Consider the following 112,010-nt stretch of genomic DNA (forward strand, 5'->3'; position numbering starts at 1 on the left):
CGGTTGCCGTTGAACTGGCTGTGCACCTGGCTCAGGTAGGCCGCGCCCAGCTGGATGTTTTTGTCCGGGTTGAGCACCTGCGCTGGCGATGCCAGCGGAATGCTGAACTTGCGAGCGGTTTCCTTGGCCGTGGCCGGCATCAGTTGCATCAGGCCGCTAGCGCCCACCGGCGAGCGTGCGTCCTCCATGAAGGCGCTTTCCTGGCGGGTGATGGCAAACACCCAGCTCGAATGCAGGCCGCGCACCTTGGCTTCGCGTACCAGGGTATCGCGGTGGGCCATCGGGAAACGGATGTCCAGGTCGTCCCAGTACTGCGCCTGGCTGATGGTGCGAATGGCCGGGAAGTACCAGCGCAGTTCATAACCCAGACGCGCCTGGGCAACCATCTCGTCACGGGTGAAGTGGCGGCTGACGTGGTACCACTCGCGGCGGCCCTCGACGATCTGGCCACGGGCGTGGAATTCCAGTGCGCGCTGGATGCCCGGGGTGTTGCGCACTTTCTTGACCAGCTGCGGGCTCAGCAGCAGCGGCTTGTTGTTGAGCTGGTACGGCGTCTGCGCCCGGTCGGCGGCGAGGAAACCATAGAAATCACGCTCACGCGCCACGGTCTTGTACAGCAGCGGGATCTGCGGGTTGTTTGGCTGCGCCAGTTCCAGGCTGCGTGCCTGCCAGTACTTCCAGCGGCTGCTGGCGGCCAGGTCCTGCGGCAGGCGTTTGGTCAGCTCGTAGGCGTCCTCCCAGCGGCCCAGGCGCAGCAACAGGCGCAGGCGCCACTCGCTGACGGTGTTGTCACGCAGCTCGGGGTCGTAGCGGGTCATCAGGTCCAGCGCACGCGGGTCGTAGCGGCGTGCCAGGGTCAGGCCGATCTCGCGGGCGATGGCCACCTTTTCGTCGCGCGAGAAGTGCATGCGCTGGGCATAATCGTCGAGCAGCGCCATGGCCCGCTCCGGGTCCTGGCGGGCCAGGCGGCGCAGGCCGAGGCTGACAACATCGGACATTGCCTCGTTGGCAGGTGTGAAGCGCGACGGTTGGTTGAGCAGCTCGGGCTTCTGTGCCACGTCAACCAGCAGGCGCCCCTGCGGGCCAAGGGTGGTCAGGGTGTTGACCAGGTTGTTGGCCAGGCCGTAATTGCGCGCTTGGGCTGCCAGCTTGGTGCGTTCCCAGCGTTTGCTTTCGGTCAGCTGGCCTTCGGCCGCCCACATGCCGAACAGTGTGTCGCACGCGGCAGGTTGCGACTTGCCGACGTTCCACAGCTTGTCGGCGGTGGCGTTGCCTTCGGCGCGCAGGCCATGGCTGAGCTGGTACTGGCCATTGAGGCAGTCCAGTTCGGTGAAGTTGAGTTTGGGGTCGTAGTACTTGACGAAGGTGTTCCACTCGCCGCGTTCGGCCAACCAGCGCAACCAGCGCAGTTTCATCCAGTTGGCCTGGGGCAGGTCGCCGTGCTTGGCGAGGAAACCCTCGATTTCCTGGTTGCTGGCGTTTTTCAGGCGGGCGGTGAGCTCGTCGTAGGCCAGGTAGGGCGTCAGGGGGTAGTCGCTCAAGGCCTGGGCATAGCGCAGGTACGGGCCCTTGTCGCCCTTGGCCAGCGCACGCTTGGCCTCGTCATAGTACTGGCGTTGCAAGGTCAGGTCGGCAGCCTGTGCCGCGCAGGTGGCAGCGGTAAGCAGCAGGCAGGATGCAATATGTAACAGGCGGCTGCGCATGATACGTCCGGGCAGTTGAACCATGGGGAAGTGACGGCGAAGCCAGCACTGTTGGAAGCTATTGCCTTAGCTTAGCCGTTTGCCGGCTGCGGGTGAAAGCACTGTGCTTGTATCGGGATATTAAGTTCGACCGGATGTCGCCAACTGCTCGCCGTTTAGCCTGGCGGATGCCGTCGGGTGCCAAGTCAGGTAGAATGCGCGCCCGATTTATGGAGACCAACATGACCCTGCTCAAATTCAGCGATGTGTCCCTCGCATTCGGCGCCATGCCGCTGCTGGACAAAGTGTCCTGGCAGATCGCTCGTGGCGAGCGGGTGTGCATCATCGGCCGCAACGGCACCGGCAAGTCGAGCATGCTGCGCCTGGTCAAGGGCGAACAGAAGGGCGACGACGGCGAAATCTGGCGCGCCCCGGGCCTGAAGATCGGCGAACTGCCGCAAGAGCTGCCGGTGGCCGACGAGCGCACGGTGTTCGACGTGGTAGCGGCTGGCCTAGATGGCGTCGGCGAACTGCTGGCGCAGTTCCACCATCTGAGCATGAACATCCAGGGTGACGAAGACCTGGAAAAGCTGATGCATGTCCAGCACGAGCTGGAAGCCCGTGACGGCTGGCGCCTGCAGCAAGTGGTGGAAAGCACCCTCAGCCGCTTGCAACTGCCCGCCGACAAGACCCTGGCCGAGCTGTCCGGTGGCTGGCGCCGCCGCGTGCTGCTGGCCCAGGCGCTGGTGTCGGAGCCCGACCTGCTGCTGCTCGACGAACCGACCAACCACCTGGACATCGGTGCCATTGCCTGGCTCGAAGAGGCCCTGCGCGGCTTCAACGGCGCGGTGCTGTTCATCACCCACGACCGTTCCTTCCTGCAGAACCTGGCCACCCGCATTCTCGAACTGGACCGTGGCGGCCTGATCGACTGGAACGGCGACTACGCCAGCTTCCTGGTGCACAAGGAGGCGGCGTTGGCCGCCGAAGAAACCGCCAACGCGCTGTTCGACAAGCGCCTGGCCCAGGAAGAAGTATGGATCCGCCAGGGCATCAAGGCGCGCCGTACCCGCAACGAAGGCCGTGTGCGTGCACTGAAGGCCCTGCGCGTGGAGCGTGGCGAGCGCCGCGAGCGCCAGGGCAGGGCCAACATCCAGATCGAAGCGGCAGACAAGTCCGGCAAGCAGGTGATGGTGCTGGAGAACGTCAGCTTCCACCACGCCGACGGGCCTTTGCTGGTCAAGGACTTTTCCATGGTCCTGCAGCGCCAGGACCGTATTGGCCTGCTGGGCGCCAACGGTACCGGCAAGACTACCCTGCTGAAGATGATGCTGGGCGACCTTGAGCCGACCGCGGGCAAGGTGGAGCGTGGCACCAAGCTGGAAGTAGCCTATTTCGACCAGATGCGCCACCAGCTTGACCTGGAAAAGACGGTAATCGACAACCTTGCCGAAGGCCGCGACTTCATCGAGATCGATGGCCAGAACCGCCACGTGCTGAGCTACCTGGGCGATTTCCTGTTCAGCCCCCAGCGTGCGCGCACGCCGGTCAAGGCACTGTCGGGTGGTGAGCGTGCGCGGCTGTTGCTGGCCAAGCTGTTCAGCAAGCCGGCCAACCTGCTGGTGCTCGATGAACCGACCAACGACCTGGACGTGGAAACCCTCGAGCTGCTTGAAGAGGTGCTGTCCAACTACAAGGGCACCGTGCTGATGGTCAGCCACGACCGGGCCTTCCTCGACAACGTCGTCACCAGCACCCTGGTGTTCGAGGGTGAGGGCAAGGTGCGTGAGTACGTCGGTGGCTACGAAGACTGGATTCGCCAGGGCGGCTCGCCGAAGCTGCTGGGCGTGACCGAGAGCAAGGGCGGCAAGTCTGCGCTCAACAGTGCGGTGGTGGAAAAAGTCGAGGCCAAGCCAGAGCCTGTTGCTGCGCCGGTAGTGGAAGAGGCTTCGAAGAAGAAGCTCAGCTACAAGTTGCAGCGTGAGCTGGAGATGCTGCCGGGGCAGATCGACGCACTGGAGCAGCGCATGGCTGAAGCCCAGGAAGAAGTGAATGCGGCGGGTTTCTATCAGCGGCCGATCGCGGAAACCTCGGCAGTGCTGGCCAAGATCGAGAAGTTGCAGGGCGAGCTGGATGTTCTGGTAGAGCGCTGGGCTGAGCTGGAGGGCTGATTGGCGTTAGCCTGTACCGGCCCTATCGCCGGCAAGCCAGCTCCCACAGGAATATCACAAGGTTTGAAACCTGTGGCGTACCTGTGGGAGCTGGCTTGCCGGCGATAGGGCCGGTACAAGTTAAATCATTCCTTCTTCTGCAACCGCACCGCCAGCACATCACACGGCGCACCATGCAGCACGTCATTGGCTGTCGACCCTAGCAACAGGGCCAGCCCATGGCGGCCATGGCTGCCGACGACGATCAGGTCGCACTTCTGGTCCTTGGCCAACTGGTGGATTTCCTGGCGCGGTTGGCCGTAGGTCAGGTGCGAATCGCCGCGGTTGATATCCGGGTATTTGTTGAACAGGCGCTCCATGCGCTCCTTGGCCTGGTCGAACTGCTGCTGTTGCAGCTGCGACAGGTCCATGGGGACGTCACCGCCAAAGGCCATGGCCATCGGCTCGACGATGTGCACCAGCGACACCTTGGCGCCTGAGGGCTCGGCGAGCTTCATGGCGCGCTTGATCACCGGGTCGCATTCTTCGGTCAGGTCGACGGCGACCAACAAATGTTCGTATTGCATGAGCGGTACTCCTGACAATCGCGATAGAAGAAGTATGGTCGCTTTCGGGCGGGTCTTCCGTGAAAAATGGCTAACCAGCTCATTTGCAACGCTTTATGGGGTCTACTGATATGACGGTATTGCTGGTGGTGTCAATCCTTGCGCTGATTCTCAGCCCGCTTTCCTGGCTGCGCAGCTCGCGCAAACAGAGCGAGCAGATGAAGCTGCGCCTGGAGGCACGGCGCATGGGCCTGGCCATGCAACTGGCGCCGCAGCAGTGGCCGCACTGGCTGGAGAAAGAGCCGCCAAGCCCTTGCCCGCAGTACCATCGGGCGCGCCGCCGCGGGCATGAAGACAGCTTCAGCTTCTGGCAAGTTACTCCGGGGGTGTGGTGGAACCAGTGGCGCGAACCCTGTGAAGATCCTCGCTTTGTCGAGGCATTGGCGCGCTTGCCGGTAAGTGTTTACAAGGTCGAGGCCGATGCGCGGATGATTGCCCTGTACTGGACCGAGCGGGGCGATACGGCTGTATTGCAGGATGTTGCCTACGTCCTCGAAACCTTGGCCTGACAGCTGATTCTTGAGCTGACACCCCCTGTGGGAGTTTCACAACACATAACGACAAAGCGGCGGCTTGGCATACCCCTGAAGGGGTGGGGTGCCAAGTCGCCGCTTTGCGTTCTGCTGTCGCAGAAAAGGCCAGGCAGGCCGGGTATTTATTCAAGCAAGTGGGAGTGTAGCCGGTTGCCAGTGATGTGTTTGGAGAATTTTTTGGGGCTGCTTTGATAAAGCATTTCGGCTGAGAGGTGCTTGGCACAACATTTTTATCGCCTGTGAGATCGAGCGCCGCCCGCGCGGCGCTTCGCGGCACAAGGCCGCTTCCCACATCTGTTTCGGGCCAGTCACTTCTGTGAGTTCACCGCTGGCCGCCTTGTTTGTTCCATTCGATATCGGCTGCGCCCCTGCTCCTCATCAATTTCCAGCCATGCGCCCAGGGTGCGCGCGCCAAGGGCACAGGAATAACTGGCCCGAAACAGATGTGGGAGCGGGCTTGCCCCGCGAAGCGCCGCGCGGGCGGCGCTCGATCTCAATGCCCCCATAAACCCCAAGCCATACACCCAAAAACTGCAACGATCCCCCTGCGCCATAGTCAATCGCTCACATGAATGCTCAGCGATCACTGTCAGCATGTTTTGTACCAAGACGATACAAAATGACCGGAAAGTCGCGTTTTCGCCGCGCTCGCGAGCATTTGACAATGCCGATCTTTTCGGAGAATGTGTGCACACCCAAATCAAACGGGCGTATGAATTGAGCGTTTGTATGTCATGACGCCAAGCCATACTTCCGACTAGCGCGCTGACGGGTGTGCCTGGGGCGGGGCAGATAGGCCTGCTCTTGCTACAGCGATCGGCGTGTACAGTTCAGCTTCCATATCGTGGAGATCAGTTGATGATTTACGAAGGTAAAGCCATCACGGTTAAGGCTCTTGAAAGTGGCATCGTCGAGCTCAAGTTCGACCTCAAGGGTGAGTCCGTCAACAAGTTCAACCGCCTGACCCTGAACGAGCTGCGCCAGGCTGTCGAAGCCATTCAGGCCGACGCCTCGGTCAAGGGCGTTATCGTCAGCAGTGGCAAGGACGTGTTCATCGTCGGCGCCGACATCACCGAGTTCGTCGACAACTTCAAGCTGCCCGAGGCCGAACTGGTCGCCGGCAACCTGGAAGCCAACCGCATCTTCAACGCCTTCGAAGACCTCGAAGTGCCCACCGTTGCCGCCATCAACGGCATCGCCCTGGGTGGCGGCCTGGAAATGTGCCTGGCGGCCGACTACCGGGTCATGTCCGCCAGCGCCAAGATCGGCCTGCCGGAAGTCAAACTGGGTATCTACCCGGGCTTTGGCGGTACCGTGCGCCTGCCGCGCCTGATCGGCTCGGACAACGCCATCGAGTGGATCGCCGCCGGTAAGGAAAACCGCGCCGAAGACGCCCTGAAAGTCGGTGCCGTCGATGCCGTGGTTGCCCCGGAGCTGCTGCAGGCCGGTGCCCTGGACCTGATCAAGCGCGCCATCAGCGGCGAGCTGGACTACAAGGCCAAGCGCCAGCCGAAGCTGGAAAAGCTCAAGCTCAACGCCATCGAGCAAATGATGGCCTTCGAAACCGCCAAGGGCTTCGTCGCCGGCCAGGCCGGCCCGAACTATCCGGCCCCGGTCGAAGCCATCAAGAGCATTCAGAAAGCCGCCAACTTCGGCCGCGACAAGGCCCTGGAAGTCGAGGCCGCAGGCTTTGCCAAGCTGGCCAAGACCTCGGTCGCCGAAAGCCTGATCGGCCTGTTCCTGAACGACCAGGAGCTCAAGCGCAAGGCCAAGGCGCATGACGAAATCGCCCACGACGTGAAGCAGGCCGCCGTGCTCGGCGCCGGCATCATGGGTGGCGGCATCGCCTACCAGTCGGCGGTCAAGGGCACTCCGATCCTGATGAAGGACATTCGCGAGGAAGCCATCCAGCTGGGCTTGAACGAGGCCTCCAAGCTGCTCGGCAACCGCGTCGACAAGGGCCGCCTTACCCCGGCCAAGATGGCCGAGGCACTCAACGCCATTCGCCCGACCCTGTCCTATGGCGATTTCGCCAATGTCGACATTGTAGTCGAGGCGGTGGTCGAGAACCCGAAGGTCAAGCAGGCGGTACTGGCTGAAGTGGAAGGGCAGGTGAAGGAGGATGCGATCCTTGCCTCCAACACGTCCACCATCTCCATCAACCTGCTGGCCAAGGCGCTCAAGCGCCCGGAAAACTTCGTCGGCATGCACTTCTTCAACCCGGTGCACATGATGCCGCTGGTGGAAGTGATCCGTGGCGAGAAGTCCAGTGAAGTGGCGGTCGCCACCACCGTGGCCTACGCCAAGAAAATGGGCAAGAACCCGATCGTGGTCAACGACTGCCCGGGCTTCCTGGTCAACCGCGTGCTGTTCCCTTACTTCGGCGGTTTCGCCAAGCTGGTCAGCGCCGGTGTCGACTTCGTGCGCATCGACAAGGTCATGGAAAAGTTCGGCTGGCCGATGGGCCCGGCCTACCTGATGGACGTGGTTGGCATCGACACCGGCCACCATGGCCGTGATGTCATGGCCGAAGGCTTCCCGGACCGCATGAAGGACGAGCGCCGCTCGGCCGTCGATGCGCTGTACGAAGCCAACCGCCTGGGCCAGAAGAACGGCAAGGGCTTCTACGCCTACGAAACCGACAAGCGCGGCAAGCCGAAGAAGGTCTTCGACGCCAACGTGCTCGACGTGCTCAAGCCGGTCGTGTTCGAACAGCGTGAAGTCACCGACGAAGACATCATCAACTGGATGATGGTGCCGCTGTGCCTGGAGACCGTGCGCTGCCTGGAAGACGGCATCGTCGAAACCGCTGCCGAAGCCGACATGGGCCTGGTCTACGGCATTGGTTTCCCTCCTTTCCGCGGTGGTGCGCTGCGCTACATCGACTCGATCGGTGTCGCCGAATTCGTTGCCCTGGCCGATCAGTACGCCGACCTGGGGCCGCTGTACCACCCGACCGCCAAGCTGCGTGAAATGGCCAAGAGCGGCCAGCGCTTCTTCAACTGAGCGGTCAACGAGCTAGAGCGAGAGATTTGATATGAGCCTGAATCCAAGAGACGTGGTGATTGTCGACTTCGGTCGCACGCCAATGGGCCGCTCCAAGGGTGGCATGCACCGCAACACCCGCGCCGAAGACATGTCGGCGCACCTGATCAGCAAGCTGCTGGAACGCAACGGCAAGGTCGACCCGAAAGAAGTCGAGGACGTGATCTGGGGCTGCGTCAACCAGACCCTGGAGCAGGGCTGGAACATTGCCCGCATGGCCTCGCTGATGACCCAGATCCCGCACACCTCCGCAGCGCAGACCGTCAGCCGCCTGTGCGGTTCGTCGATGAGTGCACTGCACACCGCTGCCCAGGCGATCATGACCGGTAACGGTGATGTGTTCGTGGTGGGTGGCGTGGAGCATATGGGCCACGTCAGCATGATGCACGGCGTCGACCCCAACCCGCACCTGTCCTTGCATGCCGCCAAGGCTTCCGGGATGATGGGCCTGACTGCAGAAATGCTCGGCAAGATGCACGGCATCACCCGTGAGCAGCAGGACCTGTTCGGCGTGCGTTCGCACCAGTTGGCCCACAAGGCCACGGTCGAAGGCAAGTTCAAGGACGAGATCATCCCGATGCAGGGCTTTGATGAGAACGGCTTCCTGAAGGTGTTCGATTTCGACGAAACTATTCGCCCGGAAACCACGCTCGAAGGCCTGGCGTCGCTCAAGCCTGCGTTCAACCCGAAGGGCGGTACGGTCACGGCCGGTACCTCGTCGCAAATCACCGACGGCGCGTCGTGCATGATCGTCATGTCCGGCCAGCGTGCCATGGACCTGGGTATCCAGCCATTGGCGGTGATCCGTTCGATGGCGGTGGCCGGCGTCGATCCGGCAATCATGGGCTACGGCCCGGTGCCATCGACCCAGAAAGCCCTCAAGCGCGCCGGCCTGACCATGGCCGACATCGACTTCATCGAGCTCAACGAAGCCTTCGCTGCACAGGCCCTGCCAGTGCTGAAAGACTTGAAAGTACTCGACAAGATGGATGAGAAGGTTAACCTGCACGGCGGCGCCATTGCCTTGGGCCACCCGTTTGGTTGCTCTGGGGCACGTATTTCCGGCACCCTGCTCAATGTCATGAAGCAAAATGGCGGTACCCTGGGGGTGGCGACCATGTGCGTCGGCCTTGGTCAAGGTATCACCACTGTCTTCGAACGCGTCTGATCGCGTAGCGGGACAGCAGCCGGGGCCTTGTGCCCCGGTTTTGTTTTTTTCAGGTTTTATTCAAGAGGGTGGGCAACATGCAGATACAACCAGGCGTATACCGGCATTACAAAGGGCCTGAGTACCGTGTCTTCAGTGTTGCGCGGCACTCCGAGAACGAAGAGTGGATGGTGTTCTACCAATGCCTGTATGGTGATTACAGCTTCTGGGTGCGGCCACTTTCGATGTTCCAGGAGTCCGTCGAGGTTGACGGCGAGCAGGTGCCACGCTTTGCTTTGGTCAAGGCCGAAGAGGGGCTGCCCGGGTTGCTGGGCAAGTCGCACGCGTGATCGTTCGAACTTGACCTCACACTTTTGCCACTATATATAGCGGTGCCGCGTCTGGCACCTGACGCGTTTTTTATCTTCAGATTCAGGAATACTCCGATCCATGGGCAAATCGCTGGTCATTGTGGAATCCCCGGCCAAGGCCAAGACCATCAACAAGTACCTGGGCAACCAGTACGTGGTGAAGTCGAGTATCGGCCATATCCGAGACCTCCCCACCAGCGGTTCGGCCAGCGCAAGCAAAGAGCCGGCCGCCAAGCGTGGCAAGGCTGCTGCGGGTGAGGCTCCGGCCCTGTCGCCAAAAGAAAAGGCCCGCCGCCAGCTGGTGGCGCGCATGGGCGTGGACCCCGACCACGGCTGGAAGGCCAAGTACGAGATCCTGCCTGGCAAGGAAAAGGTGATCGAAGAGCTGCGCCGCCTGGCCAAAGATGCTGACACCATCTATCTCGCAACCGACTTGGACCGCGAAGGGGAAGCCATCGCCTGGCACCTGCGCGAGGCCATCGGCGGCGACGACACCCGCTACAAGCGCGTGGTGTTCAACGAAATTACCAAGAAGGCCATCCAGGAAGCGTTCTCGCAACCGGGTGAGCTGGACATCGACCGGGTCAACGCCCAGCAGGCCCGGCGCTTCCTCGACCGTGTGGTCGGCTACATGGTTTCGCCACTGTTGTGGTCCAAGATTGCCCGTGGCCTGTCCGCCGGTCGCGTGCAGTCGGTGGCAGTGAAGCTGGTGGTGGAGCGCGAGCGTGAAATCCGTGCGTTCATCCCGGAAGAGTACTGGGAGATCCACGCCGACCTCGGTACGGCGAAAAACGCCAAGGTGCGTTTCGAAGTGGCGCGCGAGAAGGGCGAGGCCTTCAAACCGTTGAACGAAGCCCAGGCCATGGCGGCGCTGGAGAAGCTCAAGGCTTCCAGCTACAGCGTGGTCAAGCGCGAAGACCGCCCGACCAGTAGCAAGCCGTCGGCACCGTTCATCACATCCACCCTGCAGCAGGCAGCCAGTAATCGCCTGGGTTTCGGTGTGAAAAAGACCATGATGATGGCCCAGCGCCTGTACGAAGCGGGCTACATCACCTATATGCGTACCGACTCGACCAACCTGTCGGGCGACGCCTTGGACATGGCGCGTAGCTACATCGAGCGCGAATTCGGCAAGCAGTACCTGCCGGAGGCGCCGCTGGTCTACGGCAGCAAGGAAGGCGCCCAGGAAGCGCACGAAGCCATTCGTCCTTCCGACGTGAACACTCACCCGACCAAGCTCAGTGGCATGGAGCGGGACGCCGAGCGCCTGTACGAGCTGATCTGGCGCCAGTTCCTGGCCTGCCAGATGCCACCGGCGCAGTACCTGTCCACCAGCGTTACTGTGGCTGCCGGCGACTTCGAGCTGCGCGCCAAGGGCCGTATCCTCAAGTTCGACGGTTATACCCGCGTGCTGCCACAGCAGAGCAAGCCGGGCGAAGACGACGTGCTGCCAGAGATGGTCCAGGGTGAGGCGCTGAAGCTGCTGCAGATCGACCCGAGCCAGCACTTCACCAAGCCACCGGCACGCTTCACCGAGGCCAGCCTGGTCAAGGAAATGGAAAAGCGCGGCATTGGCCGCCCGTCGACCTATGCGGCGATCATTTCCACCATTCAGGACCGTGGCTACGTGACCCTGCACAACCGCCGCTTCTACTCCGAGAAGATGGGCGATATCGTCACCGAGCGCCTGTCGGAGAGCTTCTCCAACCTGATGGACTACGGCTTTACCGCCGACATGGAAGAGAACCTCGACGACGTGGCCCAGGGCGAGCGTGACTGGAAGAACGTGCTTGACGAGTTCTACGGCGACTTCAGCAAGAAGCTGCAGACTGCCGAGTCCAGTGAAGACGGCATGCGTGCCAACCAGCCGACCATGACCAACATTCCGTGCAAGGAATGTGGCCGGCCGATGATGATCCGCACGGCTTCCACGGGTGTGTTCCTCGGCTGTTCGGGCTACAGCCTGCCGCCAAAAGAGCGTTGCAAGGCTACCGTTAACCTGGTGCCGGGCGACGAGATTGCTGCGGATGACGAGGGTGAGTCGGAGTCGCGCGTGCTGCTGGGCAAGCACCGCTGCCCGATCTGCGCCACGGCGATGGATGCCTACCTGCTGGACGAGAAGCATAAGCTGCACATCTGCGGTAACAACCCGGATTGCGCCGGCTACGAGATCGAGGAAGGCAGCTATCGCATCAAGGGCTACGAAGGGCCGAGCCTGGAGTGCGACAAGTGTGGCAGCGAGATGCAATTGAAGACGGGCCGTTTCGGCAAGTTCTTCGGCTGCACCAACCCAGCGTGCAAGAACACCCGCAAGCTGCTGAAGAGCGGCGAAGCGGCGCCACCGAAGATGGACAAGGTGGACATGCCGGAACTCAAATGCGAGAAGGTCGATGACACCTACGTGTTGCGCGACGGCGCTTCGGGGCTGTTCCTGGCCGCCAGCCAGTTCCCCAAGAACCGCGAAACCCGCGCACCGCTGGTGCTGGAGATTGTGCCGCACAAACATGAGATTGACCCGAAATACCACTTCCTGTGCGATGCGCCGCAGAAAGACCCGGATGGTCGCCCGGCGGTGATCCGCTACAGCCGCAAGACCAAGGAGCAGTACGTGCAGTCCGAGGTGGATGGCAAGCCGACGGGGTGGAAGGCGTTTTACGACGGTGGTGCGTGGAAAGTTGAAGACAAGCGCTGATCTGACAGTGCTGTAAAAATTGGGGCCGCTTCGCGGCCCATCGCCGGCAAGCCAGCTCCCACAGGTACTGCACAGGTCTCGGGCCTGATGCAGTACCTGTGGGAGCTGGCTTGCCGGCGATGGGGCGCAAAGCGGCCCCAATCATTTATGATGTAGACACTTGCCTTGCAGCCTAATGGGAGGTCATTCGCAATGGCCCAGGAAACCTACACCCGCACCAACCAGAAACTGTTCTTCGCCGGCCTCGCCCTGGAGTCCATGGCCAAGGCCGAGCAAAGCCAGGCCATGAACGCCCAGGGCCTGGTCCAGGCCGAGCGTGAGTCGGCGCTGTTTCACCTGTACGGTGCATTGCTGGGCATGTGCCACGAAATCGGCGCTTTCTACCGCCTGCCAGTTGTGGCAGCGGTGGAGCAAGCCCTGGCCGACGACACCCTGAACGGCATCGCCATTCCGGAGGTGGCCGAACTGCTGGAGCTGGCCCGCCAGCGCGAGACCTGGCTGGCGCAAATGCTCAGTGCTTATGCCGATTTGTTCCGACCACCTGTCGCCAGGAAAGCGCCAAAAACCGACGTGACCCAGCCACTGATCCAAGCGGTCAACCTCGATGAGCCGGAGCATCCAGCGCTGTCGCATGCCGAGTTGGAAAGCTGGCGCAACAACCTTAAAGGCCTGGTGAGACGTTTCCGTGACGCGTTGAGTGAGTGCTGATAACCGCAGCGGCTGGTACAATGCTGGCCTTTCGCGGAGAACTGCCATTTATGTCTACGTCGTTTCTGGAAATTGTCGAGTTGCCCGATGGCCGCATCGAACTGCGTCGCGCCGAGGATGAGGGCTCTCTGGTAACCCTGGATTTCTCGGAAGACGCCAAGGTATTCCTGCAGGGCCAGCATGTTGAAGTGGCCAAGGCCATGCTCAGCGTGGGCGTGCAGATGGCCGGTCGCCTGATGGATGGCGAGCTGGAGAAAGATGAAGGGCCACGTGTGCTGCACTGATGCAGCAGCAGGGCGTCAGGCTTTTTGAAGTAGCAGGCAAAGCCTGAACATCAGCCGAGGCGGATGTTCAGGCTTTGTGCATTTCCGGCACTGGCTGCGCGCAGCAGTTGCTGGCGTGAAGTGGCGTTGACACTGCCCAGCCAGCTGACCACGGTGTGGCTGAGCCCCAGGCGCAACACTTCGCAGGCCAGGTGCAGCGGGCTTTGGTTGCTGCGAGGGTGCAGCAGCAGGATACGTTCACGGTTGAGGCCAGCATCGCGCAGCCAGGCCTGGGTCAGGCTCGAAGGCGGGGCGATAAGGGTCAGCCAGCGGGTCTCGTCCTCTTCGCTCAGCTCGCGCAGTACCGGTGCCAGCAGGCTTTGGCAGTGCCCGGGAGCCCCGCGCAGCGACAGTTCGCTGAACAGCTCGGGCTGGGTGATCTTGCGTGCCAGTTCGCTGGCTTTCAGGCCAGGTAGTACGGGTTGGGCGAGGAATGCTTCGAACAACGGCAACTGGGCTTGCTCGGGTGCGTGAATGAACTGCTGCATGACGCCTCCTGGATCAGCGGCGAATGACGCCGACGCTCAAGCCCTCTATCACCAGTTCCTGTTCTTTCAGGTCGACTTCGATGGGGGCGAATTCGGGGTTTTCGGCCAGCAGCCAGACCTTGCTGCCTTCGCGCTTGAAACGCTTGACGGTGACTTCGTCGCCGATGCGGGCTACCACGATCTGGCCATTGCGGGCTTCGCGGCAGGTATGTACGGCCAGCAGGTCACCGTCGAAAATACCGACGTCCTTCATGCTCATGCCGTGTACGCGCAGCAAATAGTCGGCCTGGGGGTGGAAGAAAGCCGGGTTGATGTTGCAGGATTGCTCGATGTGCTGTTCGGCAAGGATCGGTGCGCCAGCAGCCACCCGGCCGATGATCGGCAGGCCACTTTCTTCGGCCTTGGCTTCAAAGCCAGGGATGCGGATGCCGCGGGAGGCGCCCGGGGTCATTTCGATCGCACCCTTGCGGGCGAGGGCCTTGAGGTGTTCTTCGGCAGCGTTGGGCGACTTGAAGCCCAGCTCCTGAGCGATCTCGGCGCGGGTTGGCGGGAAGCCGTTGTCTTCCAGGCAACGCTTGATGAACGCGAGAATCTCGGCTTGGCGTGGCGTCAGTTTCAACATGGGGAGCGCTCTGTCTTTTTGTACAGTGACTGGGATTATATACAGTACTGGATGCGCTGCAAGCCAAAACCTGCAATAACAGCAGGAATGGCGCTTGCAGCCGCCCATCTGGCGCTTTTAAATGGCGACCGGCCAGTCACCGAGCCTTGACAGAAGCAGGGCTGAAACGTATGTTTCAAACACCTGTTTGTCTGGCGGAGTAGTCGGAGTAGTCATGGCCCAATCGGAAACCGTTGAACGCATTCTCGATGCTGCCGAGCAGCTGTTCGCGGAAAGGGGGTTCGCCGAAACCTCGTTGCGGCTGATTACCAGCAAGGCCGGGGTCAACCTGGCGGCGGTCAACTATCACTTCGGCTCCAAGAAGGCTCTGATCCAGGCAGTGTTCTCGCGCTTCCTGGGGCCATTCTGCGCCAGCCTCGAACGTGAGCTGGAGCGGCGCCAGGCCAAGCCGGAGCAAAAGCCGAGCCTCGAAGAGCTGCTGGAAATGCTGGTCGAGCAGGCGTTGGCCGTGCAGCCGCGCAGCAACAACGACCTGTCGATCTTCATGCGCTTGCTGGGCCTGGCCTTCAGCCAGAGCCAGGGCCACCTGCGGCGGTATCTGGAAGACATGTACGGCAAGGTGTTCCGCCGCTACATGCTGCTGGTCAACGAGGCCGCGCCGCGCATCCCGCCGCTGGAGCTGTTCTGGCGCGTGCACTTCATGCTTGGCGCCGCCGCCTTCAGCATGTCCGGCATCAAGGCCCTGCGTGCGATTGCCGAGACCGATTTCGGCATCAACACCTCGATCGAGCAGGTAATGCGCCTGATGGTGCCGTTCCTGGCTGCCGGCATGCGCGCTGACAGTGGCGTTACCGATGACGCCATGGCCACTGCGCAACTGCGCCCGCGCAGCAAGACCAGCGCTACCACCGCCAAGGCGTGAAGGCTGGGCGGGGCGTTGCGCTTGGGCTAAGCTAGCGCGGCTTCTGTTCAGTCTTCAATGAAGGATTACCCATGACCGTCAGCCTGCAAGGCTCCCTGATGGTGGATATCGCCGGTAAATGGCTGACCGCCGAAGACCGTCACCTGCTGCGCCAGCCCGAAGTGGCTGGCCTGATCATCTTTGCCCGCAACATCGACAGCCCGCGCCAGGTGCGTGAGCTGTGTGCTTCCATCCGCGCCATTCGCCCTGAGCTGATCCTGGCGGTGGACCAGGAAGGTGGCCGCGTGCAGCGCCTGCGCCAGGGTTTTGTACGGCTGCCAGCCATGCGCGCGCTGGCCGACAACGACAACGCCGAATACCTGGCCGAGCAGTGTGGCTGGCTGATGGCGACCGAGGTGCTGGCGGCTGGCCTTGACCTGAGCTTCGCCCCGGTACTCGACCTGGATCACCAGCGCAGCGCCGTGGTCGGCAGCCGTGCTTTCGAGGGTGACCCGCTACGCGCCACGCAACTGGCTGGGGCGTTCATCCGTGGCATGAATGCGGCGGGCATGGCTGCCTGTGGCAAGCACTTCCCTGGGCACGGCTGGGCCGAGGCCGACTCGCATGTGGCCATCCCGACCGATGAGCGCAGCCTTGAGCAGCTGCGCCAGGCCGACCTGGTGCCGTTCAGCCGCCTGAGCGGGCAGCTGGCGGCGGTGATGCCGGCGCATGTGATCTACCCGCAAGTCGACAACCAGCCGGCTGGCTTCTCGCGGCGCTGGCTGCAGGACATCCTGCGTGGCGAGTTGGGCTTTGACGGGGTGATCTTTAGTGATGACCTGTCGATGGCCGGTGCCCATGTGGTGGGTGATGCGGCCAGCCGTATCGAGGCGGCGTTGAGCGCTGGCTGTGACATGGGCCTTGTGTGCAATGACCGGGCGGCGGCGGAGCTGGCGTTGAGTGCGGCGCAGCGGATGAAGGTGAAGCCCTCGCCGCGGATTGCGCGGATGCGTGGGCAGGGCTTTGCACGGACTGACTATCGCCAGCAGCCACGGTGGCTGGAGGCGTTGGGGGCGTTGAAGGAGGCACAGCTGGTCGATTGATCTGGTTGAGTCTGTCTTGAGGTGTCTGTCTTGAGGTTTTTGTCGCCTGTGAGATCGAGCGCCGCCCGCGCGGCGCTTCGCGGGACAAGCCCGCTCCCACATCTGTTTCGGGCCAATCATTCCTGTGCCAGATAGGTTGCAGTCTTGGTGCATGGCTGGAGATGGATGAAAAGCAACTGCGTAACCTTCAATATTGAATGGAACAAACAAGGCGGAAAGAGGTGGCCTCACAGGAGTGATTGGCCCGAAACAGATGTGGGAGCGGGCTTGTCCCGCGAAGCGCCGCGCGGGCGGCGCTCGATCTCACAGGCGACAAAACCCTCAAGTCATGCGCCCCGAAACACTCACCGCCCACGCTTCCCAGGCAATGGCGCAAACAACGCCTCGATCTCTTCATCCCCCAGCCGCCACTGCCCAGCCTGCCCACCATCCAGCAGGCTAGCCGCCAGCGCCGCCTTCTCCTGCTGCAACAACTGGATCTTCTCTTCCACCGTGCCCCGGGTAATCAACTTGAACACGAACACCGGCTTGTCCTGGCCAATGCGGTAGGCGCGGTCGGTAGCCTGGTTTTCACTGGCCGGGTTCCACCATGGGTCGAAGTGGATCACCGTGTCCGCCGCCGTCAGGTTCAGGCCCACGCCACCGGCCTTGAGGCTGATCAGGAATACCTCGCTGTCACCCTGCTGAAACTGCTGCACCGGCTTGCGTCGGTCGCGGGTGTCGCCCGTCAGCAGGCTGTAGCGGATCTTGCGCTTCTCCAGCTCCTGTTCGATCAACGCCAGCATCGAGGTGAACTGCGAGAACAACAGCACCCGGCGCCCTTCGCTGAGCAGCTCTTCGAGCATTTCCAGCAGCGCGCCCAACTTACCTTTGTCGGCCTGGTTGCCTTTGCTTTCCACGCCCTTGACCAGGCGCAGGTCGCAGCACACCTGGCGCAGCTTGAGCAGCGCGTCAAGGATCACGATCTGGCTGCGCGCGGCGCCATTGCGGGCGATTTCGTCGCGGACCTTCTGGTCCATGGCTACCCGCACGGCCTCGTAGGTATCGCGCTGGGCGTCGCTGAGTTCGACCCAGTGCACCATCTCGGTCTTGGCCGGCAGCTCGGTCGCCACTTGTTCCTTGGTGCGACGCAACAGGAACGGGCGGATGCGGCTGGCCAGGTGGGCCATGCGTTCGGTGTCGCCGTGACGCTCGATCGGCGTGCGATAGTCCTGGTTGAAGCGCTTGAGATCACCCAGCCAGCCCGGCATCAGAAAGTGGAAGATCGACCACAGTTCGCCCAGGTTGTTTTCCATCGGCGTGCCGGTCAGGCACAGGCGCTGGCTGGCCTGTAGCTCGCAGACGGCGAGGGCGGCCTTGCTGGTGCTGCTCTTGATGTTCTGCGCCTCGTCCAGCACCAGTACGTGCCAGGCTTGGGTGCGCAGGTGTTCGAGATCGCGCGGCACCAGCGCGTAGGTGGTCAGGACCAGGTCGTATTCATGCAGCTTGACAAAGTGCTTGCTGCGCCCCGGCCCGTGCAGGGCGAGTACACGCAGGTTGGGGGCAAAACGCTGGGCTTCGTCCAGCCAGTTGGGTATCAGGCTGGTCGGCATCACCGCCAGAGCCGGGGCGTTCAGGCGCCCGGTTTGTTTTTCCAGTAGCAGGTGGGCCAGGGCCTGCAGGGTCTTGCCCAGGCCCATGTCGTCGCCGAGGATACCGCCGGTACCTATCTCGCGCAGTGCCTGCAACCAGTTCAGGCCTTGCTGCTGATAGGGGCGCAAGCTGGCCTGTAGCCCGGTGGGTGGCTCTACCTGCAGGTTGCGGGCATCGCGAAGACGGCGGCCCAGGTCGCGCACATGTTCGCCACCTTCCCAGTGCAGCGGCAGGCCTTCGATTTCATTCAGGCGCGCGGCGTCGGCACGTTCCATGCGCAGGGCCGGGCCTGCGGTGTCTTCGTGCAGGTACAATTCGCCCAAGGTGCCCATCACGGCCTTGATGCGGCCGTAGGGCAGGGCGACGCGCAGGGCCGGGGCGTCCAGGCGGCCGCGATTGAGGTCGATCAGCAGGTGTTCGTCGTCGCTGCGCCGGGCCAGCTCGCTGGGGCGCAGCAACTCAGGGCTGCTGCGCAGCAGTTGCAGCACGATCGGCAACAGGCTGTGACGCTGGCCGTCGACCACGATACCCAGCTCCAGGTCGAACCATTCGTGGCCGGGGGCTTCGTCGATGGTGGCGTACCAGTCGTCTACCTCTTGCAGGTTGAAGGCAAAGTCGCGGTGGATGTCGATGTCCCAGCCGGCTTCGCGCAGGCGCGGCAGCCCTTCGCGGGCAAAGCGCAGCCAGGCTTCGTCGTCGGGCAACTGGTACATTTCGCCGGCGCTGTCGGGCAAAGCCTTGCTCTGGCGGGTGGCGGGTTTGAAGCCGAAGTCGCGCAGTATCTTGCGCAGCGCCTGTTCAGCTTGAGCCTGTCGACGAATACGCTGGCTGGTGTTGCCTGCCAGCCGGGTCAGTGGCTTGTCATCGCTGCCGCTGGCTTGCAGGCCGTCATAATCGAACGCCAATGCAGCGCGATGTTGCATTTGCCGTTGCATGCGTCCGGTTTTCGGCATGTAGGCGGTGTATTCGAGGCTCCCCAGCGCAAGCATGGGTTTGGGTTGAATGCTGTCGAACACCTGCTCTTGCACTTGCGTCGGTGTTGGCACCTTGTGGCTGAGCGCGTTGAGCTTGTGGCTCAGGGGTACGACCAGGTGCTCCGGCACATCGGGCGCGATGGTCAGTTGCACGGCTACGTGCGGGTCAAGGCTGTGTTCGATCCTGCCCACTTCGCTGGTCAGCACATCGAAGTAGTACAACGGCAGCAGGGGGATGACGCAGCGCAGCAGTTCCTCGCCGTTGTGCCACAGCCCCCGGTAGTTGCCGTTTTCCAGGCGTACCCAGCGAAACTCGGCATGACGCACGGGGCCTTCACGCAGCAGCGGCAGGTCGACATCAAAGAACATGCGCCCTGTTTCCAAAGCGCGCTGGAACAGCTCGCCACCTTCCTGGCCCTTGAGTTTGTAGCCGCGATCCTGCCCGCCACCCTGGTTCAGGGCTGCGAGCAAACGCAGGATGCGGGTATCGTCTTCCGTCACGAAGCGTGGCGGTTCATAGAGAAAATCGTAGAGCGACTGAACCCGGCTGAAGCGGATGCCCTCTTCACTGCGCGTGCCCTTGCGAACCAGCAGAGAACAGCCGGCATCATCGGCCAGTTGCAGCTGATAACACACCATGCGCCCGCGTTTGTCGTCGGCTGCGGCGGCTTTGGGCGGCGCCTGCTCAAGGCCGCTCAACCAGTGTTGCAGCTCGGCCGACAAGGTGCCTGGGGTGGCTTGCGCGTCCTGATTACCCGCGTGGGGATCACTGATGCTGAACAGTACTGCGGCGCAATGCTTGCAGTTCTGCCGTACTGGGCAATCGCACTCACCCTGTACATGGCACCGGCCGCCCGCTATCCGCAGGTCGATGGTCTGTGAGTAGGTATTGTCACCGCTCCCCTGGCAGTTGGCCGTGATCATCTGGTCGTAAATGCCCTCCAGTTCGACCCGGCCTTCCTCGGCATAGTGTTGACCGCGTTGCAGGGTTGCCTTGCTGAACGATTGGGTCCAGTTCGGGTATGCATTGACCAACTCGGCGGCATCTTGCTTCATGCGTTTACTGCTCCATCATCTCCGGGTCCATCGCCGGCATTTTCGGCGTACCCGGCGGTGTCACCTTCAGCAGCACCGCCAGGTGCCCGCCGTCGAGGAAGGTCAGCTGACCGCCCTTGACGTTGCTGTTGCTCTGCTTGAACTGCTCGCTTTGCAGCACGCTGCCGTTGCCGTCCAGCTGGTTGACCCAGAAGTTGGCCTCGACCGCGATGAAGCGGCCCTCGGCGATGCTGAGGTTGCCTTCGATGGGGAAGTGGCCGAACTGCTCGGCGCCTTCGCCCAGGGCGATGCGGCTTGGCTCGCTGCCCACTTGCTGTTGCCAGGCCTTGTGCAGCAGCACGGTGTAGTCGGCGGTAGCTTCCAGGCGAGTGGCTTCGTCTTCCAGCGCCAGGCGGCGCTCGGCGTCCTTCTCCAGGCGTGGAGCGCCAGCGCTCCAGTCTTCGGGGGCGAACGGGCTGGTAAAGGCAGGCACGCTGTTCTGCCGCACCAGGATCATTTCTACCTGATACAGGCCTTCGGCGAAGGCCGCCGGGGCGAACAGCGCCAGCAGCAAGGTCAGGCAACGGATGGCACGCATGGATCTTCCTTAGGCAGGCTGTGGGGTCAGGCGCTCGAACAGCGCCTCCAGAGTATTGAAGCGTTCGTCGGGGCGTTCCATCGGCACCAGGAAACGGAACTGGGTCGCGCCTTCGAACTTGTAGCGTTTGGGCTGGCCCTGGATCAGCTTGATCAGGGTCAGCGGATCGACCGGGGTTTCGGCTTCGAACTCGAGCTTGCCGCCGTTGGGGCCGGCATCGACTTTCTTGATGCCGAGCTTTTCCGCGTGCAGCTTGAGCGAGGTCAGGCGCATCAGGTTCTTGGTCGGCTCCGGCAGCAGGCCGAAGCGGTCGATCATCTCGACCTGCAGGTCCTTGAGGCCTTCTTCGTCGGCGGCCGAGGCAATGCGTTTGTACAGGATCAGCCGTGCATGGACGTCGGGCAGGTAGTCCTCGGGGATCAGCGCCGGCAGGCGCAGGTTGATCTCCGGGCCACCGCCCAGCGGCTGCTCAAGGTTGGGCTTGGTGCCCTTGCGGATTGCCTTGACAGCGCGCTCGAGCATTTCCATGTACAGGGTGAAACCAACCGCCTGGATCTGCCCGCTCTGGCCTTCGCCCAGTAGCTCGCCGGCACCGCGGATTTCCAGGTCGTTGGTGGCCAGCACGAAGCCGGCGCCCAGGTCCTGGGTGTTGGCAATTGCTTCCAGGCGCTTTTCGGCGTCGGCGCTGACTTTCTGCCGGGTGGGCGTGAGCAGGTAGGCATAGGCCTGGTGGTGGCTACGGCCTACCCGGCCGCGCAGTTGGTGCAGCTGCGCCAGGCCGAACTTGTCGGCGCGCTCGATGACGATGGTATTGGCGCTGGGCACGTCGATACCGGTTTCGATGATGGTCGAGGCCACCAGCACGTTGAAGCGCTTGTGGTAGAAGTCGCTCATCACCTGTTCCAGCTCGCGCTCGCGCATCTGCCCATGGCCGATGCCGATGCGTGCCTCGGGTACCAGCTCGGCGAGGTCGGCGGCGCACTTCTCGATGGTTTTCACATCGTTGTGCAGGTAATAGACCTGGCCACCGCGCAGCAGCTCACGCAGCAGCGCTTCCTTGACCGTGCTCTTGTTCTGTTCCATGACGAAGGTGCGCACCGACAGGCGGCGCGCTGGCGGCGTGGCAATGATCGACAGGTCGCGCATGCCCGCCACTGCCATGTTCAGCGTACGCGGGATTGGCGTTGCAGTGAGGGTAAGGATGTCGACCTCGCTGCGCAGGGCCTTCAGTTGCTCCTTCTGGCGCACGCCAAAGCGATGCTCTTCGTCGATGATGGCCAGGCCCAGGTCTTTGAAGCGTACATCGTCCTGCAGCAGCTTGTGGGTGCCGATCAGGATGTCGATCTTGCCTTCGGCCAGGTCGGCAGCGGCGGCGGCCACTTCCTTGGCCGACTTGAAGCGGCTCATCACTTCGACGGTTACCGGCCAGTCGGCAAAGCGGTCACGGAAGCTGTTGTAGTGCTGCTGGGCGAGCAGGGTGGTGGGCACCAGTACGGCCACCTGGCGGCCACTGTGCACGGCGATGAACGCTGCGCGCATGGCCACTTCGGTCTTGCCGAAGCCGACGTCGCCGCAGACCAGGCGGTCCATCGGCTTGGGTGCCAGCATGTCGGCACGCACGGCCTCGATGGCGGCTTGCTGGTCAGGGGTTTCCTCGAACGGGAAGCCGGCGCTGAAGGTGGCATAGTCGGCCGACGGGTCGGCAAACGCATAGCCCTTGCGCGCGGCGCGGCGGGCATAGATGTCGAGCAGCTCGGCGGCCACGTCACGCACCTGTTCGGCGGCCTTGCGCTTGGCTTTCTGCCAGGTTTCCGAGCCGAGCCGGTGCAAGGGTGCCAGGGCATCGTCGCTACCGGTATAGCGGGCGATCAGGTGCAGGTTGGCCACCGGCACATACAGCTTGGCGTTCTCGGCGTATTCCAGCGTGAGGAATTCGGCGGCCTGGCCGTCGATTTCCAGGGTGGCCAGGCCCAGGTAGCGGCCTACACCGTGGTCGATGTGCACCACCGGCGCGCCTTCGCGCAACTCGGTAAGGTTCTTGATCACCGCGTCGTTGGCGGTTTCGCCGCGCTTGTCACGGCGCCGGCGCTGCATTACACGCTGGCCGAACAGCGGGCTTTCGGCGATCAGGGCGATGGCCGGGTCGTCCAGCAGCAGGCCGTCGTCCAGCGGGGCGATCGTGATTGCCAGGCGCTCGGCACCGGTAATGAAGTCGTCCCAGCCGTCGACGGTGTGCGGCCGCAGCTTCAGCCGTTCGAGCAGCTCCAGCAATACTTCGCGGCGGCCTGCCGATTCGGCAGTGAACAGCACGCGGCCCGGGAACTGGTCGAGGAAGCTGGCCAGTTCGGCCAGTGGCTGGTTGGCCTTGGCTTCGATGGCCAGGTTGGGCAGGGTGCGTGCCGGGAAGCGCTCGCGGCCTGCGCCCGGGTCGAGGTCGTCGCTGCTGACCACCACCCGCGGCCATTGCTTGAGCCGGGCGAAGCAGTCTTCTACCGGCAGGAATAGCTCGGCCGGCGGCAGCAGTGGCCGGCTGAGGTCGCCGCGGCGGTCTTCATAACGCCCGCGCACGTCGTTCCAGAAGTGTTCGGCGGCCTGCTCCACGCCCGGCAGCGAGAACACCTGGGTATCGGCCGGCAGGTAGTCGAACAGGGTTGAGGTTTCTTCGAAGAACAGCGGCAGGTAGTACTCGATACCGGCAGGGATGATGCCGCTGGCCAGGTCCTGGAAGATTGCGCTACGGCGGAAGTCGACGTCGAAGCGCTCGCGGAAACGCGCCTTGAAGCGGGTGACTTCCTCTTTCTGCATCGGGAACTCGCGCGCCGGCAGCAGGCGGATCGAGTCGACCTTGTCGATCGAGCGCTGGGTCTCGGGGTCGAAGGTGCGCAGGGTCTCGATCTCGTCATCGAACAGGTCGATGCGGTAGGGCAGCTTGCTGCCCATCGGGAACAGGTCGATCAGTGCGCCACGCACGGCGAACTCGCCATGCTCGTAGACGGTGTCGACGCAACGGTAGCCGCTGGCCTCCAGACGCAAGCGCATCTGCTCGACGTCGATGGTCTGGCCGACATCCAGCACCAGGCTGCTGCCCAGCAGGAAACGCGTGGGTGCCAGGCGGTGCAGGGCGGTTGTGACCGGCACCACGAGGATGCCGTGGCTCAGCTCCGGCAGGCGGTACAGGCTGGCGATGCGCTGCGAGATGATGTCCTGGTGCGGCGAGAACAGGTCGTAGGGCAGGGTTTCCCAATCGGGAAACGGCAGCACCGGCAGGTCCGGAGCAAAGAAGCGCAGCTCCTGTTCCAGACGGTCGGCGGCCTGGCTGTCGGCCGTCAGCAGCAAGGTGAAGCGGCCAGCGCTGCTGGCGGCCTCGGCGATAGCAAGGCTGAGGGCGGCACCGGGCAGGTTGCCCCAGGTTTGTTTGCCGGCCGTGGCCGACATTTGCGGTAGGCGCAGAACTGACACGGGAGATTGCACTCCAAGCGTTGCGGCAAAGAGACCGATTGTACCGGTGACGGTGCCGGCTGTCAGGCTCGAAAGGCCATGAACGCTGGCTTGCATCACTACGACAGGCGCTCATTGCCGGTTCCGCGTTGGGGCGTCATAATGTAGCCCCTTTTTTCTGTCCCTACATGTGGAAGGTTCCCGTGACTCAGAAGCCCGACCAGTGTCTTGGTGAGTGGATTGATCGTGAAGCCCTGGCTGAAGCGATGATCCCGCTTATCGGTCAGCTCTACCGCAACAACAACGTGGTGAGCTCGATTTATGGCCGTAGCCTGATCAACCGTTCGGTTATCTCGATCCTCAAGGCGCATCGCTTTGCGCGTCACCGTCAAGCCGACGAAACCGAACTGTCCGTCCACGAGACATTCCCCCTGCTCAAGGCCATGAGCGAGCTGAAACTGGGCGCCGCTTCGGTTGACCTGGGCAAGCTGGCCAACAAGTTCAAGCAGGAAGGCAATGGCCGCACTGCCGAGCAGTTCGTCCGTGAAGAGCTGGCCGAAGTGGTTGGCCAGCAGAACGCTTCGGCGCGCAAAGGCACTGACGTTGTCCTGTACGGCTTCGGCCGCATCGGCCGCCTGCTGGCGCGTATTCTGATCGAGAAAACCGGTGGCGGCGACGGCCTGCGCCTGCGCGCCATCGTCGTGCGCAAGGGCGCCGAAAACGACTTGGTCAAGCGTGCCAGCCTGCTGCGCCGTGACTCGGTGCACGGCCCGTTCGATGGCACCATCACCATTGACGAAGCCAACAACACCATCACCGCCAACGGCAACCTGATCCAGGTTATCTACGCCAAGAGCCCGAGCGAAGTCGACTACACCCAGTACGGCATCGATAACGCGCTGATCGTCGATAACACCGGCGTATGGCGTGATGCCGATGGCCTGGGCCAGCACCTGGCCTGCCCGGGCGCTGCGCGTGTAATCCTCACCGCACCTGGCAAGGGCGCGCTGAAGAACATCGTGCATGGCATCAACCACGGCGACATCGCTGCCGATGACAAGATCATCTCGGCCGCTTCCTGCACCACCAACGCCATCGTGCCGGTGCTCAAGGCCATCAACGACCAGTACGGCATCGTCAATGGCCACGTCGAAACCGTTCACTCGTTCACCAACGACCAGAACCTGATCGACAACTTCCACAAGGGCAGCCGCCGTGGTCGTGCCGCGCCGCTGAACATGGTCATCACCGAAACCGGCGCCGCCACCGCTGCCGCCAAGGCACTGCCAGTGCTGAAGGGCAAGCTGACCGGCAACGCCATTCGCGTACCGACGCCAAACGTTTCGATGGCCATCCTCAACCTGAACCTGGAAAAGGCCACTACTCGGGACGAAATCAACGAGTACCTGCGCCAGACCGCGATGCACTCCGAACTGCACAAGCAGATCGACTACGTTGCCTCGCAGGAAGTGGTTTCGACCGACTTCGTCGGCTCGCGCCACGCCGGTGTGGTTGACGCTGAAGCAACCATCGCCAACGACAACCGCGTTGTGCTGTACGTCTGGTACGACAACGAATTCGGTTACAGCTGCCAGGTGGTTCGCGTGATGGAAGACATGGCCGGTGTGAACCCGCCAGCGTTTCCACGCTGATTCGCTTGTAAGGCAATGAAAAAACGGGAACCTTCGGGTTCCCGTTTTTTTTGCCTGAATATTGTTCGTGCTGGCGCGGTCATTGTAGGAGCGGCCTTGTGTCGCGAAAGGGCCGCAAAGCGGCCCCAAGATTTCGGTGGTGATGCAAAAATTGCTGGGGCCGCGTTGCGGCCCTTTCGCGACACAAGGCCGCTCCTACACTGACCGTGCAGGCATGTCGAACTGAGAAACTCCGATTGCGCACAGCTCTATTGTTCATCTTGATGCTGCTCACCGCCTGCAACCAAGGCCCCACCCTGGAGCGCCTGGGCGGCCCGACCATGGGCAGCAGCTACAGCATCCAGTACGTGCGCGAGCCGGGCGGCCCCGCGCCGGCTCAGGTGCAGGCCGCAGTCGAAACCATTCTGCACGGCATCGACCAGCACTATTCGACCTACCGCGGCGACTCCACCGTCAGCCAGTTCAACCAGTTGCCCGCCAACCAGTGCCTGGCCTTGCCGGCCGACATGCTCGAACTGGTCAGCCTCGGGCAGCACCTGGCTGAGCAAAGCGACGGCGCCTTCGACCTCACGGTAGAGCCATTACTCGACCTGTGGGGCTTTGGCCCCCAGGCCCGCCACGAGCAAGTACCCCACCCGCAAGCCCTGGCCCAGGTGCGCCAGCGCGTCGGTTACCGTCACCTGCATATCGACGGCCAGGCCCTGTGCAAGGACGCCCCGGTGCAGCTCGATTTCAACAGCATCGCCGCTGGCCATGCTGTCGACCTGATCGCTGCCAGGCTGCAGGCCATGGGCATCGCCAGTTTTGTCGCCGAGGCCACCGGCGAACTCAAGGCGGTCGGCCGCAAACCCGATGGCAGCCCGTGGCGCATCGCCCTGGAGCTGCCACGCGAGGACCGCCAGATCGCCCGCCAGATCATCCCGGTCAATGGCCTTTCAGTATCAACCTCGGGTGACTATCGGCACTATTTCGAGCAGAATGGCCGGCGCTATTCACACACCTTCGATGCCCGCCTCGGGCGCCCGGTCGAACACGACCTGGCCGCGGTTACCGTGCTTGCCGCCTCGGCGCTGCAGGCTGATGGCTATTCGACGCTGCTGCTGATCCTGGGCCCTGAACAGGGCTGGGATTTTGCCGCGGCGCATGGCCTGGCCGCGGTTTTGGTGACTCGGGCAGAGGGTGGCTTCGTCTCCCGAGCTACGCCCGCGTTCGAACGGGCGGTGAAAGGCGAGTGAAAGCACAAGCAGGGATGATTGCCGCCAGGGAAAGGGTGAAGCATATGTAGTGCGGGCAAAATTGGCCTACGACGCGACCAAGGGTTAATGTGCGCGGCGTTCACGCTTGATTAGACTGCACCCGAATTTTCTCATGACGCCCCGGCGGCATGATCGCGCCCCGCGAGCGACCGTGGCTTGCGGGCCAGTTCTGAAGGAGTACGCATGGCTGTCTACAACTACGACGTAGTGGTGCTGGGTTCCGGCCCGGCCGGTGAAGGCGCGGCAATGAACGCCGCCAAAGCAGGGCGCAAGGTAGCGATGGTCGATGACCGTCGCCAGGTTGGTGGCAACTGCACGCACCTGGGCACCATCCCGTCCAAGGCACTGCGTCACTCGGTGCGGCAGATCATGCAGTTCAACACCAACACGATGTTCCGCGCCATCGGTGAGCCGCGTTGGTTCTCGTTCCCGGACGTGCTGAAAAGCGCCGAGAAGGTCATCGCCAAGCAGGTCGCCTCGCGTACCGGCTATTACGCCCGTAACCGCGTCGACCTGTTCTTCGGCACCGGCAGCTTCGCCGACGAGCAGACCGTCGAAGTGGTCTGCCCGAACGGCGTGGTCGAAAAGCTCAACGCCAAGCACATCATCATCGCCACCGGTTCGCGCCCGTACCGCCCGGCGGACATCGACTTCCACCACCCACGCGTCTACGACAGCGACACCATCCTTAGCCTCAGCCACACCCCGCGCAAGTTGATCGTGTATGGCGCCGGCGTGATCGGTTGCGAATACGCATCGATCTTCAGCGGCCTGGGCGTACTGGTAGAGCTGGTTGACAACCGTGGCCAGCTGTTGAGCTTCCTCGATTCGGAAATCTCCCAGGCGCTGAGCTACCACTTCAGCAACAACAACATTACCGTGCGCCACAACGAAGAGTATGAGCGCGTCGAAGGCCTGGACAACGGGGTGATCCTGCACCTGAAGTCGGGCAAGAAGATCAAGGCCGACGCCTTGCTATGGTGCAATGGCCGTACCGGCAACACCGACAAGCTGGGCCTGGAGAATATCGGTATCAAGGTCAACAGCCGTGGCCAGATCGAGGTCGACGAGGCCTACCGCACCAGCGTGCCGAACATCTATGGCGCCGGTGACGTGATCGGCTGGCCAAGCCTGGCCAGTGCCGCCCACGACCAGGGCCGCTCGGCCGCTGGCAGCATCGTCGATAATGGCAGCTGGCGCTTCGTCAACGACGTGCCGACCGGCATCTACACCATTCCGGAGATCAGCTCGATCGGCAAGAACGAGCAGGAGCTGACCCAGGCCAAGGTGCCGTACGAAGTGGGCAAGGCCTTCTTCAAGAGCATGGCGCGTGCGCAGATCGCCGGTGAGCCGCAGGGCATGCTGAAGATCCTGTTCCACCGCGAAACCCTGGAAATCCTCGGCGTGCACTGCTTCGGCTACCAGGCTTCGGAGATTGTCCACATTGGCCAGGCGATCATGAACCAGCCGGGGGAGCAGAACAACCTCAAGTACTTTGTCAACACCACGTTCAACTACCCGACCATGGCCGAAGCCTATCGGGTAGCTGCCTACGACGGCCTGAACCGGCTTTTTTGAGCGGCTCCGACCGGTGGCCTGAGCCGGTCGGAGAGACCGATTTCAACCCTGCCCGAGGGTGGTCTTGGCCAAACCGGGAAAGTCTGTAATCAGGCTGTCCACGCCAAAATCAGCGAGCCGGCGCATCAGTGCCGGTTCGTTGACCGTCCATACCGACACGTGCAAACCCTGGCCCTGCGCTTTCAGCAGGCGCTCGGGGGTGCACAGCGTCCAGTTCAACGCCAACAGCTCGCAGCCGTAGTTCTGTGCCACCTTCAGCGGGTCGAGCCAGGCGTATTCGGCCACCAGCCCGCGCTTCACGTCCGGTACCAGCTCTAGCGCAGCGCCCAGTACTTCGCGCGAGCTGGAAGTGATGGTCACTTTGTCCAGCAGGCCGTATTGCTGGGCCAGCTCACGGATTGCCAGCACCGTGGTGGCGGCGCGGGTGCGCGAGGCGCTTTTCACTTCCAGTTGCCAGTGCTCGAACGGGCATTTTTCGAACAACGCCTGCAAGGTCGGAATGGGGCAGGGTTGTACGTGGCCCGGGCCGCCTTTGCGAGCGTCGATCTTGACCAGTTCCGAGGCCGGGTGCTCGACCACCTTGCCGCGCCGGCCGGTGGTGCGCTTGAGGGTGGCGTCGTGGATCACCATCAACTCGTTGTCGGCTGACAGGTGCAAGTCCAGCTCGCAGCGGTTGACGCCGTGGGCCAGGCACTGCTGGAAGCTGGTCAGGGTGTTCTCGGGTGCTTCGCCCTTGGCGCCGCGATGGCCGTAGATCAGGGTCACGTTCGTTCCTTCAAATCAGAGAAAACAGGTTCAGGAGGCTGGGTTGTTCTGTTCCAGTTGCTGGCGCCGTTGCTGCTGTTGGCGCTGCAGGATGTAACGGGCGAGCAGTTGCCGCTGGGCGTCGGTCATGTCGATGAATTCGGTACCCACCTCGAAGCCGCCGTTGGCGCGAGCGTCGCAATGGGTGACCTTGCCGCGCAGCAACAGGCCGTGGGCGCGCGGCATCAGTACCATTTTTACTTTTACCTGGGTGCCGGGGGCAACCGGCGAGGTTTGCACGAACTCGATGCCGCCCTCGGAAATCTTTACCGGCTGTGGCTGGCCCACTTCGCCGAGCAGGGTGTGCGCAACCACCGCGCTGAGCAGGTCGAGGCGCTTGTTCTGCGCGCGCAGGAAGGCGCCGAGGGTGCGGTCCTTGTCGCTCAGCTGGCGCAGCAGGTGCTGCGACTCGAAGTCGGACAGGTGCAGCTCGCTGAGCAGGTTGAACAGCGGGGAATCATCTTGCAACACATCTGGGTCAAGGGCTTCGGCCGCGCTGAGAGGGCTGATTTGAAGTGCGATCCGATCTTCGATGCGGTAATATTCGCGGCGATCTTCTTCGTCTAATGTCGTCATGGCGAACCCAAGGTAGCGGCGGTGGTCCGAGTGTAAAGCCGCCGTAGGCGCCTCGCCACAAGGACGTTCCCTTTCATCCGAACAAGCCCCGACATGTTCAGACCTCTTTTCGCATTTATCGGCACGCGTTATACCCGTGCCAAACGACGCAATCACTTCGTCTCGTTCATTTCCCTGACCTCGATGATCGGCCTCGCCCTGGGCGTGGTGGTGATGATCGTGGTGCTGTCGGTGATGAACGGTTTCGACCACGAGATGCGCACCCGCGTGCTGGGCATGATTCCCCATGCCACGCTGGAGAGCGGCCAGTCCATCGCCGACTGGCAGGCCCTTGCCCAACAAGTAAAGCAGAATCCGCAGGTGGTGGCGGTTGCGCCGTTCACCCAGATGCAGGGCCTGCTGACCCATGACGGCAAGGTGCAGAAGGTGCTGCTCAATGGCATCGATCCGGCCCGCGAGCGCGAGGTGTCGATCATCGACAACTTCGTATTGCAGGGCCGCCTGGACCAGCTGGCCCCGGGTGAGTGGGGCATCATGATCGGCGACAAGGCTGCGGCCAAGCTGGGCGTTGCCATTGGTGACAAGCTCACCTTTGTCGCCCCCGAGGTCAGCGTGACCCCGGCCGGCATGTTCCCGCGCATGAAGCGCTTCACCGTGGTTGGCACCTTCCACGTTGGCGCGGGCGAAATCGACGGCTACCTGGGCCTGACCAACATCAGCGACCTGTCCCGCCTGCACCGCTGGAAGCCCGATCAGGTACAAGGCCTGCGCCTGAAGTTCGACGACCTGTTCCAGGCGCCGCGCGTTGCCTGGAGCATCGCCCAGCAGCTGGGCGACCAGGAGTACTACAGCCGCGACTGGACCCGAACACACGGCAACCTGTACCAGGCAATCCGCATGGAAAAGGCCATGATCGGCCTGCTGCTGCTGCTGATCGTGGCGGTGGCGGCGTTCAACATCATTTCCACTCTGGTGATGGTGGTCAACGACAAGCGTGGCGACATCGCCATCTTGCGCACCCTGGGCGCCACGCCCGGGCAGATCATGCTCATCTTCATGGTCCAGGGCACGGTGATCGGGGTGATCGGTACCCTGATCGGCGCGGTGGTCGGCATTCTTGCGGCGCTGAATGTCAGTTCAGCGATCGCCGGCATCGAGAAGCTGATCGGGCACAAATTCCTCAACGCCGACGTGTATTTCATCGATTACCTGCCATCGCAGATCCAGGCCCAGGACGTTTACATGGTCTGTGGTGCGGCGCTGGTCCTGAGTTTCTTCGCCACCCTGTACCCGGCCTGGCGTGCGGCGCGCACCCAGCCTGCAGAGGCGCTACGTTATGAGTGAGTCGCGCATGAGTGATAAAGCCGTTCTGAGTTGCCGCAACCTGGGCAAGTCCTACGACGAGGGCCCGGAGTCGATACAAGTGCTGTCCGGCCTCAACCTGGAACTGCACGCCGGTGAGCGCATTGCCATCGTCGGCAGCTCGGGCTCTGGCAAGAGCACCCTGCTCAACCTGTTGGGTGGCCTCGACCGGCCAACCCAGGGCAGTGTCTGGCTGGCGGGCGAAGAGCTGTCCGCGCTGGGCGAGCGTGCCCGTGGCCTGCTGCGCAACCGTGAGCTGGGCTTCGTCTACCAGTTCCACCACCTGTTGCCAGAGTTCACTGCCATCGAGAACGTGTGCATGCCGCTGCTGATCGGTCGCACGCCCATCCCCGAGGCACGTGAGCGCGCCGAGGCACTGCTCAAACGCGTGGGCCTGGGCCATCGCCTCAATCACAAGCCGGCCGAGCTGTCCGGGGGCGAGCGCCAGCGCGTGGCGATTGCCCGGGCACTGGTCAACCGCCCTGGCCTGGTGATGCTCGACGAGCCTACCGGCAACCTCGACCACCATACCGCCCAAGGTATCCAGGAACTGATGCAGGAGCTGTCCAGCGCCTCGCGCACGGCGTTCCTGGTGGTTACCCACGACCTTAACCTGGCGCGCCAGATGGACCGTGTATTGAAGCTCGACGACGGCCACCTGGTGGCAATCTGATCGACTGCACGGGGCAGCAGGTGCTGCTCCGTTTTCCTGTTTTCATTGGGTGATTTCGTACATGTTCAGACCCTTGCCCATTTTCATCGGCGCGCGTTACACCCGAGCCAAGCGCCGCAACCACTTCATCTCGTTCATTTCGATGACCTCGATGATCGGCCTGTCGCTGGGCGTGCTGGCGATGATCGTGGTGCTGTCGGTGATGAACGGCTTCCAGCGCGAAATGAGCTCGCGCATCCTTGGCCTGGTGCCGCATGCCGCCATCCTTGGCGTGCAGCCGTTGGGCGACTGGCACAAGGTGGCCGACGCGGCCCTGCAAAACCCGGCGGTGATGGCGGTAGCGCCGATTACCGAGATGGAAGGCATGCTCTCTTACAAAGGTGCGATGCAGCCGATCCAGGTGGGCGGTATCGACCCGGCCGAGGAAAGCAAGGTCTCGATCGTTGGCCAGCATATCGTCCAGGGCCGCTTGCAGGATCTGCAGCCGGGTGAGTTCGGTGTGGTCATCGGCGAGCTGACGGCTCGGCGTTTTCGCCTGAACACCGGCGACAAGTTGACCCTGATCGTGCCGGAAATCAGCAAGGAGCCAGGCGGCATCACCCCACGCATGCAGCGCCTGACCGTGGTCGGCATCTTCAAGGTCGGCGCCGAGCTGGATGGCTCGCAGGCCTACATCCATGTGGCCGATGCCGCCGAGATGCAGCGCTGGGCGCCAGGCCAGGTACAGGGCGTGCGCCTGAAGCTGCACGACCTGTATGCCGCACCGCAGGTGTCCAAGGCCATTGCTGCCGGGTTGGGTGACGCCTACCGCGCCGATGACTGGTCGCACACTCAGGGCAGCCTGTTCAGTGCGATGAAAATGGAGAAGACCATGATCGGCCTGTTGCTGATGATGATCATCGCGGTGGCGGCGTTCAACATCATTGCCACCCTGGTGATGGTGGTGAACGACAAGGGGCCGGACATTGCCATCCTGCGTACCCTGGGCGCCACGCCGGCGCAGATCATGGGCACGTTCATGGTTCAGGGCAGCCTGATCGGTATTGTCGGCACGCTGATCGGTGGTGTGTTGGGGGTGATTGCAGCGTTCAACGTCAGTCAGATTGTCGGTTGGCTGGAGCGGGTGAGCGGGCAGCACATCTTTACCTCGGATGTGTACTTCGTCAGCAGCTTGCCGTCGCAGTTGCAGTGGGGCGATGTGGTGATGATCTGCACGGCGGGGCTGGTGATGAGCTTTTTGGCGACCATTTATCCTGCGTATCGGGCGTCGCAGGTGCAGCCGGCGATTGGCCTGGCTGTATAGTTTCCTGTGAGATTGTTGGGGGCGCCTTGCGCCCCTTTCGCGACGCAAGGCCGCTCCTACAGCGACCGCGTTCTCCCAGACTGACGCGATCCCTGTAGGAGCGGCCTTGCGTCGCGATGGGCTGCAAAGCAGCCCCAATTTCACCGATCTTCAGTGAACTCAATCACAAACCGCGTCCACCCATCCTCACACTCCGCCCGAATGCGCCCGCCATGGGCCTGCACGATCGACCGGGTAATCGCCAGCCCCAACCCCGCATGCTCGCTACTGCCTTCCCGTCGCGCCGGGTCCACCCGGTAAAAACGGTCAAACAACCGCGGTAAAACAGCCGGCTCGATAGCCGCCCCTGTATTGGCCACGCTGATGCTTGGCCCCGGCGCCAGCGTCACCCGTATGTGCCCGCCCGCCGCAGTAAAGCGCAACGCGTTATCCAGCAGGTTGGACAGCGCCCGGCGCAGCATATGCCGGTCACCATGCAGTACGGCTTCACCCTCGCGCAGCATCTGCACGTCGCTGTCTTCCGCCAGCGGCGCGTAGTATTCCAGCAGCGCATCCACTTCTTCGTGCAGGGCCAGTGGCGCTTGCCCCGGCACCAGCAGGCCATGATCGGCCTTGGCCAGGAACAGCATGTCGTTGATCATCTGCGCCATCCCTTGCAGCTCCTCCAGGTTGCCATGCAGGGCTTCGCGGTATTCCTCCAGGCTGCGCGGGCGGGTGAGGGTGACCTGGGTGTGGGTCAGCAGGTTGGACAGCGGTGTGCGCAACTCGTGGGCGATGTCGGCCGAAAACGCCGACAGGCGCTGGAAGGCATCGTCCAGGCGCTGAAGCATGGCGTTCATGCTGCTGGCCAGTTCAGCCAGTTCTTCGGGCATCTGCGCCAGCGGCAGCCGGGTAGTCAGTGAGCGGGCTGACACGCTGGCAGCCACCTGGCCCATTTGCCGCAGCGGGCGCAGGCCGCTACGTGCGGCCCAGGCACCGAGCAGTGCGGTGGCCAGTGCCGACAGGCCGACCGTCAGCCAGATCAGGCGCTGCATGCCTTGCAGGAAGTGCTGGTGGTGGGTGATGTCGAGGTACAGGGTCAGTTGTGGCGACTGCGTGGCACCCTGCATCAGGTGCACGGCCAGGCTGCGGTAGTCGGTGCCCTGTTCATGCAAGGTGGCCAGCCCGGCGGCGAGCGGTGCCTGCGGCAGCCCGCTGCGGCTTTCGAACCAGGGGGTGCCTTCAGCGCTGCTGATGCGCAGGGCCAGGTCGGCCTGATGGCTAAGCTCGTCGCGCAGGGCGGGCAGGCGTGCCTTCAGGTCATCCATGCTGCTGATGCCCGCCAGCTGCGTGCGAAACAGCGACAGCCGCGAGTGCAGCAGTTGTTGGTCAAGTTCGACGAAGTGCTGTTCGCTGGCGCGGCTGAATAGCAAGCCGGCCCCGAGCGAGACGGCGGCGGTGCAGGCGGCGAACAGCAAGGCCAGGCGGCTGCCGAGGGATAGCCGGCGCATCAGTCGGCGCGCTCTTCGAGGACGTAACCCATGCCGCGCACGGTGTGAATCAGCTTGTTGGGGTGCGGGTCGTCGATTTTCAGGCGCAGACGGCGGATTGCCACTTCGATCACGTTGGTGTCGCTGTCGAAGTTCATGTCCCACACCTGCGAGGCAATCAGCGACTTTGGCAGCACCTCGCCCTGGCGGCGCAGCAGCAGTTCGAGCAGGGAGAATTCCTTGGCGGTCAGGTCAATGCGCTGGCCGGCGCGCTCGGCGCGGCGGCGGATCAGGTCCAGGCGCAGGTCGGCCAGGCTAAGCGTGGTGTCCTGGCTGGGGCTGGTGCCACGGCGCAGCAGGCTGCGCACCCGGGCCAGCAGTTCGGAAAAGGCGAACGGCTTGACCAGGTAGTCGTCGGCGCCCAGCTCCAAGCCGTGTACGCGGTCCTCGACGGCGTCGCGGGCGGTGAGGAACAGCACCGGCGTGTCCAGGCCGGCCTGGCGTACAGCCTGCAGGATCTGCCAGCCGTCACGGCCGGGCAGCATCACGTCGAGGATCAGCAGGGCGTGATCACCGGTCAGGGCAAGGAACTGGCCGGTCTCGCCATCGGTGGCCAGTTCGGTGGTAAAGCCGGCCTCGCTCAGGCCCTGGCTCAGGTACTGGCCGGTGCGGGCCTGGTCTTCGACGATCAGCAGTTTCATCAGGTGGCTTGACTCCCACAGGGACCGGGTGATGCTGAAATGATACGTGACGATGTGCCGGCACGCTCAAGCTGACAAAGTTGTAATCTGCCTGTCAGGTAGCTGCCAGTCGCCCCTGATTAATGTGGCTGCATCCCGCTGTGTATTCCCGGAGTCATCATGAAATGCCTGTTCATCGCCGCCGCCCTTGCCCTGGTCAGCCTGCCGACCTTTGCCGGTGAGGCGCAAACCTTCGCCTTCGGCGAACCAGCCCCGGCTTCCAAGGCCACCCGCACGGTCAATGTGGTGCTCAAGGATATCGCCTTCGAGCCCGGGAACCTTGAGGTGAAGGCGGGCGAAACGGTGCGCTTCGTGCTGGTAAACGAAGGTAAGCTGCCGCACGAATTCAACCTCGGCGACAAGGCCATGCATGCCGAGCACCAGAAGGAGATGGTCGCCATGCAAGGCAAGCTGTTCACCGGGGGCATGAACCATGAGGGCATGGATCATGGTCAGATGATGAACAACAGCCAAGCGATGGATCATGGTGGCGGCCATGGCCACGCGGGTGGCAACACCGTACTGGTCATGCCCGGCCAGCGCGGCGAGCTGACCTGGACCTTCCGCAAGTCGGCGCCTATCGAGTTTGCCTGCAACGTACCGGGGCACTACCAGGCCGGCATGGTCGGGGCATTGACCATCGAGTGACTGGCCCTGCAAGGCGGGGTGCAAAACCGGTAGACTAGGGGCAATTTCGAACCTTCAGGTCAGTTTCCATGCATCCCGCTGCCGAACACTCCCCGCTGGGCAAATCCAGCGAATACATCGCCACCTACTCCCCGGAGCAGCTGTTCCCCATTCCGCGTACCGCCAAATGGGCTGAGCTGGGGGTTACTGCCCAGACCTTGCCGTGGCAGGGCGTGGATTACTGGAACTGCTTCGAACTGAGCTGGCTGCTGCCTTCGGGCAAGCCGGTGGTGGCGATCGGCGAGTTCGCCATTCCGGCCGATTCGCCGAACATCATCGAGTCCAAGTCGTTCAAGCTGTACCTCAACTCGCTGAACCAGACGGTGTTCGCGTCGCTGGGTGAGTTGCAGGCCTGTCTGGAGAAAGACCTCTCTGCGGCGGCCGGCAAACCGGTGGGGGTGAAGGTGCGCACCTTGGCCGAAGTCGAGGCCCAGGGGGTGGTGGCCTTGCCGGGCCTGTGCATCGATGCACTGGACGTGGCCATCAGCACCTACGAGCAGCCGCAGCCAGAACTGCTGCGCTGCAGCACGGAGCACGTGGTGGAAGAAACCGTGCACAGCCACCTGCTGAAGTCCAATTGCCCGGTGACCGGCCAGCCGGACTGGGGCAGCGTGGTGGTCGAGTACAAGGGCAGGGCGCTGGACCACGCCAGCCTGTTGACCTACCTGATCAGCTTCCGCCAGCATGCCGACTTCCATGAGCAGTGCGTGGAGCGCATTTACCTGGACTTGAAAAACCTGCTGCAGCCGGAGCACCTGACGGTGTATGCGCGTTATGTGCGCCGGGGTGGGCTGGATATCAACCCGTACCGCAGCACGGGGGCGATCAGCCCGGATAACAAGCGCCTGGTTCGCCAGTAAGGTTCATGTATGCCGGGGCCGCTTCGCGGCCCATCGCGACACAAGGCCGCTCCTACAGGGCTCGCGCAAGTTCAGAAATTTGCGCGGACCTGTAGGAGCGGCCTTGTGTCGCGATAGGGGTGCAAAGCACCCCCCAGCTATCTCAGATCCCCATGCTGTGCAGCGAATTGGCAATACTGCGCAGGGTGGCGGTGAGGTCGGGGTGGTCGGCCTCGAAGCGTTCGATCGCCAGGTTCACACCATCCACCAGGTTATTGTCCGGCGTGGTTTCTTCAAGCTTCAATTGCGCCTCGATCTGGCGGGCTTCTTCGTGCAGTGCGGCCAGCTCTTCTTCCGAAAGCGGTACGTTACGGTCCAGTTGCTCGCGCAAGCTGTTCAGGCGCTCTTGCAATTCGCGGGCAGGCATTGGCTGTTCTCCATCAATGGCTTGGCAAAACCATGGACCTCAGCGAAGCGGCAAAGGTTCTGGTTTGTGTTCAGCGTAATCCACCTGCCGCTGCTTTGCATGATCCGCGTCAATGCGGCTGTATCAGGGTTTTTCGCCTTTGCGCCGGCGCAGGGCAATGTCCTGCAGGCAGGTGTCCAGCGCTTCGAGGTGGTCGATCACCGAGTGCACGCCCAGGCTGAATAACGCCAGCGTCGCCTTGCCGCGGGCCAGGTCCTGTTCCTGCGGGCTCAGGGCTTGCCATTGCTGTGAGCTGCGGTCGCATAACGGGCTGCAGGCGGCCAGGCCGACCGTCCACAGCCCGGCGTTAAGCCCCGACTGCAGCAGGCGCGGGTCGCCGCTGACCAGCACGCAGCCGTCCAAGCGTTCGCTGTCCAGGGTCATCAGCGCCTGCCAACAGGCGTTGGGTGCCGGCCAGCGCACACCGTTCACCGAATGCCCCGGCAGCCAGTCAGGCAGCACATGGGCCAGGCGCTTGCTTTGCGTGCTGGCAAGGTCATCCAGCCAGATGCACGGCACCTTGCGCTGGCGCAGGCTGGCGAGGGTCGCCAGGGCGCCGGGGGCGGGCGAGGGGGCGCCATTGGCGGCCTGCACCAGGCAGCCGCGCAGGCCGAACAGCACAGCGGTAAAGGCGGGTGCAGCGTCCATGGCAACGTCCCCCAAATAGTCCGCAGGCTATGCGTTGATTGTTACCGCCCTGTGACAGTGCCCCCTGTGCAACAGTTGTTCACAAAACGTTTAGCAAAAATGTGTAAAGCTGTTTATCAGCCCGCAAGCCTCTATACTGCCGCCTTAACAGCAGCGCGACCCGTTGCGCTTGCGGCCGAGAAATCCGATGGAGAGACATCTATGCGTAGGATCGGTGCCAGTGTGATCGAACGAGTCACCCAGGCCTGTGTCTGCGCCAGCATGCTGCTGGCGCCCGTGGCAGCCACTCAGGCTGCCACCGAGGAAGATCCCTGGGAAGCGGTCAACCGCCCGATCTTCCGTTTCAACGATACGGTCGACACCTATGCCCTCAAGCCGCTGGCCAAGGGCTACGAGGCGGTTACCCCGCAGTTCCTCGAAGATGGCATTCACAACATCTTTCGCAACCTGGGTGACGTGACCAACCTGGCTAACAACATCCTGCAGCTCAAGCCGCATGCGGCGGGCGTGGACACTGCGCGGCTGATCGTGAACACCACCTTCGGCCTGGGCGGTTTCTTCGATGTGGGCACCAAAATGGGCCTGCAGCGCAATGACGAAGACTTCGGCCAGACCCTGGGCTATTGGGGGGTACCGAGCGGCCCGTACGTGGTCATCCCGTTGCTGGGCCCAAGCACCGTGCGTGACGGCGTGGCCAAGTACCCGGACAGCTATACCGAGCCGTACCGCTACATCGACCACGTGCCGACCCGCAATTCGATCTTTGCCCTGGACGTGATCGACACCCGTGCCAGCCTGCTGTCGGCCGAGAAGCTGATCCAGGGTGACAAGTACATTTTCATTCGCAATGCCTACCTGCAGAACCGCGAGTTCAAGGTCAAGGATGGCGAGGTCGAAGACGACTTCTGATTAACCGCAGCCTTGGGGCCCGGCGCGGTCTCGTGTAGGAGCGGCCTTGTGTCGCGATCGGGCCGCAAAGCGGCCCCGGCAATCTTTGCGGCGAAGCTGAAATCTGGGGCCGCTTTGCGGCCCGATCGCGACACAAGGCCGCTCCTACAGGTATTTCGCGCGGCTTTAATGCATCGCCAAGATGCGCAAACCGAACTTCTGTTGCCCGCCCGGCTGGTCGGCGAGCCACACCACCTCGGTGCTGGCATGCAGGCCCTTCAGCGCCGGGTGGTCGGAGTCGATCCGCACCTCGATCTGGTCCCCTACCTGAAAATGTTCTGGCGCCTGCACCTGCATGCCGCCGCTGGACAGGTCCAGGCACACCGCCGTGATGACCTGGCCTGCGTGCAGCAGGCTGACCTCGGTGTCGATGCGCATGCGGATGAAATCGCGTTTCTCGCTGTGGCTGGAGGGCGTGTGGGGCATGCTGCATCCTTCCCATCGGGTTGCGCTGGTCGACTTTCTTATAACTCCCGGTGATTTGCCCTGTAAAGAGCGGCGAGGTCTACCCTTGCATGCTTGAAACCCCTGGCGGATGGGAGTACCGTCTGCGCCTTACAAGGTAGCGCTCACAGTTGCCGGACAGTTGCCGGACAGGTGTTCTTGTCCTACAACTCAAGTAGAGTGTGACCACAAAGAATTCCCGTAGCTGGCCGTCTGCCTTGCCGACACCACTGCACCAACCTAAATCGGCGCCGTTCGCCCACATGCAGAAAACCAGTGCAACGCTGCTGATCATCGATGACGACGACGTGGTCCGTGCGAGCCTCGCCGCCTATCTCGAAGACAGTGGCTTCAGCGTCCTCCAGGCCGGTAATGGCCAGCAGGGGCTTCAGGTCTTCGAAGAACACCAGCCCGACCTCGTGATCTGCGATCTGCGCATGCCGCAGATGGGCGGCCTCGAACTGATCCGCCAGGTCAGCGAACGTGCGCCGCAGTTGCCGGTGATCGTAGTGTCCGGTGCAGGCGTCATGAGTGATGCGGTGGAGGCGTTACGCCTGGGCGCCGCCGACTACCTGATCAAGCCGCTGGAAGACCTGGCCGTACTCGAGCATTCGGTGCGCCGCGCCCTCGACCGTTCGCGCCTGGTGCTGGAAAACCAGCGTTACCGCGACAAGCTCGAAGCCGCCAACCGCGAACTGGAGGCCAGCCTGCACCTGCTGCAGGAAGACCAGACCGCCGGTCGCCAGGTGCAGATGAACATGCTGCCGGAAAGCCCTTGGGCGGCCGGCGCGTTTGCCTTCGAGCACCAGATCATCCCGTCGTTGTACCTGTCGGGTGATTTTGTCGATTACTTCCGTGTGGACGAACGGCGCATTGCCTTCTACCTTGCCGATGTTTCCGGGCATGGCGCGTCGTCGGCGTTTGTCACCGTGCTGTTGAAATTCATGACCACGCGCCTCATGTTCGAGCTCAAGCGCAGCAAGATGCGCGAGTTCAAACCGTCGGAAGTGCTCAGCCACATCAACCGCGGCCTGATAAACAGCAAGCTGGGCAAGCACGTCACCATGGTCGGCGGGGTGATCGACGAAGAGTCCGGGCTGCTGACCTACGCGGTGGGCGGGCATTTGCCGCTGCCGGTGCTGTACACCCCCGAGCACACCCGCTACCTGGAAGGCCGCGGCCTGCCGGTGGGGCTATTCGACGAGGCCACCTACCAGGACCTGGTGGTGGAGCTGCCGCCGCAGTTCAGCCTCAGCCTGATGTCCGATGGCATTCTGGACCTTTTGCCGGGTGATACGCTCAAAGATAAAGAAGCCGCCTTGCCGGAAATCGTCAAGGCAGCAGGTGGCAGCCTGGATGGGCTGCGTCAACGATTTGGATTGGCTACGCTTGGGGAGATGCCGGATGATATCGCCCTATTGGTGTTGAGCAGGAACCTTCAATGAGTACCGGTAGAATCCAGTTCGCCGAGCAGAGTGGTACCTTCGTACTGAAGTTTGTCGGTGAAGTGCGCCTGACCCTGTGTTCGGCGCTGGATGCGACGATCGAGAAGATCTTCACTGCGCTGAACTTCTCGGCGATTGTCATCGACCTCACCGAAACCGAGAGCATCGACAGCACCACCTTGGGCTTGCTGGCCAAGCTGTCGATCCTGTCGCGGCAAAAGGTTGGCCTGCTGCCGACCGTGGTCACCACCAACCCGGACATCTCCCGGTTGCTGCAATCGATGGGCTTCGATCAGGTGTTCAACATCGTCGATCGTCCGATTCCGTGCCCGGAATGCCTGACCGACCTGCCATCGCAGGACCAGAACGAAGACGTGGTGCGCTCCAAGGTATTGGAGGCACACAAGATCCTGATGGGCCTGAACGATTCCAACCGTGAAGCCTTCCATGACCTGGTCAGTGCGCTGGAGCGTAGCTGAGCCTTAACCCGCACTGGCCTCTTCGCTTTCCTGTGGGAGCTGGCTTGCCGGCGATAGGGCCAGCGCGGGCAACAGCAATGCCATTGCCTCACTACTGTCGGCCAACAAACTCGGTCGCCTCACCCCCACCCGCATCCAGCTGATACACCCGCGCCGGCCGCCCCTGTTCATCAAAGAACACCTGCCCCAACCCCGCCCCATTCCACAACCGCTCCCCCGCCTTGCTGTGGCTAGGCGTACGCGGCACCACCTCCATCTCCCGGCGCTTGGTAAACCCGTTCAACGGCGAGCGCGGCGAATACAGCCAGCGGTTCAGGCGGTCCAGCACATCCAGCAAGCGCCGCGGAAACTCGTTCTTGATGCCGCTGCTGGTCACCTGCCACAAATGCGGGCTGCGCTGGCGGTGGCGAATCAGCACTTCGTAGACGAACGAGTAGTGCACGTCCCCGGACAGCACTACGTAATGCCCCGGCGTACGCGAGTGGCGGAAGATATTGAGGATGACCTGCGCCGCACCACGGTGGGCCATCCAGTTCTCGGCATCCACCAGCAGCGGGTAGCCCAGCCAGCTGAATACTTTCTGCACCGTTTCAATCAGCTTCACGCCAAAAATCGGCGCAGGTGACACGATGACTGCCGAAGGGTGGTCGAGCAGTGCGTGTTGCAGTTCGCTCAGCGCCTCCCAGTCCAGCAGGCCAGACGGTTTGGCCAGGTTGCTTTCACTGCGCCAGCGGCGGGTGCGGGTGTCCAGTACCAGCAACGGTGGCTCGGTTGGCAGGCTGAACTGCCAACCCTGGAAACGCAGCAAGTCGCCGATCAGCGCGTCCTGATTGTGGCTGGTCAGCGCCTGGCATTGATCGAGCAGAGGCTTGCAGGTGTCCGGGTCATTGCCCCAGGCCTGGCACAGCAGGTAGCCGAGCAGGGCATTGCCGATGATCCGCCGCGAGAACGGGTGGCCGTAGGCGGTTTCCTCCCACTGCGCCGAAAGGTTCCAGTCGTCGGTGATGTCGTGGTCGTCGAAGATCATCAGGCAGGGCAGGTGGGCCATCACCCGAGCCACTTGATCGAGGTTGTCGGCAAAGCCTTGGATCAGCGGCAGTTCTTGCCGGTAACGGTCCTGATGCGGGTCGCTGAGCCCTTCGGGCATGTCCAGGCCTACCAGCTGCCAAGGGACGGGCGACCACACCAGCAGGTACATGGCCATGACCTCGGCAAAGGTCACCAGGTGGTTGTCTGCGTTGCTGGACGAGAAGATCGGCTTGCGCTTGCCGCCGAAGAAGCGTTCGCGCAGTGTTTCGTTGCGCTCCTGCGCGGGCAGCAGATCGGCGCGGTGATAGTAGCTGGCCGTGTGCCGATACAGGGCCTGGCTGTCGTCGACCACCGCGCCATCCAGTTGCTCGTCGAACAGGCCCAGGCGCGCGATCAAGCCATGGATGGCGCGCAGCATCGGGCCGGCGACGTCGTCGGCATACACTTGGTCGCCGGTCATCAGCAATACGGCGGGGCGCTCTTCGGGCGTTGTGCAGGCCTGCAGCAGGCGGTCGGCGCACAGCAGGCCGTCGGCAGCCGGGTGGTGCGGTTTGCGGCAGGAGCCGTGCAGCAAGTGGTCAAGGCGATCGCGCAACACCAGGTTTGGACGCTGCTGGCCAGAATAGAGCAGGTGCGGCGCCCAGCCGGCGATGCCTTGGCCGTTGAGCAACAGGTCGTAGTCGAGCTGCTGGTTGCGGGGCAGGGGGTGGGCGAACTGGATATCCAGCAGGTGAATGAACGCATGCTGGCCTACCGGGATCACCTGGCAATCGACCTGGGCCTCGCTAGCCGGGAAAATGAACGCGGGCTGAAGCGGTTGGGTAGCGACCAGCCAGATGGCCAGGCGCTGGGGTTCCAGGCGGCGCAGTACCGGGCCGGTGAGGACGAGGGGCAAGGAGGTAGAGGAGGTCATTGACAGCTCTGAGGGCTAACTGGCCCCATCGCCGGCAAGCCAGCTCCCACAGGTACAGTGCCCATCTCGAGAGCTGTGCAGTACCTGTGGGAGCTGGCTTGCCGGCGATAGGGCCATTGAATTCAACAAACTGCTAAAGCCTGGCACATGCTGGTGTCAGACGAAAAACGGGCGGAAAATGCTGAACACTTCCCGCCCGTCTGGCAAACCCGAACTGTATCAGGCCTTTTCAGCCATCAACTTCTCCAGCTTTTCCTGGTCCCGGGCAAACTGGCGGATACCCTCGGCCAACTTCTCGGTACCCATGGCATCTTCGTTCATCGCCCAGCGGAACTGGCTTTCGTTCAGTACCTGCTTGGCCTCACCGGCGTTGCCTGGCTTCAGGATGCGCGGCAGCTCGCCCTGGTCGCTGCCCAGCTTGTCGAGCAGGTCCGGGCTGATGGTCAGGCGGTCGCAGCCGGCGAGTTGTTCGATCTGGCCAATGTTGCGGAAGCTGGCGCCCATGACCACGGTGTTGTAACCATTGGCCTTGTAGTAGTTGTAGATACGCGTGACCGATTGCACGCCCGGGTCCTCGGCACCCACGTATTCCTGGCCGGTGCTTTTCTTGTACCAGTCATAGATACGCCCCACGAACGGCGAAATCAGGAACACCCCGGCATCGGCGCAGGCCTGGGCCTGGGCGAAGGAGAACAGCAGGGTGAGGTTGGTCTGGATACCTTCCTTTTCCAGCTTCTCGGCGGCGCGGATGCCTTCCCAGGTGGAGGCCAGCTTGATCAGCACGCGGTCACGGCCGACACCGGCTTTTTCGTACAGGTCGATCAGCGTGCGCGCTTTGGCCAGCAGCGCCGGTTCGTCGAACGACAGACGGGCATCCACTTCGGTGGAGATACGCCCCGGGATGACCTTGAGAATGCCCGAGCCCACCGCGACTGCAAATTTGTCGCAGGCCAGGTCGACATTGCCCTTGGCATCGGCTTTTACCTGCTTGAGCAGGTCGGCGTAGCCCGGGATGGCGGCAGCCTTGAGCAGCAGCGACGGGTTGGTGGTGGCATCGACCGGTTTCAGACGGGTGATGGCGTCCAGGTCCCCGGTGTCGGCGACCACGGTGGTGAACTGCTTGAGTTGTTCCAGCTTGGAGGTCATGGGCGTGCTCTGTCCTGTGCAATGACTCGACATTACCCGAGCCCCGACGGCCGCTCAAGGGCCGTCAGGTGTGGGCTTGCCCTAGGAGGGCGGTACGAAGGTGAAGATTCGAGTCCCAGGTCGCCCCGAGGTTCCCCCTACACAAAACCCACAGCCCGCACGGCCCCCCCGTAGGAGCGGGTTTACCCGCGAAGGGGCGCGCAGCGGCCCCATAATCGCTGCCGCGCCGAAGATCCTGGGGCCGCTACGCAGCCCATCGCGACACAAGGCCGCTCCTACACCGACCGCGTTGCCTTCCATCGTCTGCTTCAACGCCCTTGCAACAACTCCACCGCCTGATCAAACACCGCCAGCGGCTCCGCCGCTTTGTGAATATCCGCCGACAGCAACTGGCGGAAGCGCCGCGCGCCCTTGAACCCCTGGGCCAGCCCCAGAATATGCCGGGTAACATGGTGCATCGCGCCACCACTGGCCATGTGTGCCACGATATAAGGCCGCAGCTGCGCCAGCGCCTCGCTACGGCTGACCACTGGCGCTTCACTGCCAAACAGCTGCTGATCCACCTCGGCCAGCAGGTAAGGGTTGTGATACGCCTCACGCCCCAGCATCACGCCATCGAAGGTTTCAAGGTGCACCTGGCATTCAGCCAAGGTCTTGATCCCGCCGTTAAGCACGATTTCCAGGTCTGGGAAGTCCGACTTCAACTGCGCAGCCACGTCATAGCGCAGCGGCGGGATCTCACGGTTTTCCTTCGGCGACAGCCCTTCCAGAATCGCAATACGCGCATGCACGGTAAAACTGCGGCAGCCCGCCTCACGCACCTGGCCGACGAAGTCGCACAGCTCGGCATAGCTGTCACGGCCGTTGATGCCAATGCGGTGCTTGACCGTAACCGGGGTCGACACCGCATCACGCATGGCCTTCACGCAATCGGCCACCAGCGCCGGGTGAGCCATCAGGCAGGCGCCGATCATGTTGTTCTGCACGCGGTCGCTGGGGCAGCCGACGTTGAGGTTGACCTCATCGTAGCCGGCGTCCTCTGCCAGGCGCGCACAGGCGGCCAGGTCAGCCGGCGCACTGCCGCCCAACTGCAGGGCCAGCGGGTGCTCGGAGACGTCGTGGCGCAGGAAACGCTGGGCGTCGTTGTGCAGCAGGGCGCCGGTGGTGACCATTTCGGTGTAGAGCAGGGTTTGTTTGGAGAGCAGGCGCAGGAAGAACCGGCAGTGCCTATCTGTCCAGTCCATCATCGGTGCAACGCTGAAGCGGCGTGACGGCTCAGGGCGCGTGGTTTCTGGCTTAGAGCCTGATTTTGCGGTCATTTCGTTCAACGTATTTTGTACCAATTTTCGGGGTTTTGGGGCGTTTTTACCAAGCGCTTGGTACAATGTACCAATCGACAGACGACGTGTACCAATCTCAGATGGCAACGATCAGAACGCGTAAAAAGGCCGATGGCAGCACCAGCTACCTCGTCCAGATCCGCATTAATCGTGACAAGGTGACAGTCTACCAAGAGAGCCAAACGTTCGCCCGCAAACAGGCTGCAGTGGCCTGGGCGAAGCGGAGGGAAACCGAGTTGGCTGAGCCTGGTGCTATCGAGCGCGCCAACCGGGTAGGGCACACAGTCAAACACATGATCGACCGCTATCTGGTTGAGGCCGAGAAAGCTCGGCCTCTGGGCGAGACTAAGCGACGCACGCTGAACGCCATCAAGAACAGCTATCTGGGTGAGATGGTCGATTCTGACATCAGCCAGCAAGCACTGGTGGACTATGCCCTATGGCGTATGAGCCCTGCAGGCGGTGCCATCAAACCGCAGACAGCAGGAAATGATCTGGCTCACTTGGGTTCAGTGCTGTCGCTGGCTAGGGCAGCGTGGGAGTACGAGATCAACCCCCAAGCTATGCCCGACGCACGCCTTGTCCTGAAGCGCCTCGGCTACAACATGAAAAGCCGGGAGCGGGATCGCAGGCCAACGCTCGAAGAGCTCGACAAGGTGCTTGAGCACTTTTTCGAGATGCTTGCACGTCGACCGACAGTCATTCACATGCCGAAGGTCGTGGCGTTTGCCATCTTTTCGACGCGCCGTATGGACGAGATCGCTCGCATCATGTGGGAGGATCTTGATGAGTACCGCCAAGCGGTGAAAGTGCGGGACATGAAGAACCCCGGGCAGAAGATTGGCAACGACGTGTGGTGCCATCTGCCGGATGAGGCGTGGGCGATTGTGCAAAGCATGCCGCGTCAGTGCGCTGAGATCTTCCCGTACAACACCGATTCAATCGGCACGGCCTGGTCCAGGGCATGCAAGATGGTTGGCCTGGAGGATCTGCATTTTCACGATCTGCGCCACGAAGGTGTGAGCCGGTTGTTCGAAATGGATTGGGATATCCCGCGCGTATCGAGTGTTTCCGGCCATCGCGACTGGAACTCGCTGCGGCGTTACACACATCTCAGGGGACGTGGGGATCGATATATGGAGTGGAGTTGGTTAGAGCGGATTATCCAGGCTCCGGTCACCCTAGGCGCCCGGGTTGAGTAGTTCCTTGGGGTATGCGCAGAATTGAGCGTCACTTGCACTTGTCTTGACGATTCGATTGCACCGGACCTGGTTAGGAAAATGGATAGTTTGATCGGCCCGAAGCGGCCATGATCTGATTTTAAGCGTTCGCGATAAATTTTTAGTTTGGCTTTGGAGGAAAAATATGGACGATAGATACGATAAGGAAAAGCTGCATAGGGATAAGGAGGAGAATGAGTTTATGGACGTCTTTTGGATAAAGGACGTGGCTGAAACTATCGTAGCAGATTTGGTGCAATGGTCAAACGATGAGATTTACTCCAGGCTCGGAGGAGAGCTAAGGTGCGTCCTGCCTTTATCTGAGGAAGTAAATGCTAGGGCATTTGTCGATCCCGGTGATCCTTATAATCCACGGATTGAATTATATATGGGGATGGTTAGAGAGATATATAGAGACTCCTTTGTTTTTCCGGTGCTGGCAGATAAAATTGCGAGCGGTCCTGATTACATTGATCATCTGAAAGCAGAATTTTCAGATGTGGCATCTTTTTTTGATGGTGGAGTGCCAAGTATCCCAGCCTCCCAGCACACTAATATTTATAAAAGCATTAAGAACAAGATCGTAAAGGAAAGGGTTCACCCTGGAATACCTGAAAATGCTCTCGCCTGCCGATTCTTGATGTTCGAAGTAATGCTAGCTTGGGTGTTTTTTCACGAACTTAGCCACCTTGTTCAGCGCCACTACCTGCTTCGCTCTGGCTCTGAGACTCCTGAAGCATTAGAGGCTGAGTCTTACGAAATGACCAAAGTCGAATGCGTTGGCGAAGAGTGTGTCAGATTTCAGGCTAGAGAAGTGTTAGCAGATGTCGAGGGGGGTGAATTTACAGTTAGGTATTTGCTCAGGAAAAAAATGTTCCATTTTTCTTCTGTTTATCTTTTGCTTTGTGCTCAATACTGCATGTTTAACAGGTTTTATAAGGGGTATGAGAGCAATTTAGAATTTGTCAATGCTAGGCATCCTCACCCCGTCGTGCGGAATGAACTAACGTCACAGTTTGTGACAGAGTATGTTGTTTTTTGCCTGGTGAATATGCAGGGTTCGATAAGTAGAAGCGAAATAGTCCGCGCTGTTGCCTATTTGGATGTGAAATCTTCTTTGTTGTCTGGATTATATTGGGGGAATAGATATGAAAAAATGGATGGCTCGTTAACTTCATTCATGAGTCTTTCTATTGGGGAGCATACAGAAAAAAGAAATGAATACTGCGCAGTGTTAAGGCGGGCAATGTTTGAGCAGTTGGAAGTGATTAAAGAGAATCACATGCATAGACATAATTTCACTGACTTTATTGGGGTCTTAAATTTTTTCAATAGGGCCACCAAAGAAAATAAATAACGAAAAAGTAGATTTCAGACGGAAAACGGCTAATTTTGGCTGTAAGCGGTCGGGTGGGAAAGTCCGCTTCTGGGCGAAATCGGTCACTATCACGGAATGGATTTGGGCAGTTCGGCCATTCTCATCCAGCCCATACAGGGAGCAGTTCAATAGCCGCCGATCGTAGGCGGCCATCGACGTAAGGTAGCTAGGGCGAAGTCGACTGGGTGGAGGGGCGAATGCAGCCAGAGGTTCGCTGTTGACGGCTGATACTGACCATGAGGTGCGATCTTCGTATCAGCCCGCCCGTTACCTCTTACTCAATTGCGCACACTCTTTGCGCGCAGCATCCCGCTGCTGGTCCAGGTAGAGAGCCAGATCGGCAATGTGTATGCCTCGGGCGCTCTTCTGGCTCGGTTCAAGTCGGGTGATGGGTAGCTTGATCTCCCCGGCCAGCACCTTGCGCTGGAATACGAGCGGCGTGAGGTGCGTGAAGTAATCCGCGCATAACTGCTCGAGCGAGATAATCGCCAAGCCGTTGTACTGCGCCATCAAAACAAAGGCTGTGTTCACGCATTGCCCTCCTGTTCCTGCGAGTTCGGCTTATTGCGCTGGCTCAGCGCCTGCTTGCTGGCAAGGCTGAACAGTTCGTCGGCAGAGACCGGGGTGACGGACTGCTCGAAATTGCGCAAGGCGTCAAACCGAGTGCGGTAGAGCCCGGCCTGGCCGAGCCAAGCGTGGGGAGTTGCAGCGCGTCTATTCCACAAGTCCGCGAGACCTGTCTTTTCGCCGAACACAACGCGAGTGCAGGCGTCGCAGTTGCTGCAGGTGATAGCGTCGTCGCCATGGTTCGGATCGCGGTCGTCTTCTATCGTGAACCGATTCGCAGGGCTGCCGCAGAGCGGGCAGGGGGCAAGAGTCTGGTCGTTGCTCATATAACTGTCCCCTGCTGGCGTGCGATCTGCATCGCTTGGTCGAAGGTCATTGCACGGCCCTTGAAATGCCAGCATGGGTCACGCTCACTGCTCAGTAGCAGCGTATTGAGCAGCGGAGCGGGTTTACCTGGCGTCCAGTTATCAAGTACGTCGCGCAGGCCAAGTGCTTTGGCGATGGCTTGGGCGTTGGTGCTCTTGCCGCAGCCAGACGGGCCGTGGACGAGGCAGCTATGGGGAGTTGGGGACGTCATGCTGCGGCCTCCCCATTTACGCTGTCAGGGGCGTTGCGGAGCTGGGTGTGTATGCGCTTTGCCAACTCGTCGATGGAATCGGCCTGGGCGGCTGCTCGATCTGCCTCAGGTTGGGACTTCAATGCCTGGAATGTGCGCTGGGCGAGGCGCATCGTAGCGGAGGCGGTAACCAGCTGAGTGTGGTCCGACTTGGTCACGACCAGCCCAACGTGGCCCAGGAGCCGGTCCTTCAGGTCAGCGATCATCACTCTCAGTGCGGTGATGCTGTTCTCTCGTGCTTCAAGCTGCTGCGAGCAGTCTTGTCGTGTGCGCTGAAGCTCGGTGCGCAGCTCTTCCTGGGCCTTTTGGGCATCTTTGAGCTGTAGTTTGAGGGTTTGATCATTGCACGCTTTGCCGGCCTCGAAGCCCTGTGCATAGGCGCGCTGGCGTGCTTTTGCGATCAGGAAGGGGAGAATGATGAGGGTGACCATCCAGCCTATGCCGGCGGCGAGTGCGTACTGATGCGGTTGCATGTGCTGTGCTCCAAAATGCTCGCCGCCGCATAGATGAGAGGTGGGCGGCGAGCTGGTGCCCCTGATGATCGGGGCCATCTGATTCATGTCGCTTACTTTGCTTCGCCGGCCTGGTGGTCCAGGTACTCGGCCAAGTCGTGCAGATAGATCACGTGCTGCGCCTTTAACGAGTTGTGCAGCTTTTTAAGCTTCAGCTGGATCTGGCCCTTCTGGACGAGTTCCTTGAACCGGCGATCAGTCTTGATGTGGGGAAAGTAGTGCTCCCGCACGGCAGTTAGCGTCGGGCAGGGGGTTGTCCACTGATTGCGCAGTTGGGCTAGCGTGTCCCTCATGAGTGTTCCTCGGCCCCCTGGTACCGGGGCCTGAGCTGGGCGCGCACAGCTTCCACAAGGTTGTCCTTGCAGTGGCCTTTTGTGTGGGCGCAAATGTCCCCAAGCTCATCCAACACGATTACTCGGAATGGACGGGCCTTATCTGCGGTAGGGGTGATGTAGGCGACTTGGTCGGTTTCCAGCACTGTATTCACGGATTCGAGTGCCTCCCTCATAGCGGCTGCTGCCTGCGACTCGGTACCAGAGTCAGCTCGGCCATTGGCCACGTCTTGCAGGAAGTCCCGCAGCGCCAAGTACTTCGCTGCATCGCGCCGTTTCAATGTGATCGAGCTATGTAGTGGCCCGAAGCGCACGCTGAGACGGTGAACCTCGTTGTCGTTCTCGACTTGAATCACTGCATCGGTGGTGGTTTCCGGCCGTTGTAGTGGGCAAGTCGTGAAGCCGCCTTCGTCCAACGTTTTCTGAAGCAGCATCATGCGCTTCAAAGAGAGCGTGTAATCGGTCATGCGGCACCCCCTGCGCATTGAGCGGGAATCGCTTGAGCTGTACCGAATTGGTTGATGATCACCTGCAGTCCGGTGCGGCGCTGGAATGCCAGAACCTTCTGCACACTGGTGCAAGCGGTGGGGTGAATCAGGACTGTGCCTGGCTGTTTGTACTGTGCTGATTTCATGGTCCGTGTCCTTTGAGTGAGAGGTGACACGGATCGAAATTAGCAAAAGCTAAAATTTACATCAATAGCAATTGCTAAATTATTTTGGCGTGGCAGTACCTGCCTGATGGCCGGTAGCTGCGAACGGGGAAGGGGGGTTACAGCTTTTTAGCGTTCCAGGCGAGCAGCACGCGAGCCTGAATGTGCATTCGATCAATCATGGACAGATCAATCGTAATCGGGGGGTAGATCGGGTTGTCCGAGATCATTCTGAGCTGCCCGCCAGTCAGCCGCTGGAGGCGCTTTATGTATAGGTCGCCGTCCAGTGTGAAGACATAGATCGCATCTGTTTTGACCTCTGTAATCCCACGGTCGACCAGCAGTGCATCACCGTCCGCGAACGTGCCAGTCATGCTGTCGCCGTTGCCGGAGATGATCGCCAGATTGTCGACCTTTGAGAACGTTAGACCCTGCATCCTCAGCCAGTCGAGGTGCACGGTCATGTCGCGTATCACTTCAATGTGCATATAGGGGGCTGCCTTGCCATGCCCCATCGATGCCGCGATGTCCAGGTGCGGTATCAGTATGAAGTTCTTGTCCTTGGCCGCTCGGGCCGAGAGGTGAACGACATTATCTGGGGCTTTGTGGGTGGGGCTCTCCGATGGCGGAGAGGTAAGCATCCCTGCAGTAAGCCCGATCTTGAGCTCTAGATTGAGCGCAGCCTTTTCCCCCAGCTTCCGATGGCCGTTCAACAGTTGCGACAGATACGACGCGTCCAGGTCATGAGCCTCGGCGAATTCCTTCTGGCTCATGGTCCCCATGATCTTGCGGAGGGAGGCGATACGCCTTTCGTTGATATCCATGTGGTGATGATTGCTTTCCGTTAGCAAACAGTAAATTACAAGATGCTATTGTTTTGCTGATTAGCAATTGCTAATCTCGCCACCCATGGAGGTGTCTATGACGCTTAGCGAGTACCTGAAAACGATGGACAAGGATGGGCTGGCAGCCTTTGCCCGCGACTGCGGGACATCTGCCGGCCAGCTGAAGCAGGTGGCTTACGGAAACCGTCGTGCAAGCGCCGGCTTGGCTGTAAGCCTGGACCGAGAAACAGGCGGAGTTATCCGCTGTGAAGAAATGCGCCCTGATATCGACTGGGCCTATCTAAGAAACGCCAGAAATTAAGGTGCTGGACCGGGGCCTCTCACCTCCCCAGTCCAGCGACGACGACGCACAGCACAGTACATCGGTCGTGGTTGTAGGATAGGTCCTACCTGTTCCTGTGACTACACCGTAAATCGAGGTTTTACGGTTATGAGTCGCATTGATCTTTTGCCGGGTGCAGGCCCGGTGCTCACCTTGCGGCAGGCGCTCTATCGCGCAGGTCGTGATTATCGCGGCGGTATCACCAAGCTGGCCTTCGACATGGGTCTTGAGGTCGACACGCTGCAGAAGAAGCTTCACCACAATGAAGAGCGCCGCTGGCCGACCCCGGACGAGCTGGAAGAGATTGTGCAGTGGACTGCCGACCCTCGCTTGCTTGACGCTCTGGTTCGCCCAGCGGGAGCTGTCTGGTATCGCCCTGAGCCGGTACCTGCTACCAATGATGCTTTGAAGGCTGTCGGCAAGTTGCTTGAAGAGTCCGGCGAGTTTGTCAGCAGCTTGCACGATGGGGCGTCCGACAACGTTTGGACTGCGGCGGAGGTTCTGGACCTGGAGCAACGGGGGATGGATGTTATCCGCCAAGTGCTTTCCATCATGGCGGGAGCACGCCAAGCGATGGAGGACCGCTGCCATGGCTGATGCAGCTGACATGGCCAATGATCAGGCCGAATACTTCCTACAGCTTTCCCTCCTGCGCCATGCCCGGGGCGACGCTAAGCCGAGCGCTCAGTATTGTGTGGACTGCGATGATGCGATTCCGCTAGCCCGCCAGCGGTCAGTTGCTGGCTGCCAAACCTGTGTGGATTGCCAAGAGCTGCGGGAGCGCCGCAGATGAGCGAGCGCCCAACTCCTACCACAGCTGATTGGGCGCGGCGTTACATTCAAACCTTCAACCTTGCCCTGGTTCCTATGGAGCCAGGCACGAAGGGGCCGACGCAAGAAGGTTGGAATAAGCCCGGCGGCTATTTCACGGATGTCGCAAGCGCCGAGCAGTTCTGGACCGCAAAACCGAATCACAACCTGGGCGTTGTGCTCGGTCCGAGCCGTGTCTGCTCCCTTGATGTTGACGACGTTGAGTTCACGCGACTGGTGCTGCTGCAGACCCATGGCATCGACGTTGATGCGCTCGCGGAGTCATACCCGACTTCTGTGGGTAACCCCGCACGATTTCGCATCATGTTCCGCGTTCCTGATGGCGTAGAACTGAAGAAGCATGCACTGGTTTGGCCGAACAAGAATGACCCCGACGGTGTCATTCACAAGGGGCTGATGGCTCAAATAAGGGCTGCAGTTGATGCAAAAGATGAAGCCAGGGAGGCGGCACTGCGCATGGCTGCTGAGCCATTTAAAAAGCTCACTGTGTTCGAGCTTCGCGCAGGTCTAGTGCAGGACGTATTGCCCCCGTCGATCCACCCGGGGACTGGCAAGCCGTATACCTGGCGCAAGGCGCCTGACGCTAGCGGTTTGCCAGATCTGCCTGGCCAACTACTGGCAATCTGGCAGGGTTGGGAAGAGTTCAAGCCGAATGGCGAGGCGTTGTGCCCTTGGAGGCCGCAGCCAGTTTCTCCAGTGAGCAGGCCTCCTGTCGCTCCCCGACCTGCAGCCCGTTCTGGAGAGCCGCTGCCCGAGGTCATTCCTGAATTCAACCGCATCCACGACATCGCCACGATGATTGAGGCGCATGGCTACAAGCGGGTTGGAAGTAAGTGGTTGTGCCCGCAAAGCAGTTCCGGCCTGCCAGGAGTGACGATCACTGACGACAAGAAACTGTACTCGCACCATACCTCTGACCCGCTTGCAAACGGACACAAGAACGATGCGTTTGATGTGTTCTGCATCCTGATGCACAACGGTGACCAGCGGGCAGCAACCCGAGCTGCTGCGCAGATCCTGGGCATTGACGCCAAGGCACGCCCGCCGACTCCGCCGCCATTGGGCGAACTTCCCCGAGCCCCATCAGTGGTCGAGCAGGCCGAACAGGGCGAGGCGGGTGCAGCGCCCGATGAGGCTGCCGATGTTGAGGCCCGACAAGGTGATTCCAGCACGGCTGCCTCCTCGGCCGACGGGGGGCAGGGGGGAGAGGGGCTAGTGCTAAAAAGCGCCAAGCGCCGGTTCGCCCTGGTCGAGGGCACCACGAACGTGTGGGACATGGACAAGGGGCAGTCGATGAAGCGATCGGGCTTTGAAGCCCTAGTCGGCAAACCTCTTGCCAAGCAGTGGATGGAGAGCACCGACAAGAAGCTGGTCTCTTCCGAGCAGGTCAAGGAACTGGAGCAGGCCCGCAAAATGTCGAGCAAGAAGGGCGGGGCAATGAACCTCGCGCCGCTCGACCGATATGTGTACATCGACGGTACCAAAGAAGCGTGGGACCGGGAGAAGAAGCGGCGCCTGCCCGAGGGCAGCGTAAAGATGGCCTTGGGCGATGCCTACCAGCTTTGGCTGAACAGCCCGAGTCGCAGAGTGGTCGACGTCGACCACATCGTGTTCGACCCGACGATGACAAAGGACCCTGCCATCTACATCAACACCTTCGAGGGCTTACCGCTTGTGCCTGTACGGGATGACGCTGCCTGCGAGAACCTCCGGTGGCTGATTTCGTTCCTGTGTAACCACGACGCGGTAGCTCTGGACTGGCTGGTCAAGTGGCTTGCCTACCCGCTGCAGCACATGGGCGCCAAGATGGACACTGCAGTGTTGTTTCATTCCACGATGGAAGGCTCAGGCAAGAGCTTGCTGTTCGCGGACATCATGGGCGAGCTGTACGGCCGGTACAGCGCAACAGTTGGTCAGACCCAGCTCGAAGGCAACTTCAACGCCTGGCAGAGCGGCAAGCTATGGGCGGTGTTCGAAGAGGTTGTCAGCCGCGACCAGCGCTACAACCAGGTGGGCAAGATCAAGCACATGATCACCGGCAAGACGGTGCGCATGGAGTCGAAGTTTATCAACGGCTGGGAAGAAGCCAACCACATGAACTCGGTGTTCCTGAGCAACGAGATCATGCCTTGGCCGATCAGCGAGAGTGACCGGCGGATGTTGGTGATGTGGCCACTGGAGACGTTGCCTCCCGAGCGGCAGAAGGCAATCGCCCGTGAGCTGGCCAGCGGTGGAGTCGCGGCGCTGTACGGATGGCTGTTGGACGTGGAGCTGGGTGAGTTCAACCAGCGCACACGCCCGCCGGAAACCGAGGCCCGCCAACGCTTGGTCGAGCTGAGCCGCACGGCCTGGCAGACCTTCTTCTACCTCTGGCGAGCCGGCGAGCTGGGGCATGGCCTGTGGGGCTGCTGCCTGACCTCGGACGTTTACGCAATGTTCTTGGAGTGGTCTTCCCACAACAAGGAGAACTCCATGAGCCACACCAAGTTCTCGTTGATGTTCAGTGCGAAGGTGGAGAAGACAAGGGCCATCCCCTGGTCAGACGGCAACAACCGACGGTTCGCGGCGTTCTTCTTCCCCAGTGACGGCGATCCTTCCCTGCCCCCATCCGCAGTGGCGGCCGAGCTGGGCAAGAACGTCGTCGAATGGCGTGCCCGGGCAAAGCTGGCTGGGTGGAACGTGGACGGCTGGGACCACATCAAGAGGCTTGCAGCATGATTCCGTCGGCAAGTGTGTTGGGTGTGTTGGGTTTGTGTTGGGTTGGTTTCGGTAAGCCAACACAGGTCAGAGCCCCGAGTTTCGCGGCGTGGAGGGCATGTGTGTTGGGTGTGTTGGGTTTGTGCACGCGCGCGCGCAGGCGCGCTTTTTTCAACAGTGATTCCGAAGGTGAGAAATATCTCTATGCGAGCCTCGATAAACCCAACACACCCAACACACTCGCCACATACTCACTTAAATCATTGAATTTATTGGCTTTGGAGTGTGTTGGGTTTGTGTTGGGTTTGACTAAATCCGTGTTGGGTAGTGATCGGGAGGCTGGCGATGAGCAATGATCAAGGTTTGCGCCTACAGCAGCAGGTGGACCTCGCACTGCATCGCATCGATATGGCGGCACTCATCGACCAGGCCGAGCGCCTGCGTCTGATTGGTGAGCTGATGAAGCATTGGGGGGAGCAGCGTTCTCAGCTTGGGCTGGAGGCCAGCTTGGGTAGCCAGATGGGCACCATCATGGAATGGAAGGGCTCTGCACCACGCGGTGGCTCGTCAGGTTCGCGGATCTTGGTATCGGGTGCTGGTCTCGACCACGCTGCGGCTGAGGTTGACGCGGCAGTGGCGCAACTGGAGAGACGCGACGCGCGAGGGGCAACATTGGCCAAGCTGGCTCACCATCGATACCTTTTCGGCACAACGGTGCGGATACAGATGCGCGAGGTCGGGCTGGCTGAGGATGCTGATCGCACCTACCGGAACTGGGTAAAGGCCCTGCACCTGCAGGTATTTGCCATCCTGGCTGCTCGGGCTGGGCGAGTGAGGCAGCAGACCGTTCGTCGGGTCAGTATGCGCCGAGTGTGCGCCGAAGATGCGCCGAAGTAGCGCCGAAGCGGAGAACCGTAAATAGGCCCTTTTCGGTTTTTCCGGTGGCATGTACAAAGGCGTCACGATATGAAAAGTGCGCTTAGGCGCTTCCCCTACAAGCACTGTGCTGTGCAACCCGCTCCGACTTGTCGGCGCATCGAGAACCCTGCCAACCGGCGGGGTTTTCTTTTCCGGCGCCTTGCTTTGCCAATGAGGCTTATATGAACAGCGAGCAACAAACGTTAGCCGAACTGCCGATCTGGATGGTGATCGTGCTGTCCCTGGTCGGCGGTGTTTCGGGAGAAATGTGGCGGGCGGACATGGCGGGTGCTCGCGGTTGGGGGCTTATTCGCCGGTTGGCGTTGCGCTCTGGTGCCTGTGTGACCTGCGGGCTTTCGACCAACATGCTGCTGTACGCCCTGGGCGTTTCGGTGTGGGCAGCAGCAGCGGTTGGTTGCTTGGCTGCGATGGCCGGCGCCGATGTTGCGATCAACCTCTACATGCGCTGGGCCGCGAAACGCCTGGGGCTTGAGCAGGCGCCGCCCCAGGCCGGCGAGCCTGGGCAGTGACCCGACCGGCAGCCCCGGTGGGGCCGGGGACCCTGGCGATATGGCCGGGATACGGGGCAGGAAACCCGCGGCTTTTTGTTAGCGGGTGGTTCACCAGCTTAGTGAACTGCGGTGAACTGGTTAACCCCCCGAATTTATTGGGTGAACTGGACTTTTCGACATGACGTACCTGACGAAATCGGAGTTCGCTGCCCGTCACGGATGGTCGAAATCCTATGTCTCTAAACTGGCCAAGCAGGAACGGCTGGTGCTGACCGACGACGGCAAGGTCGACGTCGAAGCCACTGAGCTGCTGCTGGCTGAGTCCGCCGATCCGAGCAAGGCAGCTGTGGCTGCTCGGCATGAAGAAAACCGCGTTGAGCGGGATGTCCGAAGCCAGCTCCAGCCCGGCCCCGGCCCGCTAGCGTTGTTGCAGCCGGATCCAGCACCTGTCGGAGCTCACAATTTCCAGAAGGCGAAGGCGCACCGCGAGTACTACCTCGCCCAGCTGGCCGAGGCTGAGTTCAACAAAGTCCAGGGCAATCTGGTCGAGCGTAAAGCGGTGGAAGATGCGGCCTACACGGCGGGCCGGATGCTGCGCGACCAGTTATTCGGGCTCGCCCCGCAGCTCGCCGCCGAGCTGGTGGGTATGAGTGATCCGTGGGAGATCGAAAAGCATCTCGCCAGCGCGTTCCGCCGCGTTCTAACCGAGGTCAGCAAGATGAGCGATGCCGACCTCAACCTAGCCATCACACAGAGCTGAGCCTATGCCCACCGGATACGCAGACGGTGCCGAGGTGTACCGCGAAGCGTATTGCCGAGGGCTGACGCCTGACCCCGAACTGTGGGTTGATGAATGGGCGGACGAGTACATGCGGATCCCGCGTGACACCGGCGCCGCCGAACCCGGCAAATACCGCACCGCGCGCACACCCTACGCACGTGAACCAATGCGCTGCCTTTCTCCCGCGCACCCGTGCAAACGGGTGGTGACCAAGGTCGCCTCGCAGCTGATGAAAACGCAGATCGCTCTGAACTGGATCGGCGCCCTGATTCATATGGCCCCATCCAACATCCTGACATTGCTGCCCAGCCTGGGACTGGCCAAGCGTGTGTCGTCCCGGATCGGCAAGACAATCGACGCAACGCCCGAACTCAAGGCGCGCGTGGCAGCTAACCGCTCCAGGGATGCCCGCAACACCATGGACACCAAAGAGTTCGAGGGTGGCACGTTGTACGCTACCACCGCTGGTTCGGCGGCAAACCTGTCTGAGCTGTCGGCGCGGTACATCTACGGCGATGAGGTCGACCGCTGGGACGTTGACGTAGACCAGGAGGGCGATGGCATCAAGCTGGCCGAAGCGCGCGGCAGTACCTTCGGCCGTAACGCAAAGTTCTATTTCTCCAGTTCCCCGCTCATCAAGGGAGCCTCGCGGATCGATGACCTCTTCATGATGGGGGATCAGCGGCACTACTACGTACCATGTCCGACCTGTGGGGATATGCAGGTCTTGAAGTGGGAGCGCCTGCTGTACTCCGCAGACTTCAGCACGGTGCATTACCAGTGCGAAGGGACTGAGTGTGATGTGCTGATCGATGAGCATCACAAGGCAGAGATGTTGGCCAAGGGTGAGTGGCGAGCCCATGCCCAGGGCGATGGCGAGACAGTGAGCTTCCACCTCAATGCGCTCTATGCGCCTTTGGGGTGGCATTCTTGGACCATGCTGGCCCGCGAGTTCGAGGGGGCAAAGCGTGCCCAGGATCGCGGCGACTTGGAGCCGATGCAGGTGTTCTACAACACCCGTTTGGCAGAGGTCTGGGACAGTGCAGTCGAGCAAACCAAGGCCGAGGTGCTTCAGGCCCGTGCGATGCAAGAGGACTACGTTCTTGGAACTTTGCCCGTGGGGGCGCTTGCCTTAACGGGCTCCGTCGATGTCCAGGCCAATCGCCTGGAACTGATGGTGATGGCTTGGGGGGCTGGCATGGAGCGCTGGGTGGTCGATCACCAGGTGATCCCCGGTGACCCTGCCGACGAGCGCACTTGGTCCCTGTTGGACGAGCGTTTGAAAGTCCGATACCGGCACCCCTGCGGCGTGAACCTCGGCATCTTGGCTACCGGCATCGACTCCGGCGGTCACCACACCCACGAGGTCTACCAGTTCACCCGTGTCCGCCGTTGGCGCAACGTGTTCGCGCTTAAGGGCGCAAGCAAGCCGGGGCGGCCCGTAATCGCCCAGCGGCCATCGCAGGTGGATGTCACCTGGAAAGGCCAAACCGAGCGCAATGGTGCGGAACTTTGGATCGTCGGTACCGATACAGCCAAGGATTGGATCTACAACCGCTATAGCTTTGAGACAGGTCCTGGTGCGTTGCACTTCGCCAAGGACCTGCCCGACGAGTTCTTCCAGCAGTGCGTGGCCGAGCGAAAGGTCGCCCGTTACGTGAAGGGCTATAAGCGGATTGAGTGGGTCAAGGGCAAGGCCGACCGCAACGAGGCGCTCGACCTGATGGTTTACAACTTGGCCATGGCCAACTTCCTTGGCCTTCACCGCTATGGCGAACAGGACTGGGACAAGCTGAGGCAGGCGCTCGCGCAGGCCAACTTGTTCGAGCCAAACGAAGCGGAGCCAGCCCGGCCCCAGGCCAGCGAGCCGGACGACGACCAGGGCGACGAGATCGATTCGCCGGCTCCTGTACCTGCTCCGGTCAAGCGCAACGATCCGCCACCACTGCCGGCTCCACGAGCCGCACCCCAACCCATGCAACGCCGCAGCTCCAGCAGCGGCTATCTCAAGAGACGCTGACATGGCATACACAAAGGCACACCTCGACGCTGTCGAGCGGGCGATTGCGCGTGGTGAAAAGACCGTCCGGTACACCGATCGCACCGTTGAGTACCGGACGGTCGACGAGCTGATCAAGGCTCGTGACCTTATCCGCACTGAATTGACCGCTGCCGCAGGCCCCCGCTCGCGGGTGACCCGTATCTACCACGGGGGCAAGGGGCTGTGAGCGGACGCTACCTGTCCCTCGGTCGTTCAGGCATTTTGGTGCCCGAGCGGATCAAGGCCAGCTACGAGGGCGCCGCCGAGGGACGGCGCTCATCAGGATGGGATGCGCCTGACACTGGCGTGAACAGCTTGATTATGCCGGCCTTGCGTAACCTGCGCTCCCGCTCCCGCAGCGCGGTGCGCAATGACCCTTATGCTGCCAATGTCATCGACAAGCGCGTCAGCAACCTGATCGGTACCGGCATCACGCCGCACCCTCGGCTGCTCGACAAGGCGGTCCGCAAGGTGATGCAAGAGCTGTGGGAGGACTGGGTTGATGAGGCTGATGCCGATCAGCTTACCGACTTCTATGGCCTGCAGGCGCTGGTGGCCCGTACGGTAGAGCAGTCGGGCGAGTGCTTCATTCGTCTGCGTCCGCGCCGGCTGGAGGATGGCTACGCGGTACCGCTGCAGCTGCAGTGCCTATCGCCAGAGTTTGTCCCCCATGACAAGTTCGAGATGACCCGTTTCGGCAATGTCATTCGGGCAGGCATCGAGTTCAACGCCTTGGGCCGGCGCGTGGCGTATTGGTGCTACCGCAACCATCCCAGCGACAAGTCCTCTCTCAATGTCGGCTACCACCAGCTGGTGCGGATCCCGGCTGAGCAGATGCTGCATGTGTTTGAGCCCTTGGAACCCGGGCAACTGCGCGGCGTACCGCGCTTGGCGCCGGTCCTGAAGCGTCTGCGTAGCCTGGACAACTTCGACGACGCGGTGTTGTTCCGGCAAGAGGTCGCCAACCTATTTGCCGGCTTCGTTCGCAAGCCAGCACCGGACGGCCCGCCGCAACTCGACCCGCTTACTGGGGCGCCGGTCAGATACGACCGGGACGGCTTTACCCCGATGGTAGGGCTGGAGCCTGGCACGATGCAGGAGCTGCTGCCTGGTGAGCAGGTCGAGTTCTCGGACCCGCCGGACGCCGGCAACAACTACCCCGACTTCATGCGGCAGCAACTGATGGCCGCTGCCGCTGGCTCAGGGTTGCCCTACGAACTCATGACTGGCGACATGCAAGGCGTGAACGACCGCGCGATCCGGGTGGTACTGACCGAGTTCCGTCGACGCTTGGAGCAGCTCCAGTTCCAGGTGTACGTACATCAGCTTTGTCGGCCGGTACGTAAAGCCTGGATGGACATGGCTGTGCTCGCCGGTGCGCTCGACCTACCTGACTACGCACAGCGCCGCCGTGAGTACCACCGTACACGCTGGGTACCGCAGGGCTGGGCTTACATCCATCCGGTGCAGGATGTCCAGTCGCGCAGCATGGAAATCGCCGCAGGCTTCGCATCGCGCAGTGAGGTGTGCCTGCGTAACGGTACGGATGCGGAGGTGGTCGACGAAGAGAACGCCGCCGATATCGCCCGGGCGAAGGCTTTGGGCCTCAACTACAGCAGCTTGCCGGCCGTCGAGGATGATCCTGATGAGCCCGGCGACAAGGGGAAGAAATGAAAAAGCTGATGCCGTTTCGCATCTTTAACAAGGCGCCCTCGGTGCAGCAGATCGAAGACCAGCATTGGTACAAGATCAGCGCGGCGGCTGAGGGGCAGGGCGATGCCAAGGCCGATACCAGTCCCATCGAGATCTACATCTACGGTGAGATCGGGGGCTGGGGCATCACCGCGAACGAGTTCATTCAGGACCTTAAGGCGATCGATGACGGCGTTTCACCGGTGGTGGTGGCCTTCAACACTATCGGTGGCGATCTGTTCGACGGGTTGGCTATTCACAACGCGCTAAACCGGTTGGGTGAGCGCTGCACCGCGCGTGTTGATGCTCTGGCGGCCAGCGCTGGAAGCGTCGCTGCGTGCGGCGCCCACCGCCTGGTGATGGCTTCGAATGCGATGCTGATGGTGCACAACCCGTGGACCTGGACCAGCGGTGATGCCGAGGACTTGCGCCGGGTGGCTGACGTCCTCGACCAAACCTTCGAGGCGATCATCGCGGCATACAAGGCCAAGGCGCCGGGCATCGACGATGCTGAGCTGCGCCGTATGGTCAACGATGAAACCTGGTTGACTGCGCAGGAAGCCCTCGCGCTGGGCCTGGCTAACGAAGTAGGCAACGGGGTCGAGGTCAAAGCGTGCCTTGGCCAGGGCGCGGCGATGCAGCGCTACCGTCAGACACCCAAGGCGCTTCTGGATCAGTTGGCCGAGCTGCCGGAGGCAGCGAGCGGCCAGCCGGCAACACCGCCTGACCTGCCTGCCGCTGACCCAGGCGACTCTACTGCGCTGGCTTTGATGATCGCCCAGGACTGCGCCAAGGCGGGTATCAGCAACCTGGTCGAGCCGTTGATCGCCTCCACCAAACTGGCCGACAAGGCCACGGTGCAGGCTGCCTTGACGCGTGCGAAGGGGGTCCGCGATCTCTGCGTAGCTGCTCGGCTGCCGGAACTTACCGTTGAATTTGTGCAGGCCGGCTTGGAGCCTGATGCGGTGCGGGCTCGGCTGTTCGAGAAGCTGGTCAGCTCCGGCAAGGGTTTTGAGATCGACAACAGCCTGCCGCCGGCCGATGACGAGCCAGAGAAGGTCAAGGCGCAGTTACCCAATCCATCCAGCATCTGGGCTGCCCGCCGGCAGGCCGCCAATAAAGGAGCACGACCATGACTAACATCCGCCAGGAGCCGGTTCACACCGGTGAGTTCCTGCTTTCCGAGGGGCCGGGAAAGATCTCTCGCGAAGCCATCAATGTCGCTGCCGGTCCTGGAATGGTCGCTGGCCAAGTGCTTGGTCTGGTAACGGCCAGCAGCGAATTCACTGCCTACGACCCCGCTGCAGAAGACGGCAGCGAAAAAGCCGTGTGCATTCTCTATGCCTCTCTCGGCGAGTCCGAAACCGTTCGGCGCGGCCGCGCGGTGGTGCGACTGGCCGAGGTCAGTGAGGCCCTGCTGACCGGCATCGACGCCGATGCGGAACAGGCATTGGCAGCGCATTTCATCATCCTGCGCTGACCCGACTCTCTTTCACCCAAACCCCGCCCTGAGCGGGGTTCTTACTTTTTGGAGTACCTCATGGCTGAGATTGCCATTTTCCAAGACGACGCTTTCGGCGTTGCAGCCCTGACCGCTGCTATCAACGAGCAGGAGTACGTACCAGGGCGCCTTGCGGCTCTTGGCCTGTTCCAGGAGGAGGGTGTCGCCACCCTTACCGTGCAGATCGAGAAAGACGGTGACACGCTCGCTCTGGTGCCGGCAGGGGAGCGCGGCACCTCTGGCCTGGTGGTGGGTGCTAGCAAGCGCACGCTGATCCCGTTTAATACCGTTCACCTGCCGCAGCGTTTTGCGATCAAGGCGGACGAGATACAGGGTATTCGCGCGTTCGGCACGCTGACGGAGCTGCAGGCCGTACAGGATGTGGTCAACAAGCGTCTGGCCAAGGCGAAACGCCAACTGGATGCCACTCACGAGTTTCATCGGATGGGAGCCATCAACGGCAAGGTGCTCGACGCAGATGGCTCTTCAGTGCTGCTGGACATCTACAAAGTTTTCGGGGTGTCGCAGCAGAAGCAGTCGATGGGGCTGAATGACCCGAACGCCAACATTCAGGTGCAGTGCGTGGACGCCCTGGACATGCAAGAAGATGCTCTCGGCAACGTGACCACCACCGGCGCCCGCGCTTTCTGCGGCAAGACCTTCTGGAAGAAACTCATCGCCCACTCATCGGTTGTCGATACCTACAAGGGTAGCCAGCAGGCCGCAGCGCTTCGTGGCGATGGGCGTGAAACGTTCGAGTTCGGTGGCATCAGCTGGGAGCGTTACCGGGGCAAGGTCGCGGGTGTTCCATTCGTCCCTGACGATGAAGCGCGCCTGGTGCCCGAGGGGGTTTCTGAACTGTTCCTGTCGGTCTATGCGCCGGCAGACTACATGGAAACCGTCAACACCGAAGGCCTGCCGTATTACAGCAAGCTGGAGGAGATGCCCTTTGGTAAGGGTGTTGCGGGTGAAGCTCAGTCCAACCCGTTGCACATCTGCACGCGTCCCCGTGCAGTCATCCGCCTGACCGCTTGATCATGGCCTTCCGCGACCTGATCGATCATCTGGACGAGGTGGTGTTCGATGTCCTCGGCGATCTTGCGCATATCGAGGGTCGCGAGGTTCTCGGGATGTTCTCGGCACCGTGGCTGCAGCCCAAGCTCGGCCAGATTAATACCGGCCTGCGTGAGCCGCACCTGGTTATCCGCGTTGGTGACACCGCGGGTGTCGATACGCGGCAGAGCGTGGTGGTCGATCTGCCGCCTGAGGACGGTGGTGGCAACTACATCATCACGCGCATAGAGCCTGGCGGCGACGGCCTGGTAACGCTCGTTCTGAGGAAAACACCATGAGTGTCGGGAGCTATCACAAGGTGTCAGCCAGCTCGGGGTTGTTGACCCTGCAGATGAGCCCGCAAGACGTCAAAGGCTTTGAAGACTTTGCCAAGCTGGTGCCCAAGGCTATAGCTGCAGCTCAACGACGAGCGATTAACAAGACGCTTCGCTGGCTTCGCGGGCAGGTTGCGCGTGAGGTGGGGCGGCAAGAGCGAATCGCCATTGCTGCGGTGAGGCAGCGGCTCAAGGCTTTCCCGATGGGAAGCAATGGGCAAGGCAAGCTGTGGTTCGGTATCCGCCCAATCGAAGCCAGTCGTGCTGGTCGTCCTCGGCAAACCCGGACCGGTGTATCGGTGGCTGGGCGTCGTTACCAGGGGGCGTTCTTTCGGCAGGTTTACGGGGGCAAGCCCGATATTTGGATTCGCACAGCCAGCAAGCACTTTGATGTTGCCGACTATCCAGGTAGCGACGTCTCCGGTGGAGGTGGGCGGCGGTCCGGTTGGGTTTCGGAGAACGACAGCCGTTTCCCGCTTGCTAAGGCAAAGATCTCGCTGGATGACGTTCGACCTCACTTCGAAGCCTGGACTAATCGGGCTCACGAACGGTTGAAGGTGGTCCTTGAGCAAGAGCTGAACTTTGAGTTGCAGAAGTATTTGCGGAGAACAGGCAATGGTTGATGACCCAATACCTCTCGCTGGGATCTACGCGGCGATTGAACAGCACATAAGTGAAGCCATCCCGGGCCTCGCCTATGTTGGCACCATGCCGGACGGGATCGAGGTCGTGCCGATGCCAGCGGTAGTGCTGGAGTTGGCTGGCCTTGAGAGTGCGGACAAAGATCCTGGTACGGGTGAAACAGCCGTCGATGCTCGTTTCGAAGCGCGTGTGATCGTTGGGGCAGAGGTGCCCAACTGCTTGCATGTGGTCGCTTTTGCTGCGGCACAGCTGGCGGTCTTGCTACGAATGCAGTCCTGGGGCTTGGCGGTTGAGTTTGCTCAGTTCGTAAGGGCAGAGCGGGACTGGAGCCGGCCCGAGCTGGATAGTTACGCGGTCTGGGTGGTTGAGTGGACCCAAGTGATCTACCTCGGAGAGGAAGAGTGGCCGTGGCCCCGAGAGCCCGGCCCGCTGGTGGTTGCTTTCGATCCTGACGCTGGTCAGGGCAACGAGCATCACTACCAATCACCTGAGGCCCTGGAGTGAGTTACGCGAGCGCCGAGCACGACCGCATGTTGGCGGGCGTGATGATCAAGGGCTATGTCGTGGCGGTCGACCTGGATGCTGGCAAGCTGCGCATGTCGGACGGTACCGGCTGGAGCAGTGCCTGGGTGCGTTGGCACTCGTTGGCTGCCGGCAAGGCGCGACACTGGCGAGCACCGAGCCTGGGAGAGCAGGGTGCGTTGATCAGTCCTAGCGGCGACCCCGCTCAGGGTACTTTCATTCCCGGCCTGTACGGCAATGCCGGCGAGCGCCCGGACAACCGCGACCATGTCGAGGTGTGGCGTTTCGATGATGGCGGCTCCCTGGTCTACGACTGGGCGGCCAATAGCTACACCATCAAGCTGCCCACCGGCACGGTCAACATCGAGGTCGGCAGCAGCAAGGCGGTGGTAGCCGAAGACGCGATCACCGCCAAGTCGACCGCGATCAGCGCCGAGGCCGAGAGCATCACGGCTAAGGCCGCCTTGATCACCCTGCAGGGTTCCGTGCAGATCGACGGACCGTTACGCGTAACGGGCGACATTCTCGGCCTCGGGAAAATCATCGACACCGGCGGCAACACAGCCAACCACAAACACTGACAGCCCGCTCTCGCGGGCTTTGTTCTTTCTGGAGCATCACTTTATGGCAGTCAAGAAAACCGCTGCGGATGACGCGGTAACGGATGCGGGCGAATCCGCAGTTGTACCTGCTGCGGACGGCGGTGCCGCTGTTGTGGAAGTCGCGCCGCTTGGCGTGACCTTTGGCGACAACGCGTACACCTCGCGCTCGCTGTTCCTGCAGGCGGGCGACGACATGCGCGAGTTCAAGGTGCTGACCGGCCGGGTGACCGTCCAGGGCGACGACGCCGAGGCGCTGGCGTTCCTGGGTGGCCACGCCGACCTGCAGCGCCTGGACGGCTAACCATGATTGGCGTGGACCGGCGAACCGGCCAGCCACTTTCGGGCCTCGATCATCTGAAACAGTCGATTGAGGACATTCTGACCACCCCCTTGGGTAGCCGGCGCATGCGACCGGAGTACGGCAGCAACCTGCGCCGCTTTGTTGACCTGCCGGTTAATGAGGGCTGGAAAAGCGCGGTGCAGGCCGAGGTGGCCCGCGCCTTGGGCCGCTGGGAGCCGCGTGTGCAGCTGGAGCGCGTCAGGGTGGTTTCCGTGCTTGATGGCCAGATAGGTCTGGAGCTGACAGGCCAGTACCTGGGCAACTCGGCCGTCGTGGAGGTGAGTGCATGATTGACCTGTCTTTACTGCCCCCGCCCGATGTGGTGGAAACCCTGGACTTTGAAACGCTGTATCAGGAGGTGGTAGGCATCTTCCGCAGCCACACGGGCGACCAGTGGACGGCGCTGTTGGAGTCCGACCCGGTCGTCAAGTTGATGGAGACCATGGCCTACCGCGAGCTGCTGATGCGGGCGCGGGTCAATTCGGCGGCCAAGGCCAGCTTGTTGGCTTATGCCAAGGGTGCCGACCTGGACAACCGCGCCGCCGACTACGGTGTGCAGCGGCTGACCATCCGCGCGGCTGATCCTGATGCGGTGCCACCGGTGGCGGCTGTGATGGAAGACGACGAGGCGCTGCGCTACCGCACGCGGCTGTCGCTTGAGGCGCTGTCCGTTGCTGGCAGTCGTGGCGCATATGAGTACCACGGCCTGACCGCCTCGGCCGAGTTGGCCAACGTGTCGGTCGATTCGCCCCGGTTTTCCGGGGTGGCGCTCGACGCCGCGGTTAAAGCGCTACTGCCGACCGGGGCCATTGTGGTGGTCTGTGACTATGACGCCGGACTGGATAAGCCACTGCCCGGCGACGTGTCGCTGGCCATTCTGCCAAGGCTGGAGAGCACTTCGCCGCCGGCCCAGCTGGTGGCCACGGTACAGGCGGCGCTGTCGGCCGAGAGTGTGCGGCCGGTCACCGACCGACCGCGTGTGCAAACGGGCGCGCCGACCGACTTCAAGGTGCAGGCCGTCCTGCACGTCGAGGCCGGGCCAGATCCGGAGGTGGTGAAAGCGACAGCCCGCAAAGGCCTGGATGCGGTCATTGCCGGCGCGCGAAGCCTGGAGGGGCAGCTGCCGCTGTCAGCGATCTATGCGGCGTTACACGTAACGGGAATTAGCCAGGTTGACCTGGTGCATCCGGCTGCAGGTATCGCGTGTGACAAGCGGCATTACCCCAACTGCACGTCAATCGCGTTGACCACGGAGGTGACGATGTGAGCCTGCTGCCGCATAACGCCACGCTGCTGGAGCGTTCGCTGGAGGCTGCCAGTGAGCAGGGCATTGACCCGGACATCATCCGGGGCATTGCCGACTCGACGCGCTGCCCGCCGGACTTCCTGCCCTGGCTTGGTTGGGCCTGGACGGTAGAAGGCTGGGAAGCAGCCAACACCAATGCCCAGCGCCGCGAGCTGGTGCACGAGGCGATCCCGGTCCACAAGACCAAAGGCACCGTCGGCGCGATCCGGCGGGTACTGAAGGCGGTTCGGGTCAACGCGGATTACAAACCCTGGCACCAGATACCAAACGCGGCTCCGTACACGTTTCAGCTCACCGCCTGGGCGAACGAGAACCGTGAGGGAGAGGGCTCGATCATCTCGCCGCAGTTGGGGGAGCGCCTGCGCGCCTTGGTCGACGCGGCAAAGAACGAGCGCAGCCACTACGAGTTTCGCCTTGGCGCGCGCTTTGACGGCTGCCTGCTATTTGCCAATGCCAGCCGAGGGCGCGGTCTGCAGCGCCTGACTGTGAATGCCCAGGCGGTGCAGGTCGACGTGGCAGTGCAGGGTCTGCAGTTCGCCAATGCCACCCGGTCGTTCGGGGTATCTCGGCGCTCTGTCGAGGCCCTGGGCGTTCCGATCAACGCTGAATCGGGCTTTGTGGTCGCCAGTGCGACCCGTGCCCTAGTCGTCGTGCGCTGCACGATGGAGGCTGTTCTATGAGTACCCCGTTACAACCTGTGATCACCAAGGCGGGGCTGGCGGCGATCTTGCGGGCCGATAACACCGGCATCGCGGCGCAGATCACCCATATTGCCCTGGGCACCTCGGGCTACACGCCGACGGCCGACCAGAAAAGCCTGGTTGCGCAAACGGCAAAGTATCCAATTGCCGGTGGCGAGCGCCTGAGCAGCACCTTGCTACACCTGACCGCCCTGGCCGATGGCGACCGCGCTTTTTGGGTGCGGGAAATCGGCTTTCTGCTGAGCGACGGCACCCTGTTGGCGGTGTGGTCCGATTCATCCACCCCACTGGCCTACAAGTCGGCGGATACCGACTTGCTGCTGGCCTACGACCTGTCGCTGGCGGCGCTGCCAGCGGACAGCGTGACGATCATCAGCAACGAGGCCGGGCTTAGCCTGAGCCTGGCCGGGCCGCTGGCCGCGCAAGCGCAGGCATTGATTGCCGAGCAACTGCGCGGCCTGGAGCGGCAAGACCAGCTCGACCAGCAGGGCCAGTGGCAGCGCGTGGCGGGGGAGCAGCTTTCCCGCTTGCTGCTGCGCATGTCGGAGGTTGAAGCGCGGCAGGACGCCGACCGCAATGGCCTTGCCAGTGCGGCGGTAAGCAGTGCTTCGGCACTCATCGCGGATCAGCTGGGCGGCCTGCAGCGGCAGGATCAGCTCGATGAACTGGCGATTAGTTCGCGCCGATCCGGCGCGGTGCTCGACGACCATTCGCAGCGCTTACTGGCTGCCGAGCGGCGCCAAGTTGCTGACCGTGAGGGGCAACTGGTCACTGCAATCTGTAATGCGGCGGCGATCATCGCACTGCAAACCCTAGTAACTCAAAACACCTTTGGAGCATAAGACGTATGAGTCTCGAAACTGATGTAGGCAACCTGGTCACGCAAACCACCAAGCTGATCGACTATTTTGGCGGAAAAAAAGCCGCAATCGACGCGTCGGTCGCGGCTGCGATTGCAGCCATTCCGGAGGGCCGGAAAATCTTCTACGTCAACCAGCTGACCGGCGATGACACCGCTGATGGGCAGGCTGCGCGGCCTTTGAAGACCATCGATAAAGCAATCGCTAACACCCCATTTGGCGGGCTATGTATCGTTCGGTTGCAAACCGATTACCGGATGACGTTGAACATCAGCGTCGATAACCGCGTCCTTTCGATTTTCAGTGATACCACGGGGGTTAAGCGGAAACTTACTCCTGTGTATTACGTGTCCTCTGACGGTGTGTCGAATTACCTTTCTGGCATTGTTCAATCGAACGGTGCACAGGTGTTGCTGAGTGATGTCACAGTTGACCTCCCGAGTCCCGCCGGGCTAGTTCCGGCGCCGAGCGGTTTCGTGAATGCTTTCTTCAAAAGCACTTCCAACGGGGGGGCTGTGATCCTGGCGGTGAAAGTATCGGCTTGCGAATTCACGTCTGCCGCAGACAGCACGGCATTCATCGTCGGCGCGCCAAATAGTGCTGTTGTGCTTGAAGTGCTTGGGACATCGTTCCCCGCTTCGTTCGGCGGACGTTACATCAGCGGTATTGCCGCTGGAACATCGCCCAAAGATATCTCCAATATCATGACCAACCTGACCGTTCTCTAAGGGGCGTATATGCAAACTCAAAACTTAAACATCGAATTTGGCGGCCGCACTTACGCCGGATTCAGCTTCGACAGCCTGCCCCTGGATGCCGCCCTTTTGGCTGCGGCCCTGCAGGTCGATCAGGCGGCCGATCAGGCGCGTAGTGCAGTCCTAGGCGATCCGCTGCGTGCCGTGGAGTATCGGATGACGGCGGATGAAGCCGAGAGCTTCGCGGCGGCAGGTTATGCCGGCGAGGTGCCGGCGACTGTACAAGCCTGGATGGATGCGGCCGGCCTCGATGCGCAGGCCGCGACCGAGAGCATTTTGCATGAGTCGCGCGCCTGGAAAGGTGCTATCTACGCCATCCGCGCGGAGCGCTTGAAAGGCAAGCAGGACGTACTCAAGGCCACCAGTCACGAGCAGGCCGAGGCCTTGGCAGATGTGGCGATTTCAGCCATCAAGTCGAGCATTCAGGGCGTCGGCAACGCGACCTGATCTGATCGTCACCCCGTAAACCTCAAGGGCCGCTAAGCGGCTTTTTTTGTGCCTGGAGGGCACGCATGAACCGAACCCAATTTGAGCACGTCCTGGCGGCGCTGCTGATCATGGTCGCCCTGTGGGGCGTTCTGGCCTGGCTGGGCGTCCCCGCTGGCCACTGGGCCGGCGCCGCTGCCGGCATATTCTTCTTCGCTGGCCGCGAGTACACCCAAGGCGAGCGCAACCTGGCGCACGTCGAGTCGGTGCACCTGGCCAACCTGCGCTGGTACGACGGCCTGCGCATCTGGCGATGGACCGTAGACGGTCGCCTCGACTTTTTCTGTCCGCTGGTGGCCTGCCTGACCGTGGCGCTGCTGGTCCAGGTGCTGCATATCCCGCAGCACTGACAGTTTCCTCTTCCCACCCGCTCGGGCCGCGCATGACGCGGCCCAGTGCTTTCTGGAGTCTCAAATGGCTGGATTCTTTCACGGCGTCACCGTAACAAACGTCGACAGCGGCGCGCGCAACGTCTCGCTGCCGTCGTCCTCGATCATTGGCTTGGTCGACACCTTCACCGAAGGCGCCGGCGCCACGGCCAAGGCCGGCGACCTTGTACTGATCACCAACGAGCGCGAGGCGGTCGCCGCCTTCGGCGCTGCCTCGGCCATCACCAAGGCCTGCCAGGCCATCTATGCCCGCTCCAAGGCAGTGATTGTCGCCACCGGCGTGGCCAAGGTGGTCGACCCGGCGGCGCAGACTTCCGGGATCATTGGCGGCGTGCAGGCCAGCGGCAAGCGTACTGGCCTGCAGGCGCTGCTCGATGGTAAGAGTCGTTTCAATGCGCAGCCGCGATTGATCGTTGCGCCGAAGCACAGTGCAACCCAGGCGGTGGCTACGGCCATGGATTCGATTGCTGGCAAGCTGCGCGCCATCGGCATCATCGACGGCCCCGGTACCACTGACGAAGCGGCCACCACCTACGCCAAGCTGTTCGGCTCCAAGCGCCTGTACATGGTCGATCCAGGTGTGCAGTTCTGGGATACCACTTCCGGCGCGTCTGGTGCGACGGTAGACGCGCCGGCCTCGGCCTGGGCGGCGGGCATGTTTGCCTACACCGACAGCGAATACGGCTTCTGGTCGTCGCCTTCGAACAAGGAGTTTGTCGGCATCACCGGCACCACCCGCGCAATCGAGTACCTGGACGGCGACGAGACGTGCCGGGCCAACCTGCTCAACAACGCCAATATCGCGACCATCATTCGCGACGACGGCTTCCGACTGTGGGGCAACCGCACCCTGTCGAGCGATTCGAAATGGGCGTTCGTCACCCGCGTGCGGACCATGGACATGGTCATGGACGCGATCCTGTACGGCCACAAGTGGGCGGTGGACCGGGGCATTACCTCGACCTACATCCGCGATGTGACCGAGGGCCTGCAAGCCTTCATGCGCGACCTGAAAGCCCAGGGCGCAATCATCAACTTCGAGGTCTACGCCGACCCGGTGCTCAACTCGGCGAGCCAGCTGGAGCAGGGCAAGGTGTATTGGAACATCCGCTTCACCGACGTTCCGCCGGCGGAAAACCCGAACTTCCGCATCGAAGTCACCAACCAGTGGTTGACCGAAGTCCTCGACCAAGTCGCGTAAGGAGCGCATCACATGGCAATGATTCCCGAAATTCTGGCCAACATGAACCTGTTTGTGGATGGGGTCAGCTTCCAGGGCGACGTGCCCAGCCTGACCTTGCCCAAACTCACGCTCAAGATGGAAGAGCACCGCCCGGGTGGCATGGACATGCCGATCGAGATGGACGTGGGCATGGAGAAGATGGAGTCCAACTTCACCACCACTGGCGTGCGTAAAGAGTCGCTCAAGTTCTTCGGCCTGGCCGACGGCAATGCCTTCAACGGCACTTTCCGTGGCTCGTTCAAGGGCCAGAAGGGGGAAACCAAGGCGGTCATCGTCACCCAGCGCGGCACCCTGAAAGAGCTGGATATGGGCGATTGGAAGCCGGGCGACAAGGCCGAGCTTAAGCATGCTGTGGCCCTGACCTATTACAAGTTGGAACTCGGCGGCGAGGTCATCTACGAGATCGACCCGGCCGGCATGAAGCGCGTCATCAATGGCGTCGACCAGCTGGCCGGCCAGCGTCGGGACCTCGGCCTGTAATCCCTCCCCACCCTTTCATATCTCTTTCCGAATCAAGGACCCCAAACCATGGCCAAGCCACTGCCAAAGTTCATCAAGCTCGAAGCCGACCGCGTCACCGTAACTCTGACCAGCCCGGCCGAGCTCAACGGTGTCCAGCAGAACACCATTTCCCTGCGGGCGCCGACTGTCCGCGATATCCGCAACTCGACCCAAACCTCGGACGGTGACGACGAGCAGCGCGAGCTGAACTTGTTTGCCTCCCTGGCCGATGTTCACGTCAAAGACCTGGAGGGCCTCACCTACAAGGACTACAACCGCCTGGCGACCGGTTACAACTTTTTGGTGCGAGACGACGAGCTTTAATCCGGCCACGCAGAAGCAAGCTGCCAAGCGACTTGCGGCTGAGTTGAATTTCTCCGCCGCAGAGATCCTCACCATGTCCTACGCGGACATGGTCTGGTGGCTTACGGATTGAGCTTGCAAAGGGGGCACCGATGGCAAGCAGGCTAGCGTTATCGCTGGTGATCGGGGGGGCTGTCGCCTCATCGGTAGGCGCAGCGTTCAAGACGGTCGAGAACGGCATCCAGAAACTGGAGGCCAAAGGCGACAGGGCCAAGGTGCTGAAGAGCACCATTGGCGAAACCATCAAGCTGCGCGAAGAGTGGAAGCGTGCGCACGACAGCGGCGCGGCAGGTGCAGACAAGCTGCTCCGCAAGCTGGACAGCAATCTGGATGCCTTGCGCAAGCAGGGCGTCGAGGTTGGTCGCCTAAGCCGCGAGTATCAGCGGCTGGGGCGTGAGGCGAAGAGCGCCGATCTGCAACTCAAGGGTCACCAGCAGCTGCAGGCGGGCAAGGCCTCGCTGAAGTCGAACATTGGCCAGGCTGTGGTTGCCACGGGAATGGCCGCAGTGCCGACTATGATCAGCGCGAACTATCAAGCGGTCATCCGTGACATTGCGATCAAGGCCGACATCGTCAACAAGCCGGAGGAGCGGCAGCTTACCCGGACGGTGATCGACACAGCGAAAGACACAGGGATGTCACGCAATGATGTGGCTGACCTGGTCAACCAGTTGGTCGGCGCCGGCATGGAGCTGGACAAGGCGCTGTCCTATGCGCCGGTCGCGGCCAAGTTCGCGATTGGCCAGGGATCTTCGGGTGTCGACACTGCGTCGATGATCCAGGCGCTGCAGCAAAACGCCAAAATCAACGACCCGAAGGTCATGCAGCAGGCGTTGGAGGCTATTGCCTACCAAGGCCAGGCGGGCAGCTTCGAAGCCAGCGACATGGCCAAGTGGTTCCCGCAACTGCTGGCCGGCATGGAGAAAAACGGGATCACCGGGCTAGACGCGGTGACCTCGCTCGGCTCGATGCTGCAAGTCCAGATGAAGACCGCCGGCAGCTCGGACGAAGCGGCGAACAACTTCAAGAACTGGATGGAGAAAATCGGCGCCGGCGACGTGGTCAAGGCTTACAAGGACGCGGGCATTGATTACCAGTCCTCGCTGAACACCGGCCTGCAGAAGGGCATGAACGTTATCGAGGCGTCCATGGCCCTGGCCATGAAGTACGTTGAGGCGACCGACCCCGCGAAGGCTAAGAAGATCGAGGCGGCCAAGGCTAAGATCGACAAGGAAGTCGACCCCGGAAAAGCCAAGGCTGCACTTGACGCTCTGGAAAAGACCCTGCGTACCGGCGACATCTTCGCCGACATGCAGGTCAAGGCGGCGCTCACTGCTTATGGGCAGAACAGGGGGCTGTATGAGGAACTCAAGGCCGACTCGCAAAAGGCTTCGGGCATCCTCGACAAAAACCTGGCCGAGCGCCGTGAAACCTCGGCGCAGCAGTGGGCCGAGACGGTCCAGGCGGCTGACGACGCAATGCGCAGCATTGGCGACGCTATCCGTCCTGCAACTGATATGGCGGCGAAAGGCCTGACAGCGGTCGCCCGTGGCATCACCTCGCTGTCTGACAGCTTCCCGGCTGTCGTCGCGGGCATTACCGGCACCGTGGCGGCCATCCTCGCACTCAAGACTGCGTCCAGCGCGTTCAAGATCGGGCGTGGTGTGTTGAACCTCGCGCGAGGTCGAGGCCTGGAGAGGATGGCCGGCCGGGCAGGGCGTGGCGATCGTACGCCCATTGAGCTGCCTAAGACGGGCAGCAAAGTGGTCGATACCGGCCTTGGCCTGCTGGGTAAGGTGTTTGGAGCAACGCCGACGGATGCGGCGCCTGCGAACGACTCGCTAGCAGGCAGGGATGACACGCAGCGGGTGTTCGTGGTCAATACCGATGCATTCAGCGGGATCGGCAGTAGCGTCACAAACAGCGCGCCTGCAGCACCTGCCCGGGGGAGTCGTAGAAGCCGGCGTCGGGCTCGCAGACGAGAGGCTAGGCAAGCGCCCCCAGCCCGGCCCGGGATGAAGGTTGAGGCGCCCAAGTCGCCACTGGTGAAGCCGGCTATTCCAGCTGCTGCGCCGAAGGTGGTGACCGGGGTAGAAGAGTTAGGCAGGGTTGCTCGCTCGGTGCGTGGCGTTACGCGTCTTGCCAAGCGACTGCCTGGTGGGAATGTGGTGGACGCCGGTGCCGCTGCGATCGATGTCGCAATGAATGCCAGTTCTCAAGATGAGAAGGCAGAGGGGTACGGTGGTGCAGCTGGCAGTCTTGCAGGAACACTCGCAGGCGCGGCTGCTGGAGCGGCCATCGGCTCGGTGGTGCCGGTCATAGGTACTGCAATCGGCGGCGCAGTAGGCGCTGTACTCGGTAGTATGGGTGGCGAGTCGCTTGGCGGGTGGTTGGGCAAGCGCTGGTTCGGCGACGAACAGCCCGAGCCCAGGGGCAAGGAGAAATCGGAAAGTCCACCGGCGCCTGGGGAGGCGGTGCGCGTAACCCTGGCACCGGCGCAGAAGGACAACCCAAACCCCAAGGTTGGTACCTCGGCCCCGTTACCAGCAGTGCCGAAGGCTGCTCTCGTAGCGCCGGTACCGGCACTAGGTGACACGGTGCGCAACGTGCCAGCCTCGGTGCCAGCCAAGCCTGAGGTATCCTATGAATCGCTAGGCCCGGCGTCTAAAGATCCGTACCTGGTGCCCGCGCTGACGGCCAACAAAGTCCGTTTCCCAGGTGCGCCTCTGGTGCGGCCACCGGCGCAGCCCGAACCTCAACCTGAGGTCGAGCCGAACGAGCAGGAACCGCCGGCGAAGCTGGGTAATACGTTGCGCGCACTGACCGTTTCGGCTCCGGCACAAACTGAGACAGTTACCGAGCCTGAACCGAGGCGGGCGCTGCAGGAACTGCCGAGGTTGGGCGACACGGTAAAAGCCGTGGCCACTCCGACCCCGGTTGAGCCTGAAGTGTCGTATGACCCGCTCGACCCGACGTCCAGGGATCCGTATCTGGTACCGGCATTGACGGCAAACAAGGTGCGCTTCCCAGGTGCGCCGCTGGTGCGGCCGGCGGCGCAACCTGACCCTGTGCCTGAACCTGTGCTGCAGGAAGCACCGAAGTTGGGAAGCTCAGTGCAATCCGTGGCTACACCTGCGCCGACCGAACCTGCGGTGTCGTATGACCCGCGTGACCCCGAGTCCAAGGACCCGTACCTGCTGCCGGCGTTGACGGCCAACAAGGTGCGCTTCCCGGGTGCAGGCCTGGTGCCACCGCAAGCTCAATCGCAACCGGCAACGCCGCCGGTGAAGCTGGGCGAAACGGTGCGCGAGGTGCCGGCTAAATCGGCACCGGTGCCTGTGATGATCGACAGCCGCGAGCGTAGGCCCGCCGCTGATGGTATGTCCCCGGCAGCTGCCCCCCAGTTGGCAACCTTGCCGGTCGGTTTCGGTGATGTGGTGCGTGACATGGTGGCCAAGTCGGCACCAGTGCCACCTCGGATGCCCGAAGTGCCTCAACCAGCCAAAGCGGCTGCGCCTGGGGCGGTATCGGCGCCGAAGGTGGATCAGGCGTTTTCGTTCTCGCCAAACATCAAGATTGATGTGCAGGGCGATGTGAAAGACCCGTCGCAGGTTGTCCGTGAAATCGAGTCGCCGCTGCGTCAGCTGTTTGAGGCATGGCAGCGCGAAGCATCAGCGCGCATGACTTCGGCTCAACTGTTCGATCAACCGCATGTTTAAGGAGGGCCTATGGCCTACATGGAGCAGCTGGAGTCCTCCCTGTCCGGGCTGGTTTCAGCGGGTGAGGCCGGTCGCAAGGGGGTGGACGGCATGCTGTCCCCACTCAATAGCGCGGTCGGCAGCATCACGGGTGCCGCGTCGGAGCTGGAAAACATTTCATTCGTGGGGCCTGAGGCGGGCGCCAAGCTTGGCCGGATCGTGCGCAGTATCAACGTGGCGCAGTCTCAGGTGGGGCAAGTGGCGTCGATGTATAGTCGAGCAGTGACCGGCGCCGCTCAGGTGCAGGAGCGGCTCGGCACGTTCAAGCAGATGGCAGCGAAAGTCACTGCTCAGGCTGGCCGGGTGGCGGGGTTGGTTAGCCCGTCGCTTTCCAACGTGCTGCCGACCGGCAGTCTGTTGGGGGCGGCCACTCCGCTACCTGAAGCGGTCGCGCCTTACCCGCACCTGCTGATCATCCAGCCACACGATCCGAAAAAGCAGCCGTATTACTTCAACCTGAGCACGGCCGCCTTTGACGAGCTGCGTCGTCAGACGTCGTTCCGTTGGGCTGGTCAAGAGCGTTTGCGTCGAAGCGTGGCCCAGCAGGCAGTGGGGTTGGGGGAGGAAAAGATCACGCTCAAGGGTGCGATCTTCCCGCACCACAAAGGCGGCATCAAGCAACTGAGCGTGCTGCGTAGCATCGGTCGCAACCTACAGGCACTGAAGCTGGTTACGGGTTACGGCGAGGTGCTGGGCGATTGGTGCCTGGTCAGTATCGAAGAGGAGCAAAGCCACCTGCTGGCAGGTGGTATCCCCCGTAAACAGGGCTTCAACCTGGAGTTTGTGAGCTATGGCAACGATCTGCAGAACGTCTGACGGGGATCTGCTCGATGTAATCTGTCAGCATCATTATGGAAATCTCAATGGCACGGTCGAGGTAGTGCTCGATGCCAACCCGGATTTAGCTAGGGAGGCACAGCCGTACCGCGCCGGCCTGTTGATATTGCTGCCCGATCTGTCGGCGCCGGCCGTTGAGCTGCTGCAGTTGTTCGACTGACCCGGTGTTACTTAAGCGAAGCCCCGCCCAGTGCGGGGTTTCTTGTATCTGGAGTTTGCATGAAACCAACGTATCGAATCATCGCGGACCGCAAGGACATCACCGCGCTGATCAATGACCGCCTTCTGCTGCTGCGGATCTCGGACAAGCCTGGCATGGAGTCGGACGAATTTGAGCTGCGTATTGACGACCGCGACCAGGCAGTGGCGCTGCCAGCGCGGGGAGGGGTGGTGGAGGTCATGCTGGGTTACGAGGGCCAGCCACTCAAACGCATGGGCGCCTACACCGTGGACGAGGTTCAGTTATCCGGTCCGCCTGATGAGCTGACCATTCGCGGCAAGGCCAGCGACATGCGTGGCAGCGGTAAGACCATCCGTAGCGGCAGTTGGGAGAATGTGCCGCTGTCCGAGATCGTCGCTGAAATTGCCAAGCGCAACGGCTGGGAGGTGGTTTGCCCGGTCACGACGAAGGTCGAGCGGATCGATCAGCGCAACGAATCGGATTTCAACTTTGTCACGCGCCTGGCTCGGCAGTACGACAGCACCGCCAAGGTCGCCCAGGGCAAGTTGCTGGTGATGCCCCGGCAGGGCGGGAAAAGCACTTCGGGCAAGTCACTGCAGGTCATCAGTGTCAACAAGACGGAATTGTCCCGCTATCAGTTCCGGCTAAGTGACCGCAGTACGCAGAAGGCAGTGAAAACCCAGCACCAGGACCAGAAGACCGGCGCTTTGAAGGTGGTCCAGCTGGACAACGAAGAATCGCCAGACGGCCTGCCCCCAGTTCACACCGACCGCCATATCTACCCCAACGAGACTGCAGCCAGGCAGGCCGCCAAGGCGCGGCTGGCCGCGTTCAACCGCAGCACAGCCGGTGTGCGCCTGGAGATGGCGGGCCGGCACGACCTGTTCGCTGAGTGCTCAGTGAATGCCCAGGGTTTCAAGGTCGGGCTCGATGGCGAGTACCTGGTGGAAAGCGTGGAGCAAGTGTTCACGGCCAGCGGGTGGACCACGACCGTGGAGTGCAACGGCGGTAAGAAGGGCAAGGCCAAGGCCTCTGGCAAGAAAAAGAAAGACGACAAGCCGCTCAAGATTGAGCAGCTCTAACCCCAATGGCCTCATACGGCCATCACTGGAGAGTCCAATGGCTATCTCAGTTCAACAGTTGCAACAGATCCTCCCCAACGCCGGCCGCAAAGCCGGCGTTTTCGTTCCCGGCCTCAACGCAACAATGGGCAAGTACTCGATCGTCACCCCTCGACGTATGGCTGCGTTCCTTGCGCAAGTCGGCCATGAATCGGGCCAACTGCTGTATGTGCGAGAGCTCGGTAACGATGCCTACCTCGCCAAGTACGATACCGGACGGCTGGCGGAGCGCCTCGGCAACACCCCGGCGGCTGATGGCGATGGCCAGCGGTACCGTGGCCGTGGACTTATCCAGATCACCGGCCGCGACAACTACGAGGCCTGCAGCGAAGCGCTGTTCGGTGACAGCCGCTTGCTCAATACCCCCGACCTGCTCGAGCAGCCCGTCTACGCCTCACTGTCGGCCGGCTGGTACTGGCAGCGAGCGGGGCTTAACACCCTGGCTGACAAGGTGCTGCAGGCCGATGACTCGGTGTTCGAGCTGATCACGCGCCGTATCAATGGCGGCCTGAATGGGTTGAAGGATCGCCAGGCGCTCTACAAACGCGCGCTTGAGGTGTTGCAGTAATGCCGCTGAACTGGCGTATCGCGCTTCTGGCTGTTGCGGTCGGGCTCTATGCCGGCGGGCGAGGGGCCTGGGTGTGGCAGGCCAGCGAGTACGGAAAGCAGTTGGCTGAACAGGCTGCAGGTTATGCCCAGCAACTGGCGGACAGTGATCGGGCTCACGGTCGAGAACGTGAGGAGGCTGCAGCTGCGGCCCTGAAGCAGTTTGCGGAGCAGAACAGCCAGCGACAAGCCCTGGAAGATCGCCTGCAGGAGCAGGGCAAAACACATTGGAAGGAAATGAACGATGCACAACAGATTCAAGATCGCCTGCGTGACAGGCTGGCTACTGCTGACTTGCGGCTGTCAGTCCTTGTCGACTCCGGAGCCTTTGCCGCCACGGGTGGTGACGGTGGGATGCGAGAAGCCGCCTGCACCGGAGGCGTGGTTCATGGCGCCGTACGCGCCCGACTTGACCCAGCGCATGCTCAACGAACTATCGGCATCACCGACACCGGTGATCGAGGACTGATCGCACTGCAGGCCTGCCAGGCCTACGTCCGCGAAGTCACCAAATGAAAAGAGGCGAGCCGGGTAGATGCGTCAACATCCAGCCCGGCCCGCCGAACCCGCAGACCCTTCCTGCAAGTCCAGCCGTAGCCTCTGCCTTGTGCACAAAGCGCGGCGAGCCTAACACCTGTTTATCCATACAGTAAAGACTTGCATACCTATGACCTCTCCTATTATTCCCTGGATGGGTGGCAAACGCCGCCTGGCCGACCGCTTGATCCCTCTCTTTCCCCCTCATGAGTGCTACGTCGAAGTCTTCGCCGGTGGTGCCGCGTTGTTTTTCATGCGCCCCCAGCCCGCTTCGGTGGAGGTGCTGAACGATCTCAACGGTGACCTGGTCACCCTCTATCGCGTTGTGCAGAACCACTTGGAAGAGTTCGTGCGCCAGTTCAAATGGGCGCTGAGCTCCCGGCAGATTTTCGAGTGGCAGAAGATGACCCGCCCTGAAACTCTGACTGATATCCAGCGCGCTGCCAGGTTCTTCTATCTGCAGCAACATGCGTTCGGTGGCAAGGTCACGGGGCAAACATTCGGTACCGCTACCACTGGTCCGGCCATCAACCTCCTGCGTATTGAGGAGAATCTATCCGCTGCGTGGCAGCGTCTCGCCGGTACCTACGTCGAAAACCTATCCTGGCTCGCCTGCGCTGAGCGGTATGATCGGGCACACACCTTCTTCTACATGGACCCGCCCTACTGGCAGACCGCCGGCTACGGCGTAGATTTCCGGTACGAGGAGTACGAGCGCATGGCTGACTTCATGCGGCGCTGCAAGGGCAGGGTGATGGTAAGCATCAACGACCATCCAGACATCCGACGGGCATTTGAGGGTTTCCATTTCGAGTGCCTAGATATCCGATACAGCAACACGAACCAGCGTCAGAGCAAGGCGGAGATAACAGGGGAGCTGGTGATCATGAACTGGCAGCCGGCGTCATTAGGTAGCCTGTTCTGAGGATGTCCAGGTCCAGTGCTTTGACGTGGCTGTAGGTGCCTTGAGAAGTCGTCGGGCGTTGGCTTGCTAGGCTCGGTTCTCACAGAAACGGTTGAGTTACTGGCTTGAATTTTATGGTGGCATAGTGACATCCTGTCCGCGTCCGTCTAGCATTCATCGCCTTAGCAGGACCTTCGCCCGCGTTCATCTCCAGATTGGTATATCATTCCTGTTTTTAGCTCCAATGAATGCTTGGGTTGTGGTGGGAAGTAGACAGTTTCGATTGGTAGGTCAGTCGATGGGTGCTTGCCGCTTACAAATGTATTTCCAAGTAAGATAAATAATGTAACTGCGGGACTATGTGGCCTTGTTGAACTTGAATGAAGATACCGTTGCCAGTCGGCTTGAAAAGCCAAAAAGTCTGCATGAGGTCGCTAGCGATAAGTACTCTCCATTTGTGGAAATGATGCAAGGGCTGTTAGTTGCCGGTACTAATAGTGGTCCCCATATTGAAAGGCGTTCAATAGTGAACGTTGTTGATATGAATGTTACATGTGCCGCGGAAGAGCTAATACCCCATAGTATTCGGGCTAGCCAAGGGATATTTTTCACGGGTGATCAAATTGCTGAGAAGATAGCTCTGTCTCTGTCCGGTGATATAAATGCGGGCGCCTCCTTTTTTGATCCATCTTGTGGTGCAGGAAATTTACTGCTAGCCGTTGCTAAGCGCTTCCCCACAAAAAAATGCTTGAAAGATACTGTCGAATTTTGGGGGGGGCGGTTTGGAGGGTGTGATTTAAATGAAAGCTTTATTCTGGCAGCAAAGCTTCGGTTAGTGGCTTTGGCGTGTCAGCGTCATGGCGTGCACGAAATATCTAAGTCTGAGCTTAATGCGTATCTTCAATTTTTTTCTTTCTTTCATGTTGGTGATTATCTTGGTACCGCCCTTGGCTCGGATTTTGATTGCATAGTGGCGAATCCGCCTTTCGGTCATATAGTGGCGTCTCAAGATATAAGTTGGAGTACTGGAAAGACTCAGCAAGCAGGTGTGTTTGTTGCTCAGGCGCTGCATGTTGGTAAGTCTGGGCAAAAAATTGCCGCAGTACTTCCGGATGTTCTTCGCTGCGGTACTCGTTACAATAAGTGGCGTAATTTAGTTGAGGCAGAATCTTCAATCACTGCACTAGATGTGTACGGGCGTTTTTCTAAGAGCGTGGATGTTGACGTGTTTTTGTTATCGGTCATCGTCGGGGCGCGGTCCATAGATAGTCATGCTGATATATGGCAATCTGTGGTTGGGAATGATTCCTCGGCTTTTGTCAAACTCAAGGATCTGTTTGAGGTACGAGTTGGTCCTGTAGTCCCGCACAGACTGAAAGATCAAGGCTTGCGAGTGCCGTATTTGACTACGCAAGAAGCTCCGCCATTCTCAACGGTGGCTGAACTGCCAGAAATAAATTTCTCGGGTACCCTCTACTCGCCACCATTTGTCGTCGTTAGAAGAACCTCGAGCCCAAGCGATAGAAATCGCTTGGTACCTTCGCTAGTCCAGGGCTGTGAACCCCTTGCTGTGGAAAATCATCTTCTGATTATTAGTCCGAGAAATCGGGATATTCGAAGCTGCTTAGTACTAATGGATGACTTAAAAGACCCGCGAATTAATGAATGGTTGAATGCAGTTAGTCGATGCCGACATTTAACTACTAAAGTCCTAGCGGATATAGACATCGTCAGGGAGCGCTATGAGTAGTGTGCATTTTAGATTTTCTCCAAATATTTTAGTTAGGCTTGGCGAAGAGCTGAACCAAGGTGCCGATCAAAGCATATTGGAGTTGATTAAGAACTCGTATGACGCGGATGCAACAACGTGCGTGGTCGAGCTAACAGATACTGGGCTGCCGGGTGGCAAAATCGTTGTAACTGACGATGGTAACGGCATGACTAGCTCTAATATCAAAGACTCTTGGCTGGTTTTAGGGAAGTCAAGTAAGAACAGTCATCAAACTACAGTTTTGGGTCGTACACCTTCTGGTAGTAAAGGGCTGGGGCGTCTCGCTGCTTTACGAATGGGGCGGAATGTAAATCTTGAGTCTACAGTTGGTGATAAAGGTGTTACGAGCGTATTGAAGGTCAATTGGGATGCTTTCGATATTGCGGATACAGTTGAAGACGTAGACCTTAAAATTGAAGAAATTAGATCCGGTAGGCCTGCAGGCACACGGACAGAGCTAACTGGGTTAAGATCAGCCATACGCAGTGAGGATCTTAAAAAGTTAGCCCGTATTGTATTGATGCTGACGGATCCTTTTGAGGACAAAGTTTCAGGCTTTAAGGTTGAACTAAAAGCACCGGAATTTGCTGAGGTGGAGAAGCTCCTTAGACTCAAATATTTCGAGTCTTCTGAATATCATCTTTCAGCCAGTGTCGATGAAAATGGGCGAGCTACAGCTGAGATTCTTGATTGGCAAGGGAAGGTGCTTCACAAGGGGGAGCATGACGATATTCGAAACAAAAAAAGTGCTCCACTATTCAAAGCGCCTAAATGCAAATTGGATTTTTGGGCCTTTCTACTGAAAAAAGAGAGCTTTGTTTCCGGTAAATCAGTAAATATCGGGGATGTAAAAGAATGGTTGCGTCATTTTGGTGGTGTTCACGTATATCAAGATGGCGTGCGAGTTTCGCCTTATGGTGGGGCAGGGGATGACTGGCTTGGAATAAATCTCATACGCACTCAAAATCCGGAGGAGCGTCCAAGTACAAATAACTCTATCGGTAGGATATCCCTGAGTAACAAAGGTCGATATGTTCTTACTCAAAAGACTGACCGTTCTGGTTATATTGCGGATGAATGCTTTTCTGAATTGAAAGATTTTGCGGTCGAGAGCCTTGAGTGGATGGCGAGATGGCGTCTCTATCATGCGGAAAGAAGGCGCCAGGCTGAGCGGAACAAGGTGCCCTCGGTCGCGGTGAAAGAAAAAGAAAAGGTCAGCGACTTAATTCAGGAAGTCCCTGCGCGTATGAGGGGAAGAATTAATGCTGCTTTCAATCAATATGCTAAAACTCGTGATCGAGAGGCTGATAATCTTAAAAAAGAAATTCAGCTTTATCGTACATTGAGTACCGCGGGCATTACAGCTGCAACATTCGCGCATGAATCCCATGGTAATCCATTGAAGGCCATAGAACTGGCAACAACCGCGATTGAGGTTCGCCTCAATGCTTATGCTCCAGAGGATAAGCGCGCTACAGTTATGGCTTTAATAAAGAAAATACGCAAGGCGCTGGATGCTTTGTCGACCCTGAGCTCTGCGACTTTGAGTCTCGTGCGCGTTAATAAGCGGAGAGTGGGTAGAGTAGACATAAACGCCGTCGCCAAGCAAATTGAGGTGATGATGCGCCCCTTCTATGAGGCGCGGGACACTGTGCTGAAGCTCGAGCTATGCCCGTCCAATCCTTATTTGAGATGCTCAGAGGCAGCTCTAGAGTCGATATTCACTAACTTGCTCAATAACGCGTTGAATGCATTTCGTAGAGGCGGCACCGACCAGCGGGTGATTGTGATCGAAACGCGAACGGATGGTGAGAATTGCATTATCTCTGTCTCTGATTCTGGGCCGGGGATAGTACAACAAAACATATCAGAAATATGGTTGCCAGGTATTTCATCTGATCCCGATGGGACAGGGCTTGGACTCACCATCGTGCGTGATACGGTTAAAGACCTCGGAGGAAGGATAGAGGCTGTACCTAATGGAGCGCTTGGTGGTGCGGAATTTGTAATTAATTTGCCGGTGGTGGGGCAGTAAAATGCATGCTATAAAAATTCATGATCGTGAAATATCTAGAATTTTACTCTTGGATGATGATCCTGATATTCGAGGATTATACGAATTTAGTCTCGAAGATATGAATGTCGCCACTGAAGAAGTTGAAGTTGTGAAAAGTGTCCAAGCTTTGCTTTCGCAAATAAACTCGGCAGATGGTTTTGTGTGCGATCTTAATCTCAATAGTCGGAAGTACTCTCCGGTGAATGGAGATGTAATTGTATCTGCTCTATACGGGAAAAAGAGTCCTGCGGTGCTGTGCTCCAGAGACGTTGACAACGTATCGTCAGTGCGTAGGTTGCGTCATTCGATTCCATGCGTCCTAGATGCTCGAGATCTGAATTCAGACAACGTTAGAAGCGCTTTCGAAGTGTGCATCAAAGAGTTTGCGGGGCAGTACAGTACCTCTAGAAAGCCTTGGCCGACGCTGATACGATTCGAAAATATCGTACTGCAGACTAATGATGCCGTTCGAGTTGCTGTAGTAATTCCTGGCTGGGATTCGCAGAGTCTTGTCGAGGTTGACATAACCAAGGCAGATGGTGTGATTTATAAGAATGTGCTCCAGGCTTTTAAGTCAGGGGATGTTTTTCGCTGTAAGGCTATTGTGAATCTCGAGGTAGAGACCTCAAGGGATCTATATATCAAGGACTGGAATCTGGTTTGATGTCGACATTAACGATCATTGATGTGGGTCATGGGAACGCGGCGGTGTTGGCAGACGCCGGTAGGGTCGTGGTTATCGATACTGCCGGTAAAACCCACCTTCAACGCTTTCTGGATCAAGCGGACCTGACTCAGCTTGACTTGGTTGTTATCTCGCATACCGATGCTGATCATTTGGCTGGGTTGATAAATCTTCTATCCAACCCTAAATATTCAGTAAAAAAACTAATCATTAATCCTGATTCGATCAAAACTTCAATGCTCTGGGAGGATGTGCGGTATTTGATAGATGACCAGATGCGCAATGATCAGTTACTGGTTGAGAATGGGATAAGTTCCTGTAGTCCATATCAGTGGTGTGAAGTCACAGATGATCTCCATCTGCAGGTTGTTTCCCCGTCCCCTGCGATGGTATTGTCAGGTCCTGGGCAAACGCTCCCGAAAGATAGTCGTAAGTTAACTAGTAACTCTGTAAGTATCGTGCTTCGAGTTATGTTTAAAGGTGAGCCGTTAGCTCTGCTCACAGGGGATATGGATCGAATTGCTTTAGATCAGGTACTCAAGCATTCAGTTGATGTGAACGCTAAGTATCTGATTTTCCCTCACCATGGCGGATTGCCAGGCGAGGGAGCGGCGGATTCTTTTACGACTGATTTGTTGGGGGCTGTGAAGCCGGAGTCCATTATTTTTTCGAATGGGCGGGTTAAGTTTAATAATCCCAATCCAGAAATTGTTAGTTCTGCATTGCGTCTGATTCCAACTGTTAATATTCTCTGTACTCAACTATCCAAGACATGCTGTGAAAGACAGATGGCGAGGGATGACTATCGTCCCAGTAGCTATTCAGCAGGCAGTGAAGATAGCCTTTTTTGCGCTGGGACAGTTGAGATTGACATGAGTACTCAGAAACTGAATGACGTTGTTGCAGCCGCACATCAGAATTTTGTTGGCGGCTTGCCTAACTCACTTTGTGTCAAAAAAACTTGAGAGTAGTAGTGTCTCTTAGCCCATCCGTATTGGTTTTCCTGCCGTTGGGATAAGTCGTACAGGATTGCAGATGGAATGCCGGCCAGATGATCCGTCGTGCTGGTGTCACGCCCCTGAGGATCGATTTTACGACATGCTGTGAGACGAGGTTCGTGGTGTCGAGAATGGCTTCACGATCTCTCGACTGCGACCCGCAAAGCGTGAGGACCTCAAGAGCAGGCTTTTGATGTAGTGCCCGTTACCTTGCAATGTGAGGTGATCTGTTCTTTCCAATTTTCGAGAAGAAGGCGCTACATGGATGGTACAAAAATGGTACCAGCTATGAAGCTTACTGCTGAATGCTGCGAATTCAGGGCCCTGTAGAAAAAACATGCCCAATCCATCATGGGTGCAACGCTGAAGCGGCGTGATGGTTCCGCACATGGGTTTACAGCAGATTCTAGGGGCATCTGGGGCACATATCTGATACCCGGCGCGGTCGCCCGGCGCCGGGTGGATTAGGAAATGGCCATAGTCTACCAATATGCCCAGCCCCACGTCCGGCCCGGTGATGGTTGGCTTTGAACTGCCGGTGCAAGTGAAACGCCGAGAAGTTGGCGATGCGGCTCAGGGCCGTTAGCGACAGGTCGCTTTCAAGGTGGCTGTCGATGTAGGCAAGCACGGTTTCGAACCGTTTGGCGTAAGCGGGGCTGTGCTGTGAGTCAGTCAACGAACGGAGTCTGCGGAAGGTGCGGTGAGCGCTAGCATCCGTTGTTCAGCTATCAAGGCGCCTAGCCGTGATTGCTCTATTGGCGATTGCCCTTACCATAGCGTGGATGGCACCGGTTTTGTCGGTGCGCGCGGGTGAATCGGGCTGCCTCAATCATTCAAGGATGTTCAATGCCACTTTCTTTGCAGTTCGAACAAGTCGATGTCTTTGCCGAGCGCCGCTACGAAGGCAACGCGCTGGCGGTGGTTGTGAATGCCGATCGGCTGACTGCCGAGCAGATGCAGGCGCTTGCCTGCTGGACACAACTCAGTGAAACCACCTTTCTGCTGAAGCCTTCAACCCCTGAAGCGCATTACCGCGTACGCATTTTCACACCGCTGCGTGAGCTGCCGTTTGCAGGCCACCCCACCTTGGGAAGCTGCAAGGTATGGCTGGGGCAGAACGGCAATCCCGATCTTGCCGAGATTGTTCAAGAGTGCTCGGCGGGCTTGATTCGCATACGCAGGCAAGGCGCACACTTGGCGTTTTCGGCACCACCGTTGGTGCGTAGCGGGCCACTGGATGCCACGACGCTGGAGCTGATCGAGCGGGGGCTGGGCTTGGCGCCCGGCCAGGTGCAGGCCAGCCAATGGGTAGACAATGGCCCGGGTTGGGCGGGCGTGTTGCTGGCCAGTCGTGAGGAAGTGCTGGCGATCAAGCCCGATTACCCGGCGCTGCGCGGGCTGAATGTCGGTGTTATCGCGCCGTGGGTTGGGGGCGCCGCTGAGGCGGACGTGGAAGTCAGGGCCTTCATGGGCGAGGAGTGCAACGAGGACGCTGTCACTGGAAGCCTCAATGCCAGCCTGGCGCAGTGGCTGACCGGGGCGGGTGTGCTGAGTGAGCGCTATACCGCCAGCCAAGGTACCGCGCTGGGGCGGCGGGGGCGGCTGTATATCGAAAAAGTTGGTGGGGTTGTCTGGGTGGGCGGGGCTGTGCAGCCGTGTGTGTCCGGGCAGGTTGATTTCTGAAGGTTGCTACATAAACCTTCAGGCTTGCACCTGCCCTTTGCCTCAGGAGCAGGAGGCGCTGGGGACGTGCCAGGGTGCAGCGCACTCGAGGTGCAGATGTTTTTGCTTCTTGGGCAAGAAGGGAGTGTCCAGTGTGCCCAGCGCTATGGACACCCAGTCGGTAAACTCGCCTTGCGATTGGGACCAGAACAGGCTTGAGCCGCATTCTGCGCAGAACTCGCGCATGACCGTTGGCGAAGACGCAAAAGCCTTGATGTTGCTGGCGCCGCGAAGTATTCGCAGGCTGTTGCGGGGCACGCTGCCATACGAGGCAAACGCGGCGCCATGGCTTTTGCGGCACTGGCTGCAGTGGCAATGGCTCACGGCCTTGGGCGGGGTGAGCAGCAGGTAACTGACCGCTGCGCACAGGCAGCTTCCTTGGTAGGCCTCTTTCACTGGTGCTTCCGTGCAGGTGGAAAAGGGCAGGGTAACTGGACTGGCTTGGCCAGTCGACTGGGGGAGTGGTTGAGGTTGGTCGCCAGCGACCCCTTGCGGACATTGCGTCTTACAGCGGACTTTGTGGGAGCGGGTTCACCCGCGAACACCGGCAAAGCCGGTGCCATTCACCGCGTCGCCTGCTTCGCGGGTGAACCCGCTCCCACAGGGTGCGCGTCGCACTTATGAAACTCGCTATCGCTCAGCGTCCGCAATGGGTCGCAAGCGGCCGGTTGTGCCGCCGACTATCGGCAAAATCTGGGCGACATTCTTTTTCCCATCCAGTGCATCCAATTCCCCCGTTGGCGGGTATTGCTAATGGGCAGCCTTTGACTGCCCATCCAACTGACCTGTCAGGAGCACTCCCCATGAGCCTCAAAACCTCCGTCTGCCTGCTCACCTGCAGCCTCGCCCTGGCCCTGCAGCCCGCACACGCCCAAGCCGCGCTGCCCGATACGATCAAGGTCCCCGATGGCCATCGCGTCTTGCTTGAGACCGTCGGCGTCGGCCAGATCACCTACGAGTGCCGAGACAAGGCCAATACCCCCGGCCAAACCGAATGGACTTTCGTCGGCCCCAAGGCCGTGCTCAATGACCGTGCCGGAAAACAGGTGGGCGACTACTTCGGCCCGCCTGCCACCTGGCAGGCCAAGGATGGGTCGAAAGTAACCGGCACTCAGTTGGCGGTGGCGCCGGCAGACAAAGGCGCGCTGCCGTATCAACTGGTCAAAGCCAACCCGGCCGAAGGCAAGGGCGCCATGCAAGGCGTCAGCTACATTCAGCGCCTGGCCACCCGCGGCGGTGTAGCGCCGGCAAGCGACTGCACGGCGCAAAACAAAGGTACACAGCAGGTCGTGCAGTACCAGGCCGACTATGTGTTCTGGACAGCCAAGTGAAGGGCGCTTGAGCAGACACCTGGCAATCGTTGATCTACGCTCGTTGGCAAGCCCCCGGCTGGATGGCCGGGGTACCTTGCACAGAACAAGGAAGCCGCACACGTTGGACGCGCCAGTCACCCACTTCGACTTCCACCGTTGCCTGCAGGCCTGCGCACAGGGCGACAGGCGAGCCCTTCAGGCGCTGTACGATCACGAAGGTGCACGCCTGCTGGGTGTTGCCCGGCGCATTGCACGTGATGATGCCACCGCCGAAGATATCGTCCACGATGCGATGATTCGCATCTGGACCCGCGCTGCCTCCTTCGACCCGGCGCGCGGCTCGGCTCGGGGCTGGATCTACAGCATCACCCGCCACCTGGCGCTGAATACAATCCGCGATACGCGCCGTGAAACCGTGCTGGAGGACGCCGATATTGATACCTCTACAGCAGTGCACGCGGGGCTCGATGATTTTGACCTCTGGTCAGGCTCGGCGAAAATCTACCGTTGTCTCGAACAATTGCAGCCCGCACCACAGCGTTGCATCCTGCACGCCTATGTGGACGGCTGCAGCCACGCCGAAATCGCCGGGCGGTTGGGTGCCCCCTTGGGCACCGTCAAGGCCTGGATCAAGCGCAGCCTCAAGGCGTTGCGGGAGTGTCTGGAATGAACCCGGATGCTGCCGAAGCACTGGACGCGCTCGCCGGCGAGTTCGTATTAGGGACGTTGTCGCCAGAGCAATACGCCGCCGTGACCGAGCGCCTGAGCACCGACCCGGCCTTGCGCGCCGCAGTGGATGCCTGGGAGGCTCGCCTGCTGGAGCTGACCGCGCTGGCGCCTGCACAGCCACCGAGCGCCCGCCTGTGGGGCCGTATCCAGCGCAGCCTGAATGAACTGGCCACACCCTCAGTCAAAGGGTGGCAACGCCTCGGTCTGTGGCAGGCTCTGAGTGCTGGGGGGCTAGCCGCAAGCGTGTTGCTGGCGTTCATGTTGCTTACGACACCTGCGCCCACCACTCAATTCGTGGTAGTGCTCGTGGCGCCGAGCAGCCAGGCCCCTGGCTGGGTGGTGCAGACCAGCGACAGCCGTATGATCGAGCTGATCCCGCTTGGCAAGGATGCAGTCCCCGAAGGCATGGCCCTGCAGTTCTGGACCAAGGGTGAGCAGTGGCGCGCACCGGTTTCGCTGGGGCTGGTCAAACCCGGTGAGCCCTATCGTGTACCGCTACAAGGCCTGCCACCGCTGGAGGCCAATCAGTTGTTCGAGCTGACCTTGGAGAGATCCGGCGGTTCGCCTACCGGGCTACCGACTGGGCCGGTGAAGTTCATTGGCCGGGCGGTAAAAGTGATATGACCCAAAAACAAGCACTGGCCGACAGGGGGCGATAGATATTATGAGCATGGGGCCGCGTCGCACCCCGTGCTGACGGAGTCGCGCAGAGCAAGGTGGGAACCGTTCAATCCGCTTACCCTACCACGCTTGTCCAAGGCGCAATCCTTGAAAACCGACCAGCCGATCCCATCGGAGCACAGTACATGCCTATCGACTTCAGGCCCGCTCAAGCCTCGGACGCGCACGATATTGCGCGCTTCTTTCAACTGACATCGGAGGGCATGGCCGATTACATATGGAGCAAGCTAGCCGCACCTGGAGAAGCATTGCTCAGTGTCGGCGCATCTCGCTATGCCAGGGAGCAGGGCGATTTCTCCTACAAGAACTGCCTGATGGCCACTGTCGAAGGGCGCGTCATCGGCATGATGCATAGCTATGCCTTGCACGAGTCCCCAGACAGGCCTGTCGAGACAGACCCGGTCCTCGCACCTTATTCCGACATGGAAATACCCGACACCTTGTACATATCCAGCCTGGCCCTGGATGAAGCCTGGCGCAGCCAGGGGCTGGGCGCCCAGTTTCTTCGCCACGCCCAGCAGCGCGCCGAGGACGCTGGCCTGAATGGGCTATGCCTGATCGATTATGCAGAAAACCACGGTGCACGCCGCTTCTACGAACGCCACGGTTTTCAAATTGTAAAAACCTGCCAGATCGTTCCGCACCCGATGCTGGGTGTAACCGGTGAAGCCTATTTGATGTATCGCCCAATCCACAACGTGCTCGAGAAAAAGCCATGAACCAGAAACTGACCGTATTTCGCGAACTGGATATCCAGCCGGTGCGCGACCTTCCTTTTTTTGAAGAGGTCGTGGAAGGCACCCCGCATACGCTGACGTCCAAGTACTATCACGATGAACAGCAAGGCCGTATTTCCGGCGAATGGGAAGCCAGCACCGGCGCCTGGCGCATCGACTACAAAGTGTGGGAGTTCTGCCATGTCCTGAGTGGACGCTGCGTCATCGAGCTTGAGGGGTGTGCCCCCATCACACTCGCCGCTGGTGACACGTTCATCATCGAACCGGGCGCAAAGGGCAAGTGGACCGTACTGGAAGACATGAAAAAGAACTTCGTGATCCTCTTGCCCGCGAACTAGAGCCGGGGTCGCGTTTCATCGAGCGCAGCGCAAGGGCAGTTTGCCTGCTGGGGACGCTCGATCTGGTGGGCGCTGGAAATTTCGCGACGAGTCCACCCGACACCGCTCAAAATCCAGGCATGCATCGTCCGCTATGGGCCGATCGCAGACGCTCACGACCGACTGCTTTCGACCCAAAGCGGACGTTCGTGGAGGGCAGCAAACGGCCAGAAACGGCCCTTCGAGGAGCACTTCAACCAGAACGCGCTCCTACCGATTGATGCACCCGCAGTCAACGTAGTCCATGAAGAACTCGGCCCACAGACCAGCATTTTCGTCTCCAAGCTACACGGGTAGTGCTTGGGAATGGCGGCGTGCTGCGCACGATACTCGGCTGCAAAAGCCACAATATCTGCCTGTACCTCTGATAGAACTGAACTAGATTCTGCGCCATGCGTGTTTTCCTAGACCTCGTCGATGTACTGCGTAGGGTCGAAAAGTAGCGGGCCTGGCTGGTTATTGCAGCGAATGGCTACCAGGGTTCCGTCCTCAAATTCAAGGTCGTACTCATGCCATTTCCTGGTCATCAAGAACGGTGCCTAACCGATCCGAAACAGCGCTTGCCGTGTGGACCGGGCGGGTCAACGCCGGGCAGGTGGTGGAGCTGGCTGCCGGCTAGGCCCGCGGCTCAGTGGTGGCCGTCGATCCAGAACAGACTACGGCCGCTGTCGGCAACGATTTTCTGCAGCAGCTCGGTAAAGGAGTGGGCCACCAGGGTCGTGTCACCGGCGGTCGGGTAGCTGTCCCAGATCGAGTCGTAGCAATGGCCAAACGTTTCACCGGGGCGCAGGTCGATGGAGATGGCCTGGTCGTCGCAGGTGGCAATCACATACCAGTACTCGGACAACTCGTCGCCGATGTCCTCGCCCACTACATGGAGGTCGGCTCGCTCCAGCTGGTCGGCCTGCTGAATGGTGAAGCTGTAGGGCGCGCCGGGGTAGAAGGTGGTCTGGCCGTACTTGCGATAGAACGCCTGCAGGTCTGCCGGCAGCGAGGCATCTAGTGGCGAAGGCGCAGGTGGTATCGAAGTGTAGTTGGCGCCTTGCATGAGGGCTTCGAGGGTGGTGGTCATCCGCCGCCTCCTGTGTCGAGTTCGCGAATGTACTTGTTCAAATGGCGCGCTGAAACGCGTCGCTTGCGCCTCAGCCTAGGCTGCGCCAGCACGCTGCTGCAGATCATCGATCAGCTCGGCGAAGGAGTCGGCTATATGGACCAGCTCGTCACCGTCGAGCAGGTGCAGGTAGACATGCCCGTGGTCCTGGTCGCGCAGCGAGAGCAGGTAGCAGTTGCCATACCTGTCGGCGGCGAAAGGTACGAACTCAACCAGATGCGCGAAGCCTTCGGCGAAGGTCTGGTGCAACGCCTCGATCGGGTTGTCACCACGGGTGGCAGGGATGAACGAGTGGATACCGCTCGGGTCGGGCTCTTCGCCTTCTTCGCGCAGATAACCGCCGTTGTGCTGCCGATAGAAGCGCAGGAACGTCTCGGGCAGCTTGTCGTCGAACAAGGCCGCGAAGCGCGCGAGTTCCCCGTCACTCAGTGGCGTGCTGCAGTCGATGAGTTTCAACAAGGGGCTCCTTTTTTCGGACGTTGGTATTTGGCCACGGGGTGCACGTAGGCGCCCAATCGCCGCCTTGGCTAGGGTTCGAATGGCAGGGCGATCGCATTCCAGCATGCCTTGCGTTTTTTCTCCCAGCAATTGCCGGTGTGGGCCGTGCGGGTTAATGCCGGGCAGGTGGAGCTGGCTGGGCGCTGAGCCGCTGCGCCTCAGTCGGCGCTCTTGGCGAACAGCGCGCTGATCTGCCTGGCGTATTGCTGGGCCTTGGGGATGCGCAGCTGCTCGAGGTAGGCGGCAATCCCATCGCCCTGCCCAAGCAGGGCAAACTCGATCAAGTGCCCGAGCGGGAGCGTCAACGGCAGAGGCTCGTTGACGATGTTGTCCTTGCCGCCTTCGGGCTCGGCGAACATCTCGAGCTTGGCGCCGATGTAGCGCAGGCTCGCCTCGCGCTGCTGTTCGAGGATGGTCAGCAGTACGCTGGCGTCGAGCCTGGCCAGTTCCAGGCAGTGGTCGTAAAAGTCGCTCAAACCTTCTTCCAGCGGCACCCGGCCGACCGGCTGGCCCAGTTGATGCTCCAGCGTGTCGAGAAAGCTGCGGTATTGCCCCAGGGTAATTAGTTCGTCGATGTGCATGGTCATTAGCCTGTGTAATTGCCGGTTCACGGATTGCCCATCTCGCTCGAGCGAGAAGTCGAAGTCTTCGTCTGGCATGGCAGGGGGCAACTGCTGCACCGCCTCCAATCGCAAACCGTAGCCGAGCGGATTCAGGGGCGCTGCCAGTGCGCTGTATCCGCTAATGGCAACCAGATACCGGCCCGGAGCCACATCCAAGTAGTCGTTGTTCTTCAGCCGTTGCGGGTAGTTCTCGAGGTAGTTGCAGAAGAACGCTGCGTCCCAGTCCATCAGCGCGCCGAGGTCGGCCGCAACTAGCACGCCAGAGGTCACATGCAGTGGCGCGCCCTGGTAGGTGAAATGCCGCTGTGCGTCGGCGGCTGGCAGGGCGCCTTGCTCGAGAAATACCGCGTAGTCGTCGTCGGGTATCTGGTAGATGGGGAAGACTACCCCTTCGCCGATGGCCTGGGCCCCGATCGCCTGATCGTCGATGAACAGGTCGAACACATCGCTGCCCTGGTAACCGACGCGTTGCAGGAAAGCCTGCAGCGTCAGAGGGTCGAACAGCACGATGCCAGGGGCGTACAACGTGATATTGGCGATGTTCTTCATACGTCGCTTCCTGGGGTTTTGCCGGAGCTGGTATTTTTGCTCAAAGCCTCGCCGCCGGTACCGATCACGGCTATGGCTTAGACCACGGACTCGGTAAGGCTGCTGAGCAGTTTGGCCATCAGCGTGAGTGCAGGACCAGGGTCGCCCTGGCGGGCGGCTGCTGGCTGTCGTGCACAAGCCGTCTCGGGTCGCCCCGCTAGGGTTCGAATGGCAGGGCGATCGCATTCCAGCGCGCCTTGCGTTTTTTCTCCACCAGCTTGGCCAGCTTTGCCGGGGTATCGACGCTGTCGAGGTTGGCCAGCGGGACGAACGTCAGCAGCTTCACCGGGGCGTCGATGGGCTGTGCCTGGCTCTGCGGGTTCCACAGGTAATCGACCACCAGCATAGCGGCCACCTGCTCAGGCCAGGTCAGGCCTGCGGCCAGGTCGCTGTCGGGCGTCACCAGCAGTCCTTGCTCGATCGGCGTGCCAGCGACCACCGAACTGGCTGCATTGTGCAGCAGGCGCATGGGGAAGGACACGGGTGCATCGCAGGCCTGGGCGCTGGCGCTGACCGGCCAGTTGTCGGTCAGGCAGACGAACAGCTCGGTAGCCGGGGCGAAGTCTGCCAGGCCAAGGGTGAACAGCAGCTTGTAACGCCATTTGTTCTCGACGTTGGCGATCCGCAGCGACACCTCGCGCCCGTCGAACGCATAGCGATAGGCCAGCGGCAGCACCGGGCCGGCGGTGGTGTGCACGTAATCGGCGATAGCGCCCAGGTGCTGCTGCGACCAGTCGGGATTGTGCGTCACGATGGCCTGGCCACTGTGCTCTTCGAGCAAGGCCTGCAGCTCGGCGTGCTTCCACACCAACGCGAGGTCCAGCGGCGTCTGGTGGAGATTGGCATGTAGGCGGTTCACGTCTGCCCCGGCCTGCAAAAGGCGCGTGGCCACTTCGAGGTGGCCGAAGCGGCAGGCGTTGAGCAGTGGGTTGGCCACCGCTTGTGGGTCACCGTCGACCCGCGCCCCCTGTTGCAGCAACCAGTCGACGGTGGCCAACTGGCCGCTGCCTGCCGCTTCGGTCAGCGGCGTGACGCGCGACTCTCTAGGGGCCGGCGCATCCAGCGCCACCCCGGCACCGTGCAGGTAGGTGCAGATGGCCAGGTTACCGCTGGCGGCGGCGATATGCATGAGGTTGCGGTAACCGGGCTGGGTATTGATCGACAGCGTGGCCAGCTCGGGCTGTTGCGCGAGCATGGCCTTGAGTTGATCCGGATCGTTCTGCTCGATAGCGACTCTGGCATTCCACATCGCTTTGGCAGTGTTCGGCATGTTTCATGGCTTCCCGTTTCTGCTGTTCATAGGTTCTGCTGTTCGTAGAGTTGCCGGGGGCGGGTGACTGGCCACCCTCGTCGGCACAGGCGCGCAAGCCTAGGGCGTCGCGGTCAGGACTGAACTGCGCTTGCGATCACACTTGGCTTTGATCCTGCTCGCAGCAGGCATCAAAGCCTTCCAGATCGTGACGCTGCTGCTGACTGCCTTCACCCCCAGAAAAACAGATAGACTTTGCCCAAGATGATGATCGCCACCAACCCCACCACCAGAAAGGTCATCCATGCTTTTTCGGGCGGTGGGCCATCCGGGAATTCGTCCGAACGCGTGGCCGGCATGGCCCCTTTGCGCTGTAATCGCATTTCTTCCAGGCGTTTACGCATGGCCCGGTGCTTTTTGCTGTTGATCACCAACAACCCTGCCAGAGACATGACTAGGATGCCCATTTGGCCGGCACCGGCAAACCGAGTGCCGAATAAGCCAACAGCCGCGATTGCCGGGCCCAACAAGCTCGGTAATACCAACCATACTCCCCAGCGAAAACCTCGGATCAAGGCAATTTGCCCGGCGCAAATCAGCAGGAATATGATCAGCCCCGCCGCAAGTGCGTACATATGGCCGTCCGGCATACCGCGCAGGTAACCGTGCTGCCACATGGCAATACCGCCACCCCCTGCAAGCATGCACAACAGACTGCCACCCATGAAGGTCGGAAAATAGCGGGCCATGAACGCCTCAAACTGCTCGGCCGACAGCCGTCCTCGATACTTCATGTCAACGCTCCTTGTCATATTTCAGATTCCATGGCCCCGTCCATGAACGGCTACGCAATGGAAGTACCCCTACGAGGCAGGGCAGTACCTTAGCAGATACCGAAGCGTCCTATGAACAGCAGGACCTGCTCAGCAATCGCGGAAGTTCAGTGCCCTGCCGGATGTTGGAAATCCGTGTTCACTTGTTGCAGAATCCACTGCCGTTTGGGAGACCTGGCATTGGGCTGTCTGCATGGTGACTCTCATGGAGAAGCACTGCATCGGTTTTCAAGGAGTGAACAGACATGGAAAAGATTGTCCTGAAACAACAAGACAAGGGATTTGGTCACATCGGCGGTGGCGCCTATCTCACCGACCTCAAGCTGTGGCCGTCTAACCCCAAGACAGGCGAGCTATTGACCCCTCTGGTCACCACGACCGATCGCTTTTATGCCGGCTATCAGTGCGTACCTCCGGGTATGGCCCTCACTGTATTCATCGCCGCCCAGCAGTACCAGAGCGGAGGCTTCAACGCCGCGCTCCAGCGCCGCTATACGGTTCATCAGCAGTCAGAATTGCAGGAGCAGATCGAGAACGGATTTGCCCGCGTCATCCTGCACGATCTTGCACCCGAACCTATAGTCCCCAGCAATCCCCCGCTGCTGCTCACTCAGGCGTTCATCGACTTCGAAGAAATGAACGAGGACGAATTCGATGTGGAAATCGGCGGTGAGTTCGGCGGCATCGAGATGAGCAAATCATCTGGCACGCCCAGTTGGTTACAGGACCCCGTCTACGAATTAAGTCCTCGTTACATGTTCCATCTTCAACTGCTCGATGCAGACATTGCCGAGATCAACCCCGACCATGAGGGCATTTTCGCTGATGGCATCGGCTATGTCTTCATCGACCATCGAGCCCGGCGCGGCAAGGAAGGTGATGAAGCCGGATACTTCTATGTCCAGTACACCTGACGTATGCCGGTAAATGGCTATCACCAATAGGGGAGCATGGATGAAAAACGTGAATTGGTCACGGTTGCTGTTATCAGGTTTGTTGAGTGCTAGTGCGTCGTCGGTAACGGCGGGCAGTGTTGCGCTAACACCAGGGCAATATGAGGGATTGATGGTTGCAATTACGCCGGACCATAAGGTTGAGGGTTATTTCTCCGAAGAGCTTGGCGAGGGGGTAAGCCGGCGCTGCGCATTCTACCTCCAGGGCCAACTCGATGACGCCTCGCCGATGCGGGTCACCACCTGGAGCCACCAGGCATTTCCCGGCAGTGTAACGGCGACTGCTGATGGCATCGAGCTGAGGGTGCCCAAAGGGCAGGAGCACCCTGGCTGCGGCAGTGTGCTGGGGCCTATGATCAGCACCGGGCTGGCGTTGAGCCGCACCGCCAGCAAGCACTGGATCGGCCTGGCTACTGTTAGCGCCGAGAGGGCCTATCTGCAAAAAAATCGAGGCAAGGATGGCTCAAGGGGTCCCTACATCATCAAAGGCGATGTTGTGGGCTTGCTGGCCTACCAGCCAGGCTGGGCGCATGTCGAGTTTACCGGCGACGATGAACGCTCCCATATCGGCTGGATTCGGCAGGATCAGATCAATCCCCTGAAGCCGTCTGACTCATTGCGCTAGTGTGCCGTGCAGACTTATGGCCAGAGCTGCTCCCGGCAGGCCGAGGGTGAACGCAGCCCAGTCGAATGTCCGCAATGGGTCGAAAGCAGCCGGTCGTGAGCGTCTGCTATCGACCCATAGCAGACTGTGCAGAAGCGGGGCCTCGCCATTTTCCGGCCCAGAACGGTTGTGTGAGCAAGGGTGCTCAGAAGGAGGTGCGTACCCGCTGCCATTCCGTCCAGCATTCTTCTGGAACGATGTCTTTATAACCCCGCTCTTTTTCCATCGCGAAGGCAAGCGCGGGTACGAAAACAAGACATAGCGGATCTGTAGACAATGGTTGGCCCCTGGCGGAATGGTAATCCGTATTCATGACTGCAGCTTAAAGACCTGAGCGAGCACACGCAAAGCTCAAGAGCCCATAGGCTGCAAAGAAGTCAGACCCAGCGTTCAGCCCATCGTCCATAGCATTGCTTGAACAGTGATGTGGGGGTGGCTTTCCAATGGTTCCCATTCATCCAGAAAAACAAAGCCCTGCCTCAAGTAAAAGCTTGAGGCGATACCGTTTTCAGGCGCGACATCCAGGTACACGCTGTCAAAACCTCTTTCAGAGGATCGAGCCTTGACGGTATCGACCAGTTTTTTTGCAATACCAGATCCCCGGGCTGCGGGTTCGACCCACATCCCGATCAAGTTGAAGCGCTTGGACTCACTGACTCTCGCCCCGACCATGCCAACGGGTGTGCCTGCCTGGAACGCCAGCCAGAATTCGGTCTCCGTCGAAGCGGCTCTTTGTTTCCATTGGTCGTCACTGTAGCCAGCGGCAGTTGTGTAACTGACGCCAAAGGCGGTTGGCGCATCCAGCAGCGCGGCCAGCCTGACGTGCTTGAGTAACATCCAGTCCTTTTCGGTCGTTGCTCGAATGTCCATGTTCTTCCTTGGTATCGGGGTTCACCCGCGAAGAAGGCGACGCGGGGTATGGCACCGGCTTCGCCGGTGTTCGCGGGTAAACCCGCTCCTACAACGGTTGCTGCAGCTCATGGCCCGGGTTCAGCACGGCGCATATGAACATCAAAGTTGTATCTGATATCCGTCATGATGTTTCTTGGCGCACCGTACATACCGTGGTCGCCGGCATAGCTGAGGTATTCGCGATCGAACAGGTTGTTCAGATTGACCGATGCACTCAGGTGCTGGGTTGAAGTCGTAGCGCGCCAACAGGTTGGTGACGGCGTAGCTGCCTTGCGTAAAGGTGTGCAGGTCGGCACCGGTTTTACTTTGCCAGTTCACACCGCCGCCAAGGGTAACTTTATTCAGAATGCCCGGCAGGCGGTAGCGGGTGAAGGTCTTCAGGCTGTGGCGGGGCAGGGTGGTGACAATACGCTGGCCGTCGGCATCGGTGCTGTCCGCATAGGCATAGCCGGCTGATGCCTGCCAGCCTTCAGCCAACTCCCCGTCCAGCGTGAATTCAGCGCCTTTGGTGGTGGTTCCCTGTACTGACTTGTATCGTTGATTTCGTACACCACACCGGCATAAGGAAAGTAGACACCGGTTTCCGATTCCTTGGTCTTGGTTTTTTCTGGGTTGTACGGTTTGTCCTTGATGTCGCGATGCCAGAAGAATGCAGTGTGGGCTGACTGCATTAGGGCTGATGCCAGTCAGTTAAGAGCCAGTGGCTTTGTTCGGGCTGTTTTGCAGCCCTTCGCGGGCACGCCCGCTCCCACAGGTATTGCGCCAAACCCCGAGAGCGCGCAACACCTGTGGGAGCGGGCGTGCCCGCGAAGGGGCGCAAAGCCGCCCCCAATTTGATTGAACCCGCTGCCGACCCCGAGTCAGTGATGCGCACTCTCCACCGCAATACATTCACCGCAAACCTCGGTGTAGCTGGCGCTGCGGTTGGCGATGGCGTAATGGATCAGCGCGCCGAGGCCGGCGCCGAAGAACCAGGAGAACTGCGACAGCGTCTCGAACGCCGGCACCAGCGCCAGCACGATGGCGATCAATGCAGCCGGGATGAACGCCGCTACTGCGCGCAGGTTGACCCCGCCGGTGTAGTGATAGGCCGCCTGTTTGCTCTCGCTGTACAGCTCCGGCAGGTTCACCCGGCTGCGGCGTACCAGGTAGTAGTCGGTGACGATGATGCCGTACAGTGGGCCGAGCAGGGCGCCCAGGCCGCCGAGGAAGTACACGATCACCGACGGGCTGTTGTACAGGTGCCAGGGCAGGATCACTACCGCGATGGCAGCGCTTAGCAGGCCGGCGCGGCGGAAGTTCAGCAGGTTGGGCGCCAGGTTGGTGAGTACAAAGGCCGGGGCGACGAAGTTGGCCATGATGTTCACCGCCACGGTCACGATCAGGAAGGCCAGGCAGGCCAGTACCAGGCCGGCGGTGTTGGGGATGGCCGCGACGATTTCGGTCGGGCCCTGTACCAGCTTGCCGTCGATGCTGAACTGCGCCCCGGCCAGCACCACCGCAATCAACGCAAAGCCGAGCATGTTGACCGGCAGGCCCCAGAAGTTGCCGACGCTGATGGTGCGGCGGTCCGGGCAGTTGCGGGTAAAGTCGCAGAAGTTGAGGATCATGGTGCCGTACAGCGATACCCACAGGGCGGCGGCACCGAGCACTTTCAACCACATGGCGGAGCCGCTTGGCGCGTTGCCGCTGGACCAGGCGATCGACAGGCCGCTGCGCCAGTACATCCAGCCCGCCAGGCTGGCGAACGCCACCAGAATGATCGGCCCGGCAAACGATTCGAAACGGCGCACCATTTCCATGCCGTAGGCAAAAATGGCCACCTGCACGCACCAGATACCGAGGAAGGTAACCCAGCCCAGGGTCGACAGGCCTAGGATCGAGTTCTGGTCGTAGCCCTTGAGGTCCGGCGCGATGGCGATAAGCAGCACGCGCAGCACGACCGAAGCGAGGTAGGTCTGGATACCGAACCAGGCGATGGCGATCACCGCGCGAATCAGTGCCGGGATCTGCGCACCATGGATGCCGAAGCTGATCCGGCACATGACCGGGTAGGGCAGGCCGGTTTTCTGGCCCATGTAGCCGGACAGGTTCATCAGCCCGTAGATCACAAGTGCACCCAGGGCGAAGGCGGCGAGAATCTGCGCGCCGCTCATGCCTAAAGCGAACAGGCCGATGGCGAAGGAGTAGTTGGCCATGTTGTGCACATCGTTGGTCCACAGCGCGAACAGGCTGTAGCGCCCCCAGGTGCGATTGGCTGCGCGGGTGGGCGCAAGGTCGGCACTGTACAAGCGTGAGCTCAACGCCACCTGACCGGGCGCGGTCGTGTCGGTGGGGAGGGCACCCAGCGGGCTAACATCGGAACGCGAAATCGACGCCATCGGGACTCCATGATGGTTGTGTACTTTTATTTTTGGTTTTGTATACAAACAAGATTCGTACCACTCTGTAATGCACAGGGAGTTCGCGGCTTCCGGGCCTGATGGCCCATTGCTCCGTAGCGTTCAGCGTCATGAGGTGGGAAGTTTGTGCACATTATGTGTGCGCGGTTGTTACTACTCTGCCAGAACGGGTTGCTGTACTGCTCGTCAGGAGGTGGCATGGTGCGTTGAGCAAGTGGCTGGCGGGGCGCGTTGCGGCTAAGCTGGCCGCAGGCGTATCAGGGGGCTATTCGATGTTGCATGTACCGCTCGGGCTGGGTTTGTTACTGGCTGTCGCATTGGCTGACGCGGCACCCCTGCAGGTGCCCACCCCGGCAGCACTCAGAAGCCAGCTTGAAAGCCTCAAGCCTGGCCAGTTTCTCTGGTACCCACAGGTTTCGCCGGTGGGGCCGGTCACCGTGGTGGTCAGCCTCACCGAGCAACGCGCCTATGTTTACCGCAATGGCATCGCCATCGGCGTCAGTACCGTCAGCAGCGGCAAGGCCGGCCGGGAAACCCCGACCGGGGTATTCAGCATTCTGCAGAAAAAGGTCGAGCACAAATCCAGCCTCTACAACAGTGCACCCATGCCTTACATGGAGCGGCTGACGTGGGACGGTATTGCCCTGCACGCTGGCCATCTGCCGGGTTACCCCGCGTCGCATGGTTGCGTGCGTTTGCCGATGGGCTTTGCCAAGAAGCTGTACGAAGTCACCGGTTTCAGTTCGACCACGGTGATTGTTTCCGACACCAACAGTGCCCCGGTAGAGGTCTACCACCCCGGCGTGCTGGCGCCGACGGTCAGCGATGGCAAAGCCCAAGGCCCGCTGGTGCTGAGCAACCAGCAGTTCTGGAACGACCCGGACCCGGGCGCAGGGCCACTTTCGATCCTGATCAGCCGCGCCGACCTGCGCGCCTACGTGTTTCGCAATGGCCAGTTGATTGGCTCGGCGCCGGCACTCTCGCTGGAAAACAGCAAGCACCGCAGTGGCATGGCGGTGTATTCGCTGTTGCAGAAACCATCTGCCATGGCACTCGATGCCGCGCTGCCGTTGCGATGGTCGGTGGTGGGCCTGAGCAACCCGGAGTACGGCGACACGCCGTATGAGCAATTGGGCCAATTGAACATCAACCCGGAATTCCGCCGCCATCTACGTGCGGCGATGGACGTTGGCACCATGCTGGTTATTACCGATTGGGCGTCTACCCGCGATACCCGCAGCGACAGCAAGTTCACGGTAATCAGCACAGAAGACACTGAAGAACATAAGCCATTGGTCAAGAAGTGATCGGCAATTCTGCAGCAATCAAGCAAAGTAGGCGCTTTTGGCAGCAAACAAGGCAAGAAAAGCCAGCTTTTCAACAGGGTAATCCATGTCGATGTTCAAACCATTGCGGGGAGCCGTGCGGCTCTCGGTGGCCACTATTGGCCTGTTTTTCCTCGGTGCCTGGCACAGTGCCCAGGCACAATCGCTACCTAGCGCCGCCGAGTTGCAACAGCTGGCGCCCAATGCCAACCTTTCGACTCTGGCTCTGGCGCTCACCGCCTATGACTGTGCCAGCCACAGCGACGGGGACAAGCTGTTGACGGTGATCGATTACTCCAAGGCCTCGCGTGACAAACGCCTGTGGGTGTTCGACCTGCGCGCCAGGAAGCTGTTGTTCGAAGAGTGGGTTGCCCATGGCAAGAACAGCGGCGCCGATGTGCCCACGGCGTTCTCCAACGCCCCGAACAGCTATCAGTCCTCCATCGGCCTGTATGAAACCGGCCAGACCTACAGCGGCAAGCACGGCCGTTCGCTGCGCCTGCAGGGCCTGGAGCCGGGCTTCAATGACAACAGCATGTCGCGGGCGATTGTCATGCACGCCGCTGCGTATGCCGACCCCAAGGTGGTGCCTGGCCTTGGTCGCCTGGGCCGCAGCCAAGGTTGCCCTGCCGTACGCCCGGCCATTGCCGGCAAGCTGATTCAGACACTGCAACGCGGCAGCTATGTGTTTGCCTTTTACCCGCAGCAGGACTGGCTGAAAACGTCGCGTTATTTGAACGGGCAGAGCTGCCTGGCCAATCAATCGGTTGCCAGCAAGTAGGGCATGGGAAAGCGCTTCGCGTACCCTTTAGGAGATCGCCGTTTTTTGGTGTGGGAGCCGCGCTTGCCGGCGATGGGCTGCGAAGCAGCCCCAATGCAGACGACACCATTCTGCCGTCTTTTGAGTGACTTGAGACTTTGGGGCTGCTCTGCAGCCCATCGCCGGCAAGCGCGGCTCCCACAGAGACCGCGCGTCAAATTCCATGAGAGCGCTGGGCCTCTGAGTAGCGGGAGCGACGCGGTGGCTGCCTACCGGCAATCAGACGCTGCGTGTCACACCGCCATCGACCTTGATGTTCTGCCCCGTAATGTAGGCAGCGCCATCACTGGCCAGAAACGCGATGGTCGCGGCCACTTCTTCGCTGGTGCCATACCGTTTGAGCGGCACGCTGTCGCGGCGTTGTTCAGTGGCCGGCAGGCTGTCGATCCAGCCGGGCAGGACGTTGTTGATGCGCACGTTATCGGCAGCAAAATTGTCGGCAAAAATCTTGCTGAATGCAGCCAGGCCCGAGCGGAACACGGCAGACGTCGGGAACAGTTCGCTCGGCTCGAAGGCCCAGGCGGTGGAAATATTGATGATCACGCCACCCTTCTGGCGCTGCATGTAAGGCGTTACCAGGCGCGTCGGGCGAATGACGTTGAGCAGGTAGGTGTCCATGCCTTTGTGCCAGTCCTCGTCGCTGATCTCCAGGATCGGCGCGCGCGGGCCATGGCCGGCGCTGTTGACCAGCACGTCGATACGGCCCCATTTCTCTACCACTGCGTCGACCAGGCGTTGCAGATCTTCAACCGACTGGTTGCTGCCGGTTACCCCGATGCCACCGAGTTCGGCCGCCAGTGCCTCGCCCTTGCCCGAAGAGGAAAGGATGCCAACCTTGAAACCATCAGCCGCCAGGCGCCGTGCTGCTGCGGCACCCATGCCGCTGCCACCGGCCGTGATAATTGCAACTTTCGCTACTGTCATGCTGCCTCCGGAGTGTGAACTGCTGATTGCTTGAGCGCATTCAGATTAGCAACGGTTACCCTGGTGAGGGAGGCAGCCAGGCTTTTCGATCTCAGTAGATAAACTATTGCCTTTCGATTGCTCTTGTCACACCTGCAGTGGCCTTAAAAGAAAACTGATAACTGTCTTCAGTACACATTCGGCTTGACTCGTGAAAATTTTCATGTAATTTTTCATGAAAAATAACTCTAAAAATTTCACGGCAGTCCGAAACGATGAAGATGCACGAAGAGGTTGAAGCCCTCGCGATCCTTATTCACGACCTGCGCAAATTCAAGAACCTGACCCTGGGTGAACTGGCCGAGCGTATCAACCGCTCAGTTGGCTTCCTGTCCCAGGTCGAACGCGGTGTGTCGCGCCCGACCGTGGCCGACCTTACCGCCATCAGTGAAGCGCTCGGTGTATCGACCGCGTACTTCTACAACCTGAGCAAGCCGCGCGGCATCGGCTGGGTCACGCGGCCCCACGAGCGGCGCACGCTGTACCTTGAGGCAGGCATTACCGATGTGCTGGCGTCCCCCACCATCGCCGGCGCCTTTTCGATGCTCGACAGCCATCTCGAACCGGGCGCCAGCAGTGGCGAGGCCTACCTGAGTGACCGCTCCGAGCAGGGCTGTTTCGTGCTTGAAGGCGAACTGACGGTATGGCTGGACCACGGCGAGGCCGTGACGCTGCAGGCCAACGACTGCTTCCAGCTGCAACCCCACGCGCAGTTCCGTTACGCCAACCTGACGGCAAAGCCCACCCGCGTGCTCTGGGTCTTCAATTGAATTCGTTCACCTCACAAGGATAAGAAGATGAGTGTCATCTTTGCGGATCTGCTGGCTGAAGTGCGCGCATTCCGCGCAGAACACCCGGCAATACGGTATGTAGACCTGATTGCGCTGGATATCCCCGGGCACTTCTATGGCAAGCGCTACCCCATGGACATGCTGGAGAAAGTCGCCGCCGGCGCACCCCTGAAACTGCCGCAGAACTGCGTGCTGCTGGGTACCCAAGGGGGCCTTTACCCGATTGGTGACTACTGCTTCGCCGACGGCGACCCGGATGCCGCACGGCGCCTGGTGCCAGGCACCCTGAAGCCAGTGCGCTGGGAAAAGGAAGTGATCGCGCAGATGCTGATCACCTCCGACGGTACCGCCGCGCCGATCGAGTTCGAGCCCCGTGAGGTGCTGGCCCGCGTGCTGCAACGCCTGGCCAGGCGCGGCATCCGCCCGGTGGTGGCGTTCGAGCTGGAGTTCTACCTGTTCGACCGCACGCTGGACAATGGCCTGCCACAGTACCCGCGCGACACCGCGACCGGCGACGAAGACGATCAACCGAACATGCACATCGAGCGCCTGTCACGCTTCTCGTCGGTGCTGCACGAGATGGTCGACGGCGCCAACGAGCAGGGCGTGCCGGCCAACGTCATCACTGCCGAGCTGGGCCCTGGACAGTTTGAAATCAACTTCTCGCACAGCGACGATGCCCTCGGCGCAGCGGACTGGTCGGCGCTGTTCTGCCGCAGCACCCGCGGTATTGCGATGAAGCACGGCTACCGGGCCAGTTTCATGAGCAAGCCGTACCTGGATGCGCCTGGCAGCGGCATGCATGTGCATGTCAGCCTGTACGACGCTGATGGCAACAACCTCCTTGCCGGTGCTGAACAGCGCAAGCTGCGCCATGCGGTGGCGGGTTGCCTGGAGCTGTTGCCGCACTGCATGCCGATCTTTGCCCCCAACCACAATGCCTACCGCCGCTATGGCGCCATGGTCAATGCCGCGAGCAAAGCCAGCTGGGGTTTCGAAGACCGCGATGCGTGTATTCGCATCCCCGAGTCCGACCCGCGCAACCTGCGTATCGAGCACCGCCTGGCGGGCGCCGATGCCAACCCGTACCTGGTGCTGGCAGCCATCCTGACCGGCATGGAGCACGGCCTGGACCGCGGCGTCGAACCCATCGCCCCGCTGAATGAAAACCGCCAGAGCGGCATCGACTTCCCCAAGGATGCCCTCAGTGCCCTGGCCGCCATGCGCCATCACCCGGCGGTCAACGAAGGCCTGGGCAGTGAGTTCGTGATGGTCTATTGCGAGAACAAGTACCAGGAGCAACTGGACTTCATGCGCCACATCGACGCCCGCGAGTACCGCTGGTTCCTGTAGCAGCTGCGGTTCGAAAAACGACGCCTTACCAACGTTCAAACACCACGCGCAATACCGATTTGCCGGAGGAAGAGATGCCACGTGTGCCCGTTATTGGCATTACCGCATGCACCAGCATGATTGAGCAGCATGCCACCCAGACCATTGCCGAGAAGTACGCACGCGCGGCAACCAAGGCGGCGTATGGCCTGCCCATCGTGATACCCAGCCTGGGCGAGCTTATGGACAGCGCCGATATTCTGGACGTGGTGGACGGGCTGATCTTCACGGGTTCGCCGTCCAATATCGAGCCGTACCACTACAACGGCCCGGCCAGTGCCGAGGGCACCCAGCACGACCCGCTGCGTGACGCCACCACGCTGCCGCTGATGCGTGCGGCCATCGCCGCCGGGGTACCGGTGCTGGGCATTTGCCGCGGCTTTCAGGAAATGAACGTGGCGCTGGGGGGCACCTTGTACCAGAAGGTGCACGAGGCTGGCGTATTCATGGACCACCGCGAAGGCAAGGGCGAACCGATCGAAAAACAGTACGGCCCGCGCCATACCATGCATGTAGAGCCAGGCGGGCTGCTCGACCGCATGGGTTTGCCGGCAATCTTCGACGTCAATTCCATCCACGGCCAGGGCATCGATGTACTGGCCCCCGGGCTGAGGGTAGAAGCGCTGGCACCCGATGGCCTGGTGGAGGCGATTTCGGTCGAGAACGGCAAGGGCTTCGCGCTGGCCGTGCAGTGGCACCCCGAGTTCCAGGTCATGGATAACCCGCATTACCTGACCATCTTCCAGTCGTTTGGCAAGGCCTGCCGGCAGCGCTCGGTGCTGCGCCAGAAGCTGTTGCTCAGCGCCTGAACGCCGGCTTTTTCCCAAATACAGAAATTACCTGCGCAGTACGACTGCGCAACTTGATGGAGTGAAGACAATGAGTGAACAGAATTCGCAAACCCAGGCCTGGCAAGCACTGAGCCGCGACCATCACCTGGCCCCGTTCAGCGATGTGAAACAGCTGGCCGAAAAAGGCCCGCGTATCATCACCTCGGCCAAGGGCGTGTACCTGTGGGACAGCGAAGGCAGCAAGATTCTCGACGGCATGGCCGGCCTGTGGTGCGTGGCGGTCGGCTATGGCCGCGATGAGTTGGCCGAGGTGGCCAGCCAGCAGATGAAGCAATTGCCTTACTACAACCTGTTCTTCCAGACGGCGCACCCGCCTGCGCTGGAACTGGCCAAGGCCATCGCCGATGTTGCCCCGCAAGGCATGAACCATGTGTTCTTCACCGGCTCCGGTTCCGAAGGTAACGACACTGTGCTGCGCATGGTCCGCCATTACTGGGCATTGAAAGGCCAGAGCAGCAAAAAGGTGATCATCGGCCGCATCAACGGTTACCACGGCTCCACCGTGGCAGGCGCGGCCCTGGGTGGCATGAGCGGCATGCACCAGCAGGGCGGGGTGATCCCGGACATCGTGCACATCCCGCAGCCCTACTGGTTTGGTGAGGGCGGCGACATGACCGAGGCCGACTTCGGTGTGTGGGCGGCCGAGCAGCTGGAGAAGAAGATCCTCGAAGTGGGCGAAGACAACGTCGCGGCCTTTATCGCCGAGCCGATCCAGGGCGCCGGCGGGGTGATCATACCGCCGCAGACCTACTGGCCGAAGGTGAAGGAGATCCTTGCCAAGTACGACATCCTGTTCGTTGCTGACGAAGTGATCTGCGGTTTTGGCCGCACCGGTGAGTGGTTCGGCACTGACTACTACGACCTCAAGCCCGACCTGATGACCATCGCCAAGGGCCTGACCTCCGGTTACATCCCGATGGGGGGTGTGATCGTGCGCGACGAAGTGGCCAAGGTGATCAGCGAAGGCGGTGACTTCAACCACGGCTTCACCTATTCCGGCCACCCGGTGGCGGCGGCAGTGGGGCTGGAGAACCTGCGTATCCTGAAGGACGAGCAGATCATCACGCAGGTGCATGAGCAAACCGCGCCTTACCTGCAACAGCGCCTGCGCGAGCTGGCCGACCACCCGCTGGTAGGCGAAGTACGAGGCCTGGGCATGCTCGGTGCGATCGAACTTGTAAAAGACAAGGCCACCCGTGCCCGCTATGAAGGCAAGGGCGTGGGCATGATCTGCCGCCAGCATTGCTCCGACAACGGGCTGATCATGCGCGCGGTGGGCGACACCATGATCATCGCGCCGCCGCTGGTGATCAGCATTGAAGAGATCGACGAGCTGGTGGAAAAAGCCCGCAAGTGCCTGGACCTGACGTACGAGGTTGTGCGCTAAGGGCAGAACAAGTCTCCCATCCCTAGCGCGGTCTTTGTAGGAGCGGCCTTGTGTCGCGATCGGGCTGCGCTGCAGCCCCAGGATTTCAGCGTACATGCAAATATCGCTGGGGCTGCTGCGCAGCCCGATCGCGACACAAGGCCGCTCCTACAGGTGACCGCGGCAACTGCTCTGTGAAGCATTTTGCTTTGCGAGTCGAATCATGTACTTTTCAGGGCATTCTTTTCCCGTCCGAAAGTCGCGATTCAACTATGAAAGTGCACGAAGAAATCGAAGGCCTGGCAGTACTGATTCGCGACCTGCGCAAGTTCAAAGGCCTGACCCTGGGCGAGCTGGCACAGCGCATCGGCCGCTCGGTGGGCTTTCTGTCCCAGGTCGAGCGGGGCGTATCGCGCCCGACCGTGGCCGACCTTACAGCCATCAGCGAAGAGCTCGGTGTCTCCACCGCCTATTTCTACAAGCTGGACAAACCCCGTGAACTCGATTGGGTCACCCGGCCCCACGAGCGCCGCACCCTGCACCTGGCCGGTGGCATTACCGATGTGCTGGCATCGCCCACGATAACGGGTGCGTTCTCCATGCTCGACAGCCACCTGGAGCCGGGGGCGAGCAGTGGCGAGGAGTACCTGGACGACAGCTCGGAGCAAGGCTGCTTCGTGCTTGAAGGCGAGCTTACCGTGTGGCTGGGCGGCGGTGAGCCGGTAACGCTGCGCGCCAGTGACAGCTTTCAGCTGCAGCCCCATGCGAGCTTTCGCTACGCCAATCTGACCGACAAACCCACACGCGTGCTCTGGGTGTTCAGCTGATGGAAAGATGACCTGCGAACAATGAAGAGGCTGCATGGGTTATCCTTGCACCACGCAATCAACTTCAAGCAGTGAACTGAACGATGGGTTTTGAACAACTAGCAGAGCTACGCGACCGCCTGCGGGCGGAAAAACAGCAGGTAAAGGCCGAGAGCGCGAAACAGCCAAAGCGCAAGCCGTCCCCGCAGGCGAAGCCGCGTGAGCAGGATCCGGCGGTGGCTGCGATCTGGCCTTTGCAGAAGCATTTTCCACTGGCCTTCCCGGTCAACCCGGCCCCCAAGGTGCCGCTCAAGGAGGGCATTTTCAAGGATGCCGAGCAACACCTGGAGCTGCTTGGGCTGACCCGCGAACAGCTGAAACTGGGTATCTCGACCTGGTGCCGGGGTGCGCGCTACTGGGCAAGCATGGTCGAGGACGCACCGCGCCTGGACCTCGCTGGCCAAGCCGCTGGCACCGTGACCGCTGCCCAGGCACTGCATGCCAAGCAACAGGCTTCGCGTCAGCGTAGCCAGGACCGGCGCAACCGGGCGAAGGCCAAAGCGCAGGCTCCGGCCCCCGCCGCCGACGCTGAAGCAGTGCAAGCTGCCGACTGAGCCCAGTCGTACGCGACTGACGGGGCTGTCTCCAGCCCCGAACGCTGGCTTAACGTATCTCGAGCTCGCAAGCGTTTTGCGGATCTTGTGGGAGCGGGTTCACCCGCGAATGCGGCGGTAAAATCAGCATCGCATTCGCGGGTAAACCCGCTTCCTTCACATGATCACGTTCAACCCACCCTTGATCGTGCACTCGTAAGGATCGCCGCCCATGTCTTCCGGCAAAAAAGCTGTCAGGTCGTAGGGCAGCAGCACGGTGTCGAGCACGAACGAGAAGGGGGCATCGATCAGGAATGGCCAACTGCTGAGTCTGTATCAGGGTTAACAAGGACGTTCATGATTCCCGTCGATATGCCGAGCATGCTGCTCGGCTACATGATCTACATCTTTTCCGAAGTGTTTCTCTGGCTGCTCAGCGCCTGTCTGGTTGCCCTGCTGATTCCGCGTAGTCGGCGCTACATGCTGGCGCGGCGTTGGCGCTTCGGTCTGCTGGCAGTGTTGCTGGCGGTCGGTAGCGTGCCTTACGTCGAGTCGGAGTTCAGCCACTGGCAGCAGTGGCGCGCGCACAACCCGCGGCTGGAGCATGAAGAAGTGCTGGGTGACCTGATACTGCCAGCGGGCACCCAGGTGCACCTGGACAACCTTGACGACAGGGTGGATTACAGCGGCAAGCCCGTTCCCTATGGCATACAGAGCCTGGGCCATGCCGAGTTCGACCGCACGACGGGGACCATCATGGGTACGCCCGTGCGGCGTCTGAAACTGTGGCAGGGCCATGGCAATGCCACTGTCGAAACCGTGTCTGCGCATGAACTGGAAGGTTGGAAGTGCGAGCCTGGGGAGGTCCAGTTCGAGT

General features: G+C 60.8%; 113 protein-coding genes and 3 pseudogenes (2 of these 116 only partly in view). 79 read left to right on the forward strand and 37 right to left on the reverse strand.

The window, feature by feature from the left end:
- On the reverse strand, positions 1-1,703 hold the 5' portion of the coding sequence (locus ACI2KG_RS10095) for a transglycosylase SLT domain-containing protein (protein WP_404661771.1). 223 nt of this gene lie to the left of the window's left edge; only the first 1,703 of its 1,926 coding nucleotides appear in the window; the start codon lies at positions 1,701-1,703; the stop codon falls past the left edge of the window.
- Between the two features lie 221 nt (positions 1,704-1,924).
- On the opposite strand from ACI2KG_RS10095, the gene ACI2KG_RS10100 reads away from it, so the two are divergent.
- Positions 1,925-3,853, forward strand: coding sequence for an ATP-binding cassette domain-containing protein (locus tag ACI2KG_RS10100; protein ID WP_400617571.1), 1,929 nt, complete (start codon positions 1,925-1,927; stop codon positions 3,851-3,853).
- 125 nt (positions 3,854-3,978) lie between these two features.
- Here ACI2KG_RS10100 and ACI2KG_RS10105 read toward each other — a convergent pair whose 3' ends face one another.
- Positions 3,979-4,419, reverse strand: a complete 441-nt coding sequence (locus tag ACI2KG_RS10105; RefSeq protein ID WP_099453382.1) for a universal stress protein — start codon at positions 4,417-4,419, stop codon at positions 3,979-3,981.
- Between the two features lie 110 nt (positions 4,420-4,529).
- Between ACI2KG_RS10105 and ACI2KG_RS10110 the strand changes: the two genes are divergently transcribed.
- From ACI2KG_RS10110 to ACI2KG_RS10140, 7 genes are all read left to right on the forward strand, one after another.
- Positions 4,530-4,967, forward strand: a complete 438-nt coding sequence (locus ACI2KG_RS10110) for a hypothetical protein (protein WP_404661772.1) — start codon at positions 4,530-4,532, stop codon at positions 4,965-4,967.
- 882 nt (positions 4,968-5,849) lie between these two features.
- Positions 5,850-7,997 carry a fatty acid oxidation complex subunit alpha FadB gene (gene fadB, locus ACI2KG_RS10115; RefSeq protein ID WP_404661773.1) on the forward strand — a complete coding sequence of 716 codons (2,148 nt, stop codon included), beginning with the start codon at positions 5,850-5,852 and terminating at the stop codon, positions 7,995-7,997.
- Positions 7,998-8,028: 31 nt separating this feature from the next.
- Complete coding sequence (fadA, locus tag ACI2KG_RS10120) at positions 8,029-9,204, forward strand: acetyl-CoA C-acyltransferase FadA (protein ID WP_201207179.1); 1,176 nt, start codon at positions 8,029-8,031, stop codon at positions 9,202-9,204.
- Positions 9,205-9,281: 77 nt separating this feature from the next.
- The gene (locus tag ACI2KG_RS10125; RefSeq protein ID WP_201207180.1) at positions 9,282-9,533 is read left to right on the forward strand and encodes a DUF1653 domain-containing protein; all 252 of its coding nucleotides are present in this window, start codon (positions 9,282-9,284) and stop codon (positions 9,531-9,533) included.
- Between the two features lie 100 nt (positions 9,534-9,633).
- Positions 9,634-12,246: a type I DNA topoisomerase gene (topA, locus tag ACI2KG_RS10130; protein ID WP_404661774.1), complete on the forward strand. Its 2,613-nt coding sequence runs from the start codon at positions 9,634-9,636 to the stop codon at positions 12,244-12,246.
- A gap of 192 nt (positions 12,247-12,438) precedes the next feature.
- Positions 12,439-12,954, forward strand: a complete 516-nt coding sequence (locus ACI2KG_RS10135; RefSeq protein WP_404661775.1) for a DUF6586 family protein — start codon at positions 12,439-12,441, stop codon at positions 12,952-12,954.
- Positions 12,955-13,004: 50 nt separating this feature from the next.
- Positions 13,005-13,238: a hypothetical protein gene (locus tag ACI2KG_RS10140; protein ID WP_201206570.1), complete on the forward strand. Its 234-nt coding sequence runs from the start codon at positions 13,005-13,007 to the stop codon at positions 13,236-13,238.
- A gap of 50 nt (positions 13,239-13,288) precedes the next feature.
- Here ACI2KG_RS10140 and sulA read toward each other — a convergent pair whose 3' ends face one another.
- Both sulA and lexA read right to left on the reverse strand, forming a co-directional pair.
- Positions 13,289-13,765, reverse strand: a complete 477-nt coding sequence (sulA, locus tag ACI2KG_RS10145) for an SOS-induced cell division inhibitor SulA (protein ID WP_404661776.1) — start codon at positions 13,763-13,765, stop codon at positions 13,289-13,291.
- Positions 13,766-13,778: 13 nt separating this feature from the next.
- Complete coding sequence (gene lexA, locus ACI2KG_RS10150) at positions 13,779-14,387, reverse strand: transcriptional repressor LexA (protein ID WP_110745794.1); 609 nt, start codon at positions 14,385-14,387, stop codon at positions 13,779-13,781.
- A gap of 214 nt (positions 14,388-14,601) precedes the next feature.
- On the opposite strand from lexA, the gene ACI2KG_RS10155 reads away from it, so the two are divergent.
- Entirely contained in the window at positions 14,602-15,309 is a 708-nt protein-coding gene (locus tag ACI2KG_RS10155; protein WP_201206567.1) for a TetR/AcrR family transcriptional regulator, read from the forward strand.
- A gap of 83 nt (positions 15,310-15,392) precedes the next feature.
- Complete coding sequence (nagZ, locus tag ACI2KG_RS10160) at positions 15,393-16,391, forward strand: beta-N-acetylhexosaminidase (RefSeq protein ID WP_404661863.1); 999 nt, start codon at positions 15,393-15,395, stop codon at positions 16,389-16,391.
- A 344-nt stretch (positions 16,392-16,735) separates the two neighbouring features.
- On the opposite strand, the gene ACI2KG_RS10165 is transcribed toward nagZ, so the two are convergent.
- Genes ACI2KG_RS10165 through mfd form a run of 3 tightly spaced genes read right to left on the reverse strand, consistent with a single transcriptional unit; the run spans position 16,736 to position 24,089 of the window.
- Positions 16,736-20,053 (reverse strand): SNF2-related protein, encoded by a 3,318-nt coding sequence (locus ACI2KG_RS10165; RefSeq protein ID WP_404661777.1) that lies wholly within the window; start codon positions 20,051-20,053, stop codon positions 16,736-16,738.
- A gap of 4 nt (positions 20,054-20,057) precedes the next feature.
- Positions 20,058-20,630 carry a CsiV family protein gene (locus ACI2KG_RS10170; protein WP_367245542.1) on the reverse strand — a complete coding sequence of 191 codons (573 nt, stop codon included), beginning with the start codon at positions 20,628-20,630 and terminating at the stop codon, positions 20,058-20,060.
- Between the two features lie 9 nt (positions 20,631-20,639).
- Positions 20,640-24,089, reverse strand: a complete 3,450-nt coding sequence (gene mfd / locus ACI2KG_RS10175; RefSeq protein ID WP_404661778.1) for a transcription-repair coupling factor — start codon at positions 24,087-24,089, stop codon at positions 20,640-20,642.
- A gap of 167 nt (positions 24,090-24,256) precedes the next feature.
- Here mfd and ACI2KG_RS10180 point away from each other — a divergent pair, with 167 nt between their 5' ends.
- From ACI2KG_RS10180 to sthA, 3 genes are all read left to right on the forward strand, one after another.
- Entirely contained in the window at positions 24,257-25,720 is a 1,464-nt protein-coding gene (locus tag ACI2KG_RS10180; protein ID WP_346645626.1) for a glyceraldehyde-3-phosphate dehydrogenase, read from the forward strand.
- A gap of 236 nt (positions 25,721-25,956) precedes the next feature.
- On the forward strand, positions 25,957-26,955 hold the full coding sequence (locus tag ACI2KG_RS10185) for an FAD:protein FMN transferase (protein ID WP_404661779.1): 999 nt from the start codon (positions 25,957-25,959) through the stop codon (positions 26,953-26,955).
- Positions 26,956-27,159: 204 nt separating this feature from the next.
- Complete coding sequence (gene sthA, locus ACI2KG_RS10190; protein WP_404661780.1) at positions 27,160-28,554, forward strand: Si-specific NAD(P)(+) transhydrogenase; 1,395 nt, start codon at positions 27,160-27,162, stop codon at positions 28,552-28,554.
- Positions 28,555-28,596: 42 nt separating this feature from the next.
- On the opposite strand, the gene ACI2KG_RS10195 is transcribed toward sthA, so the two are convergent.
- Entirely contained in the window at positions 28,597-29,319 is a 723-nt protein-coding gene (locus ACI2KG_RS10195; RefSeq protein ID WP_400617559.1) for a glycerophosphodiester phosphodiesterase, read from the reverse strand.
- 30 nt (positions 29,320-29,349) lie between these two features.
- Entirely contained in the window at positions 29,350-29,934 is a 585-nt protein-coding gene (locus tag ACI2KG_RS10200; RefSeq protein ID WP_404661781.1) for a PilZ domain-containing protein, read from the reverse strand.
- A gap of 93 nt (positions 29,935-30,027) precedes the next feature.
- Here ACI2KG_RS10200 and ACI2KG_RS10205 point away from each other — a divergent pair, with 93 nt between their 5' ends.
- The 3 genes from ACI2KG_RS10205 (at position 30,028) to ACI2KG_RS10215 (ending at position 33,272) form a co-directional block, all read left to right on the forward strand.
- On the forward strand, positions 30,028-31,278 hold the full coding sequence (locus ACI2KG_RS10205) for a lipoprotein-releasing ABC transporter permease subunit (protein WP_404661782.1): 1,251 nt from the start codon (positions 30,028-30,030) through the stop codon (positions 31,276-31,278).
- Between the two features lie 7 nt (positions 31,279-31,285).
- Positions 31,286-31,969, forward strand: coding sequence for a lipoprotein-releasing ABC transporter ATP-binding protein LolD (gene lolD, locus ACI2KG_RS10210; RefSeq protein ID WP_404661783.1), 684 nt, complete (start codon positions 31,286-31,288; stop codon positions 31,967-31,969).
- Between the two features lie 61 nt (positions 31,970-32,030).
- Positions 32,031-33,272: a lipoprotein-releasing ABC transporter permease subunit gene (locus tag ACI2KG_RS10215; RefSeq protein WP_404661784.1), complete on the forward strand. Its 1,242-nt coding sequence runs from the start codon at positions 32,031-32,033 to the stop codon at positions 33,270-33,272.
- 140 nt (positions 33,273-33,412) lie between these two features.
- On the opposite strand, the gene ACI2KG_RS10220 is transcribed toward ACI2KG_RS10215, so the two are convergent.
- Together ACI2KG_RS10220 and cinR are read right to left on the reverse strand one after the other, a co-directional pair.
- A complete protein-coding gene (locus ACI2KG_RS10220) occupies positions 33,413-34,765 on the reverse strand; it encodes a heavy metal sensor histidine kinase (protein ID WP_404661864.1) in 1,353 nt (450 codons plus the stop codon).
- Positions 34,762-35,442: a two-component system response regulator CinR gene (gene cinR / locus ACI2KG_RS10225; protein ID WP_404661785.1), complete on the reverse strand. Its 681-nt coding sequence runs from the start codon at positions 35,440-35,442 to the stop codon at positions 34,762-34,764. Before cinR ends, ACI2KG_RS10220 begins: the two co-directional genes overlap by 4 nt.
- 159 nt (positions 35,443-35,601) lie before the next feature.
- Between cinR and ACI2KG_RS10230 the strand changes: the two genes are divergently transcribed.
- Positions 35,602-36,129 carry a plastocyanin/azurin family copper-binding protein gene (locus tag ACI2KG_RS10230; RefSeq protein WP_404661786.1) on the forward strand — a complete coding sequence of 176 codons (528 nt, stop codon included), beginning with the start codon at positions 35,602-35,604 and terminating at the stop codon, positions 36,127-36,129.
- Between the two features lie 68 nt (positions 36,130-36,197).
- On the forward strand, positions 36,198-37,028 hold the full coding sequence (gene queF, locus ACI2KG_RS10235; RefSeq protein WP_404661787.1) for an NADPH-dependent 7-cyano-7-deazaguanine reductase QueF: 831 nt from the start codon (positions 36,198-36,200) through the stop codon (positions 37,026-37,028).
- Between the two features lie 142 nt (positions 37,029-37,170).
- On the opposite strand, the gene ACI2KG_RS10240 is transcribed toward queF, so the two are convergent.
- Together ACI2KG_RS10240 and ACI2KG_RS10245 are read right to left on the reverse strand one after the other, a co-directional pair.
- Positions 37,171-37,434, reverse strand: coding sequence for a DUF4404 family protein (locus ACI2KG_RS10240; RefSeq protein ID WP_183674830.1), 264 nt, complete (start codon positions 37,432-37,434; stop codon positions 37,171-37,173).
- A 123-nt stretch (positions 37,435-37,557) separates the two neighbouring features.
- On the reverse strand, positions 37,558-38,121 hold the full coding sequence (locus ACI2KG_RS10245; protein WP_404661788.1) for a phosphonoacetaldehyde phosphonohydrolase-related protein: 564 nt from the start codon (positions 38,119-38,121) through the stop codon (positions 37,558-37,560).
- 201 nt (positions 38,122-38,322) lie between these two features.
- On the opposite strand from ACI2KG_RS10245, the gene ACI2KG_RS10250 reads away from it, so the two are divergent.
- Positions 38,323-39,030 (forward strand): VacJ family lipoprotein, encoded by a 708-nt coding sequence (locus ACI2KG_RS10250; RefSeq protein ID WP_404661789.1) that lies wholly within the window; start codon positions 38,323-38,325, stop codon positions 39,028-39,030.
- 165 nt (positions 39,031-39,195) lie between these two features.
- Here the strand turns inward: ACI2KG_RS10250 and ACI2KG_RS10255 are convergent, their stop codons facing one another.
- Positions 39,196-39,495 (reverse strand): PilZ domain-containing protein, encoded by a 300-nt coding sequence (locus ACI2KG_RS10255; protein WP_404661790.1) that lies wholly within the window; start codon positions 39,493-39,495, stop codon positions 39,196-39,198.
- A 281-nt stretch (positions 39,496-39,776) separates the two neighbouring features.
- Here ACI2KG_RS10255 and rssB point away from each other — a divergent pair, with 281 nt between their 5' ends.
- Together rssB and rssC are read left to right on the forward strand one after the other, a co-directional pair.
- Positions 39,777-40,958 (forward strand): two-component system response regulator RssB, encoded by a 1,182-nt coding sequence (gene rssB / locus ACI2KG_RS10260; protein WP_400617549.1) that lies wholly within the window; start codon positions 39,777-39,779, stop codon positions 40,956-40,958.
- Positions 40,955-41,437, forward strand: coding sequence for an anti-sigma factor antagonist RssC (gene rssC / locus ACI2KG_RS10265; RefSeq protein ID WP_019096598.1), 483 nt, complete (start codon positions 40,955-40,957; stop codon positions 41,435-41,437). Before rssB ends, rssC begins: the two co-directional genes overlap by 4 nt.
- Before the next feature lie 91 nt (positions 41,438-41,528).
- Here rssC and ACI2KG_RS10270 read toward each other — a convergent pair whose 3' ends face one another.
- The 3 genes from ACI2KG_RS10270 to dusA form a co-directional block, all read right to left on the reverse strand.
- Complete coding sequence (locus ACI2KG_RS10270) at positions 41,529-43,379, reverse strand: alkaline phosphatase D family protein (protein WP_404661791.1); 1,851 nt, start codon at positions 43,377-43,379, stop codon at positions 41,529-41,531.
- A 219-nt stretch (positions 43,380-43,598) separates the two neighbouring features.
- Entirely contained in the window at positions 43,599-44,525 is a 927-nt protein-coding gene (tal, locus tag ACI2KG_RS10275) for a transaldolase (RefSeq protein ID WP_404661792.1), read from the reverse strand.
- A gap of 308 nt (positions 44,526-44,833) precedes the next feature.
- Positions 44,834-45,844 (reverse strand): tRNA dihydrouridine(20/20a) synthase DusA, encoded by a 1,011-nt coding sequence (dusA, locus tag ACI2KG_RS10280; RefSeq protein ID WP_404661793.1) that lies wholly within the window; start codon positions 45,842-45,844, stop codon positions 44,834-44,836.
- Between the two features lie 101 nt (positions 45,845-45,945).
- On the opposite strand from dusA, the gene ACI2KG_RS10285 reads away from it, so the two are divergent.
- Positions 45,946-47,067, forward strand: a complete 1,122-nt coding sequence (locus tag ACI2KG_RS10285) for a tyrosine-type recombinase/integrase (protein WP_404661865.1) — start codon at positions 45,946-45,948, stop codon at positions 47,065-47,067.
- A gap of 163 nt (positions 47,068-47,230) precedes the next feature.
- Positions 47,231-48,442 carry a hypothetical protein gene (locus ACI2KG_RS10290; RefSeq protein WP_404661794.1) on the forward strand — a complete coding sequence of 404 codons (1,212 nt, stop codon included), beginning with the start codon at positions 47,231-47,233 and terminating at the stop codon, positions 48,440-48,442.
- A 288-nt stretch (positions 48,443-48,730) separates the two neighbouring features.
- Here ACI2KG_RS10290 and ACI2KG_RS10295 read toward each other — a convergent pair whose 3' ends face one another.
- The 8 genes from ACI2KG_RS10295 to ACI2KG_RS10330 form a co-directional block, all read right to left on the reverse strand.
- Positions 48,731-48,994, reverse strand: a complete 264-nt coding sequence (locus ACI2KG_RS10295) for a pyocin activator PrtN family protein (protein WP_404661795.1) — start codon at positions 48,992-48,994, stop codon at positions 48,731-48,733.
- Entirely contained in the window at positions 48,991-49,356 is a 366-nt protein-coding gene (locus tag ACI2KG_RS10300; RefSeq protein ID WP_404661796.1) for a Lar family restriction alleviation protein, read from the reverse strand. The genes ACI2KG_RS10295 and ACI2KG_RS10300 overlap by 4 nt, the downstream gene beginning before the upstream one ends.
- On the reverse strand, positions 49,353-49,607 hold the full coding sequence (locus ACI2KG_RS10305; protein WP_404661797.1) for an AAA family ATPase: 255 nt from the start codon (positions 49,605-49,607) through the stop codon (positions 49,353-49,355). Before ACI2KG_RS10305 ends, ACI2KG_RS10300 begins: the two co-directional genes overlap by 4 nt.
- Positions 49,604-50,206 carry a hypothetical protein gene (locus tag ACI2KG_RS10310; protein WP_404661798.1) on the reverse strand — a complete coding sequence of 201 codons (603 nt, stop codon included), beginning with the start codon at positions 50,204-50,206 and terminating at the stop codon, positions 49,604-49,606. Before ACI2KG_RS10310 ends, ACI2KG_RS10305 begins: the two co-directional genes overlap by 4 nt.
- A 5-nt stretch (positions 50,207-50,211) precedes the next feature.
- The gene (locus tag ACI2KG_RS10315; RefSeq protein WP_404661799.1) at positions 50,212-50,451 is read right to left on the reverse strand and encodes a pyocin activator PrtN family protein; all 240 of its coding nucleotides are present in this window, start codon (positions 50,449-50,451) and stop codon (positions 50,212-50,214) included.
- The gene (locus ACI2KG_RS10320) at positions 50,448-50,957 is read right to left on the reverse strand and encodes a hypothetical protein (protein ID WP_404661800.1); all 510 of its coding nucleotides are present in this window, start codon (positions 50,955-50,957) and stop codon (positions 50,448-50,450) included. The genes ACI2KG_RS10315 and ACI2KG_RS10320 overlap by 4 nt, the downstream gene beginning before the upstream one ends.
- Positions 50,954-51,124 (reverse strand): hypothetical protein, encoded by a 171-nt coding sequence (locus ACI2KG_RS10325; RefSeq protein ID WP_274885499.1) that lies wholly within the window; start codon positions 51,122-51,124, stop codon positions 50,954-50,956. Before ACI2KG_RS10325 ends, ACI2KG_RS10320 begins: the two co-directional genes overlap by 4 nt.
- A 137-nt stretch (positions 51,125-51,261) precedes the next feature.
- Complete coding sequence (locus tag ACI2KG_RS10330; RefSeq protein ID WP_198748736.1) at positions 51,262-51,966, reverse strand: S24 family peptidase; 705 nt, start codon at positions 51,964-51,966, stop codon at positions 51,262-51,264.
- Positions 51,967-52,063: 97 nt separating this feature from the next.
- Here ACI2KG_RS10330 and ACI2KG_RS10335 point away from each other — a divergent pair, with 97 nt between their 5' ends.
- The 39 genes from ACI2KG_RS10335 to ACI2KG_RS10525 all read left to right on the forward strand — a co-directional run bounded on the left by ACI2KG_RS10335 (position 52,064) and on the right by ACI2KG_RS10525 (position 86,801).
- Positions 52,064-52,288: a transcriptional regulator gene (locus ACI2KG_RS10335; RefSeq protein WP_404661801.1), complete on the forward strand. Its 225-nt coding sequence runs from the start codon at positions 52,064-52,066 to the stop codon at positions 52,286-52,288.
- Positions 52,289-52,417: 129 nt separating this feature from the next.
- Entirely contained in the window at positions 52,418-52,906 is a 489-nt protein-coding gene (locus ACI2KG_RS10340) for a phage regulatory CII family protein (RefSeq protein WP_012270875.1), read from the forward strand.
- Between the two features lie 10 nt (positions 52,907-52,916).
- The gene (locus ACI2KG_RS10345; protein WP_404661866.1) at positions 52,917-53,102 is read left to right on the forward strand and encodes a TraR/DksA C4-type zinc finger protein; all 186 of its coding nucleotides are present in this window, start codon (positions 52,917-52,919) and stop codon (positions 53,100-53,102) included.
- Entirely contained in the window at positions 53,099-55,858 is a 2,760-nt protein-coding gene (locus ACI2KG_RS10350) for a DUF5906 domain-containing protein (RefSeq protein WP_404661802.1), read from the forward strand. The genes ACI2KG_RS10345 and ACI2KG_RS10350 overlap by 4 nt, the downstream gene beginning before the upstream one ends.
- A 324-nt stretch (positions 55,859-56,182) precedes the next feature.
- Positions 56,183-56,734, forward strand: coding sequence for a hypothetical protein (locus tag ACI2KG_RS10355; protein WP_404661803.1), 552 nt, complete (start codon positions 56,183-56,185; stop codon positions 56,732-56,734).
- 203 nt (positions 56,735-56,937) lie between these two features.
- Positions 56,938-57,285 (forward strand): phage holin family protein, encoded by a 348-nt coding sequence (locus ACI2KG_RS10360; protein WP_125854740.1) that lies wholly within the window; start codon positions 56,938-56,940, stop codon positions 57,283-57,285.
- A 160-nt stretch (positions 57,286-57,445) separates the two neighbouring features.
- The gene (locus ACI2KG_RS10365) at positions 57,446-58,027 is read left to right on the forward strand and encodes a terminase small subunit (RefSeq protein ID WP_404661804.1); all 582 of its coding nucleotides are present in this window, start codon (positions 57,446-57,448) and stop codon (positions 58,025-58,027) included.
- A 4-nt stretch (positions 58,028-58,031) separates the two neighbouring features.
- Positions 58,032-60,068 (forward strand): phage terminase large subunit family protein, encoded by a 2,037-nt coding sequence (locus ACI2KG_RS10370; protein WP_404661805.1) that lies wholly within the window; start codon positions 58,032-58,034, stop codon positions 60,066-60,068.
- Between the two features lies 1 nt (position 60,069).
- Positions 60,070-60,276, forward strand: a complete 207-nt coding sequence (locus ACI2KG_RS10375; RefSeq protein ID WP_039613470.1) for a phage head-tail joining protein — start codon at positions 60,070-60,072, stop codon at positions 60,274-60,276.
- Positions 60,273-61,763, forward strand: coding sequence for a phage portal protein (locus tag ACI2KG_RS10380; protein ID WP_404661806.1), 1,491 nt, complete (start codon positions 60,273-60,275; stop codon positions 61,761-61,763). Before ACI2KG_RS10375 ends, ACI2KG_RS10380 begins: the two co-directional genes overlap by 4 nt.
- Positions 61,760-62,917 (forward strand): head maturation protease, ClpP-related, encoded by a 1,158-nt coding sequence (locus tag ACI2KG_RS10385; protein WP_404661807.1) that lies wholly within the window; start codon positions 61,760-61,762, stop codon positions 62,915-62,917. Before ACI2KG_RS10380 ends, ACI2KG_RS10385 begins: the two co-directional genes overlap by 4 nt.
- Positions 62,914-63,261: a head decoration protein gene (locus ACI2KG_RS10390; RefSeq protein WP_369401165.1), complete on the forward strand. Its 348-nt coding sequence runs from the start codon at positions 62,914-62,916 to the stop codon at positions 63,259-63,261. Before ACI2KG_RS10385 ends, ACI2KG_RS10390 begins: the two co-directional genes overlap by 4 nt.
- 60 nt (positions 63,262-63,321) lie before the next feature.
- A complete protein-coding gene (locus ACI2KG_RS10395; RefSeq protein ID WP_404661808.1) occupies positions 63,322-64,317 on the forward strand; it encodes a major capsid protein in 996 nt (331 codons plus the stop codon).
- A gap of 2 nt (positions 64,318-64,319) precedes the next feature.
- Entirely contained in the window at positions 64,320-64,634 is a 315-nt protein-coding gene (locus ACI2KG_RS10400; protein WP_404661809.1) for a hypothetical protein, read from the forward strand.
- Positions 64,631-65,293, forward strand: coding sequence for a hypothetical protein (locus tag ACI2KG_RS10405; RefSeq protein ID WP_404661810.1), 663 nt, complete (start codon positions 64,631-64,633; stop codon positions 65,291-65,293). The genes ACI2KG_RS10400 and ACI2KG_RS10405 overlap by 4 nt, the downstream gene beginning before the upstream one ends.
- On the forward strand, positions 65,286-65,816 hold the full coding sequence (locus ACI2KG_RS10410) for a hypothetical protein (protein WP_404661811.1): 531 nt from the start codon (positions 65,286-65,288) through the stop codon (positions 65,814-65,816). Before ACI2KG_RS10405 ends, ACI2KG_RS10410 begins: the two co-directional genes overlap by 8 nt.
- Positions 65,813-66,415, forward strand: a complete 603-nt coding sequence (locus tag ACI2KG_RS10415; protein ID WP_404661812.1) for a phage baseplate assembly protein V — start codon at positions 65,813-65,815, stop codon at positions 66,413-66,415. The genes ACI2KG_RS10410 and ACI2KG_RS10415 overlap by 4 nt, the downstream gene beginning before the upstream one ends.
- 43 nt (positions 66,416-66,458) lie before the next feature.
- The gene (locus tag ACI2KG_RS10420; protein WP_404661813.1) at positions 66,459-66,737 is read left to right on the forward strand and encodes a hypothetical protein; all 279 of its coding nucleotides are present in this window, start codon (positions 66,459-66,461) and stop codon (positions 66,735-66,737) included.
- A 2-nt stretch (positions 66,738-66,739) separates the two neighbouring features.
- Positions 66,740-67,066, forward strand: a complete 327-nt coding sequence (locus tag ACI2KG_RS10425) for a GPW/gp25 family protein (RefSeq protein ID WP_404661814.1) — start codon at positions 66,740-66,742, stop codon at positions 67,064-67,066.
- A complete protein-coding gene (locus ACI2KG_RS10430; protein WP_404661815.1) occupies positions 67,063-68,043 on the forward strand; it encodes a baseplate J/gp47 family protein in 981 nt (326 codons plus the stop codon). Before ACI2KG_RS10425 ends, ACI2KG_RS10430 begins: the two co-directional genes overlap by 4 nt.
- Positions 68,040-68,762, forward strand: coding sequence for a phage tail protein I (locus ACI2KG_RS10435; protein ID WP_404661816.1), 723 nt, complete (start codon positions 68,040-68,042; stop codon positions 68,760-68,762). The genes ACI2KG_RS10430 and ACI2KG_RS10435 overlap by 4 nt, the downstream gene beginning before the upstream one ends.
- Positions 68,759-69,625 (forward strand): phage tail protein, encoded by an 867-nt coding sequence (locus ACI2KG_RS10440; protein ID WP_404661817.1) that lies wholly within the window; start codon positions 68,759-68,761, stop codon positions 69,623-69,625. The genes ACI2KG_RS10435 and ACI2KG_RS10440 overlap by 4 nt, the downstream gene beginning before the upstream one ends.
- Positions 69,626-69,630: 5 nt before the next feature.
- Positions 69,631-70,371, forward strand: a complete 741-nt coding sequence (locus tag ACI2KG_RS10445; RefSeq protein WP_404661818.1) for a hypothetical protein — start codon at positions 69,631-69,633, stop codon at positions 70,369-70,371.
- A gap of 9 nt (positions 70,372-70,380) precedes the next feature.
- Positions 70,381-70,845, forward strand: a complete 465-nt coding sequence (locus ACI2KG_RS10450) for a hypothetical protein (protein WP_404661819.1) — start codon at positions 70,381-70,383, stop codon at positions 70,843-70,845.
- A 65-nt stretch (positions 70,846-70,910) separates the two neighbouring features.
- The gene (locus tag ACI2KG_RS10455; protein ID WP_404661820.1) at positions 70,911-71,234 is read left to right on the forward strand and encodes a hypothetical protein; all 324 of its coding nucleotides are present in this window, start codon (positions 70,911-70,913) and stop codon (positions 71,232-71,234) included.
- 64 nt (positions 71,235-71,298) lie between these two features.
- Positions 71,299-72,474, forward strand: a complete 1,176-nt coding sequence (locus ACI2KG_RS10460; RefSeq protein ID WP_404661821.1) for a phage tail sheath subtilisin-like domain-containing protein — start codon at positions 71,299-71,301, stop codon at positions 72,472-72,474.
- 12 nt (positions 72,475-72,486) lie between these two features.
- Positions 72,487-72,996: a phage major tail tube protein gene (locus ACI2KG_RS10465; protein ID WP_404661822.1), complete on the forward strand. Its 510-nt coding sequence runs from the start codon at positions 72,487-72,489 to the stop codon at positions 72,994-72,996.
- Positions 72,997-73,044: 48 nt separating this feature from the next.
- Positions 73,045-73,341, forward strand: coding sequence for a phage tail assembly protein (locus ACI2KG_RS10470; protein WP_404661823.1), 297 nt, complete (start codon positions 73,045-73,047; stop codon positions 73,339-73,341).
- 131 nt (positions 73,342-73,472) lie between these two features.
- Complete coding sequence (locus tag ACI2KG_RS10475) at positions 73,473-77,099, forward strand: phage tail tape measure protein (protein WP_404661824.1); 3,627 nt, start codon at positions 73,473-73,475, stop codon at positions 77,097-77,099.
- A 9-nt stretch (positions 77,100-77,108) separates the two neighbouring features.
- On the forward strand, positions 77,109-77,954 hold the full coding sequence (locus ACI2KG_RS10480) for a phage tail protein (RefSeq protein ID WP_404661825.1): 846 nt from the start codon (positions 77,109-77,111) through the stop codon (positions 77,952-77,954).
- Positions 77,929-78,135, forward strand: a complete 207-nt coding sequence (locus ACI2KG_RS10485) for a tail protein X (RefSeq protein ID WP_404661826.1) — start codon at positions 77,929-77,931, stop codon at positions 78,133-78,135. Before ACI2KG_RS10480 ends, ACI2KG_RS10485 begins: the two co-directional genes overlap by 26 nt.
- A gap of 59 nt (positions 78,136-78,194) precedes the next feature.
- Positions 78,195-79,238, forward strand: coding sequence for a phage late control D family protein (locus ACI2KG_RS10490; protein ID WP_404661827.1), 1,044 nt, complete (start codon positions 78,195-78,197; stop codon positions 79,236-79,238).
- A 37-nt stretch (positions 79,239-79,275) separates the two neighbouring features.
- Entirely contained in the window at positions 79,276-79,845 is a 570-nt protein-coding gene (locus ACI2KG_RS10495) for a glycoside hydrolase family 19 protein (protein ID WP_404661828.1), read from the forward strand.
- A complete protein-coding gene (locus ACI2KG_RS10500) occupies positions 79,845-80,399 on the forward strand; it encodes a lysis protein (protein ID WP_404661829.1) in 555 nt (184 codons plus the stop codon). The genes ACI2KG_RS10495 and ACI2KG_RS10500 overlap by 1 nt, the downstream gene beginning before the upstream one ends.
- Positions 80,400-80,550: 151 nt before the next feature.
- Positions 80,551-81,345, forward strand: a complete 795-nt coding sequence (locus ACI2KG_RS10505; protein WP_404661830.1) for a DNA adenine methylase — start codon at positions 80,551-80,553, stop codon at positions 81,343-81,345.
- Between the two features lie 355 nt (positions 81,346-81,700).
- Positions 81,701-83,074 (forward strand): N-6 DNA methylase, encoded by a 1,374-nt coding sequence (locus ACI2KG_RS10510; protein WP_404661831.1) that lies wholly within the window; start codon positions 81,701-81,703, stop codon positions 83,072-83,074.
- Positions 83,067-85,130: an ATP-binding protein gene (locus tag ACI2KG_RS10515; protein ID WP_404661832.1), complete on the forward strand. Its 2,064-nt coding sequence runs from the start codon at positions 83,067-83,069 to the stop codon at positions 85,128-85,130. Before ACI2KG_RS10510 ends, ACI2KG_RS10515 begins: the two co-directional genes overlap by 8 nt.
- 1 nt (position 85,131) lies before the next feature.
- Positions 85,132-85,815 (forward strand): hypothetical protein, encoded by a 684-nt coding sequence (locus ACI2KG_RS10520; RefSeq protein WP_404661833.1) that lies wholly within the window; start codon positions 85,132-85,134, stop codon positions 85,813-85,815.
- Positions 85,815-86,801, forward strand: coding sequence for a ComEC/Rec2 family competence protein (locus ACI2KG_RS10525; RefSeq protein ID WP_404661834.1), 987 nt, complete (start codon positions 85,815-85,817; stop codon positions 86,799-86,801). The genes ACI2KG_RS10520 and ACI2KG_RS10525 overlap by 1 nt, the downstream gene beginning before the upstream one ends.
- A gap of 556 nt (positions 86,802-87,357) precedes the next feature.
- Here ACI2KG_RS10525 and ACI2KG_RS10530 read toward each other — a convergent pair.
- Positions 87,358-87,510, reverse strand: a pseudogene (locus tag ACI2KG_RS10530) (AraC family transcriptional regulator); the annotation flags it as partial.
- Positions 87,511-87,680: 170 nt separating this feature from the next.
- Between ACI2KG_RS10530 and ACI2KG_RS10535 the strand changes: the two are divergent.
- Positions 87,681-88,517 carry a PhzF family phenazine biosynthesis protein gene (locus ACI2KG_RS10535; protein WP_404661835.1) on the forward strand — a complete coding sequence of 279 codons (837 nt, stop codon included), beginning with the start codon at positions 87,681-87,683 and terminating at the stop codon, positions 88,515-88,517.
- 42 nt (positions 88,518-88,559) lie between these two features.
- On the opposite strand, the gene ACI2KG_RS10540 is transcribed toward ACI2KG_RS10535, so the two are convergent.
- Positions 88,560-88,952, reverse strand: coding sequence for a GFA family protein (locus ACI2KG_RS10540; protein ID WP_404661836.1), 393 nt, complete (start codon positions 88,950-88,952; stop codon positions 88,560-88,562).
- A 407-nt stretch (positions 88,953-89,359) separates the two neighbouring features.
- On the opposite strand from ACI2KG_RS10540, the gene ACI2KG_RS10545 reads away from it, so the two are divergent.
- From ACI2KG_RS10545 to ACI2KG_RS10565, 5 genes are all read left to right on the forward strand, one after another.
- Positions 89,360-89,887, forward strand: coding sequence for a DUF3455 domain-containing protein (locus ACI2KG_RS10545; protein WP_404661837.1), 528 nt, complete (start codon positions 89,360-89,362; stop codon positions 89,885-89,887).
- Positions 89,888-89,990: 103 nt separating this feature from the next.
- The gene (locus tag ACI2KG_RS10550) at positions 89,991-90,539 is read left to right on the forward strand and encodes a sigma-70 family RNA polymerase sigma factor (RefSeq protein ID WP_404661838.1); all 549 of its coding nucleotides are present in this window, start codon (positions 89,991-89,993) and stop codon (positions 90,537-90,539) included.
- Positions 90,536-91,222, forward strand: a complete 687-nt coding sequence (locus ACI2KG_RS10555; protein ID WP_404661839.1) for an anti-sigma factor domain-containing protein — start codon at positions 90,536-90,538, stop codon at positions 91,220-91,222. The genes ACI2KG_RS10550 and ACI2KG_RS10555 overlap by 4 nt, the downstream gene beginning before the upstream one ends.
- Before the next feature lie 182 nt (positions 91,223-91,404).
- Positions 91,405-91,998, forward strand: a complete 594-nt coding sequence (locus ACI2KG_RS10560; RefSeq protein WP_404661840.1) for a GNAT family N-acetyltransferase — start codon at positions 91,405-91,407, stop codon at positions 91,996-91,998.
- A complete protein-coding gene (locus ACI2KG_RS10565; protein WP_404661841.1) occupies positions 91,995-92,354 on the forward strand; it encodes a cupin domain-containing protein in 360 nt (119 codons plus the stop codon). Before ACI2KG_RS10560 ends, ACI2KG_RS10565 begins: the two co-directional genes overlap by 4 nt.
- 667 nt (positions 92,355-93,021) lie before the next feature.
- On the opposite strand, the gene ACI2KG_RS10570 is transcribed toward ACI2KG_RS10565, so the two are convergent.
- From ACI2KG_RS10570 to ACI2KG_RS10590, 5 genes are all read right to left on the reverse strand, one after another.
- The gene (locus ACI2KG_RS10570) at positions 93,022-93,465 is read right to left on the reverse strand and encodes an SMI1/KNR4 family protein (protein WP_404661842.1); all 444 of its coding nucleotides are present in this window, start codon (positions 93,463-93,465) and stop codon (positions 93,022-93,024) included.
- A 75-nt stretch (positions 93,466-93,540) separates the two neighbouring features.
- A complete protein-coding gene (locus ACI2KG_RS10575) occupies positions 93,541-93,960 on the reverse strand; it encodes an SMI1/KNR4 family protein (protein WP_404661843.1) in 420 nt (139 codons plus the stop codon).
- Positions 93,961-94,160: 200 nt separating this feature from the next.
- The gene (locus tag ACI2KG_RS10580) at positions 94,161-95,174 is read right to left on the reverse strand and encodes a hypothetical protein (RefSeq protein WP_404661844.1); all 1,014 of its coding nucleotides are present in this window, start codon (positions 95,172-95,174) and stop codon (positions 94,161-94,163) included.
- A gap of 196 nt (positions 95,175-95,370) precedes the next feature.
- Positions 95,371-96,483: an ankyrin repeat domain-containing protein gene (locus ACI2KG_RS10585; RefSeq protein ID WP_404661845.1), complete on the reverse strand. Its 1,113-nt coding sequence runs from the start codon at positions 96,481-96,483 to the stop codon at positions 95,371-95,373.
- 209 nt (positions 96,484-96,692) lie between these two features.
- Complete coding sequence (locus ACI2KG_RS10590) at positions 96,693-97,256, reverse strand: hypothetical protein (RefSeq protein ID WP_404661846.1); 564 nt, start codon at positions 97,254-97,256, stop codon at positions 96,693-96,695.
- Between the two features lie 284 nt (positions 97,257-97,540).
- On the opposite strand from ACI2KG_RS10590, the gene ACI2KG_RS10595 reads away from it, so the two are divergent.
- Both ACI2KG_RS10595 and ACI2KG_RS10600 read left to right on the forward strand, forming a co-directional pair.
- Positions 97,541-98,209: a hypothetical protein gene (locus ACI2KG_RS10595; protein WP_404661847.1), complete on the forward strand. Its 669-nt coding sequence runs from the start codon at positions 97,541-97,543 to the stop codon at positions 98,207-98,209.
- A 40-nt stretch (positions 98,210-98,249) separates the two neighbouring features.
- The gene (locus ACI2KG_RS10600; RefSeq protein WP_404661848.1) at positions 98,250-98,873 is read left to right on the forward strand and encodes a hypothetical protein; all 624 of its coding nucleotides are present in this window, start codon (positions 98,250-98,252) and stop codon (positions 98,871-98,873) included.
- 429 nt (positions 98,874-99,302) lie between these two features.
- Here the strand turns inward: ACI2KG_RS10600 and ACI2KG_RS10605 are convergent, their stop codons facing one another.
- The 3 genes and pseudogenes from ACI2KG_RS10605 to ACI2KG_RS10615 form a co-directional block, all read right to left on the reverse strand.
- Positions 99,303-99,782, reverse strand: a complete 480-nt coding sequence (locus ACI2KG_RS10605; protein ID WP_404661849.1) for a GNAT family N-acetyltransferase — start codon at positions 99,780-99,782, stop codon at positions 99,303-99,305.
- Positions 99,783-99,889: 107 nt separating this feature from the next.
- Positions 99,890-100,468: pseudogene (locus ACI2KG_RS10610) on the reverse strand (TonB-dependent receptor domain-containing protein); the annotation flags it as partial.
- 216 nt (positions 100,469-100,684) lie between these two features.
- The gene (locus ACI2KG_RS10615; protein ID WP_404661850.1) at positions 100,685-102,205 is read right to left on the reverse strand and encodes an NCS1 family nucleobase:cation symporter-1; all 1,521 of its coding nucleotides are present in this window, start codon (positions 102,203-102,205) and stop codon (positions 100,685-100,687) included.
- A gap of 293 nt (positions 102,206-102,498) precedes the next feature.
- Between ACI2KG_RS10615 and ACI2KG_RS10620 the strand changes: the two genes are divergently transcribed.
- Both ACI2KG_RS10620 and ACI2KG_RS10625 read left to right on the forward strand, forming a co-directional pair.
- Positions 102,499-103,533 (forward strand): L,D-transpeptidase, encoded by a 1,035-nt coding sequence (locus ACI2KG_RS10620; protein ID WP_404661851.1) that lies wholly within the window; start codon positions 102,499-102,501, stop codon positions 103,531-103,533.
- Positions 103,534-103,618: 85 nt separating this feature from the next.
- Positions 103,619-104,332, forward strand: a complete 714-nt coding sequence (locus tag ACI2KG_RS10625; protein ID WP_404661852.1) for a murein L,D-transpeptidase catalytic domain family protein — start codon at positions 103,619-103,621, stop codon at positions 104,330-104,332.
- A 258-nt stretch (positions 104,333-104,590) separates the two neighbouring features.
- Here ACI2KG_RS10625 and ACI2KG_RS10630 read toward each other — a convergent pair whose 3' ends face one another.
- Positions 104,591-105,295 (reverse strand): SDR family oxidoreductase, encoded by a 705-nt coding sequence (locus tag ACI2KG_RS10630; RefSeq protein WP_404661853.1) that lies wholly within the window; start codon positions 105,293-105,295, stop codon positions 104,591-104,593.
- 254 nt (positions 105,296-105,549) lie between these two features.
- Between ACI2KG_RS10630 and ACI2KG_RS10635 the strand changes: the two genes are divergently transcribed.
- The 6 genes from ACI2KG_RS10635 to ACI2KG_RS10660 all read left to right on the forward strand — a co-directional run bounded on the left by ACI2KG_RS10635 (position 105,550) and on the right by ACI2KG_RS10660 (position 111,154).
- A complete protein-coding gene (locus ACI2KG_RS10635) occupies positions 105,550-106,104 on the forward strand; it encodes a helix-turn-helix domain-containing protein (protein WP_404661854.1) in 555 nt (184 codons plus the stop codon).
- Positions 106,105-106,131: 27 nt separating this feature from the next.
- Entirely contained in the window at positions 106,132-107,478 is a 1,347-nt protein-coding gene (locus ACI2KG_RS10640; RefSeq protein WP_404661855.1) for a glutamine synthetase family protein, read from the forward strand.
- A 74-nt stretch (positions 107,479-107,552) separates the two neighbouring features.
- Positions 107,553-108,326, forward strand: coding sequence for a gamma-glutamyl-gamma-aminobutyrate hydrolase family protein (locus ACI2KG_RS10645; protein WP_404661856.1), 774 nt, complete (start codon positions 107,553-107,555; stop codon positions 108,324-108,326).
- A 70-nt stretch (positions 108,327-108,396) separates the two neighbouring features.
- Positions 108,397-109,755: an aspartate aminotransferase family protein gene (locus ACI2KG_RS10650; protein ID WP_404661857.1), complete on the forward strand. Its 1,359-nt coding sequence runs from the start codon at positions 108,397-108,399 to the stop codon at positions 109,753-109,755.
- 251 nt (positions 109,756-110,006) lie between these two features.
- A complete protein-coding gene (locus ACI2KG_RS10655) occupies positions 110,007-110,561 on the forward strand; it encodes a helix-turn-helix domain-containing protein (RefSeq protein ID WP_016485777.1) in 555 nt (184 codons plus the stop codon).
- A gap of 83 nt (positions 110,562-110,644) precedes the next feature.
- Positions 110,645-111,154: a ProQ/FinO family protein gene (locus ACI2KG_RS10660; RefSeq protein ID WP_404661858.1), complete on the forward strand. Its 510-nt coding sequence runs from the start codon at positions 110,645-110,647 to the stop codon at positions 111,152-111,154.
- A 156-nt stretch (positions 111,155-111,310) separates the two neighbouring features.
- On the opposite strand, the pseudogene ACI2KG_RS10665 reads toward ACI2KG_RS10660, so the two are convergent.
- Positions 111,311-111,454 (reverse strand): annotated as a pseudogene (locus ACI2KG_RS10665) (YceK/YidQ family lipoprotein); the annotation flags it as partial.
- A gap of 36 nt (positions 111,455-111,490) precedes the next feature.
- On the opposite strand from ACI2KG_RS10665, the gene ACI2KG_RS10670 reads away from it, so the two are divergent.
- Positions 111,491-112,010, forward strand: the 5' portion of a protein-coding gene (locus ACI2KG_RS10670; RefSeq protein WP_404661859.1) for a hypothetical protein. The gene runs 473 nt beyond the window's last position; the window shows 520 of its 993 coding nt (coding positions 1-520); its start codon is at positions 111,491-111,493; its stop codon lies beyond the right edge, outside the window.

This window comes from Pseudomonas sp. NPDC089407 (assembly GCF_044900445.1).
Taxonomy (GTDB): Bacteria; Pseudomonadota; Gammaproteobacteria; order Pseudomonadales; family Pseudomonadaceae; genus Aquipseudomonas.

Coding starts and splice junctions, on each gene's coding strand:
- ACI2KG_RS10100 (WP_400617571.1), top strand. CDS start 1,925: ATGACCCTGCTCAAATTCAGCGATGTGTCCCTCGCATTCGGCGCCATG.
- ACI2KG_RS10490 (WP_404661827.1), top strand. CDS start 78,195: ATGAAACCAACGTATCGAATCATCGCGGACCGCAAGGACATCACCGCG.
- sthA (WP_404661780.1), top strand. CDS start 27,160: ATGGCTGTCTACAACTACGACGTAGTGGTGCTGGGTTCCGGCCCGGCC.
- lexA (WP_110745794.1), bottom strand. CDS start 14,387: ATGTTGAAACTGACGCCACGCCAAGCCGAGATTCTCGCGTTCATCAAG.
- ACI2KG_RS10405 (WP_404661810.1), top strand. CDS start 64,631: ATGAGTGTCGGGAGCTATCACAAGGTGTCAGCCAGCTCGGGGTTGTTG.
- ACI2KG_RS10365 (WP_404661804.1), top strand. CDS start 57,446: ATGACGTACCTGACGAAATCGGAGTTCGCTGCCCGTCACGGATGGTCG.
- ACI2KG_RS10445 (WP_404661818.1), top strand. CDS start 69,631: ATGAGTCTCGAAACTGATGTAGGCAACCTGGTCACGCAAACCACCAAG.
- ACI2KG_RS10240 (WP_183674830.1), bottom strand. CDS start 37,434: ATGCCTGCCCGCGAATTGCAAGAGCGCCTGAACAGCTTGCGCGAGCAA.
- topA (WP_404661774.1), top strand. CDS start 9,634: ATGGGCAAATCGCTGGTCATTGTGGAATCCCCGGCCAAGGCCAAGACC.
- ACI2KG_RS10430 (WP_404661815.1), top strand. CDS start 67,063: ATGATTGACCTGTCTTTACTGCCCCCGCCCGATGTGGTGGAAACCCTG.
- ACI2KG_RS10385 (WP_404661807.1), top strand. CDS start 61,760: ATGAAAAAGCTGATGCCGTTTCGCATCTTTAACAAGGCGCCCTCGGTG.
- ACI2KG_RS10535 (WP_404661835.1), top strand. CDS start 87,681: ATGCCACTTTCTTTGCAGTTCGAACAAGTCGATGTCTTTGCCGAGCGC.
- ACI2KG_RS10170 (WP_367245542.1), bottom strand. CDS start 20,630: ATGCGTGCCATCCGTTGCCTGACCTTGCTGCTGGCGCTGTTCGCCCCG.
- ACI2KG_RS10495 (WP_404661828.1), top strand. CDS start 79,276: ATGGCTATCTCAGTTCAACAGTTGCAACAGATCCTCCCCAACGCCGGC.
- ACI2KG_RS10285 (WP_404661865.1), top strand. CDS start 45,946: ATGGCAACGATCAGAACGCGTAAAAAGGCCGATGGCAGCACCAGCTAC.
- ACI2KG_RS10390 (WP_369401165.1), top strand. CDS start 62,914: ATGACTAACATCCGCCAGGAGCCGGTTCACACCGGTGAGTTCCTGCTT.
- ACI2KG_RS10440 (WP_404661817.1), top strand. CDS start 68,759: ATGAGTACCCCGTTACAACCTGTGATCACCAAGGCGGGGCTGGCGGCG.
- ACI2KG_RS10270 (WP_404661791.1), bottom strand. CDS start 43,379: ATGACCTCCTCTACCTCCTTGCCCCTCGTCCTCACCGGCCCGGTACTG.
- ACI2KG_RS10410 (WP_404661811.1), top strand. CDS start 65,286: ATGGTTGATGACCCAATACCTCTCGCTGGGATCTACGCGGCGATTGAA.
- ACI2KG_RS10370 (WP_404661805.1), top strand. CDS start 58,032: ATGCCCACCGGATACGCAGACGGTGCCGAGGTGTACCGCGAAGCGTAT.
- ACI2KG_RS10635 (WP_404661854.1), top strand. CDS start 105,550: ATGAAGATGCACGAAGAGGTTGAAGCCCTCGCGATCCTTATTCACGAC.
- ACI2KG_RS10135 (WP_404661775.1), top strand. CDS start 12,439: ATGGCCCAGGAAACCTACACCCGCACCAACCAGAAACTGTTCTTCGCC.
- ACI2KG_RS10345 (WP_404661866.1), top strand. CDS start 52,917: ATGGCCAATGATCAGGCCGAATACTTCCTACAGCTTTCCCTCCTGCGC.
- ACI2KG_RS10155 (WP_201206567.1), top strand. CDS start 14,602: ATGGCCCAATCGGAAACCGTTGAACGCATTCTCGATGCTGCCGAGCAG.
- ACI2KG_RS10615 (WP_404661850.1), bottom strand. CDS start 102,205: ATGGCGTCGATTTCGCGTTCCGATGTTAGCCCGCTGGGTGCCCTCCCC.
- ACI2KG_RS10590 (WP_404661846.1), bottom strand. CDS start 97,256: ATGAAGTATCGAGGACGGCTGTCGGCCGAGCAGTTTGAGGCGTTCATG.
- ACI2KG_RS10450 (WP_404661819.1), top strand. CDS start 70,381: ATGCAAACTCAAAACTTAAACATCGAATTTGGCGGCCGCACTTACGCC.
- queF (WP_404661787.1), top strand. CDS start 36,198: ATGCATCCCGCTGCCGAACACTCCCCGCTGGGCAAATCCAGCGAATAC.
- ACI2KG_RS10200 (WP_404661781.1), bottom strand. CDS start 29,934: ATGACGACATTAGACGAAGAAGATCGCCGCGAATATTACCGCATCGAA.
- ACI2KG_RS10230 (WP_404661786.1), top strand. CDS start 35,602: ATGAAATGCCTGTTCATCGCCGCCGCCCTTGCCCTGGTCAGCCTGCCG.
- ACI2KG_RS10255 (WP_404661790.1), bottom strand. CDS start 39,495: ATGCCCCACACGCCCTCCAGCCACAGCGAGAAACGCGATTTCATCCGC.
- ACI2KG_RS10465 (WP_404661822.1), top strand. CDS start 72,487: ATGGCAATGATTCCCGAAATTCTGGCCAACATGAACCTGTTTGTGGAT.
- ACI2KG_RS10455 (WP_404661820.1), top strand. CDS start 70,911: ATGAACCGAACCCAATTTGAGCACGTCCTGGCGGCGCTGCTGATCATG.
- dusA (WP_404661793.1), bottom strand. CDS start 45,844: ATGACCGCAAAATCAGGCTCTAAGCCAGAAACCACGCGCCCTGAGCCG.
- ACI2KG_RS10585 (WP_404661845.1), bottom strand. CDS start 96,483: ATGCCGAACACTGCCAAAGCGATGTGGAATGCCAGAGTCGCTATCGAG.
- ACI2KG_RS10460 (WP_404661821.1), top strand. CDS start 71,299: ATGGCTGGATTCTTTCACGGCGTCACCGTAACAAACGTCGACAGCGGC.
- ACI2KG_RS10125 (WP_201207180.1), top strand. CDS start 9,282: ATGCAGATACAACCAGGCGTATACCGGCATTACAAAGGGCCTGAGTAC.
- ACI2KG_RS10325 (WP_274885499.1), bottom strand. CDS start 51,124: ATGAAATCAGCACAGTACAAACAGCCAGGCACAGTCCTGATTCACCCC.
- lolD (WP_404661783.1), top strand. CDS start 31,286: ATGAGTGATAAAGCCGTTCTGAGTTGCCGCAACCTGGGCAAGTCCTAC.
- ACI2KG_RS10605 (WP_404661849.1), bottom strand. CDS start 99,782: ATGGACATTCGAGCAACGACCGAAAAGGACTGGATGTTACTCAAGCAC.
- ACI2KG_RS10400 (WP_404661809.1), top strand. CDS start 64,320: ATGGCCTTCCGCGACCTGATCGATCATCTGGACGAGGTGGTGTTCGAT.
- ACI2KG_RS10560 (WP_404661840.1), top strand. CDS start 91,405: ATGCCTATCGACTTCAGGCCCGCTCAAGCCTCGGACGCGCACGATATT.
- ACI2KG_RS10355 (WP_404661803.1), top strand. CDS start 56,183: ATGAGCAATGATCAAGGTTTGCGCCTACAGCAGCAGGTGGACCTCGCA.
- ACI2KG_RS10520 (WP_404661833.1), top strand. CDS start 85,132: ATGCATGCTATAAAAATTCATGATCGTGAAATATCTAGAATTTTACTC.
- ACI2KG_RS10420 (WP_404661813.1), top strand. CDS start 66,459: ATGGCAGTCAAGAAAACCGCTGCGGATGACGCGGTAACGGATGCGGGC.
- ACI2KG_RS10105 (WP_099453382.1), bottom strand. CDS start 4,419: ATGCAATACGAACATTTGTTGGTCGCCGTCGACCTGACCGAAGAATGC.
- ACI2KG_RS10165 (WP_404661777.1), bottom strand. CDS start 20,053: ATGAAGCAAGATGCCGCCGAGTTGGTCAATGCATACCCGAACTGGACC.
- ACI2KG_RS10500 (WP_404661829.1), top strand. CDS start 79,845: ATGCCGCTGAACTGGCGTATCGCGCTTCTGGCTGTTGCGGTCGGGCTC.
- cinR (WP_404661785.1), bottom strand. CDS start 35,442: ATGAAACTGCTGATCGTCGAAGACCAGGCCCGCACCGGCCAGTACCTG.
- ACI2KG_RS10580 (WP_404661844.1), bottom strand. CDS start 95,174: ATGAAGAACATCGCCAATATCACGTTGTACGCCCCTGGCATCGTGCTG.
- ACI2KG_RS10480 (WP_404661825.1), top strand. CDS start 77,109: ATGGCCTACATGGAGCAGCTGGAGTCCTCCCTGTCCGGGCTGGTTTCA.
- sulA (WP_404661776.1), bottom strand. CDS start 13,765: ATGCAGCAGTTCATTCACGCACCCGAGCAAGCCCAGTTGCCGTTGTTC.
- ACI2KG_RS10335 (WP_404661801.1), top strand. CDS start 52,064: ATGACGCTTAGCGAGTACCTGAAAACGATGGACAAGGATGGGCTGGCA.
- ACI2KG_RS10360 (WP_125854740.1), top strand. CDS start 56,938: ATGAACAGCGAGCAACAAACGTTAGCCGAACTGCCGATCTGGATGGTG.
- ACI2KG_RS10290 (WP_404661794.1), top strand. CDS start 47,231: ATGGACGATAGATACGATAAGGAAAAGCTGCATAGGGATAAGGAGGAG.
- ACI2KG_RS10110 (WP_404661772.1), top strand. CDS start 4,530: ATGACGGTATTGCTGGTGGTGTCAATCCTTGCGCTGATTCTCAGCCCG.
- ACI2KG_RS10350 (WP_404661802.1), top strand. CDS start 53,099: ATGAGCGAGCGCCCAACTCCTACCACAGCTGATTGGGCGCGGCGTTAC.
- ACI2KG_RS10555 (WP_404661839.1), top strand. CDS start 90,536: ATGAACCCGGATGCTGCCGAAGCACTGGACGCGCTCGCCGGCGAGTTC.
- ACI2KG_RS10620 (WP_404661851.1), top strand. CDS start 102,499: ATGTTGCATGTACCGCTCGGGCTGGGTTTGTTACTGGCTGTCGCATTG.
- ACI2KG_RS10180 (WP_346645626.1), top strand. CDS start 24,257: ATGTGGAAGGTTCCCGTGACTCAGAAGCCCGACCAGTGTCTTGGTGAG.
- ACI2KG_RS10515 (WP_404661832.1), top strand. CDS start 83,067: ATGAGTAGTGTGCATTTTAGATTTTCTCCAAATATTTTAGTTAGGCTT.
- rssC (WP_019096598.1), top strand. CDS start 40,955: ATGAGTACCGGTAGAATCCAGTTCGCCGAGCAGAGTGGTACCTTCGTA.
- ACI2KG_RS10525 (WP_404661834.1), top strand. CDS start 85,815: ATGTCGACATTAACGATCATTGATGTGGGTCATGGGAACGCGGCGGTG.
- ACI2KG_RS10655 (WP_016485777.1), top strand. CDS start 110,007: ATGAAAGTGCACGAAGAAATCGAAGGCCTGGCAGTACTGATTCGCGAC.
- ACI2KG_RS10140 (WP_201206570.1), top strand. CDS start 13,005: ATGTCTACGTCGTTTCTGGAAATTGTCGAGTTGCCCGATGGCCGCATC.
- ACI2KG_RS10320 (WP_404661800.1), bottom strand. CDS start 50,957: ATGACCGATTACACGCTCTCTTTGAAGCGCATGATGCTGCTTCAGAAA.
- ACI2KG_RS10545 (WP_404661837.1), top strand. CDS start 89,360: ATGAGCCTCAAAACCTCCGTCTGCCTGCTCACCTGCAGCCTCGCCCTG.
- ACI2KG_RS10395 (WP_404661808.1), top strand. CDS start 63,322: ATGGCTGAGATTGCCATTTTCCAAGACGACGCTTTCGGCGTTGCAGCC.
- ACI2KG_RS10425 (WP_404661814.1), top strand. CDS start 66,740: ATGATTGGCGTGGACCGGCGAACCGGCCAGCCACTTTCGGGCCTCGAT.
- ACI2KG_RS10505 (WP_404661830.1), top strand. CDS start 80,551: ATGACCTCTCCTATTATTCCCTGGATGGGTGGCAAACGCCGCCTGGCC.
- ACI2KG_RS10645 (WP_404661856.1), top strand. CDS start 107,553: ATGCCACGTGTGCCCGTTATTGGCATTACCGCATGCACCAGCATGATT.
- fadA (WP_201207179.1), top strand. CDS start 8,029: ATGAGCCTGAATCCAAGAGACGTGGTGATTGTCGACTTCGGTCGCACG.
- ACI2KG_RS10475 (WP_404661824.1), top strand. CDS start 73,473: ATGGCAAGCAGGCTAGCGTTATCGCTGGTGATCGGGGGGGCTGTCGCC.
- ACI2KG_RS10595 (WP_404661847.1), top strand. CDS start 97,541: ATGGAAAAGATTGTCCTGAAACAACAAGACAAGGGATTTGGTCACATC.
- ACI2KG_RS10485 (WP_404661826.1), top strand. CDS start 77,929: ATGGCAACGATCTGCAGAACGTCTGACGGGGATCTGCTCGATGTAATC.
- fadB (WP_404661773.1), top strand. CDS start 5,850: ATGATTTACGAAGGTAAAGCCATCACGGTTAAGGCTCTTGAAAGTGGC.
- ACI2KG_RS10330 (WP_198748736.1), bottom strand. CDS start 51,966: ATGGATATCAACGAAAGGCGTATCGCCTCCCTCCGCAAGATCATGGGG.
- rssB (WP_400617549.1), top strand. CDS start 39,777: ATGCAGAAAACCAGTGCAACGCTGCTGATCATCGATGACGACGACGTG.
- ACI2KG_RS10215 (WP_404661784.1), top strand. CDS start 32,031: ATGTTCAGACCCTTGCCCATTTTCATCGGCGCGCGTTACACCCGAGCC.
- ACI2KG_RS10470 (WP_404661823.1), top strand. CDS start 73,045: ATGGCCAAGCCACTGCCAAAGTTCATCAAGCTCGAAGCCGACCGCGTC.
- ACI2KG_RS10630 (WP_404661853.1), bottom strand. CDS start 105,295: ATGACAGTAGCGAAAGTTGCAATTATCACGGCCGGTGGCAGCGGCATG.
- ACI2KG_RS10310 (WP_404661798.1), bottom strand. CDS start 50,206: ATGAATCAGATGGCCCCGATCATCAGGGGCACCAGCTCGCCGCCCACC.
- ACI2KG_RS10205 (WP_404661782.1), top strand. CDS start 30,028: ATGTTCAGACCTCTTTTCGCATTTATCGGCACGCGTTATACCCGTGCC.
- ACI2KG_RS10245 (WP_404661788.1), bottom strand. CDS start 38,121: ATGGACGCTGCACCCGCCTTTACCGCTGTGCTGTTCGGCCTGCGCGGC.
- ACI2KG_RS10565 (WP_404661841.1), top strand. CDS start 91,995: ATGAACCAGAAACTGACCGTATTTCGCGAACTGGATATCCAGCCGGTG.
- ACI2KG_RS10300 (WP_404661796.1), bottom strand. CDS start 49,356: ATGAGCAACGACCAGACTCTTGCCCCCTGCCCGCTCTGCGGCAGCCCT.
- ACI2KG_RS10315 (WP_404661799.1), bottom strand. CDS start 50,451: ATGAGGGACACGCTAGCCCAACTGCGCAATCAGTGGACAACCCCCTGC.
- ACI2KG_RS10600 (WP_404661848.1), top strand. CDS start 98,250: ATGAAAAACGTGAATTGGTCACGGTTGCTGTTATCAGGTTTGTTGAGT.
- ACI2KG_RS10640 (WP_404661855.1), top strand. CDS start 106,132: ATGAGTGTCATCTTTGCGGATCTGCTGGCTGAAGTGCGCGCATTCCGC.
- ACI2KG_RS10375 (WP_039613470.1), top strand. CDS start 60,070: ATGGCATACACAAAGGCACACCTCGACGCTGTCGAGCGGGCGATTGCG.
- ACI2KG_RS10340 (WP_012270875.1), top strand. CDS start 52,418: ATGAGTCGCATTGATCTTTTGCCGGGTGCAGGCCCGGTGCTCACCTTG.
- ACI2KG_RS10650 (WP_404661857.1), top strand. CDS start 108,397: ATGAGTGAACAGAATTCGCAAACCCAGGCCTGGCAAGCACTGAGCCGC.
- ACI2KG_RS10625 (WP_404661852.1), top strand. CDS start 103,619: ATGTCGATGTTCAAACCATTGCGGGGAGCCGTGCGGCTCTCGGTGGCC.
- ACI2KG_RS10660 (WP_404661858.1), top strand. CDS start 110,645: ATGGGTTTTGAACAACTAGCAGAGCTACGCGACCGCCTGCGGGCGGAA.
- tal (WP_404661792.1), bottom strand. CDS start 44,525: ATGACCTCCAAGCTGGAACAACTCAAGCAGTTCACCACCGTGGTCGCC.
- ACI2KG_RS10305 (WP_404661797.1), bottom strand. CDS start 49,607: ATGACGTCCCCAACTCCCCATAGCTGCCTCGTCCACGGCCCGTCTGGC.
- ACI2KG_RS10250 (WP_404661789.1), top strand. CDS start 38,323: ATGCGTAGGATCGGTGCCAGTGTGATCGAACGAGTCACCCAGGCCTGT.
- ACI2KG_RS10570 (WP_404661842.1), bottom strand. CDS start 93,465: ATGACCACCACCCTCGAAGCCCTCATGCAAGGCGCCAACTACACTTCG.